Raw genomic sequence first — 113,787 nt, 5'->3', positions numbered from 1 at the left:
ACCATTGCCGGTCTGTCGGGGTTGAGCAGCGCGCGCTTCCAGTTCTTTAACTGGATGAGCGGCCTGCTATGGGTGCTTATTCTGACGACGCTGGGCTATGCGCTGGGTAAAACGCCGGTCTTTATGAAATATGAAGACCAGCTGATGTCCTGCCTGATGCTGCTTCCTGTGGTTCTGCTGGTCTTCGGCCTGATTGGCTCACTGGTTGTCCTGTGGAAGAAGAAATACGGAGCAAGAGGCTAACGATGGTTATCTCACCGCTCGCCCTGCGCCGTTTTGCCGTTGCCGTGATTACGCTGATCGTCCTCAGCGCCATGCTGCTGGCATGGAGCGCGCTTTCGCATCAGGAATCGACGCTGGCCATCCGCCCGGTAAACCAGGGCGCCAGCGTGCCTGACGGTTTTTCTGTCTGGCATCATCTGGACGCGAACGGGATCCGCTTTAAGAGCATTACCCCGCAGGACGACGTTTTACTGATCAAGTTTGATTCCCGTGCGCAAAGTGCCGCCGCGAAAGTGGTTCTCGATCGTACGCTGCCGCACGGGTATATCATTGCCCAGCAGGAAGATGACAGCCAACCTGCAGCATGGCTGTCATTGATTCGCGATACGTCGCATCGGTTTGGATAACTTCCAGGATTCCGAATCTTTTCACTCACTTTGGTGAATCCCCCGTTTACTTACTATGCTTAAGTACGCGGAGCACCCCTCAATGTACTCCGCATAACTTTGGATAGCGGCAAACGCCGCAACACAATGGAAGGTTTCGATAATGAAATTCCGCATGACTCTGGCTCTGGCCCTTTTTTCTTTAAGCACAGCATCCTTCGCAAACTCTCTCTGTCAGGAGAAAGAACAGGATATTCAGCGTGAGATCGGTTATGCCGAAAAGCATAACAATCAGCACCGTGTTGATGGTCTTAAAAAAGCGCTGAGCGAAGTGAAAGCGAACTGTTCAGACAGCAAGCTTCGTGCCGACCACAAGAAGAAAATCGCTGAACAGAAGGACGAGATAGCCGAGCGCCGTCGCGACCTGCAGGAAGCGAAAGAGAAAGGAGATGCGGAAAAAATTGCCAAGCGCGAGAAGAAGTTGAAAGAAGCGCAGGATGACCTGAAAGCGCTGGAAGCTCGCGATTATTGAGTTAACGGAAATCTCAACAGGAGAGAGAATCATGTCAAAAGATACGACGTCTGAACATCTGCGCGCTGAACTGAAATCCCTGGCCGATACCCTTGAAGAGGTGCTGAACTCCTCTGCTGACAAGTCAAAAGAAGAGGTCAGCAAGCTGCGCAGCAAGGCGGAGCAAGCGCTGAAAGAGAGCCGCTATCGCCTGGGTGAAACCGGTGATGCGCTGGCGAAACAGACCCGCGAAGCGGCTGCCCGCGCGGACGAATATGTGCGTGATAATCCATGGACGGGTGTAGGGATTGGTGCCGCAGTGGGTGTGGTACTGGGTGTCCTTCTGACGCGTCGTTGATATGGAAGATCCTCGTCACGCACAAGGGCCTGCTAACAACGTCCTCGGCATCGGCCAGCGTATTTTAACGACGCTGGTCGGGATTGCCGAAACGCGCGTCCGGCTGGCAGTGGTCGAGCTGGAAGAGGAGAAAGCGAACCTCTTCCAGATGCTGCTGATGCTCGGGCTGACCATGCTCTTCGCCGCATTTGGTCTGATGAGCCTGATGGTGTTAATCATCTGGGCCATCGATCCGCAGTATCGTCTTAACGCGATGATTGCCACCACCGTCGTTCTGCTGGTCGCCGCGTTGATAGGCGGTATCTGGACGCTGCGTAAAGCGCGCAAGTCCACTTTCCTGCGCCATACGCGCCAGGAGCTGGCAAACGATCGCGCTCTGCTGGAGGATGACAAGCCGTGAGCGATAAAGCGGAACGTCAGAAGCGAAAAGCTTACCTGTTAAGTCAGATCCAGCAGCAACGGCTGGATCTGTCTGCCAGCCGCCGCGACTGGATTGACGCGACGCGACGGTTTGACCGCGGCTGGAACACCTTCCTGAGCCTGCGCTCATGGGCGCTGGTCGGAAGCAGCGTGATGGCTATCTGGACGGTTCGTCATCCAAATATGCTCATCCGCTGGGCACGTCGTGGATTCGGCGCCTGGAGCGCCTGGCGTCTGGTGAAAGCCACTTTGCGGCAGCAGCAGCTGCGGTGATAAAAGCAAAACGGTAACCCAGGTTACCGTTTTTTGTTTTTGCGCCCTCTCCCCGTGGGAGAGGGTTGGGGTGAGGCACCAGCGCGCACGTCCCCTTACTCAATATCTTTGAAGAAGATTGACAGTTTTCCTTGCTAACAATTACCACCCGCCCCGTTTATTATCCTCTCCATCGACAGCAACGCCGCGGTATCTACCCGGAATTGCAGACAAATAATGTTCAGCCGCTCATGTGGTTTCCTGGAGAGTAAAATGAAAAAATTAGAAGATGTTGGTGTACTGGTAGCGCGTATTCTGATGCCAATTCTGTTCATCGTGGCAGGTTGGGGAAAAATCACCGGTTATGCGGGCACCCAGCAGTATATGGAAGCCATGGGCGTTCCGGGGTTCCTGCTGCCGCTGACCATTCTTCTTGAGTTCGGCGGCGGCCTGGCGGTACTGTTCGGCTTCCTGACCCGTACCACCGCGCTGTTTACCGCAGGCTTCACCGTGCTGACAGCGTTCATCTTCCACAGCAACTTTGCGGAAGGCGTGAACTCTCTGATGTTCATGAAAAACCTGACCATCGCGGGTGGCTTCCTGCTGCTGGCCGTCACCGGCCCGGGTGCATACAGCATCGACCGCGTTCTGAATAAGAAATGGTAAGCACGCTATACTGAATAAACACAAAGCGAGGAGACATCTCCTCGCTTTTGCTATCTGACGGAGGAGAAAAAATGGGACAACTCGTAGACGGCGTATGGCAGGATGTCTGGTATGACACCAAATCCACCGGAGGTCGCTTCAAGCGCTCAGTTTCGGCCTTCCGTAACTGGCTGACCGCCGACGGCGCGCCCGGCCCGAGCGGCGAAGGCGGCTTCGCGGCTGAGAAAGACCGCTATCATCTTTATGTTTCGCTTGCCTGCCCGTGGGCACACCGCACGCTGATTGTGCGCAAGCTTAAGGGTCTCGAATCCTTAATCCCGGTTTCGGTCGTGAACCCGCTGATGCTGGAAAACGGCTGGACGTTTGACAGTGATTTCCCCGCGGCGACCGGCGACGATCTTTACCAACACGATTTCCTTTACCAGCTCTATCTGCGCGCCGATCCTCACTACACCGGGCGCGTTACCGTGCCGGTGCTGTGGGACAAGAAAAACCAGACGATTGTCAGCAATGAGTCTGCGGAAATCATCCGCATGTTCAATACCGCCTTTGACGCGCACGGCGCCCGTGCCGGAGATTACTATCCGGCTGAGCTGCGTGAGAAAATTGACGAGCTGAACAGCTGGATTTACGACAACGTCAACAACGGTGTCTACAAGGCCGGTTTCGCCACCAGCCAGGAAGCGTATGACGAAGCGGTCGGAAAGGTGTTTGAATCACTTGAGCGTCTGGAGCAGATCCTGGGCCAGCATCGCTACCTGACGGGCGATCGCCTGACGGAAGCGGACATTCGCCTGTGGACCACGCTGGTTCGCTTCGATCCGGTCTATGTCACCCACTTTAAGTGCGACAAGCACCGCATCAGCGACTACCTGAACCTGCATGGTTTTCTGCGCGACATCTACCAGATGCCGGGTATTGCCGACACGGTCGACTTCGACCATATTCGCACCCACTATTTCCGCAGCCACAAGACCATCAACCCGACGGGTATTATCTCCATCGGCCCGTGGCAGAACCTGGAAGAACCGCATGGGCGCGACGTGCGTTTTGGATAAATATTAAGGGCATCAATGGATGCCCTTTTTTAATTCACAATCTCCATCTATCCTTACCTCGATCGCTTAGAAAACAAGTGATTGACTGACTAATGAGGCAAGGAAAAATGGACTGGTATTTAAAAGTACTGCGTAACTACATTGGATTTGGTGGCCGTGCCCGCCGCAAAGAGTACTGGATGTTCGTTCTGGTGAACTTCGTCCTGATTATGGTGCTGGGCATCGTGGATAAAATTCTTGGCTGGGAGCGGGCTGGCGGTGAAGGCGTACTGACCACCATTTATGGCCTGTTAGTCCTGCTACCATCGTGGGCGGTACTGTTCCGTCGGCTGCACGACACCGATCGTTCAGCGTGGTGGTTACTGCTGCTGCTGATCCCGCTTGTTGGCTGGATCGTGATTTTGATTTTCAACTGCCAGAGCGGCACGCCGGGCGAGAACCGCTTTGGTCCGGATCCGAAGCTCGACGCATAAATAATGGCCCGGTGGCGCACAGCGATCCGGGCCTATATCCTTATTTATTGTGGTGGGCAAAAAGCTTCGGAATTTCGCGTAGACACCAGGATTTGGCTTCGCCCATGCTGTCGCGGCGCCACGCCATAATGATATCCACTTCGCTGGTGTATTCCGGGCTGACAACGCGCAGTCGCCCTTCCGCAATATCTTTCTCCACAAACGGGTACGGCATCGTCGCCACGCCCAGACCCGCCAATAGCGCCTGCCGTTTGTCCTCCAGTGAGGTCACCGTCAGACGTGGCTGCTTATCCAGCAGCTGCACCGTCAGCACCGGACGCTCGCGCGCGGTATCCGCTACCGCCACGCCGCGATACTTCACGCGCGTCACTTCAGAGAGCGGCTCCGGCTCCTGGTGAATCGGGTGATTGGGTGCGGCAACATAGACGTTCATCACGCTGTAGAGCTTGCGCGAGTTGATTTCCGATGAGGAACGGAAGTGCATGTCCGGCGCAATCACAATATCCGCCCTGCCCGTCTCCAGACGTTCCCACGCGCCTGCCAGCACCTCGGTGATGATTGACAGCTGCGTATTGGCCTTCGCCGCCAGGCGGTCCACCAGCGGGAACAGCGCTTCAGTCGGCACCAGCGCTTCGGTAACTAACGTCAGATGGGTTTCCCAGCCGCGCGCCAGCGCTTCGGCGTCCGTCGTGAGCTTGTCCGCCGCTTCCAGCAGCACGCGGCCGCGCTCCAGCAGCATTCGCCCCACGTTGGTGAATTTTGTTCGATGACCGGAGCGGTCAAACAGCACCACGTCCAGCTCTTCCTCCAGCTTCTGCATGGTGTAGCTTAGCGCAGACGGAACGCGCCCCAGCTCATCTGCCGCCGCCGCAAAACTGCCGCGCCGGTCAATCGCGTCCATGACGCGAAGCGCCTCAAGCGTCAATGCTCTCTCTTTAGCCATCTCGTTCTCATTCAGGAAATTTGAACATACCGGGCAGAATATCTGGCTAACAATGCAGCGTCCATACCTTTACCATTGTTTTAGTGTAAAGAGAGGTCAAGTTTATGATTACGACAAGAACAGCTAAACAGTGCGGACAAGCCGATTTCGGTTGGCTGCAGGCCCGCTACACCTTTTCCTTTGGACACTACTTTGACCCTAAACTCCTCGGTTACGCTTCACTGCGCGTGTTGAATCAGGAAGTGCTCGCCCCTGGCGCCTCCTTCCAGCCGCGTACGTACCCGAAAGTCGATATCCTGAACCTGATCCTGGAAGGCGAGGCAGAATACCGCGATAGCGAGGGCAATCATGTCCAGGCAAAGGCTGGCGAAGCGTTGTTAATTTCCACGCAGCCGGGCATCAGCTACAGCGAGCATAACCTCAGCAAAGATAAAACGCTGACCCGTATGCAGCTGTGGCTGGACGCCTGCCCCGAGCGGGAAAATCCGCTGGTGCAGAAGTTAGATTTAACGGGCGATAAGCAGCAGCTGATTGCATCGCCGGACGGCAGTAAAGGTAGCCTGCAGCTGCGCCAGCAGGTGTGGCTGCACCATATCGAACTGAAGAAAGGTGAACAGGCGAGCTTCCAGCTTCATGGTCCGCGCGCCTATTTACAGTCTATTCACGGTACGGTACATGCGGTGACGCACACGGAAGAGAAAGAAGCGCTCACCTGCGGCGACGGGGCGTTTATTCGTGATGAAGCGAATATCACCCTGGTGGCGGATACGCCGCTTCGCGCGCTGCTGATTGATTTGCCGGTTTAAAGAATGCCCCCACCCTAACCCTCTCCCAATGGGAGAGGGAACCGATCGAGCCACGGCAGAATCATCCGGCGCCGTATGCAACGTACGAAATCACTCTGCCAGCGCGTTAGCCATATCGGTTCTAATCTGCTTACGCTGTTCCGGCGTCAACACCTGGCTGACGTCGAAGTAATATTTCACGCGGTAATAGCGGGTCTGCTCTTCAATTTTGCTAAAGGCAGCAAGCTGGCTTTTCACCGTGCTTTCGTCCCATTTACCCGCCTGGAACATGTCGATCAGCGCGCCGTCCTTCACTCCCGTCATCGGGATCTTGCTGACATTTTGTTCCAGCTGCTTATGCAGATCTTCAATCTTTTTAACCTGCTCATTGCTGAGCTTCAGGTGCTGTACCAGCGGATCCTGCGAGGGAGACGGGGCAGCCTCAACGTTCGCGGCCTGTACCGTAAAACTGCACACTGCCAGCGAGGCGGCGACCAGCGCAATACGGGTCATTTTCATCATCTTACTGTCCTTACATGCTGTGATAGGGAAAAGCAGGCGTATTGTTTTTCAAGAGCGGATGAATATGTGTGAGTAATTATATAAACAATTTTGTATGTTTAGCGGGCAAAAAAATGCCCCCAGGGTTGAGGGGGCATGAGACCTGAATGTCGTCAGATTGATTGCGTAAACGTCCTCGAAATCACATCCTGCTGCTGCTCGCGCGTCAGCGCATTAAAACGCACCGCATAGCCTGAAACGCGGATCGTCAGGTTCGGGTAATTCTCGGGATGCGCAATGGCATCGAGGAGCATTTCCCGGTTCATGACGTTGACGTTCAGATGCTGCCCGCCCTCAATGGACGCTTCGTGATGGAAGTACCCGTCCAGCAGCCCCACCAGGTTGGTTTTGCGCACCAGCTCGTCCTTGCCCAGCGCCTGCGGCACGATGGAGAAGGTGTAGGAGATCCCGTCTTTCGCATAGGTGAACGGCAGCTTGGCCACCGACGTTAGCGAGGCTACCGCCCCTTTTCTGTCGCGGCCGTGCATCGGATTCGCACCTGGCGCAAACGGCGTGCCGCCGCGGCGTCCGTCCGGCGTGTTCCCGGTCTTCTGGCCGTATACCACGTTGGAGGTGATGGTCAGGATCGACTGGGTTGGCACCGCGTTGCGGTAGGTTGGCAGCGCCTGAATTTTCTTCATAAAGCGCTCCACCAGGTCGCAGGCGATGCTGTCCACGCGGTCGTCGTTGTTGCCGTACTGCGGATAGTCCCCTTCAATCACAAAATCGACCGCCAGTCCGGTATGGTCGCGCACCGGCTTCACCGTGGCGTATTTAATGGCCGACAGGGAATCCGCGGCCACCGACAGCCCGGCAATGCCGCAGGCCATGGTGCGATAGACGTCGCGGTCATGCAGCGCCATCAGCGAGGCTTCGTAGCTGTACTTATCATGCATGTAGTGAATGAGGTTCAGGGCGCTGATGTACTGCACCGCCAGCCAGTCCATAAAGTGATCGAGGCTCGCCATCACGGTGTCGTAATCCAGCACGTCGTCCAGCAGCGGCTCGGTTTTCGGGCCGACCTGGATCTTCAGCTTCTCGTCCACCCCGCCGTTGATCGCGTACAGCAGCGTTTTGGCGAGGTTGGCGCGCGCGCCAAAGAACTGCATCTGCTTGCCGATCACCATCGGGCTGACGCAGCAGGCAATGGCGTAGTCGTCGCTGTTGAAGTCCGCACGCATCAAATCGTCGTTCTCATACTGCAGCGAAGAGGTGACGATCGACACCTGAGCGGCGTATTTCTTGAACGCGATCGGCAGTTGTTCAGACCAGAGGATCGTCAGGTTCGGCTCCGGCGCAGGCCCCATGGTGTGCAGGGTATGCAGATAGCGGAAGCTGTTTTTGGTCACCAGCGTGCGCCCGTCCAGCCCCATGCCGCCGATCACTTCCGTCGCCCAGATTGGATCGCCGGAGAAGAGCGTGTCGAACTCCGGCGTGCGCAGGAAGCGCACCATGCGGATCTTCATGATGAAGTGGTCGATCAGCTCCTGCGCCTGGACTTCATTCAGGCGCCCCGCCTGCATGTCGCGTTCAATGTAGATATCGAGGAACGAGGCCGTGCGCCCCAGCGACATCGCCCCGCCGTTCTGGGATTTCACCGCTGCAAGGTAGGCAAAATAGACCCACTGCACCGCTTCCTGGGCGTTCATCGCCGGACGTGAGATATCAAAGCCGTAGTTCGCCGCCATCTGCTGGATCTGCAGCAGCGCGCGCCTGTGCTCCGCCAGCTCTTCACGCAGGCGGATCGTCGCCTCCAGATCTTCGCCGCGCTCCAGCCTGCCCTGCAGATCGGCAAACTGAAGCTCGCGCTCGCGCACCAGATAAGCGATCCCGTACAGCGCCACGCGGCGATAGTCACCGATGATGCGGCCGCGCCCGTAGCCGTCCGGCAGACCGGTCAGCACGCCGGATTTACGGCAGCGCATCATCTCCGGGGAGTAGACGTCAAACACTCCCTGGTTGTGGGTTTTGCGCAGGTCGGTAAACAGGTATTCGAACTGCGGATCCATCTCCCGGCCATAGGCTTCGAACGAGCTGCGGATCATGTTGATCCCGCCATAAGGATGCAGCGCGCGCTTGAGCGGCTTATCGGTTTGCAGGCCGACGATCGTCTCCAGATCCTGGTCGATATAGCCCGGCCCGTGGGCCGTAATGGTGGTGGCAATGTTGGTGTCAAAATCCACCGGGGCGTGGGTGGCATTCTCCTGGCGAATGCCGACCATTACCTTCTGCCACAGCGCCGTCGTTGCTGGCGTCGCCTGCGCGAGGAAAGCTTCATCGCCTTCATAAGGGGTGTAGTTATGCTGAATAAAATCGCGGACGTTGACGGCGTTTTTCCATTCTTCACCGCGAAACCCGGCCCATGCGTCGCTGTAGGGCGCGACGCCCGTATCGATTGTTACTTTCATGTGTTTCTCGCTTTATCAGGCGTAAGCCGCGGCCGGGGTAACCTTTCCAAGACGGAGGGCGTCCAGCGCGATCATTTTTTCTTCGTTGGTAGGGATAACCGCGCAGGCCACGCGGGACGATTCGGTGGAGATCACGCGCTCTCCCGCGCTCCCCGGCAGGGCATTTTTGTCGTCGTCGAGGATGATGCCGAAGACTTTCAGATGTTCCGCCACCAGCGCGCGGACAAGCTTCGAGTTTTCGCCAATACCGCCGGTAAAGACCACCCCATCCAGGCGGTGCAGCGACGCCGCGTGCCCGGCGATATGCCGCGCAATGCGGTGAACGAAGGTATGGATAGCTAGCTGCGCACGCTCGTTGCCTTCGTGCCAGGCTTTCTCCAGCGCACGTAAATCGGAGGAGATGCCGGAGATCCCCAGCAGCCCGGACTCTTTATTGACCACGCGCTCCAGATCCTCGAACGACTGGCCGGTCTGCTGGGCAATCCACGCCATCGCGCCGAAGTCCACATCGCCGCAGCGCGTCCCCATTACCAGCCCTTCCAGCGGCGTCATCCCCATCGAGGTGTCGACGCTTTCGCCGTTGCGCACCGCGCAGATGGAGGCTCCGTTGCCGAGATGGGCAATCACCAGGCCGCTGTCATCGGGGGACAGCCCGAGAAGCGTATGCGCCTGCGCGGCCACGTAGCGGTGAGAGGTGCCGTGGAAGCCGTAGCGGCGCACGCCCAGCTCTTCAAAATAGCGGTACGGCAATCCGTACAGATACGCCTGCGGCGGCAGCGTCTGGTGGAAGCTGGTATCAAATACCGCCACCTGCTGCACGCCCGGGAACAGCCGCTCTGCGGCTTCCACGCCGCTCAGGTTGGCGTAGTTATGCAGTGGCGCCAGCGGGGAAACCTGTCGGATCTGCGCGATCGCCTCTTCCGTGATCAGGGTCGACTCGCTGAAGAGATTTCCCCCGTGCGCAATGCGGTGGCCAATTAAGGCCACGCTGCTCATCAGGTTACGCTTCTCCAGCTCCAGGGCGATGGCAGCCAGCGCCCCTTCGTAGTCCTGGTGAGCCAGTCTGGCTGGCTCACCCCCGTTCACGGAAATAAAGGCCTTCTCGGTGTTGATCCCATCTGCAATGCCCATCATCAGGGCATCGCAGCTGCTGGCGTCGAGCACCGAAAACTTAACAGAGGACGATCCGCAGTTAATTACCAGTACAACCGGAAACTCAATCATCATGTGACTCCGCTCTTCCTGAGCAATGGGTTAGAACAGTTTGTAAACGATATTCAGAATGGTCAGCAGCCCGACCGCGGTAACGAAAATGTTCTCGGTACGCCCTTTGTACTTCGCCAGCGCCGGTGCTTTGCGGATGGCATACATCGGCAGCAGGCACAGCAGAGAGGCGATGATTGGTGCGCCCATGGCTTCAATAAGGTCCAGAATGTTCGGGTTGGCGTAGGCCACAACCCAGGTGGAGCCCATGATGAACACCATGCTGATGGTGTTCAGCTTGCCAACGGAGACTTTCTTCTTATCGCCCTTGTAGCCGAACTTGAGGATCAGGCCGTTCAGCCCTTCCAGCGTGCCCAGGTAATGACCGAAGAAGGATTTGAAGATAGCGACCAGCGCGATGATGGAGGCACCGTATTCCAGTACCGTCGCGAACGTCGATTTGGTTCCTGACATTGACGCAAAGTGGTTCGCCAGGTAAGAGAGCACCGGAATGTTCTGCGCCTTAGCGTCCGCCATGTTCTGCGGAGAGAGCGTAAACAGGCAGCTAAAGGCGAAGAACATCACCACGGCCACCATCAGCAGGCTGGCGCGACCGATGATTTTGGAACATTTCTGCTCGGTGAATTCTTTACCGAACTCCGGCTCGTACTCTTCGCGCTTGGAGACCACAAACGAGGAGACGATAGGCGAGAAGTTGAAGGAGAAGACCATGATGGAGATACCCAGCCACACCGTGACCAGAATGCCGTCATGACCGGTGAAGGCGATATCGCTCAGGTTGACCTGGTCAATCACCGCCGAGTTCCAGTAAGGGATCAGCGACAGGGAAATCAGCACCAGGCTGGCGATAAACGGGAACACCAGGAAGCTCATGACCTTCACCATCAGGTCTTTACCAAACCAGATAACAAAGGCCATCAGCAGCAGCAGGAACAGCGCCACCACGCCGCGGTTCAGCGCAGGTAGCTGGAGCTGGTTTTCCCAGAAGGTCATAAAGGTGTTGGTAATGGTGACGCCGTAAATCCACAGCAGCGGGCAAATAGCGAAGAAGTAGAGGAAGGTGATCACCACCCCGCCGGTTTTTCCAAAGTGCTCTTCCACCGTTTCGGTGATGTTGCCCGAGACGTTGCTGCCGGAGAGGCACAAACGCGCCAGCGCGCGGTGGCAGTAAAACGCAATCGGGAACGCGAGAACCAGCATCAGCAGGATAGGGATCAATCCACCAAAACCTGCGCGAATGGGGAAGAACAGCACGCCTGCGCCAATGGCGGTACCAAACAGGCCAAGCGTCCAGGTGGTATCAGACTTACGCCAGGAGGACGTTTTTGTCTGGCCAACGATAATGCTTTCTGTGTTGCTCATAGGTCACCTTTATGCGTCAACGAAGCCGGTAATTTGGGAAACACGGGAGAGATCGATATTGCCGCCGGAAATAATGCAGACGGTTTTACGACCCTGAATATAGCGATCGAGCTTGCCGCTTAATAACGCGGCACAGGCCAGCGCGCCGGCACCTTCCGTCACCACTTTATTACGCTGAATAAGCGCGATCATGCTGTCGCGAATGTTGTCTTCGCTGACCAGCACAATGTCATCAACCAGCTCGCGAACAATTTCGAACGGTAAATTACCGGGACGAGAAACATCACAGCCATCGGCCAGCGTGCCGGTAACGCGATGGCTCATTATTTCTCCGGCCTGATACGATGCCGCCATGCCGTGAACATTTTCTGACTGCACGCCGATGATATTAATGGTGGGGTTGATGGATTTAATTGCCGTCGCAATCCCGGCAATTAAACCGCCGCCGCCGATAGGCACAATAACGTTATCCACGTCGTATAAATCTTCGAGAATTTCCAGACCGATGGTGCCCTGCCCGGCGATCACTTTGGCATCATCGTATGGCGGAATAAAAATACGCCCTTCCATCTCGACGATTTCGCTGACTTTGGCAATGGTGTCGTTGAAGTTCTCGCCGTGCAGCACAACTTCCGCCGAGTAGTCGCGCGTCGCGGCCACTTTAGACTTCGGCGCGCCCATCGGCATCACCACTTTGCCGTCGATGCCGAGCATCGCGCAGGAGAGGGACACACCCTGCGCGTGGTTCCCTGCGGAGCAGGCGACAACGCCTTTGCGTTTTTCAGCGTCGGTCAGCGAGCTTAATTTGTTAAACGCGCCGCGGATCTTAAACGAGCCGGTACGCTGCATGTTCTCAAACTTCAGGAATATTTCGCCCTTGCAGCGTTCGCTAAGATAATTCGAGCGCGGCATACCGGTTTTATATATTTTTCCTGCCAGTCGTTTTCTGGCGTCCTGAATATCTTCAATCGTTACCGGGAGATCGTAGGTAATATGCATAATATCCTCGTTATAATAATTCATTCTTTTCAGGCAAAGTCAGGGTATCAGAGCGTTACAGAGATAAGCTCTGGGTGTTTTTAAAATAATCACTTATTATTCATCGTCGTCTTTCGATATTCATCGACGAATACTGTTTTGCCAGCTCAACTAAGGAAGGTGCGAATAAGCAGGTCATTTCTTCCCAAGCTGACTCGCTGATTAAAATTTCGCGGATCTGGGCCGATTTTTTTCCCGCAAACACATCGAATCAGCCTATTTAGGCTATTTTTTCCACCATTTCTGGCGTTATTTCCGGTTTTTACTGAGATCTCTCCCACTGACGTATCATTTGGTCCACCCGAAACAGGTTGGCCAGGGTGAATAACATCGCCAGTTGGTTATCGTTTTTCAGCAGCCCCTTGTATCTGGCTTTCACGAAGCCGAACTGCCGCTTGATGATGCGAAACGGGTGCTCCACCCTGGCACGGATGCTGGCTTTCATGTATTCGATGTTGATGGCCGTTTTGTTCTTGCGCGGATGCTGCTTCAAGGTTTTTACCCTGCCGGGACGCTCGGCGATCAGCCAGTCCACATCCACCTCGGCCAGCTCCTCGCGCTGTGGCGCTCCCTGGTAGCCGGCATCGGCTGAGACAAATTGCTCCTCTCCATGAAGCAGATTACCCAGCTGATTGAGGTCATGCTCGTTGGCCGCGGTGGTGACCAGGCTGTGGGTCAGGCCACTCTTGGCATCGACACCAATGTGGGCCTTCATGCCAAAGTGCCACTGATTGCCTTTCTTGGTCTGATGCATCTCCGGATCGCGTTGCTGCTCATTGTTCTTGGTAGAGCTGGGTGCCTCAATGATGGTGGCATCCACCAAAGTGCCTTGGGTCATCATGACGCCTGCTTCGGCCAGCCAGCGATTGATGGTCTTGAACAATTGACGGGCCAGTTGATGCTGCTCGAGCAGGTGGCGGAAATTCATGATGGTGGTGCGATCCGGCAGGGCGCTATCCAGGGATAATCGGGCAAACAGGCGCATGGAGGCGATTTCGTACAGGGCATCTTCCATGGCACCGTCGCTCAGGTTGTACCAATGCTGCATGCAGTGAATACGCAGCATGGTCTCCAGCGGATAGGGCCGTCGGCCATTGCCCGCCTTGGGATAAAACGGCTCGATGACAGCGGTCATATTCTGCCATGGCAGAATCTGCTCCATGCGGGAGAGGAAAATCTCTTTTCGGGTCTGACGGCGCTTAGTGCTGAATTCACTATCGGCGAAGGTGAGTTGATGGCTCATGATGTCCCTCTGGGATGCGCTCCGGATGAATATGATGATCTCATATCAGGAACTTGTTCGCACCTTCCCTAATACTGATGCCGATTTTTTAATCCTGTAATTTTTTGACCACACGGCGGCATAACGCGCCACGGGTAATTCATCTTCCACGGGCAGCACAATAAACTGGTCGGAACCGAACGGGGCAATCATGTCGCGGGGAATGACCGTCAGATAATCGGCATTCAGCACGAGGTTATAAATGGTGACGACGGAATCGGTCTGGACGATGTTTTCGATGCTGATGTGGTTGTCTTGCAGAGTAGTCAGAAGTTCTTTGTAGTAGCCCATATCGGTTTGCGGCATCACCCACTGCTCGTGCGTGAGCGATGCCAGTGTCGTCGGGCCGGTGCACGTTCGCGTTTTGCTGGCGACCAGCACAAACTCGGACTCAAACAGCGGTTCGACGTGCAGATCCTGCAGCAGCATTTCATCGCTTAGCGTGCCGATAGCGAAATCCAGACGACCGTCGCGAATGGCCGGAAGGAAAGATGAGAGCTGGGCTTCATACATCGAGACGCGTGCTTTCGGGAACACTTCCTTGAATTTTTTGATCATCTCGGACAGGAAGGTAAAGCCGATCAGCGACGGGTAGCCAAAGGAGACGTCCATGACGGTGCTGAAACTCAGGCTGTTAATCTCACTCACCATGTTTTTCATTTCGCGGGTGATCGACTCTGAGTACGAGAGCAGGACCTGGCCCGCGGCAGTGAGTTTTACGCCGGTGTTTTTACGCACCATCACTTCCACGCCGAAGTAGGACTCAATATCGCTGATGATTTTGCTGACGGCGGGTTGCGTCAGGCCAAGCTGTCTTGCTGCAGAACCTATGGAGCCACTCTTAATGACTTCCTGAAATACCACGAGGTGCTGTGTTTTCGGTAGAATAATAGTGTTCATAATATTCTGCGCTTATTTCCCTATGACGGAGCGGATTCTACCTAATAGTGTTTAAGGGGGTATGTGCTGTCACTCACAATTTGCTTTTCCGCACGCTTCACAGGATCAACGAAAACCAAAAAAACATTTATTATCAATAACATGAATAAATACAACCACACCATTACGCTGATATCGATCAATAAAAGCAGTAGTAATAAATTTATTTTATGGCGATAACCTTGATAAATTTCTCAGCATTAAAAAAATCAATAAAGACGATCTTTCAGGCAATTAAAGGCCAATAAATAACCGCTATTTGTTTGAAACATTCTTTCAATTTATTAAATTTTTCCGATGCAAATTTTCAGGTCTGCGGAAAAGAGTGGAATTCGTCACATATTCACGGGAGAAATGTATTTGATTTCAATATATGCATATCAAACGAGAAAAGATTCGCGATCATAAAAGTAACAAACATAACAAATTATCAATACTAAAAATCGTGTGTTTTTTAGCGCGAAATTTTGTGATGGCGATCGTATACAGGTACAGGATCGATACGAAAGGTATAAAAGCAGTGAAATGTGCTTAATGTCGCAAATATGAGAATTGATGTCGTTTGTCCGACGCTGCGCTTATCCATCCAGCATCACCAGGAAAGCAAAAACCCCGCCGAAGCGGGGTTTTTTAAGAAGTTGAAGCTGACCGATAAGCCGGGTTCTGTCGTGGACAGTCATTCATCTAGGCCAGCAATCGCTCACTGGCTCAAGCAGCCTACCCGGGTTCAGTACGGGCCGTACCATGTGAACCCCTATTTGGCCTTGCTCCGGGTGGAGTTTACCGTGCCACGGACTGTTACCAGCCGCGCGGTGCGCTCTTACCGCACCCTTTCACCCTTACCTGATCCCGCTTGCGCGGGCCATCGGCGGTTTGCTCTCTGTTGCACTGGTCGTGGGTTTCCCCCCCAGGCGTTACCTGGCACCCTGCCCTATGGAGCCCGGACTTTCCTCCCCTCCGCCCGTCTCCCCCGAAAGGGACGACGACGAAGCGGCGACTGTCTGGTCAGCTTCGTCGCGCAGTATAGAGGGTTTGCGCGCCGCTGTCACCCTAAGGTGTAGGCAAGGCGTGATTAACGCGCCACTTCCACCTTCGCCAGTTTTTCGTAGTAGCACGCAATCGCGCTGTGATCGGCCGTGCCCAGGCCATCGGCACGCAGCGCCTGCATCATCTCCATGACCGCCGCGGTCAGCGGCAGCTGTGCGCCCACGCCGTGTGACGTATCCAGCGCGTTCGCCAGATCTTTGATATGCAGGTCGATGCGGAAACCGGGTTTGAAATTACGATCCATGACCATCGGCGCTTTGGCATCCAGCACGGTACTGCCCGCCAGACCACCGCGAATGGCCTGATAGACCAGATCCGGGTTGACGCCCGCTTTGGTTGCCAGCGTCAGCGCTTCGGACATGGCGGCAATGTTCAGCGCTACAATCACCTGGTTTGCCAGCTTGGTCACATTACCCGCCCCGATGTCCCCGGTATGCACCACGGAGCCCGCCATGGCTTTCATCAGGTCGTAGTATCTATCGAAAATGGCTTTATCGCCGCCGACCATCACCGACAGCGTGCCGTCGATCGCTTTCGGCTCACCGCCGCTGACCGGCGCATCCAGCATATCGACGCCCTTCGCTTTTAATGCCTCGCTGATTTCACGGCTCGCGAGCGGTGCGATAGAGCTCATATCGATCAGCACCAGGCCCGGCTTCGCACCGTCGATAATGCCGTTCTCACCCAGCGCAACTTCTTTAACATGCGGTGAGTTTGGCAGCATGGTGATGATGACATCGCACTGCTCGGCAATGGCCTTCGCGGTGGTGGCCGTTTCAGCGCCAGCCGCTATCACCTCTGCCACGGCCTGCGGATTGTGATCGGATACCACCAGCGAGTAACCCGCTTTGATGAGGTTCTTACTCATTGGTTTACCCATAATGCCCAGGCCAATAAAACCCACTTTCAGCGTCATAATCTGTTTCCTCAATGATGGTTATTTTTTAAAAGCGTCGGCTAATTTCTGCGTGGCCGAGCGGAATACGCCGAGGTCGCTGCCGACGGCTACAAACGTGGCTCCCCACTCCAGATAGCGACGGGCATCAGCCTCAACCGGCGCCAGAATGCCGCACGGTTTGCCGTGAGCTTTGGCGCGGGCAAAGATGTGCTGGATCGCGCGCTGCACGTCAGGGTGGCCGGCGTTACCCAGATGACCAAAGGCGGCAGCCAGATCGCTTGGGCCGACGAAGATCCCGTCCACGCCGTTTGTGGCGGCAATCGCGTCGACGTTATCAACGCCCTGCTGGCTCTCGATCTGAACCAGAATGGTGATGTTGCTATTAGACTGCGCGAAATAGTCCGGCACGGTGCCAAACATATTGGCGCGATGCGAAACGGAAACGCCGCGGATCCCTTCTGGCGGATAGCGCGTTGAGGCTACGGCCAGGGCCGCTTGTTCTTCCGTCTCCACAAACGGGATCAGGAAGTTGTAGAAACCGATATCCAGCAGGCGCTTGATAATCACCGGCTCGTTGGTGGGCACGCGCACTACCGGGGCGCTGGGGCTGCCTTTCAGCGCCATCAGCTGCGGAATAAAGGTGCTGATATCGTTCGGCGCATGTTCGCCGTCCAGCACCAGCCAGTCAAAACCGGCCAGGCCCAGCACTTCGGTGCTGATAGGGTTTGCCAGCGCGGACCAGCAGCCAATCTGAATCTGGTGTGCCGCGAGGGCCGCTTTAAATTTATTCGGGAAGATATCGTTATTCATCGTATTTACCTTTTTAATTCGCAGCCTATATCAGCATCATTTTATTTATTCAGACACCGCACCAGCATTATATTTATTATTCTGACGTATTTTGGCGTTATAAAATCGTCATTCAGTATAAGACGCAATCCACAACCGCACATTGTTTTAATGCTCAATTATTGCGTTATACTTCGATAAATTTTTTTGCATATGCACAAGGCGCTGGGCGCTAATGCACAGAATCAGGCATTACTGGTTCTGGAGCGATCGAGATCACATTTTCATATCCCCTATGCTGACATGCTTTATTTCTGAAAGCCGCGTATTTATTTCTACCATTTGAAAATTGGCTGAATTTATTATCAGACACTTTGCTGGAGAATACTGAACAATGGCCGACATTGAAATTCGACAGGCATCGCCGACGGCGTTTTATATAAAAGTCCACGACACCGATAATGTGGCGATTATTGTCAACGACAATGGCTTAAAAGCGGGCACCCGCTTCCCGGACGGGCTGGAACTGATTGAGCATATTCCGCAGGGACATAAAGTCGCCCTGGTGGATATCCCTGCTAACAGCGAAATCGTACGTTACGGTGAAGTCATCGGCTATGCCGTTCGCTCTATACCACAGGGGAGCTGGGTTGAGGAGTCGCTGGTGGCGCTGCCGGAAGCGCCGCCGCTAAACACGCTTCCGCTGGCGACTCGCGTACCGGAACCGCTTCCTCCGCTGGAGGGCTATACCTTCGAAGGCTACCGCAACGCGGACGGCAGCGTCGGCACCAAGAATCTGCTCGGCATTACCACCAGCGTGCACTGCGTGGCGGGCGTAGTGGATTACGTGGTGAAAATCATCGAACGCGATCTGCTGCCGAAATACCCGAACGTCGACGGCGTGGTTGGCCTGAACCACCTCTACGGCTGCGGCGTGGCGATTAACGCCCCCGCTGCCGTAGTGCCTATCCGTACCATCCACAATATTGCCCTCAACCCGAACTTTGGCGGCGAGGTGATGGTCATCGGTCTGGGGTGTGAAAAATTGCAGCCAGAGCGCCTGCTGCAGGGCACCGAAGATGTGAAAGCCATTCCGGCAGACGAGGCCAGCATCGTGCGCCTGCAGGATGAACGCCACGTGGGTTTCCGCTCAATGGTCGACGATATCCTGCAGGTGGCTGAACGCCATCTGGACAAGCTCAACAAGCGCCAGCGCGAAACCTGCCCGGCGTCTGATTTGGTAGTGGGAACACAGTGCGGCGGCAGCGATGCCTTCTCCGGCGTGACGGCCAACCCGGCGGTGGGCTATGCGTCCGATCTGCTTGTGCGCTGCGGCGCCACGGTGATGTTCTCCGAGGTGACCGAAGTGCGTGACGCCATCCATCTGCTCACGCCACGCGCCGTTAATGAAGAGGTCGGCAAGCGCCTGCTCGAGGAAATGGCCTGGTACGATAGCTATCTCGATATGGGCAAAACCGACCGCAGCGCAAATCCCTCACCGGGGAACAAAAAAGGCGGCCTGGCCAACGTAGTGGAAAAAGCCCTCGGGTCGATTGCCAAATCCGGCCAGAGCGCGATTGTGGAAGTTCTCTCTCCGGGCCAGCGCCCGACGAAACGCGGCCTGATCTACGCGGCAACGCCGGCCAGCGATTTCGTCTGCGGCACGCAGCAGGTGGCATCCGGCATTACGGTGCAGGTCTTTACCACCGGGCGCGGCACGCCGTACGGCCTGATGGCGGTACCGGTGATCAAGATGGCGACCCGCACCGAGCTGGCAAACCGCTGGTATGACTTAATGGATATCAACGCGGGCACCATCGCCACCGGGGAAGAGAGCATTGAGGACGTGGGCTGGAAGCTGTTCCACTTCATTCTGGATGTCGCCAGCGGGCGGAAGAAAACCTTCTCGGATCAATGGGGATTACATAATCAGCTGGCGGTGTTCAACCCGGCACCAGTGACGTGATTCATATTCCCAACCGCACCGAACGGTCCCCTCTCCCCTATGGGGAGAGGGTTAGGGTGAGGGGAAAGCCCCCTTAAACCAGCACCACCTCAATCCCGCTTTTTCGCAGCCCGTCCAGGCTCTCCGCCGGAATGCCTTCATCGACAATAATCATATCAATCCTTTGCGTATCAATGATTTTATGCAGACTTGAGCGGTTAAATTTGCTGGAGTCCGTGACAACGATAATACGCTCCGCCACCTCGCACATTTTGCGGTTAAGGCGGGCTTCGTCTTCGTTATGCGTACTTACGCCGCGGTCGAGATCGATGGCGTCAACGCCGAGGAACAGCAGGTCAAAATGGTAATTCTGTAGCGACTGTTCTGCCTGGTCACCGTAGAAGGATTGCGACTGACGGCGCAGGTGCCCGCCGGTCATCAGCAATTCCACCCCTTCCGCTTCCAGCAACGCATTCGCCACGTTCATCCCGTTGGTCATCGCAATCACGTCCGTGTGCTGGCGCAGCATGCGGGCGATTTCATACGTCGTGGTGCCGGAGTCCAGAATAATACGGTGCCCGGGTTTAACCAGCGCGGCAGCGGCCTGCGCGATACTGCGCTTCACCGCCGTATTCAGCGAGCTTTTATCCTCCACGGAAGGCTCAGCGCCCGGTACATTGCCTTCGCAAATCAAAGCCCCGCCGTAGGCGCGAACGGCAATACCCTGCTTCTCCAGAAACGCCAGGTCGTTGCGGATCGTCACCGTCGATACGCCGTACAGATGAGACAGATCGTTAACCTGCACGCTTCCCTGCGCCCGCAACCGCTGAATGATCTGCTCTCGCCTTTCACTGGTGCCGGTGATGCGCTTTTCCGCGGATGAATCGGTGCTGCTCATACGAGCTCCTTAATAAATAGTCTTTCGTTTCATTTCGTTTTGCCTATTAAGGCCTTTCTTTTTCGGGAATGCAAGTCCCGCCTTACGTACAGACGCAAGCCAACACTGCGCTGAAACCTTTCATTATGTTTCTTTTGTGAAACAGATCGGAAAACTATTATCTTTCGTTTTATTTTTATATCACCATGATGCAGGATTAAATGAAACAAAACGAAAGACAAGTATCATTGCCATCCGAAATGGAGAGGAAAGTGAAACATCTGACAGAAATGGTGGAACAACATAAACGAGGGAATTCGAACGGGATCTATGCCGTCTGCTCCGCACATCCGCTGGTACTTGAAGCTGCAATTCGTTACGCGCATTCGCATCAGACGCCGCTGCTGATCGAGGCGACCTCCAACCAGGTGGATCAATTTGGCGGCTATACCGGCATGACGCCTGCGGATTTTCACGCGTTTGTCTGCCGGCTGGCCGAGTCGCTCGGTTTTCCGACGTCACAGCTGATCCTCGGCGGCGATCATCTGGGCCCTAACCGCTGGCAAAATCTCCCTGCGGAACAGGCGATGGCAAATGCCGACGATCTGATCAAAAGCTATGTTTCCGCCGGATTCAAAAAGATCCACCTCGACTGCAGCATGTCCTGCGAGGACGACCCGGTTCCCCTGACCGACGCGATCGTCGCCGGACGCGCCGCACGCCTGGCGAAGATTGCCGAAGCGACCTGTCGCGAGCAGTTTGGTGAATCCGATCTGGTCTACGTTATCGGCACGGAAGTGCCGGTTCCCGGTGGCGCGCACGAGACGGTCACCGAACTTGCCGTCACCACGCCGGACGCGGCCCGCGCCACGCTTGAAGCGCACCGCCACGCGTTCGAAAAGGAAGGCTTAAGCGACATCTGGCCGCGCATTATTGGCCTGGTGGTCCAGCCTGGCGTGGAGTTCGACCACGCGCACGTCTGCGACTATCAGCCGCAGAAAGCCGTGGCCCTGAGCAAAATGGTTGAAGCCTACGATACGCTGGTGTTTGAAGCGCACTCCACCGACTACCAGACGCCGCAGGCGCTGCGCCAGCTGGTTAACGATCACTTTGCCATTCTGAAAGTTGGCCCCGCCCTGACCTTCGCCCTGCGCGAGGCGCTGTTCTCGCTGGCCGCCATTGAAGAGGAGCTGCTGCCGGCAAAAGCCAGCTCCGGCCTGCGTCACGTGCTGGAAAACGTCATGCTCGACCGCCCGGAATACTGGCAAAGCCATTACCACGGTGACGGCAACGCGCGTCGCCTGGCGCGCGGCTACAGCTACTCTGACCGCGTGCGCTACTACTGGCCTGACAGCCAAATTGACGACGCCTTTGCACGGCTGGTGCGTAACCTGGCAGACGAGCCTGTTCCCCTGCCGCTGATCAGCCAGTACCTGCCGCTGCAGTACAGCAAAGTTCGCGAGGGCGCTCTCAAGTCAACGCCACGGGAACTCATCATCGACCACATTCAGGACATACTCCAGCAGTACCACGCCGCCTGCGAAGGCGTAACGACTCAAGACGCATAATTAAAAAAGAGGAAAACGCTATGCCAAACATTGTCTTATGCCGCATCGACGAACGCCTGATCCACGGTCAGGTGGGCGTGCAGTGGGTGGGGTTTGCGGGGGCAAACCTGGTGCTGGTCGCTAACGACGAGGTCGCTGAGGATCCGGTTCAACAGAACCTGATGGAAATGGTGCTCGCGGAAGGGATCGCCGTGCGCTTCTGGTCGCTGCAAAAGGTCATCGACAACATTCACCGCGCCGCTGACCGCCAGAAAATCCTGCTGGTCTGCAAATCACCCGCCGATTTTCTGAAGCTGGTTGAGGGTGGCGTACCCATCACCCGTATCAACGTCGGAAATATGCACTACGCCAGTGGCAAACAACAAATTGCCAAAACGGTCTCTGTCGACGCGAACGATATTGACGCGTTCAACGGCCTGAAAGCGGCTGGTGTGGAATGCTTCGTTCAGGGCGTTCCAACAGAAACTGCTTTGGATCTCTTTAAACTGCTCTGAGGGATTCACAATGGAAATCAGTCTGTTGCAGGCGCTGGGGTTGGGCATACTCGCCTTTATCGCCGGTCTGGATATGTTTAACGGGTTAACGCACATGCACCGCCCGGTGGTGCTCGGGCCGCTGGTCGGCCTGATTCTGGGCGATCTGCACACCGGCATTTTGACCGGCGGTACGTTAGAGCTGGTCTGGATGGGGCTGGCCCCGCTCGCCGGTGCCCAGCCGCCTAACGTCATTATCGGCACCATCGTGGGGACCGCGTTTGCCATCAGCACCGGCGTGAAGCCAGAAGTCGCGGTTGGTGTCGCCGTGCCGTTTGCCGTTGCGGTACAGATGGGGATTACGTTCCTCTTCTCGGTGATGTCCGGCGTCATGTCGCGCTGCGATCGCATGGCGGCCAATGCAGACACCAACGGAATTGAACGGGTTAACTATCTTGCGCTGCTGGCGCTCGGCATCTTCTATTTTCTGTGCGCGTTCCTGCCAATCTACTTCGGTGCGGAACATGCGAAAACCGCCATTGACGTTCTGCCAGCGCGTCTGATTGACGGTCTCGGCGTCGCGGGCGGCATCATGCCAGCCATCGGCTTCGCCGTGCTGCTGAAGATCATGATGAAAAACGTCTACATCCCTTACTTCATTATTGGTTTTGTCGCCGCCGCCTGGCTCAAGCTTCCGGTGCTGGCGATTGCGGCGGCCGCGCTGGCGATGGCGCTGATCGACCTGATGCGTAAATCACCTGAACCGACGGCTTCTGCGGCCCAGAAAGAGGAATTCGAAGATGGCATCTAACCACACCACCCTGCCGGGCGTGTCTGAAAGCGAAGAGACGCTGCTGACCGGCGTGAATGAAAACGTCTACGAAGACCAGAACATCGGTGCCGAGCTGACGAAAAAGGATATCAACCGCGTGGCCTGGCGTTCCATGCTGCTGCAGGCCTCGTTTAACTACGAACGTATGCAGGCCTCCGGCTGGCTGTACGGGCTGCTGCCCGCGTTGAAAAAGATCCACACCAACAAGCGGGACCTGGCGCGGGCGATGAAAGGCCATATGGGCTTCTTTAACACCCACCCGTTCCTGGTGACCTTTGTTATCGGCATCATTCTGGCGATGGAGCGATCCAAGCAGGATGTGAACAGCATCCAGAGCACCAAAATTGCCGTCGGCGCGCCGCTTGGCGGTATTGGCGATGCCATGTTCTGGCTGACCCTGCTGCCCATCTGCGGCGGTATTGGTGCCAGCCTGGCGCTGCAGGGTTCGATTCTGGGCGCGGTGGTCTTTATCGTGCTGTTTAACGTGGTACACCTCGGTCTGCGCTTTGGCCTGGCGCACTACGCTTACCGGATGGGCGTCGCGGCCATTCCGCTGATTAAAGCCAACACTAAAAAGGTCGGCCACGCAGCGTCTATCGTCGGGGTGACGGTGATTGGCGCGCTGGTGGCAACCTACGTCCGCCTCAATACCACGCTCGAAATCAAGGCGGGTGATGCGGTCGTCAAACTGCAGGCCGACGTCATCGACAAGCTGATGCCCGCGTTCCTGCCGCTGGTCTACACCCTGACCATGTTCTGGCTGGTAAGCCGCGGCTGGAGCCCGCTGCGGCTGATCGGTATCACCGTGCTGCTGGGCGTTGTCGGTAAATTCTGTCACTTCCTGTAAAAGTAAAGAGGTCGCGATGTTAGGCATTATTTTGACGGGTCACGGCGGTTTTGCCAGCGGGCTTGAGCAGGCGATGAAGCAGATCCTGGGCGAACAGCCGCAGTTTATTGCCATCGATTTTCCGGAAACCTCCACCACCGCGCGGCTGACCGCTCAGCTTGAGCAGGCAGTGAGTGAACTCGATGCAGAGCACGATATTGTGTTTCTCACCGACCTGCTCGGCGGCACGCCGTTCCGCGTGGCGTCAACGCTCGCGATGCAAAGGCCGGGTAGCGAAGTGATTACCGGCACCAACCTGCAGCTGCTGCTGGAGATGGTGCTGGAGCGCGACGGATTAAGCAGCGAGGCGTTTCGTCTGCAGGCGCTGGAGTGCGGGCACCGCGGCCTGACGAGCCTGGTCGACGAGCTGGGGCGCTGTCGCGAGGAAGCTCCGGCTGAGGAAGGGATATGAGCCAGCTGCTGCGCGCGCGACGGATCCTTACCGAACAGGGCTGGCTGGACGACCACCAGCTACGCATTGAAAGCGGCGCGGTTGCGGCGATTGAACCCATCCCGGCGGGCGTTACGGCGCGCGATGCGGAGCTGCTTTGCCCGGCGTATATCGATACGCACGTCCACGGCGGCGCGGGCGTGGACGTCATGGATGATGTGCCCGACGTGCTGGACACCCTGGCGATGCATAAAGCGCGTGAAGGCGTGGGCGCATTTCTGCCCACCACCGTGACCGCGCCGATGGAAGCCATCCACAGCGCACTGATGCGTATCGCCCGGCGCAGTCAGTCCGGCGGACCCGGCGCGCAGATCCTGGGCAGTTATCTGGAAGGACCGTACTTTACGCCCCAGAACAAAGGGGCGCATCCGCCCGAGCTGTTCCGGGAGCTGGATATCGCCGAGCTGGACAGGCTGATTGACGTTTCACAGAGCACGCTACGGGTGGTGGCGCTCGCGCCGGAAAAACCCGGCGCGCTGCAGGCGATTCATCATCTTAAACAGCGCGGTATCCGCGTCATGCTGGGCCACAGCGCTGCTACGTACCGGCAAACTCTCGCCGCGTTTGATGCGGGTGCCGACGGGCTGGTGCACTGCTACAACGGTATGACGGGTTTGCACCACAGAGAGCCCGGCATGGTCGGCGCAGGGCTGACGGACAAACGGGCGTGGCTGGAGCTGATTGCCGACGGCCACCACGTCCATCCGGGAGCGATGCGTTTATGCTGCTGCTGCGCTCAGGATCGCGTGGTGCTGATTACCGATGCCATGCAGGCGGCAGGTATGCCGGACGGTCGGTATACCCTGTGCGGTGAAGAGGTCACGATGCAAAACGGCGTGGTTCGAACCGGCTCCGGCGGGCTGGCGGGCAGCACGCTGTCGCTGGATGCCGCGGTCAGGAATATGGTGGAGTACGCGGGCGTCACCGCCGAAGACGCTATCCATATGGCCTCGCTGCACCCTGCCCGGCTGCTGGGCGTTGACGGTCAGCTTGGATCCTTAGCCCCGAGCAAACGCGCCAATATTATTGCGCTGGACGGGGGTTTACACCTCCAGCGGATCTGGATTCAGGGCCAGGCTCTCCCCCTTTAGCCCTTTCATTGTGTCTCCTTTTGGCTTTACGGCCTGAAACCGTAAGGCCTTTCTTTTCCTTTCCTTAAATTTTCCCTTTCCTTTCACGATCACACTTTTCGTTTTATTTCTTTTCTTTCATTGAAGTTTCGATTTCTTTTCTATAGATTTTATTTAACTGCTTAAGTGAACAAGTGAAACGAAACGAAAGATAGCGCCATGATTGCCAGCGTCTGATGTGGAATTCACACGACTAAGGACTGAGTTATGCAACAAACCACTACCGCCACCACAACCGGCACCTGGACCGAGGAAGAGATCCGCCAGCAGCCTGCCAGCTGGATCCGCTCGCTCAACAACATCGATAACCTGCGTGCTTCGATCGACAGTTTCCTGACGCCGCTGCTGCGCAAGCGCGATCTGCGGATCGTCCTGACCGGCGCGGGCACGTCCGCCTTTATCGGCGATATCATTGCGCCATGGCTTTCAAGCCACACCGGGAAAAACTTCACCGCCGTCCCGACAACCGATCTGGTCACGAACCCGATGGACTACTTCAGCCCTGGGCACCCGCTGCTGCTGGTTTCGTTTGCCCGCTCCGGCAACAGTCCGGAAAGCGTCGCGGCCGTTGAGCTGGCAAACCAGTTCGTGCCGGAGTGCTACCACCTGTCCATTACCTGCAACGAGGCGGGGAGCCTGTACCAGAACGCCGTCGACAGCGATAACGCCTTTGCCCTGCTGATGCCTGCCGAAACGCACGATCGCGGGTTCGCGATGACCAGCAGCATCACCACCATGATGGCGAGCTGTCTGGCCGTGTTCGCCCCGGAAACGATCAATAGCCACACCTTCCGCGACGTCGCCGATCGCTGTCAGGCGATCCTCGCCTCGCTCGGGGATTTCAGCCACGGCGTCTTTGGCAGCGAACCGTGGAAACGGATCGTGTATCTGGGAAGCGGCGGCCTGCAGGGCGCGGCGCGCGAATCGGCGCTGAAGGTGCTGGAGCTGACGGCGGGCAAGCTGGCGGCATTTTACGACTCCCCTACGGGCTTCCGTCACGGGCCGAAGTCGCTGGTAGACAATGAAACGCTGGTGGTGGTGTTCATCTCCAGCCATCCATATACGCGTCAGTACGATCTGGATCTGCTGGCCGAGCTGCGCCGCGATCGCCAGGCTCTGCGCGTCGTCGCCATCGCCGCTGAAAACGATCCGGTCATTGAAGCGGGTCCGCACATTCTGCTGCCGCCTTCACGTCCGTTTATCGATATGGAACAGGCGTTCTGCTTCCTGATGTATGCCCAGGTCTTTGCGCTCACCCAGTCGCTTAGCGCAGGCATTACGCCCGATACGCCATCGGCCAGCGGGACGGTCAACCGCGTGGTGCAGGGCGTCGTTATTCATCCGTGGCAGGCTTAAGAGGATCTGATTATGAGTATTATCTCGACGAAATATCTTCTGCAGGACGCGCAGGCAAAAGGCTACGCCGTTCCGGCGTTCAACATCCACAACGCGGAGACGATCCAGGCGATCCTCGAAGCGTGCAGCGAAATGCGATCGCCGGTGATCCTCGCGGGCACGCCGGGCACCTTTAAGCATATTGCGCTGGAAGAGATCTACGCCCTGTGCAGCGCCTACTCCCACACCTACGACATGCCGCTGGCGCTGCACCTCGATCACCACGAATCGCTGGACGATATTCGCCGCAAGGTCAACGCGGGCGTGCGCAGCGCGATGATCGACGGCAGCCACTACCCGTTTGAACAAAACGTGAAGCTGGTGAAGTCGGTGGTCGATTTCTGCCACCTCAACGACTGCAGCGTCGAGGCCGAGCTGGGCCGTCTGGGCGGCATGGAAGATGACATGAGCGTGGACGCGGAAAGCGCATTCCTCACCGATCCGCAGGAGGCAAAACGCTTCGTCGAACTGACCGGCGTAGACAGCCTCGCCGTCGCCATCGGCACCGCCCACGGCCTGTATACCAAACGCCCGAAAATCGACTTCCAGCGGCTGGCGGAAATTCGCGAAGTGGTCACCGTGCCGCTGGTGCTGCACGGCGCGAGCGATGTGCCGGATGAGTTTGTTCGCCGCACCATCGAGCTGGGCGTGTGCAAAGTCAACGTGGCGACCGAGCTGAAAATTGCTTTCTCTGACGCGGTTAAGGCCTGGTTTGCCGAAAACCCGCAGGGCAACGATCCGCGCTTCTATATGCGGGTCGGCATGGACGCCATGAAAGAGGTGGTCAGAAGCAAGATCGCCGTTTGCGGCTCGGCAAACCGATTGCTGCTTCCGGCAGAAGCCTGATTAAAAAGGAGCTTACGCTGATGAAAAAAATCCTCGCACTCTCAGTGCTGGCCATGTGCGTTTCCCATAGCGCGGTGGCCGCGAACTACGCGCTCGGTAACGACAATATTGCTCTGTCATTTGATGATGCAAACTCAACGGTAGTGGTTAAGGACACCAGGGCTAACCATCCGCTCACGCCGCAGGAGCTGTTCTTTCTGACGCTGCCGGACGAGACGAAAATCCACACCGCTGATTTTAAAATCAAGCATGTCGAAAAGCAGGACAGCGGCTTGGTCATCGATTTCACCCATCCGGGCTTTAACGTAACGGTGAAGCTGAACCTGGTGAAGGGGAAATACGCCAGCATCGACTACACCGTTGCCGCCGTTGGTCAGCCGCGAGACGTGGCAAAAATTACCTTCTTCCCGACCAAAAAGCAGGCTCAGGCACCTTACGTAGACGGGGCGATTAACAGCTCGCCGATCGTCGCAGACTCGTTCTTTATTCTGCCGGACAAGCCCATCGTTAACACTTACGCCTATGAAGCGACCACCAATCTCAACGTAGAGCTGAAAACGCCGATTCAGCCAGAGTCGCCGGTCAGCTTTACCATCTGGTTCGGCACCTTCCCGGAGACCAGCCAGCTGCGCCGCAGCGTAAACCAGTTTATTGATGCCGTCCGCCCGCGTCCGTATAAGCCTTATTTACACTACAACAGCTGGATGGATATCGGCTTCTTTACCCCGTACTCCGAGCAGGACGTGCTGGGGCGGATGGATGAATGGAATAAGGAATTTATCACCGGGCGCGGCGTGGCGCTGGATGCGTTCCTGCTTGACGATGGCTGGGATGACCTGACCGGACGCTGGCTGTTTGGCCCGGCATTCAGCAACGGTTTTAGCAAAGTTCGGGAAAAAGCCGACAGCATGCACAGCTCCGTTGGACTGTGGCTCTCGCCGTGGGGTGGATATAACAAACCGCGCGACACTCGCGTCTCGCATGCAAAAGAGTACGGTTTCGAAACGGTAGACGGGAAGCTGGCGCTGTCAGGCCCAAACTATTTTAAAAACTTCAATGAGCAGATCGTTAAGCTAATTAAAAACGAGCACATTACCTCGTTCAAGCTGGACGGGATGGGTAATGCCAATTCGCATATTAAGGGCAGCCCGTTCGCCTCGGATTTTGACGCCTCTATCGCTCTGCTGCACAACATGCGCAGCGCCAACCCGAATCTGTTTATTAACCTGACGACAGGTACCAACGCCAGCCCGTCCTGGCTGTTCTACGCTGATTCCATCTGGCGCCAGGGCGATGACATCAACCTGTACGGTCCCGGCACGCCGGTGCAGCAGTGGATGACCTACCGCGATGCGGAAACGTACCGCTCCATTGTTCGCAAAGGGCCGCTGTTCCCGTTGAACTCGCTGATGTACCACGGGATCGTTAGCGCGGAAAACGCCTATTACGGGCTGGAGAAGGTGCAAACGGACAGCGACTTTGCCGATCAGGTCTGGAGCTACTTCGCCACCGGAACCCAGCTGCAGGAGCTGTATATCACCCCTTCAATGCTGAATAAGGCGAAGTGGGACACCCTGGCGCGGGCCGCGAAGTGGTCGCGGGAAAACGCCGGCGTGCTGGTGGATACACACTGGATTGGTGGCGATCCAACCGCGCTGCAGGTTTACGGCTGGGCATCCTGGAGCAAGGACAAAGCGATTCTCGGCTTGCGTAACCCGTCGGATAAGCCGCAAAGCTACTACCTGGATTTAACAAAAGATTTTGAAATCCCGACAGGAAACGCGGCGCAGTTTCGTCTGAAAGCGGTGTACGGCAGTAATTCAACCGTACCGGAGGAGTATAAAAACGCGGTGGTGATTACGCTGCAGCCGCTGGAAACGCTGGTGTTTGAGGCGGTGCCAGTTAGCTAAAACACGCATAACGATCTGCAGGCCGGGTTAGGCGCAGCCGCCACCCGGCAAAACAGGCGGCAGGGGCTTACTCCCCCTGCTGCTCCAGCGCATGCTTATACAGCGCATTTTTCTTCACGCCGTGAATTTCCGCCGCCAGCGCTGCGGCCTTCTTCAGCGGCAGTTCCGCCTGCAGCAGCGCCAGCGTGCGCAGCGCGTCGGCTGGTAGCGCGTCTTCCTGCGCCTTATGCCCTTCGACAATCAGCACCATTTCGCCCTTGCGGCGGTTTTCGTCTTCCTTCACCCACGCCAGCAGTTCACCCACTGGGGCACCGTGAATGGTTTCCCAGGTTTTGGTCAGCTCGCGCGCCAGCACCACGTAGCGGGCTTCTCCCCACACGGTCACCATATCTTCCAGGCTCTCCAGCAGGCGGTGCGTGGATTCGTAGAAAATCAGGGTGCGCGGTTCCGCTTCCAGATCTTTTAACACGTCACGGCGGCCTTTGGATTTAGCAGGCAGGAAGCCTTCATAGCAGAAACGGTCAGACGGCAGACCCGCCGCGCTCAGCGCAGCAATGGCAGCGCACGGCCCCGGCAGCGGCACAACGCGAATACCGGCTTCACGACAGGTACGCACCAGGTGATAGCCGGGATCGTTGATCAGCGGCGTACCGGCATCGGAGACCAGGGCAATGTTCTGCCCCTCTTTCAGCTTCGCCACCAGCGTTTCGGCTTTTTGTTGCTCATTGTGATCGTGCAGAGCAAACAAACGGGCATTAATCGCGAAATGTTGCAGCAGCAGGCCGGTGTGGCGGGTATCTTCAGCAGCAATTAAATCAACAGCTTGCAGTACGGTGAGCGCACGTTGGGTAATATCAGACAAATTCCCGATAGGAGTAGGTACAATATAAAGCTGGCCTTGAGAATTATCTGCCGTTTCGTGTTGTTTCATTGTTTCGTCCGTATTGCCGATTTAATATTGAGCATTGCGTAAAAAAAATCACTGGATACAGTATGGTACCGTTAACGTTTCTTCGAAAAAAAGCCACGCGCAGCGTGCCTCTTCTGCTGGCAGCCCTGATCTTTGCAGGCTGTGGCACCCAGGCACCTGACCAGAGCACCGCCCATCTTCAGGGTTCTGCTCAGGCTGATTCTGGCTTTTATCTGCAACAAATGTCGCAGAGTTCAAATGATACCAAGACCAACTGGCAATTACTCGCCATTCGTGCACTGCTGAAAGAGGGTAAAACCCAGCAGGCAGCCGAACTGTTTAACCAGTTGCCAAAAGATCTTAATGACGCCCAGCGTCGTGAGCAGAGCCTGCTCTCTGCCGAGCTGAAGGTCGCGCTGAAAGATTACGCCGCCGCGAAGAAGATCCTCGGGGATATTGACGTGAGCGCGCTGGATAAAAATCAGCAGGCTCGCTTCTGGCAGGCGGGCATTACCGCGGAGCAGGGGCGCCCTTCCCTGACGCTGCTCCGCGCCCTCGTCGCGCAAGAGCCGCTGCTCGGCGGTGCCGACAAGCAGAAAAATATCGATGCCACCTGGCAAGCGCTTGCCTCGATGACCCAGGAACAGGCGCAGGCGCTGGTCATCAACGCCGATGAAAACGTCCTTCAGGGCTGGCTGGATCTGCAGCAGATGTGGTTTAACAACCGCAGCGATCCAAAGATGCTGAAAGCCGGTATTACGGACTGGCAGACGCGCTACCCGCAAAACCCGGGTGCGAAAATGCTGCCAACCCAACTGGTGAACGTGCAGAACTTTAAGCCAGCGTCCACCAGCAAAATCGCTCTGCTTCTGCCGCTCAACGGCCAGGCGGCGGTGTTTGGCCGTACCATTCAGCAGGGCTTTGAAGCCGCGAAAAACGGTACCACCTCGGTAACCGGCAGCGCGGTTCCCGCGCAGGCGGCCCAGGCGGCTAACGTGAATGATGTGGTCAGCCCGTCCGCAGCGGAGACCAGCGACCTGACTACGGCGCAAGCGCCGGCGCAGGGTACGATGCAAAACCCGGTGACGGCCCCGACGACGCCTCCGGCTACAGCTGCACCGGCTGCGGCAGCCCCGGCTACTACAGCACCCGCTACTCAGGCTCCGGCCGAGACGCAATCGGCGCCAGCGTCTGACGCAACGGCAGAACAGCCTCAACCGCAGCCTGCACAACCCGCGGCCCAACCTGCTGCGCAGCCGCAGGCCGTGGCAACCACCAGCGCCAACCCGGGCGCTGAGTTGAAAATTTACGACACCAGCTCGCAGCCGCTTGATCAGGTTCTGGCGCAGGTTCAACAGGACGGGGCGAGCATCGTTGTCGGTCCGCTGCTGAAAAACAACGTGGAAGAGCTGATGAAGAGCAATACCACGCTGAACGTGCTGGCGCTCAACCAGCCTGAGCAGGTTCAGAACCGGGCCAATATTTGCTACTTCGCGCTTTCCCCTGAAGATGAAGCCCGCGATGCGGCGCGCCATATTCACGAGCAGGGTAAGCAGGCTCCGCTGCTGCTCATCCCACGCAGCGCGTTGGGCGATCGCGTGGCCAATGCCTTTGCCGATGAGTGGCAGAAGCTCGGCGGCGGCGTGGTGCTGCAGCAGAAATTCGGTTCCGTCTCTGAACTGCGCGCGGGCGTCAACGGCGGGGCGGGTATCGCGCTTAACGGTAGCCCGGTCACCGCAAGCCTGCCGCAGCAGCAGAGCGTGACGATTGGCGGCCTGACGATCCCTGCCCCACCTACCGATGCGCAGATTAGCGGTGGCGGTAAAGTAGATGCGGCCTATATCGTTGCCACGCCGCAGGAGATCGCCTTTATCAAACCGATGATCGCGATGCGTAACGGCAGCCAGAGCGGCGCAACGCTCTACGCCAGCTCGCGCAGCGCGCAGGGCACCGCAGGCCCGGATTTCCGTCTGGAAATGGACGGTCTGCAGTACAGCGAAATCCCGATGCTGGCAGGCAGCAACCCGGCGCTGATGCAGCAGGCGCTGAGTACCGTACGTAACGATTATTCACTGGCGCGTCTGTATGCGATGGGTGTCGATGCCTGGGCGCTGGCGAACCACTTTACCCAGATGCGTCAGGTGCCGGGCTTTGAGCTTAACGGCAACACCGGCGATCTGACCGCGACTCAGGACTGCGTGATCAACAGGAAGTTATCATGGCTCAAATACCAGCAGGGGCAAATCGTCCCGGCCAGTTAAGCCGTAAAGAGACCGGCGATGCGTGGGAGTTAAAGGCGCGTCGCTGGCTTGAAGGCAAAGGACTGCGCTTTATCGCCGCTAACGTCCGCGGGCGCGGCGGCGAAATCGACCTGATCATGAAAGACGGTCAGGTCATCGTGTTTGTAGAAGTCCGCTTTCGACAGTCCTCCCGTTTTGGCGGTGCTGCCGCCAGCGTGACGCTCGCCAAACAACATAAATTATTACAGACTGCCCACTTGTGGCTTGCCCGCCATAATGGGAGCTTTGATACTGTGGATTGCCGGTTCGATGTGATAGCCTTCACCGGAAATAAGATCGAATGGCTTAAAAACGCTTTTGGCGAAGACGCATAATTAAGATTTAAAAGGGATAACGTGCTCGAAAGAATTAAAGTGTGCTTCACAGAAAGCATCCAGACTCAGATTGCCGCGGCGGAAGCCCTTCCGGATGCTATCTCGCGTGCCGCAATGACGCTGGTGCAATCCCTGCTTAATGGCAACAAAATCCTCTGTTGTGGCAACGGCACGTCTGCCGCCAACGCACAGCATTTTGCTGCCAGCATGATCAATCGCTTTGAAACAGAACGCCCGAGTTTACCCGCCATTGCACTTAATACCGATAATGTGGTCTTAACGGCGATTGCTAACGATCGTCTGCATGACGAAATTTATGCAAAGCAGGTGCGAGCCCTGGGTCACGCCGGAGATGTGCTGCTGGCCATCTCCACGCGCGGCAATAGCCGGGATATTGTCAAAGCCGTTGAAGCCGCCGTCACCCGCGACATGACAATCGTGGCCTTAACCGGCTATGACGGGGGTGAGCTGGCGGGTCTGCTTGGGCCGCAGGATGTGGAAATCCGCATTCCTTCTCACCGGAGCGCGCGTATTCAGGAGATGCATATGCTCACGGTGAACTGCTTATGTGATTTGATCGATAACACGCTTTTCCCTCACCAGGATGATTAAGGAGTTCTTATGAAGGCTTTATCGACCCTCGCAGTCCTTATGTCTGCGTTACTGCTTCAGGGATGTATCGCTGCGGCCGTTGTGGGCACCGCTGCAGTGGGCACCAAAGCAGCGACCGATCCGCGCTCCGTGGGGACGCAGGTGGATGACGGTACGCTGGAGCTGCGCGTCAACAGTGCGCTGTCGAAAGACGAACAAATCAAGAAAGAAGCGCGTATCAACGTGACGGCTTATCAGGGCAAAGTGCTGCTGGCAGGCCAGGCGCCGAAACTGGAGCTCGCCTCTCGTGCGAAACAGATTGCGATGGGCGTAGAAGGTACCACAGAGGTGTTTAACGAAGTGCGTCAGGGCAAGCCAATTGGCCTGGGTGACGCCTCTTCCGATACCTGGATCACCACCAAAGTGCGTTCCCAGCTGCTGGGTTCGGACCAGGTGAAATCCTCCAATGTGAAAGTGACGACTGAAAACGGCGAAGTGTTCCTGCTGGGTCTGGTGACCGACCGTGAAGGGAAAGCGGCGGCCGATATCGCCAGCCGGGTGAGCGGCGTGAAGCACGTCACCACCGCGTTTACTTACATCAAATAAAAAAAATCCCCTCGCTTGAGGGGATTTTTTTGTAGGCCCGGTAAGCGTCACCGCCACCGGGCTTTTTTTACATCAACGCAATACTCCCCACCATCACCCCGCTCAACGCCACCAGCCCTGCGGTCAGCCACAGCGCTTTCGCCGGGAACGACTTACGCAGCATGATAAGCGACGGCAGGCTGATCGCCGGCAGCGTAATCAGCAGCGCCAGCGCCGGCGCGGTGCCCATACCGGCCAGCATCATGGTCTGAACAATCGGGATCTCCGCCGCCGTTGGGATCACAAACAGACAGCCTGCAACGGCCATCGCAATGACCCACATCAGCGTGTTGTCGATAGCGCCATCCGCATGCGGGAAGAGCCAGACGCGGGCCGCCCCCAGAACCAGTACCGCCAGGATATAGACCGGGATGGTGCTCCAGAAAAGCTGCCATAGCGCCCTGCCCCAGCGCGCAAAGAATTCCCCCTGCGGCTCGCTGACGTCCAGCTCAACGGCTGCGGGTTCTGCGGCAGTATCCTTCACCAGTTTTTGCACCAGCGTCGCCACCACCAGTACGGTCAGTAGCCCGGCGACCAGACGGATGAACGCAAAATGCCAGCCCAGCACAAAGCCCATAAACACCAGCGTTGCCGGGTTGAGCAGCGGGTTCCCCATCCAGAACGCCAGCGCGCCGCCCATCGACACGCGCTGACGGCGCATCCCTGCGGCCACGGGCGCGGCGCAGCAGGAACACATCATGCCCGGCAGCGAGAAAATCGTCCCCAGCAGCGTGCCCTGAAAGCGCGGCTGCCCAAGGGTTTTCACCAGCCAGTTGCGCGGGATAAGCACCTGAATCAGTGACCCCAGGATCACGCCTAAGACGGCGGCCTTCCAGACGGCAAGGAAGTAGACCATGGCGTAGTCCCACGCCGCCTGAAGCGGGCTGGAATCAGCCTGTGCGAGAATAGATTTACCGATGCTGTGCGTTTCGGCGGCGGTGAAGGCTTTGCCGTAGTACGGCTGCCATTTCACGTACCAGAGGCCAACAATGACCACGAGAAAGAAGAGTGCGGGCTTCCACCACTGAACAGGTGTTGCCGTCTGAGATGAAGACTGACCAGTCATAGCATTCCCCGGAGAGTATTAGGTTATTAGCCGGGGGAGTTTACGCCTCGCCCTGAGCGATTTCACGCAGTTTTGCCGAAGGGATAATGTTTACGCCCGCTTTCGACGGGGCCAGCCCCTCTTTTAACATCGCGCGCGCGACGTCCCGTGCCTCGATGGATTTCCAGTTGCCGGGAAGAATGCGAAACAGCGGGGCAAATATCGACTCGTTAAACCGGCGTTCGTCCCGGTGGCCGATCAGCATCGAGGGGCGCACAATCGTCAGCTGCTCCCATTTCTGCGCAATCAGCGCATCCTCCATCTTGCCCTTCACCTTGTTGTAGAAGAAAGGCGACCCGGCACTGGCGCCCAGCGCGCTGACCACCAGAAAATGTTTGGCCCCCAGCTTTTTCGCCGTGAGCGCAGTATCCACCACCAGCGTATAGTCGGCGTGGATAAATGCCTCTTTGCTGCCCGCCTCCCGCCGCGTGGTGCCCAGACAGCAAAAGGCGATATCAATGGGATCCTGCACCTGCGCCAGCGCGTCGGTCAGCTGAGGATCGTGCGGATTAAAGACGCCGGATATGTCCGCCAGCGGTCGACGCGTCGGTGCGGCGATATAGTTCACGCGGCGATCCTGAATCAGCAGCCGCAGCAGATGATCGCCCACTAACCCGGTAGCACCTGTAATCAATACCTGACTCATCTTTTCCCCTTTACAGAATTGTCCGTTTGCGAACTCAGCGTCGTCGACCACACTTAGAAGTCTGTTACGGGTAAGTATTTACCACAAGCGGAGAAAAATCAGTCTGAAGCCAAAACAACGGAGGAAGCATGGGCAAGAAAATCGCAGTCTTGATTACCGACGAGTTTGAAGATTCAGAATTCACCTCTCCAGCAGAGGCGTTCCGCAAGGCGGGACATGAGGTCATCACCATTGAGAAAGAGGCGGGTAAAACGGTGACAGGCCATAAGGGCGAGGCGACCGTAACCATCGATGAGACCATCGATAACGTGAGTCCCTCAGATTTTGACGCCCTGCTGTTACCCGGCGGCCATTCCCCGGATTCCTTGCGCGGGGACGAGCGCTTCGTGACCTTCACCCGGGATTTTGTCTCTACCGGCAAACCGGTCTTTGCCATCTGCCACGGCCCGCAGCTGCTCATCAGCGCAGACGTGGTCCGCGGGCGTAAGCTTACCGCCGTGAAACCGATAGTTATCGATCTGAAAAATGCGGGGGCCGAGTTTTACGATCAGGAGGTGGTCAACGACAAAGACCAGCTGATCACCAGCCGAACCCCGGACGATCTCCCGGCGTTTAACCGCGAAGCGCTACGCCTGCTCGGCGCGTAACCAGTGCAGCTTCTTGCCAAAGCCCAGGGTGTTGTCGGTAAATTTCAGCTCATCGAGGCGGATTTCCCACACCGGGGCTTTTAGCGCAGCGGCAACGGGAAAGCGGCGCGTGTAGAGCTTACGGCGCGCATCGCTCTCTTCACCATCCAGACGACGGATCTCCCCTTTAAACTGCACGCCGCGGATCAGCGCGACCGTTTTCGGCTGGCCGTTTACCGTCCCCGCCACCTTTGCCTGCTGGCCGGTCATCTGCGCATGCCGCGTTTTGTCTTCGCTCATGACATAAAAAGCCACGCGCTCAGGATCGTAGTAGTAAAACGCATTTGCGCACCACATTTCCCCCTCGTCATAGACGCACCAGGTGACAACATGCTGCTTTGCCAGCCAGCGGTTAATGGCGGCCAGTGTTTCCATTTTCGTTCTCTCTCATGCTATGGTGCGTTCACCTTAACATACTGAATCCGTTTACCGTGTGCTGGTTTCTCTATCTTGTCCGAACCGCTGATAACGCCCTCTACACCGGGATCACCACCGATGTGGCGCGGCGTTTTTTACAACATCAAACGGGGAAAGGGGCAAAAGCGCTGCGGGGGAAAGGGGAATTACAGCTCGCCTTCTCAGCGGCAGTCGGCGACCGATCGCTGGCGCTCAGGCTGGAATACCGCATCAAGCAGCTGACAAAGCGCCAGAAAGAGCGCCTCGTGACCGGAGACGGCTCCTTTGAGGCGCTACGCGAGAGCCTGATTAAAAGCGATTGAAATGGTCGTGATACTCGACCAGGCCGTTGACGCCGTTGAGCGCGTCGTCCGCCAGGCGGTGGACCTGGAAAGCGGATTCCGTACCCGGCCAGCGACAGCGCAGATCGTAATGCGCGGCCTGCTCAAAGCCTAAACGGCCATAGAACGCCGGATCGCCCAGCGTGACAACGGCGGCATAGCCAAACTCATTGAGCGAATCCAGCCCTTCATAGACCAGCTGGCGCGCCAGACCTTGCCCGCGATAGCTTTCATCTACCGCCAGCGGCGCCATGCCGACCCACTGCAGCTCTTCGCCCTGAACGATGACCGGACTGAAGGCAACATAGCCCACCACCTGACCTTCGTCATCGGTGGCAACCAGCCCCAGCGTAATCAGGCCGTCTTCGCGAAGGTCGTGGACCAGTTGGGCTTCGGCATCGCTCGCAAAGGCGCGGCGTAACAACGCATCGATCCCCGGCGCATCAATCCCAATTTCGACTCGAATCAGCATGGCTCACCTACTGAAGTGTGTTTACCGTCCGGCGGGGTTTTCAGCCCGGCCTCAACGAAATCTGCCATTTGCATTAACATCACGCGCAGCGCTTTTGGCATCTGCTCCAGCTCAATGGCATCCATTAAATTCTTCACGTACAGGCCCAGCTCCGTGTCGCCTTCAATCACCAGACGGCGCTGGAAGAAGAGCGTATCCGGATCCTGCTTACGCGCGGCGATCATCAGCAGATCGCTGGCGTTGGCGCTAAAGCTCACATCCGCGTCGGCGGATTCGCGTACGATCAGCTGGTCATTCTCAACGGAGGTAAACCAGCTCAGCCCGATGTCACGCACCTCAATGCTTAACCAGCGGCCTTCCAGGAATTCCAGCTCGCCGTCCTGCAGCGCCTGGCGGAACTGCCAGCTCAGGACCTGCTCCAGCACCTGGCGTTTAAGCGCGAACGGCGCCAGCCTGACCGGCACGCTCAGCATTGATGGACCAAATTGTACGAGACGTGAACGCAGTTTATCCAGCACGAGCTTTACTCCCTGATATCTATAGTCCTGCTATTTTGCCATATCCGAAGCACAACATAGCGGCGTAAATCAACAAACCGTCGTCAGCCGTACCTCATTATTGGTGTCATCAATACGCCATTAGCTGCCTTAAATCAAAAATTGTCGCGTATGGGTTAATTAAAATCCCAGCTCGTTAACAATTTTGCGATCGACTACATCAGGATAAATTATGGAGCTGCTCTGCCCAGCCGGAAACCTTCCGGCGCTTAAGGCGGCCATCGAAAATGGGGCCGATGCGGTCTATATCGGGCTGAAGGATGATACCAACGCCCGCCATTTTGCTGGCCTCAACTTTACGGAGAAAAAGCTTCAGGAAGCCGTTAACTTCGTTCACCAGCACCGCCGCAAGCTGCATATCGCCATCAATACCTTTGCTCATCCTGACGGCTATGCCCGCTGGCAGCGCGCGGTGGATATGGCGGCACAGCTGGGTGCCGATGCGCTGATCCTGGCCGACCTCGCCATGCTTGAGTATGCGGCAGAACGCTATCCCCATATTGAGCGCCACGTCTCTGTTCAGGCATCTGCCACCAACGAAGAGGCGGTGCGTTTTTATCATCAACACTTTGACGTGGCCCGCGTGGTGCTGCCGCGCGTGCTCTCTATTCATCAGGTTAAGCAACTCGCGCGCGTCACGCCAGTGCCGCTGGAGGTTTTTGCCTTTGGCAGCCTGTGCATCATGGCTGAAGGCCGTTGCTATCTTTCCTCTTATTTAACCGGTGAATCGCCGAATACCGTCGGGGCCTGCTCTCCTGCCCGCTTTGTCCGCTGGCAGCAGACCCCACAGGGGCTGGAATCCCGCCTGAATGAGGTGCTGATTGACCGCTACCAGGACGGGGAAAACGCCGGTTATCCTACCCTGTGTAAAGGCCGCTATCTGGTCGACGGCGAGCGCTATCACGCGCTGGAGGAGCCGACCAGCCTCAACACGCTGGAGCTACTGCCGGAACTGCTGGCGGCCAATATTGCCTCGGTGAAAATCGAAGGACGTCAGCGTAGCCCGGCCTACGTGAGCCAGGTAGCGAAAGTGTGGCGTCAGGCCATTGACCGCTGCATGGTGGACCCGCAGAACTACGCTCCACAGCAGGCATGGATGGAGACGCTCGGATCGATGTCCGAAGGCACGCAAACCACGCTGGGCGCGTATCACCGTAAATGGCAGTGAGATCATCATGAAATATTCATTAGGACCGGTGCTCTACTACTGGCCAAAAGAGACGCTGGAAGATTTTTACCAACAGGCCGCGACCAGCAGCGCCGACGTGATTTACCTCGGCGAAGCGGTGTGCAGCAAGCGCCGCGCCACAAAAGTGGGCGACTGGCTGGATATGGCGAAAGGCCTGGCCGGAAGCGGCAAGCAGGTAGTGCTCTCCACGCTCGCGCTTGTGCAGGCGTCGTCCGAACTGGGCGAGCTGAAGCGCTACGTTGAAAACGGCGAGTTCCTGCTGGAAGCGAGCGATCTGGGCGTGGTGAACATGTGCGCTGAACGCAAGCTGCCGTTTGTCGCGGGCCATGCCCTGAACTGCTACAACGCCGTAACCCTGCGCCTGCTGCTCAAACAGGGAATGACGCGCTGGTGCATGCCGGTAGAGCTCTCCCGCGACTGGCTGGCAAACCTGCTTAAACAGTGCGACGAGCTGGGCATTCGCAATCAGTTTGAAGTGGAAGTGCTGAGCTACGGCCATCTGCCGCTGGCCTACTCCGCCCGCTGCTTCACCGCGCGCTCGGAAGACCGCCCGAAAGACGAATGCGAAACCTGCTGCATCAAGTACCCGAACGGACGCAGCATGCTGTCGCAGGAGAATCAGCAGGTATTTGTCCTCAACGGTATTCAGACCATGAGCGGCTATGTCTATAACCTCGGCAACGAGCTGGCGTCGATGGACGGGCTGGTGGACATGGTGCGTCTGTCACCGCTGGATACCGGCGTGTTCGCGATGCTGGACGCCTTCCGCGCCAATGAAAACGGCGCCGCTCCGCTGCCGCTGACGGCAAACAGCGACTGCAACGGCTACTGGAGACGTCTCGCCGGGCTGGAACTTCAGGCGTAAAAAAGGCTCACTTTGTTAACAACGGTTATCATTATTTAATGCAGTATTAAAGATTGACCGTCGACAAAGTGAGCTGTTATGACTGACAAAACCATTCCGTTTTCGGTGCTGGATCTGGCGCCGATCCCTCAGGGCTCCTCGGCAAGAGAAGCCTTTTCGCACTCTCTGGATCTGGCTCAGCTGGCCGAAAAGCGTGGCTATCACCGCTACTGGCTGGCCGAGCACCACAATATGGTTGGCATCGCCAGCGCCGCGACCTCGGTTTTGATCGGCTATCTGGCGGCAAATACCACCACCCTGCACCTGGGCTCCGGCGGCGTGATGCTGCCGAACCACGCCCCGCTGGTGATTGCCGAGCAGTTTGGCACCCTGAATACCCTCTATCCGGGGCGTATTGATTTGGGTCTTGGTCGTGCGCCGGGCAGCGATCAGCCAACCATGCGCGCCCTGCGTCGCCATATGAGCGGCGATATCGACAACTTCCCGCGCGATGTGGCCGAGCTGGTGGACTGGTTCGACGCGCGCGATCCGAACCCGCACGTGCGCCCGGTGCCGGGCTACGGTGAGAAGATCCCGGTGTGGCTGTTGGGATCAAGCCTCTACAGCGCACAGCTCGCCGCGCAGCTTGGGCTGCCGTTTGCGTTTGCCTCCCACTTTGCCCCGGATATGCTGCATCAGGCGCTGCATCTCTACCGCACGAACTTCAAACCGTCCGAGCGTCTTGAGAAGCCGTACGCAATGGTGTGTATCAACATCGTTGCGGCCGACAGCAATCGCGACGCGGAATTCCTGTTTACCTCAATGCAGCAGGCTTTTGTGAAGCTGCGCCGCGGTGAGACGGGCCAGCTTCCACCGCCGGTGGAGAATATGCATCAGCTGTGGTCCGCCTCCGAGCAGTATGGCGTGCAGCAGGCGCTGAGCATGTCACTGGTTGGCGATAAGGCGAAAGTGCGTCACGGGCTGGACGCGGTGCTGCGCGAAACGCAGGCGGATGAGATTATGGTTAACGGCCAGATTTTCGATCACCAGGCGCGTTTGCATTCGTTTGAACTGGCGATGCAGGTGAAAGAGGAGTTGGTGGGGTAGTTTTTTGCTTTTCTCCCTCTCCCTATGGGAGAGGGCCGGGGTGAGGGGGTCAACCCATCGTTTTACTGATAAACGGGCAACAGGTTAAAACTCGACAGCACGTGTACCAGTGCGTTACCAACGCCGAATATCAGAATCAGCGTAATCATCGGCTTACCGCCCCAGACGCGGAATTTTGGGCTGCCGAAGCGTTTACGTGATTTGCGCGCCAGCAGCGCCGGCACAATCGCCGCCCAGATAGTTGCCGCCAGCCCTGCATAACCGATGGCGTACAGGAAGCCGTTCGGCCACAGCAGGCCGCCCACAATCGGCGGCAGGAAGGTCAGCAGCGCGGTTTTTAAACGCCCCATCGCAGAATCATCAAAGCCGAACAGATCCGCCAGATAGTCAAACAGGCCCAGCGTCACGCCCAGGAAAGAACTCGCCACCGCAAAGTTAGAGAAGATAACCAGCAGCAGATCCAGGCTGCGGCTGTTCAGCACGCCGCTCAGCGCCTGCACCAGCACGTCGATGTTACCGCCCTTCTGGGCAATGCCGATAAATTCCGGACGCGGGATGTTGCCCATCGTCCCCAGCAGCCAAATAACATACAGACCCAGCGCCAGCAGCGTGCCGTAGACCAGACACTTCACAATGGTGCGGGGATCTTTGCCGTAGTACTTCATCAGGCTCGGCACATTACCGTGGTAACCGAACGACGCCAGACAGAACGGCAGCGTCATCAGCAGATACGGCGTGTAGGAGGTGTTCACTTCGGCAACGTTAAACAGCGTGGCGGGCGTCACGTGCCCCAGAAGGCTGCCGAAGGTCAGGAAGAAGGTGATGACCTTAGCGCCTAATACAATCGCCGTCATGCGGCTCACCGCTTTGGTACTCATCCAGACGATAAACGCCACAGCCAGCGCAAAGCACAACCCAGCCAGACGCGCCGGAACGTTCAGCGACATCTCCGAGAAGGTGTGATGCAGAATCGAGCCGCTCGCCGAAATATACGCGTAGGTCAGGATATAGAGCACAAACGCGATGGACAGCCCGTTCACCAGGTTCCAGCCTTTACCCAGCAGATCTTTGGTGATGGTGTCGAAGCTGGAGCCAATGCGGTAGTTCAGGTTCGCCTCAAGGATCATCAGCCCGGAATGGAGCATGCAGAACCAGGTGAACACCAGCGCCGCCAGCGACCAGAAGAACCACGCACCGGACATGACCACTGGCAGGGAGAACATCCCAGCACCAATGATGGTACCGCCAATGATCACCACGCCGCCAAGCAGCGAGGGTGACGTTTGGGTGGTGGTTAGTGTCGCCATACAGCCTTTTCTCCAGTCAATCATGCGGTTCTGCATTTTAATGTGACGCACTGTACCAGTACAAGAGTACAAAGGGAATAAAAAAAGCCCCGATAGCGTATATCGGGGCTGTATATTTTACTTTACGTCAGAAGCGAAAGGCTTACGCGTCACCGAAACGACGGCGGCTGGTGCCTTCTTCACGACGTGGGCCACGGTTTTCGCGACGCTCGCCGGAGAAACGACGACCTTCACCACCGCGACCTTCGCTGCGGCCGCCTTCACGACGCTCGCCACCGAAGCTGCGACCACCGCCACGACGTTCACCACCGCGGTCAGGGCGTGGCTGTGCATCACCCATCAGCTGCATGTTCATCGGCTTGTTCAGGATGCGGGTACGCGTAAAGTGCTGCAGCACTTCGCCCGGCATGCCTTTTGGCAGCTCGATGGTGGAGTGAGATGCGAACAGCTTGATGTTACCGATGTAACGGCTGCTGATGTCGCCTTCGTTAGCGATCGCGCCAACGATGTGACGAACTTCAACGCCATCATCACGGCCCACTTCAATGCGGTACAGTTCCATGTCACCCGCGTCACGACGTTCACGACGTGGACGGTCTTCACCACCACGCTCTGGACGGTCACCGCGTGGGCCACGGTCATTACGGTCGCCACGACGTTCGAAGCGATCGTCACGGTCACGGAATTCACGCTTAGGACGCATCGGCGCATCTGGTGGCACGATCAGGCTACGTTCGCCCTGAGCCATTTTCAGCAGTGCTGCAGCCAGGGTTTCCATGTCCAGCTCTTCGCCTTCAGCAACAGGCTGAATCTGCGACAGCAGCGCACGGTACTGGTCCAGATCGCTGCTTTCCAGCTGCTGCTGTACTTTCGCGGCGAATTTTTCCAGACGGCGTTTGCCCAGCAGCTCTGCGTTTGGCAGGTCAGCTTCTGGAATGGTCAGCTTCATGGTGCGTTCAATGTTACGCAGCAGACGACGCTCGCGGTTCTCAACGAACAGCAGCGCGCGGCCAGCACGACCCGCACGACCGGTACGGCCGATACGGTGAACGTAAGACTCGGAATCCATCGGGATGTCGTAGTTTACAACCAGGCTGATACGCTCAACGTCCAGACCACGTGCTGCCACGTCGGTTGCAATCAGGATATCCAGACGACCGTCTTTCAGACGCTCCAGAGTCTGCTCACGCAGGGCCTGGTTCATGTCGCCGTTCAGCGCTGCGCTGTTGTAGCCGCTACGCTCCAGGGCTTCAGCCACTTCCAGGGTCGCGTTTTTGGTACGAACGAAGATAATCGCCGCATCAAAATCTTCTGCTTCCAGGAAACGTACCAGCGCTTCGTTTTTGCGCATGCCGTACACAGACCAGTAGCTCTGGCTGATGTCCGGGCGAGTGGTTACGCTGGACTGAATACGCACTTCCTGAGGATCTTTCATGAAGCGCTTGGTGATACGACGAATCGCTTCAGGCATGGTGGCAGAGAACAGCGCGGTCTGATGACCGTCCGGGATCTGCGCCATGATGGTTTCGACGTCTTCGATGAAGCCCATACGCAGCATTTCATCTGCTTCATCCAGTACCAGGCCGCTCAGTTTAGAGAGGTCCAGAGTACCGCGCTTCAGGTGATCAAGCAGACGGCCCGGCGTACCGACAACAATCTGTGGGCCCTGGCGCAGGGCGCGTAACTGCACGTCATAACGCTGGCCGCCGTAAAGGGCTACCACGTTTACGCCGCGCATGTGTTTAGAGAATTCCGTCATTGCTTCTGCAACCTGAACAGCCAGTTCACGGGTTGGAGCCAGGACGAGGATCTGCGGTGCACGCAGGTCCGGATCAATGTTGTTCAGCAGCGGCAGCGAGAATGCTGCAGTTTTACCGCTACCAGTCTGGGCCATGCCCAGCACGTCACGACCAGAAAGCAGGTGTGGGATACACTCAGCCTGGATCGGAGATGGTTTTTCGTAACCCAGATCGTTAAGGGCTTCAAGGATAGGAGCCTTCAGGCCCAGATCTGCAAAAGTGGTTTCGAATTCAGCCATGTAGTACAAGTGCCTCGATATTAATGGCGGCCAGTCTACTTAGCTCATCGTGAAAATGATTAGCAATTTTCATTGAAAAGTGTGAACCGGCTCAAAGTAGGTGTATTGACGAACAACAACGCCCTCACCAGTTAAGGTGATGGCAATCAAAAGATTACGGGCTGATGTTTATGTCGTCAGCTATTGCTGGTCCGATTCTGCCAGGTCGTCATGCTCCTGGCCCAAGAGCGATAATTCCAACAATGCATAACGGTGCTCAACGAAGTTGTGTACGTTGTTAGCAACCGCTAATTTGAACAGTGCCGTAGCGCTGTCCATATCCCCCAGACTTAGGTAGTACTTACCTAAATAGAAGTTGGTTTCACTGAGATGCTCAGCGAGCGAGGTGTTATCCGTTGCGTCCGCCTTGAGGCGTTCCATCAGCGTTGCTTCGCTAATGTTGCCCAGGTAGAACTCGACAATGTTCCATCCCCACTGTTCCTTGTCCGATTTATCGAAGCGCTGTTTCAGTGCTTCTTTTGCCTGCTTCTCATCGAGCTTCCGCTCAACGATGTAAAGCCACAGGCTGCGGAAAGGATCATTAGGATCGTCTTGATAAAACGCCAGCAGATCATCTTGCGCTAACTTATCACGACCGCCGTAATACAATGCGATACCGCGATTCAAGTGCGCGTAGTTGTAAGTTGGATCAAGCTCAAGTACAGAATCAAACGCTTCATAGGCAGCATCAAAATTGCCTGCCTGCGTTAAATAAATGCCTAAATAATTGAATACTTCAGGCATATCAGGTCGGATAGCCAGCGCTTGTGAAAAATCATTTCGCGCCAATGCCCTCAGACCGAGACTATCATACAACACTCCGCGCTCATATAAAAGCTGTGCGCGTTCTTCATCGGTTAAAGCCCGACTGGCAAGTATTTGTTCCATGCGTGCCAGAATCACTTCCTGCTGCAAAGTCGGTTGCAATGGCACTGCGAGGACTTCGCTCTTACGCCAGGCAGAGTTGCTGCATCCTGCCAGCGTTAAAGCTGTCGCAACGAAACACCAGCGCAAAAAAGGCTTCATTTCCCACTCCCGAAGACAACTATTGGATGAACGTCCTGTCCCCCGGCGGCTTAACAAGGCGTCCTGCCTGATAATAGGCCCTCCGCAAAGCGGAGGGCAAATGGCAACTTACTCGCCTTGCTGTTCTGCTGCCTGTGCTTCTGGCGCAGCAGCTGGCTGAGACTGCTCGGTTGCTTCTTTAATGCTCAGACGGATACGGCCCTGGCGATCAACTTCCAGAACTTTCACCGGTACTTCCTGACCCATCTGCAGGTAATCGGTCACTTTCTCAACGCGCTTGTCAGCGATCTGAGAGATGTGAACCAGACCTTCTTTACCGCCACCGATGGCAACGAACGCGCCAAAGTCAACGATACGGGTCACTTTACCTGCGTAGACGCGGCCCACTTCGATCTCTGCCGTGATTTCTTCGATGCGACGGATCGCGAATTTCGCTTTCTCGCCGTCGGTTGCTGCGATCTTCACAGTACCGTCATCTTCGATTTCGATCGTGGTGCCAGTCTCTTCGGTCAGCGCACGGATTACGGAACCGCCCTTACCGATAACATCTTTGATCTTATCTGGGTTGATCTTGATGGTGTGGATACGTGGAGCGAACTGAGAAATGTCGCCACGCGGCGCGTTAATCGCCTGTTCCATCACGCCCAGGATGTGCAGACGAGCACCTTTAGCCTGGTTCAGAGCAACCTGCATGATCTCTTTGGTGATACCTTCAATTTTGATATCCATCTGCAGCGCAGAGATACCTTCGCGGGAACCCGCTACTTTGAAGTCCATATCACCCAGGTGGTCTTCGTCACCCAGAATGTCAGACAGAACAACGAAGTTGTCGCCTTCTTTCACCAGGCCCATTGCGATACCCGCAACGGCGGCTTTGATTGGCACGCCTGCATCCATCAGCGCCAGAGAAGCACCACACACGGAAGCCATGGAAGAAGAACCGTTGGATTCGGTGATTTCAGAAACCACACGAACGGTGTACGGGAACTTGTCAGCTTCTGGCATTACTGCCAGCACGCCGCGCTTCGCCAGACGACCGTGACCAATTTCACGACGCTTCGGCGAGCCAACCATACCGGTTTCACCTACGGAGTACGGAGGGAAGTTGTAGTGGAACAGGAAGCTGTCAGTGCGCTCGCCCATCAGTTCGTCGATGATCTGTGCGTCACGTGCAGTACCCAGGGTCGCGGTAACCAGCGCCTGCGTTTCGCCACGGGTGAACAGCGCGGAACCGTGAGTACGTGGCAGAACGCCAGTACGCACATCCAGACCACGGATCATGTCTTTTTCGCGGCCATCGATACGCGGCTCGCCTGCCAGTACACGGCTACGAACAACGTTTTTCTCGATAGCGTGCAGGATGTCGCTCAGTTCGTTAGCATCCAGCGCTTCGTCTTCAGCAACCAGCGTCGCGATAGTCTCAGACTTGATCACGTCAACCTGTGCGTAACGCGCCTGTTTGTCAGTGATCCGGTATGCATCGCTCAGACGAGATTCTGCCAGGGCTGCAACGCGTGCGTTCAGCGCGTCGTTTGCTGCTTCTGGCTGCCAGTCCCAACGTGGTTTACCGGCTTCTTTCACCAGGTCGTTGATGTTCTGGATAACGATCTGCTGCTGGTCGTGGCCAAATACCACAGCGCCCAGCATCTGGTCTTCGCTCAGCAGTTCAGCTTCGGATTCAACCATCAGTACAGCCGCTTCAGTACCCGCAACAACCAGGTCCAGCTTACTTTCTTTCAGCTCTTCCTGGGTTGGGTTCAGCACGTACTGGTCATTGATGTAGCCAACGCGCGCGGCACCGATTGGGCCATTGAATGGAATACCAGACAGTGACAGGGCAGCGGATGCGCCGATCATGGCAACGATGTCCGGGTTAACCTGTGGGTTAACGGAAACAACGGTCGCGATAACCTGTACTTCGTTAACGAAGCCTTCCGGGAACAGCGGACGAACCGGGCGGTCAATCAGACGCGCAATCAGCGTTTCGCCTTCGCTTGGACGGCCTTCACGACGGAAGAAACCACCCGGGATTTTACCGGCAGCGTAGGTACGCTCCTGGTAGTTAACGGTCAGCGGGAAGAAGTCCTGACCTGGTTTAGCTTTTTTCTGGCCAACAACGGTAACGAATACCGCAGTGTCATCCATGCTTACCATAACGGCAGCAGTAGCCTGACGTGCCATCATGCCGGTTTCCAGCGTGACGGTATGTTGACCATACTGGAATTTACGAACGATCGGATTCAGCAAAGTTCTGTCCTTTCTTAAATGTTTGACAGCACACCACCGGTGTGCTGTCGATTTAACCCGACCTTCTTCGCATCCTCGCGACTAATGACAACCAACACCCCCATGGGTGAAGCCTCTCATTAGCCGCGCGAACCTCTGCAATGAAGATCATTTATAGCAACAATACAATAGTTTCCAGTGAATTGCTGCCGTCTGGTTGAAAAAAGGGGCCATCAGGCCCCCTTTTCTGAAACTCGCAAGAATTAGCGACGCAGACCCAGACGCTCGATCAGCGCGGTGTAGCGTGCAACATCTTTACGTTTCAGGTAGTCGAGCAGTTTACGACGCTGAGAAACCATACGCAGCAGACCACGACGGCTGTGGTGATCTTTTTTGTGCTCTGCAAAGTGACCCTGCAGGTGGTTAATCTGTGCAGTCAGCAGTGCAACCTGAACTTCGGTAGAACCGCTGTCGTTAGTACCACGACCAAACTCAGAAACGATTTTAGCTTTAGCTTCAACGCTTAGAGACATTTTCAAACTCCAAAGTATAAAGAATGTAAGGATGCCGATCTCTAATTCAGCAATCCCATGTACGCCCCGCAGATTGTTAAACAATTTACCAGGCGTTAAGCGGCGATATTCTACTCGTCTCCCCTGCTTATCGCAAGGTGAGCCGTTACCACCGTCACGCGTCGACCGGATATTCGACGACCAGACGACGCGGCGCAACGCGCCCTTCGCCATCCATTTCGCCCATACCGATGAATTTCCCTTCGTCACCTTCGGTCACGCGTACCAGTCCCTCCAGCGGCGCTTCCGCCGTACGAACCGGGTTGCCGTTCTTAAAGTAAACGGACGATGTTAAAGGAAGATTAACAACCGGGAAGTCCGCTGCCGGACTGTCCATCGGCATCAGCAAGGGATCCAGCAAATCTGCCGGCGCGATCCCCTGCGCTTCCGCCTGTTCTACCAGCTCGCGCAGATGTTCCAGGGTCACCATCCGCTCCACCGGGTACTTGCTCACCGCCAGGCGGCGCAGGTAAATCACATGCGCACCGCAGCCCAGCTTTTCACCGAGGTCGTCGATGATGGTGCGAATATAGGTCCCTTTCGAACAGTGTACTTCCAGCTCCAGCTCATCGCCTTCATGGCGAATAAACAGCAGCTCATACACGGTGATCGGACGGGCTTCACGCGGGACGTCAATGCCCTGGCGTGCATATTCGTAGAGCTTCTTGCCCTGATATTTCAGCGCCGAATACATCGACGGCACCTGCATCGTGTCTCCACGGAAGCTCTCCAGCGCAGCATCAAGCTGTTCCGCGCTGAACGTCACCGGACGCTCTTCCACCACCTGGCCATCCGCGTCGGAGGTATCCGTGCGCTGGCCCAGTTTAGCGATAACGCGGTAGCGCTTATCGGAGTCGAGCAGGTACTGGGAAAACTTTGTCGCCTCTCCCAGGCAGACCGGCAGCATGCCGGTTGCCAGCGGATCGAGCGCGCCGGTGTGGCCCGCACGGTTGGCATTATAAATACGCTTAACTTTTTGCAGCACGTCGTTGCTGGAAGCGCCCTGGGGTTTATCCAGCAGCAGCACACCATGCACGTCGCGACCGCGACGACGAGGACGACTCATTAGTCCTCCTTGCTGTCGTCCGCCGGGTTAACACGACGTTCGTCGTCATGTTTAACCACGCTGGTCACCAGGTTGGACATACGCATACCTTCGACCAGCGAGTTGTCGTAGAAGAAGGTCAGCTCAGGCACGATACGCAGGCGCATCGCTTTGCCGAGCAGGGAGCGGATGAAACCAGAGGCTTCCTGCAGCGCTTTAATGCCGTTTTTCACTGCCGCTTCGTCCTGATCGTTCAGGAAGGTGACGAACACTTTTGCATAGGCCAAATCGCGGGACATTTCGACACCGGAAACGGTGGTCATCATGCCGACGCGCGGGTCTTTAATTTCACGTTGCAGAATGAGTGCGATCTCTTTCTGCATTTCCTGCGCTACGCGCTGAGGGCGACCAAATTCTTTCGCCATAATAAATTCTCCAGACAAAAAAGGGGCTAAAAGCCCCTTTTAAAATTATTGCCGGGTGGCGCTTCGCTTACCCGGCCTACGCTAGTTAATCTTCTAAGGATTTTGGGTTGCAACAAGGCGGCAAGCTCGTGAATCCCCGGTCACATAGATAACTATGTGACCGGGGTGAACGAGCGCAGCCAACGCAGTGGCGGCCCAAAAGCCGACGAAGATTAAGCGATGGTACGCTGAATTTCGATGATCTCGAACACTTCGATCATATCGCCAACGCGAACGTCGTTGTAGTTCTTCACGCCGATACCACATTCCATGCCGTTACGGACTTCGTTAACGTCATCTTTGAAGCGGCGCAGGGATTCCAGCTCGCCTTCGTAGATAACCACGTTGTCACGCAGTACGCGGATTGGGTTGTGACGCTTGATGTTACCTTCGGTAACCATACAGCCCGCGATCGCACCGAATTTCGGTGATTTGAACACGTCACGTACTTCAGCCAGACCGATGATCTGCTGTTTCAGCTCAGGAGACAGCATGCCGCTCATGGCTGCTTTCACTTCGTCGATCAGGTTATAGATGACGGAGTAGTAGCGCAGATCCAGGCTTTCAGCTTCAATCACTTTACGCGCGGATGCATCCGCACGAACGTTGAAGCCAACCAGGATAGCGTTGGAGGCAGCAGCCAGGGTCGCGTCGGTTTCGGTGATACCACCTACGCCAGAACCGATGATCTTCACTTTCACTTCGTCGGTAGACAGTTTCAGCAAGGAGTCGGAGATCGCTTCCACAGAACCCTGAACGTCGGCTTTCAGAACGATGTTCACTTCGTGAACTTCGCCATCGGTCATGTTGGCAAACATGTTCTCGAGTTTAGATTTCTGCTGACGAGCCAGTTTAACTTCACGGAATTTACCCTGACGATACAGTGCCACTTCACGCGCTTTCTTCTCGTCACGCACCACGGTCACTTCGTCACCGGCAGCCGGAACACCGGACAGACCCAGGATTTCCACTGGAATGGACGGACCTGCTTCCAGCACTTCCTGACCCAGTTCGTTACGCATCGCACGAACGCGACCGTATTCGAAACCGCACAGAACGATATCGCCTTTATGCAGCGTACCTTCGCGAACCAGAACGGTAGCAACCGGGCCACGTCCTTTATCCAGGAAGGATTCGATAACCGCACCGCTCGCCATACCGTTACGGATGGCTTTCAGCTCCAGAACTTCGGCCTGCAGCAGGATCGCGTCCAGCAGTTCGTCGATACCGGTACCCGCTTTCGCAGACACGTGTACGAACTGGCTTTCGCCGCCCCACTCTTCCGGCAGAATACCGTACTGGGAAAGTTCGTTTTTAACACGATCGGGATCCGCTTCTGGCTTATCGATCTTGTTCACTGCAACCACAACCGGCACACCTGCTGCTTTCGCGTGCTGGATAGCTTCGATGGTCTGCGGCATGACGCCGTCGTCTGCAGCAACAACCAGAACAACGATATCCGTCGCCTGAGCACCACGAGCACGCATTGAGGTAAACGCGGCGTGGCCCGGAGTATCCAGGAAGGTGATCATACCGTTGTCAGTTTCTACGTGGTAAGCACCGATGTGCTGGGTAATACCACCCGCTTCGCCAGAGGCAACCTTGGTAGAACGAATGTAGTCAAGCAGAGAGGTTTTACCGTGGTCAACGTGACCCATGATGGTCACAACCGGTGCACGCGGTTCAGCCGCTGCACCTGTGTCACGGTCGCTCATTACCGCTTCTTCCAGCTCGTTTTCACGACGCAGGATAACTTTGTGGCCCATCTCTTCAGCAACCAGCTGTGCGGTTTCCTGATCGATGACCTGGTTGATGGTCGCCATGGCACCCAGCTTCATCATTGCTTTGATGACCTGAGAGCCTTTAACCGCCATCTTGTTCGCCAGTTCGCCAACGGTAATGGTTTCGCCAATCACGACGTCACGGTTAACGGCCTGAGCCGGCTTCTGGAAGCCCTGCTGCAGCGCGGAACCTTTACGCTTGCCGCCTTTACCACCGCGAACAGCCGCGCGTGCTTCTTCACGGTCAGCTTTGGATTCAGCGTGCTTGTTGCCTTTTTTCGCCGGACGCGCTGCTTTTGCATTACGACCACGGCCACGGCCGCCTTCTACTTCACGGTCGTTATCATCTTCAGCCTGACGCGCATGCTGAGAAGTGGTCACGTGATAGTCGCTGGTGTCTTCAGTCGGCTCAACGGTATTCACACCATTCTTCTCGTTTTCTTCTGCCATGCGGCGCGCTTCTTCGGCGACGCGGCGAGCTTCTTCTTCCAGCTTACGGCGGGCTTCTTCTTCCGCTTTACGCTTCAGCTCGGCAGCTTCATTTTCACGGCGGGCTTTTTCAGCCTGGGCGGTTTTGGTCATTTCGTCTGTCTGTTGATTGCTCACTTTGTCTTTTTCCGCAGCGTCACGCTTCACTTTATCACTTGCGTCGCGTTTCGCTTTTTCTGCGGCCTCACGTTCAGCTTTTAATTCTGCTTCACGTTTGGCGGCTGCTTCCGCCTCACGCTGAGCTTGTTCTTCCGCTTCACGCTGTGCCTGCTCTTCCGCGGCAAGGCGTTCTGCCTCTTGCGGATCACGTTTTACAAAGGTGCGCGTCTTGCGGACTTCAATTTGTACCGATTTGCTTTTGCCACCGGTACCAGGGATGTTTAACGTGCTGCGCGTTTTGCGCTGCAGCGTTAACTTGTCAGGCGTAGAACCGTGTTCACGGTTCAGGTGCGTTAACAAGGTTTGTTTTTCTTGCGCGGTCACCGAGTCATCAGCGGACTTCGGGATCCCTGCATCAGCAAATTGCTGTACCAGGCGGTCCACGGAGGTCTGAATCTCAGCAGCCAGCGATTTTACAGTTACATCAGTCATGCTGTTCCTTCCTGCTACAGTTTATTACGCTTCGTCGCCGAACCAGCAAATATTACGTGCGGCCATGATGAGCTCGCCGGCTTTCTCGTCGGTTAAACCTTCGATATCAGCCAGGTCATCAACGCCTTGCTCAGCGAGATCTTCCAGCGTACAAACACCACGGGCAGCCAGCTTGAACGCAATCGCACGATCAAGACCTTCCAGATTCAGCAGGTCATCAGCCGGCTTCTTATCGCCAAGGCTTTCTTCCTGAGCCAGTGCCAGGGTGGTCAGTGCGTTTTTAGCGCGTTCACGCAGGGCTTCGACGGTTGGTTCATCCAGACCGTCAATTTCCAGCAGCTCTTTCATTGGCACATAGGCCAGTTCTTCCAGCGTAGAGAATCCTTCTTCAACCAGAACAGTGGCGAAGTCTTCGTCAATATCCAGGTATTTAGTGAAGGTATCGATCGCCGCATGGGCTTCAGCCTGATGCTTAGCCTGCAGGTCATCAACGGTCATTACGTTGAGTTCCCAGCCGCTCAGCTGTGACGCCAGGCGTACGTTCTGACCGTTACGGCCGATTGCCTGCGCCAGGTTGCCCGCTTCAACAGCGATATCCATGGTGTGTTTGTCTTCGTCAACAACGATAGACGCCACATCAGCTGGAGCCATTGCGTTGATCACGAACTGCGCCGGGTTGTCATCCCACAGAACGATATCAATACGTTCGCCGCCCAGCTCAGTAGAAACTGCCTGAACGCGCGCACCGCGCATACCGACGCAAGCACCGACCGGGTCGATACGCTTGTCGTTGGTTTTCACCGCAATTTTCGCACGGGAGCCCGGATCGCGAGCCGCCGCTTTAATTTCGATAACTTCTTCACCGATTTCCGGCACTTCGATACGGAACAGTTCTACCAGCATTTCTGGTTTAGAACGGGTCACGAAGAGCTGTGCACCACGCGCTTCAGGGCGTACCGCGTACAGAACGCCGCGAATACGGTCGCCCGGGCGGAAGTTTTCACGCGGCAGCATATCTTCACGCAGGATCACGGCTTCAGCGTTACCCGGCAACCCTTCGGATTTGATCTCGAGGGAGATGTTGTCGCGGTTCACTTTCTTCACCACGCCGGTAATGATTTCGCCTTCCTGATCGCGGAACTGATCGACAACCAGCGCGCTCTCGGCTTCGCGCACTTTCTGCACGATAACCTGTTTAGCGGTCTGGGTGGTGATACGGTCGAAGGTCACAGATTCGATCTGATCTTCAACGTAGTCACCCACGTTCAGACTTTCGTCTTCAAAACGGGCGGCTTCCAGCGTGATCTCTTTGGTCGGCTGGGTCACTTCTTCAACGATTACCCAACGACGGAATGTATCGAAGTCACCGCTTTTACGATCGATTTCTACGCGAACATCGATCTCTTGTTCGTATTTTTTCTTGGTTGCTGTAGCCAGTGCACTTTCCAGCGCTTCGAAAATCTTCTCACGCGGCAGTGATTTCTCGTTGGAGACGGCTTCAACAACAGCCAAAATTTCTTTGTTCATCGCGGGCTTTTCACCTCAATCCAGACTGTTAAAAGTGGGGAACCAGGTTCGCCTTCTGGATATTACTCAGCGCGAACACTTCATCTTTGCCTTCGACTGTCACCGTGATCATTTCACCATCAACGGCTTTGATAATTCCCTGCCATTTACGGCGGTTCTGTACGGCCATACGCAGAACGAGAGCCACTTCTTCACCGGTAAAGCGCACATAGTGCTCGGCCGTGAACATCGGGCGATCGAGGCCAGGTGAGGAAACTTCCAGGTTGTACGCAACGGTAATCGGGTCTTCAACATCAAGAACCGCACTCACCTGGTGGCTGACATCAGCACAATCATCAACATTGATGCCATCTTCACTATCAATATAGATGCGCAGCGTCGATGTACGGCCGCGAACGAATTCGATGCCGACCAGTTCGTAGCCCAGTGCTTCGACCGGTGCAGTAATCATCTCTGTTAATTTTTGCTCTAATGTGGACAAGCCCACCCCCAAGACATAAAAAAAGGGCGTAAAGCCCAGTTATTCTGTAGTCAGATAACAAAAAACCCCGATAAATCGGGGCTTTAGATAACTGAACCCTATAGCCACAACTGTGGCCTGGAGCACTTTCCGAAAGAATTTTTTCAAATCCAGCTACGAAGGCTCTAAGTCTTCACAGTATATTTGAAAAAGAACTTTATGGGAAAGTGGTTGCGGGGGCCGGATTTGAACCGACGACCTTCGGGTTATGAGCCCGACGAGCTACCAGGCTGCTCCACCCCGCGCCTGAAACGTGGCAAATTCTACGCGTTTTGGACAGAATTTGCAAATAATGCTGGGATTTGGTACCGAAGACGGGACGTAAAATCGGCGTTTAGTATATTGATAGTTGACCCCACCTGTCAACCCAACTTCCGCCAGATCAATTAGACCAAAATTTTTACAAAAAACGCACGACTCTCTTCCGGTCTTCGCCAAAAGATGATTAAATGAATACTCACTTATTTTGCATAAAAATGCACAAGAGAGCGAAAGCGGTCTCTAATCAGTCAATCAAGCAGGGTTTTATTCTATGACGACTATTCTCAAGCATCTTCCGGTTGGACAACGTATTGGCATCGCTTTCTCAGGTGGCCTGGATACCAGCGCTGCACTACTGTGGATGCGCCAGAAGGGAGCGGTTCCGTACGCCTATACCGCGAACCTGGGTCAGCCGGATGAGGACGACTATGATGCCATTCCTCGTCGCGCTAAAGAGTATGGTGCAGAGAACGCGCGCCTGATTGACTGCCGTAAGCAACTGGTCGCTGAAGGTATCGCGGCTATTCAGTGCGGTGCGTTCCATAACACCACCGGCGGCCTGACCTATTTCAACACCACCCCGCTGGGCCGTGCGGTCACCGGCACCATGCTGGTTGCGGCGATGAAAGAAGACGGCGTCAACATCTGGGGTGACGGCAGTACCTATAAAGGCAACGATATTGAGCGTTTCTATCGTTATGGCCTGCTGACCAACGCCGAACTGCAGATCTACAAGCCGTGGCTGGATACCGACTTCATCGACGAGCTGGGTGGCCGTCATGAGATGTCCGAGTTTATGATCGCCTGCGGTTTCGACTATAAGATGTCTGTCGAGAAAGCTTACTCCACTGACTCCAACATGCTGGGTGCGACGCACGAAGCGAAAGACCTGGAATTCCTGAACTCAAGCGTGAAGATCGTTAACCCGATCATGGGCGTGAAGTTCTGGGACGAGAACGTCAAAATCCAGGCTGAAGAAGTGACAGTACGTTTCGAACGTGGTCATCCGGTTGCGCTGAACGGCAAAACCTTCTCTGATGATGTTGAGCTGATGCTGGAAGCGAACCGTATTGGCGGTCGTCACGGCCTGGGCATGAGCGATCAGATTGAAAACCGCATCATCGAAGCGAAAAGCCGTGGCATCTATGAAGCCCCGGGAATGGCGCTGCTGCACATCGCTTACGAGCGTCTGCTGACCGGCATTCACAACGAAGACACCATTGAGCAGTATCACTCTCATGGCCGTCAGCTGGGTAAACTGCTGTATCAGGGCCGCTGGTTCGATCCACAGGCGCTGATGCTGCGCGATGCGCTGCAGCGTTGGGTGGCAAGCGCAATCACCGGCGAAGTGACGCTGGAGCTGCGTCGCGGTAACGACTACTCCATCCTGAACACCGTGTCTGACAACCTGACCTATAAAGCAGAGCGTCTGACCATGGAGAAAGGTGAATCCGTGTTCTCGCCGGACGATCGTATCGGTCAGCTGACTATGCGTAACCTGGACATCACCGATACCCGCGAGAAGCTGTTCAACTATGTTGAGAATGGCCTGCTCTCCGCGAATTCCGGTAACGGTCTGCCGCAGGTTGAAAATCTGGAGCACAGCGATAAGAAGTAATCGCTGATATAACGTGCAAAAGGCGTCCTATGGACGCCTTTTTTGTGGACTTTCGTAGGGCGGGTAAGCGCAGCGTCACCCGCCATTTTGCCCGGTGGCGCTGCGCTTACCGGGCCTACAAAACCACACCTCAGAATATGCAGACGAAAAAAAAGACGTCTTTCGACGTCTTTCTTCTGGAATATTGGTACCGAGGATGGGACTCGAACCCACAAGCCCGTTAGGGCACTACCACCTCAAGGTAGCGTGTCTACCAATTCCACCACCTCGGTACAGAATACTTAGTGCGGGATATCGCTGGTCGGCTTAGCCGGTGCAGCTGGCTGAGTTTGCTCAGTTTTCGCTGGCGCGCTCAGGTTTTCCCACTCGCTTCCTTTGCTGGTCTTGTTGCTGTTGATATTGCCAAGCACCAGACTGATGATGAAGAACAGCGTAGCCAGAATCGCCGTTGTGCGGGTCATGAAGTTCGCAGAACCACTTGAACCGAACAGCGTACCGGAAGCGCCTGCTCCGAAGGAGGCTCCCATATCAGCGCCTTTACCTTGCTGCAGCATAATCAGCGCTACGAGAGCGATGGCTACAATAAGGAAAACAACTAAAAGAGCTTCGTACATAATCAACTTGTTCCTTGCGGATTTGCCGCATACCAATGCTTCGACCAATTAGCAGGATTTTTGTTTCCCACTGAAGCGGGTGTGAATACTAACCAAAGCGAATGACCTTCGCAAGGGCATTTTTGACGCATTGTATCAACTGCGGAAAAAAACAGCAAAAAGCCATTAATTGCTTAAAACAAAGGCGACAAAAGCCGCCTTTTTATACATTTAGCTTGCACAATTATGCAGCTTTCACAGCATCCGCAATACGGTGTGCAAATTCGGTTACCTGCGCTTCGTCTTCACCTTCCACCATCACGCGGATCAGCGGTTCAGTACCGGACTTACGCAGCAGCACACGCCCACGATTGCCCAGGGCCGCTTCAACGTCAGCCATCACCGCTTTGACTTTCTCGTTTTCCAGCGGATCGCCTTTACCGGCAGTGAAGCGTACGTTAACCAGGATCTGTGGGAACATTTTCATCCCGCTGCACAGATCGTGCAGGCTCATATGGTTGCGCGCCATCGCGGCAACCACCTGCAGCGCGGCCACGATACCGTCACCGGTGGTGGTTTTATCGAGCAGGATCACGTGACCCGAGTTTTCTGCACCGATGCGCCAGCCCTTCTCCTGCAATTTTTCCAGCACATAGCGGTCACCCACTTTCGCGCGGACAAACGGAATACCGAGCTGTTTCAGCGCCAGTTCCAGGCCCATGTTACTCATCAGCGTGCCCACCGCACCGCCGCGCAGCTGGCCCTGACGCAGGCCCTCACGGGCAATGATGTAGAGGATCTGATCGCCGTCGACCTTGTTACCTTCGTGGTCGACCATGATCACGCGGTCACCGTCGCCGTCCAGCGCAATGCCCAGGTCGGCTTTCTCTGCCAGAACACGCGCCTGCAGGGCACGAACGTCAGTTGCCCCCACCTGCTCGTTAATGTTCAGACCATCCGGCTCGCAGCCAATGGTGATGACTTTCGCACCCAGTTCGCGGAAGACATTCGGGGCGATGTGATAGGTTGCGCCGTTTGCACAGTCCACCACAATTTTGAGGTGAGCCAGGCTCAGCTCATTCGGGAAGGTGCCTTTACAGAATTCGATATAACGGCCCGCCGCATCAACGATACGGTTCGCTTTACCCAGCTCTGCGGAATCAACGCAGGTGATCTCTTTTTCCATTTCGGCTTCAATGGCTTCTTCCACGTCATCCGGGAGCTTGGTGCCGTCAATGGAGAAGAATTTAATGCCGTTGTCGTAGAACGGGTTGTGAGAAGCTGAGATAACAATCCCCGCTTCCGCACGGAAGGTACGCGTCAGATACGCGACTGCAGGCGTTGGCATTGGGCCCGTAAAGGACGCGGACAGTCCAGCCGCCGCCAGACCCGCTTCCAGCGCTGATTCCAGCATATAGCCGGAAATACGGGTGTCTTTACCGATAATGATCTTACGGGAACCATGACGCGCCAGCACTTTGCCAGCAGCCCAGCCGAGCTTCAGGACAAAATCAGGGGTGATGGGAGCATCGCCTACACGCCCACGGATACCATCGGTACCAAAATACTTACGATTACTCATAGCGTTTGTTTTCCTTCGCTGCCAGTGTGGCTTCCACCACACGCATGGCTTCTACTGTTTCTTTAACGTCATGGACACGAATAATGTGCGCGCCCTGCATCGCCGCAATCACCGCGCAGGCCAGGCTGCCGCTCAGGCGTTCGCTCGGCCCCACGTTCAGCAACTGCCCAATCATCGACTTTCTCGACATCCCCACCAGCAGCGGCAGGTCAAAGTGATGGAATTCCGATAAGCGCGCGAGCAACGCATAATTGTGGGAGAGATTTTTACCGAAACCGAACCCCGGGTCGAGCAACAATTTCTCTTTTGGGATACCTGCACGTTCGCAGCGCGCAATATGTTCAATAAAGAAGCGATTCACGTCGGCAAAGACATCATCATACTTCGGTGCTTCCTGCATGGTTTTCGGCTGACCCTGCATATGCATCAGGCATACCGGTAACCCGGTCTCTGCCGCGGCTTCCAGTGCGCCAGGCTCGGTGAGTGAACGAATATCATTGATAATGTGAGCGCCCACTCTCGCCACTTCACGAATCACTTCGGGTTTAGAGGTATCAACGGAGATCCATACTTCAAACCGCTGCGCGATAGCTTCAACCACCGGCACCACGCGCGCCAGCTCTTCTTCCACAGACACGTCCGCCGCACCAGGACGCGTCGATTCGCCGCCCACGTCAATAATGGTGGCGCCCGCATTAATCATTAAATTCGCGTGCTTAACCGCCTCGATAAGCGTGTTATGCGTGCCGCCGTCTGAGAAAGAGTCAGGGGTAACATTCAGGATCCCCATCACATGGGGATGTGAAAGATCGAGATGCGAGTCCTGAGCGAATAATTTCATGGCGAAATCCCTGGTATCTATATCGTTAAACAGAAATGAAAAACCCCGGAGCAAGCTCCAGGGTTTGAGTTACAGACAAACGCTTCAACAGCAGTGGCTTACTTATCGCCCAACTGTTCTGACATGGTGTTGCCCGGATTTGGCGTACGCGGTTCATCAACCGGACGCGGCGCACGCGGGGTGCCATTATTGTCAGAATTATTGGAAGCGCCTGGGTCTTCCCAGCCTGCCGGCGGACGTACTTCGCGGCGCGCCATCAGGTCGTCAATCTGCGGTGCATCGATGGTCTCATATTTCATGAGCGCATCTTTCATCGAATGCAGGATGTCCATATTGTCGGTCAGGATCTGGCGTGCACGTGCGTAGTTACGCTCTACCAGAGATTTTACTTCCTGATCGATGATACGAGCCGTCTCATCGGACATATGTTTCGCTTTAGCCACAGAACGGCCCAGGAATACTTCCCCCTCTTCCTCTGCATACAGCAGCGGACCGAGTTTGTCGGAGAAGCCCCACTGCGTCACCATGTTACGCGCCAGGTTTGTCGCAACTTTAATGTCGTTGGACGCACCGGTAGAAACATGTTCCACACCGTAGATAATCTCTTCTGCCAGACGACCGCCGTACAGGGTCGAAATCTGGCTTTCCAGCTTCTGACGGCTGGCGCTGATCGCGTCGCCTTCAGGCAGGAAGAAAGTCACACCCAGCGCACGACCGCGCGGAATAATCGTCACTTTATGCACCGGATCGTGTTCCGGCACGAGGCGACCGATAATCGCGTGACCCGCTTCGTGGTATGCCGTGGACTCTTTCTGCGCTTCCGTCATCACCATGGAGCGACGTTCCGCACCCATCATGATTTTGTCTTTCGCTTTCTCGAACTCAACCATGGACACCACGCGCTTGTTACCGCGAGCGGCAAACAGTGCAGCTTCGTTGACCAGGTTAGCCAGATCCGCACCGGAGAAGCCCGGGGTACCGCGCGCAATGATTGCCGCATCGATATCTGGCGCCAGCGGTACGCGACGCATGTGAACTTTCAGAATCTGTTCACGACCGCGAACGTCCGGCAGACCCACTACAACCTGACGGTCGAAACGGCCTGGACGCAGCAGCGCAGGGTCAAGTACGTCCGGACGGTTAGTCGCCGCGATAACGATGATACCTTCGTTACCTTCGAAGCCGTCCATCTCAACCAGCATCTGGTTCAGCGTCTGTTCACGTTCATCGTGACCACCGCCCAGACCTGCGCCACGCTGGCGGCCTACGGCGTCGATTTCATCGATGAAGATAATGCACGGCGCTGCCTTCTTGGCCTGCTCGAACATGTCACGCACACGAGATGCACCGACACCCACGAACATTTCAACGAAGTCAGAACCTGAAATAGTAAAGAACGGCACCTTCGCTTCACCCGCAATGGCTTTCGCCAGCAGGGTTTTACCGGTACCCGGAGGGCCAACCATCAGCACGCCTTTCGGGATCTTACCGCCCAGCTTCTGGAAACGGCTCGGTTCACGCAGGTATTCAACCAGTTCACCAACCTCTTCTTTCGCTTCGTCACACCCGGCGACGTCAGCGAACGTGGTCTTGATCTGGTCTTCCGTCAGCATACGCGCCTTGCTCTTACCGAACGACATGGCACCTTTGCCACCGCCGCCCTGCATCTGGCGCATAAAGAAGATCCAGACGCCGATAAGAAGCAGCATCGGGAACCAGGAAATGAAGATAGAAGCCAGCAGGCTTGGTTCTTCTGGCGGCTCGCCAACTACCTTGACGTTTTTGGTCAGAAGGTTATCAAGCAGCTTAGGATCGTTCACCGGGATGTAAGTCGTGTAACGGTTACTATCTTTCTTGGTAACGTTGATCTCACGTCCGTTGATACGCGCTTCGCGAACCTGGTCCTGATTGACCTCCTGCAGGAAGGTAGAATAATCCACCTTGCGGCCATTCGACTCGCTGGGCCCAAAGCTCTGGAATACTGACATCAGCACAACGGCAATGACCAGCCAGAGTATTAGGTTTTTCGCCATGTCACTCAAGGGATTAACCTCATATTACAACTGTGTTAAAAACAGCGTCAGGATACTCTATATCCAGTTTCATTCAAACTTTCGCCTGAAATCTACCGGTTATCATTTTCGCCCGGTCGCTACAATATACACTTCTCGGGAGCGGGCCCGGGAAGAGTCCGGCTTACGAACTTTAACCTTCGCAAACAGGGAGCGAATTTCCTTAAGATACTCCTCGAAACCTTCGCCCTGAAACACCTTCACAACAAAACTACCACCAGGCGCTAGTACATCACGACACATTTCTAACGCTAGCTCCACCAGATACATGGCGCGGGGGATATCCACCGCCGGTGTTCCGCACATATTTGGTGCCATATCTGACATGACAACCTGGACCTTACTGTCACCTACACGATCAAGTAACGCTTTCAGCACTAATTCATCACGAAAGTCGCCCTGAAGGAAGTCGACACCGACGATGGGATCCATTGGTAAAAGATCGCACGCGATGATTCGGCCCGTTCCGCCGATCTGCGTAACCGCATACTGGGACCATCCGCCAGGTGCCGCACCGAGGTCAACAACCGTCATCCCCGGCTTAAAAAGTTTGTCACTTTGCTGTATTTCATCAAGTTTAAACCAGGCACGGGAACGTAACCCCTTTTTCTGTGCCTGTTGAACATATTTATCGCTAAAGTGTTCCTGAAGCCAGCGGCTGGAGCTGGCAGAACGCTTTTTACCTGTCATTTAACATTTCCGTCCTGGTTCATCGTTACCTGCCTGTGACGTAAATTTCTACGCAGCTATTTGGCGATATAAGGGAGATGGCGGTAGAATGAACCGTTTTCAATCCCAACGTAAGCAAAAATATACGATGAATCTGAGTACTAAACAAAAACAGCACCTTAAAGGTCTGGCACATCCGCTCAAGCCTGTAGTGATGCTTGGCAACAATGGTTTGACCGAAGGGGTGCTTGCCGAGATTGAACAAGCGCTGGAACACCACGAGCTGATCAAGGTGAAAATCGCCTCTGAAGACAGAGACACTAAAAACCTGATCGTGGAAGCCATCGTGCGCGAAACCGGCGCCTGTAATGTACAGGTCATCGGTAAAACGCTGGTGCTCTACCGCCCATCTAAAGAGCGTAAAATCTCGCTGCCACGCTAAGGATATCCTGAATCAAACACATTTTCTGTGTGAAACGAGGGATTTCTGTCAGCAGGCGAGCAAAATGCCATGCTCCTTGAGTTGATAAAAGGCCGCTATGCGGCCTTTTTCTTTTCTTTACAATGTATCAACATCTTAATAGAGAAGCGAATTACAGGTATTCAACCTTGATAATTTCGTATTCCACTTCACCGCCAGGGGTGCGGATGGTGACAACATCATCCTGCTCTTTGCCAATCAGGCCGCGAGCAATCGGAGAGTTCACTGAAATCAGGTTCTGTTTGAAGTCAGCTTCATCATCACCCACGATGCGATAGGTCTGCTCTTCGTCGTTGTCCAGGTTCAGCACGGTAACGGTAGAACCAAAGATCACACGCCCGTTGTTAGGCATTTTGGTGATATCAATAACCTGTGCATTGGACAGTTTTGCTTCGATATCTTTAATACGCCCTTCACAGAAGCCCTGCTGCTCACGCGCGGCGTGGTATTCAGCGTTCTCTTTCAGGTCGCCATGCTCGCGCGCATCCGCGATAGCGGCGATGATTTCAGGGCGACGCACGGATTTCAGAAAATCCAGCTCTTCGCGCAGTTTTTCGGCACCACGTAAGGTCATCGGAATAGCTTGCATTTGTTATACCTCTTAAACATTCCTGTTGGGAGCAGTGTTCCCTGCTCCTGCCCCCCTAAGCGGGCAAGAAGCAAAAAGAAAACCGACCCGGGAGCAATGCCCCAGGTCAGCAGCAATTTTTCAGTTTGATACGCATTTTACCGCGAAGTTCACTATGGGTCATCGTTTACTTTGCAGTGCCATGCACCGTAGTATGACGGTTTGTTTTCGGGTTGTTAGCGCGAGATTATGCGATTTTCCAGATTTATCATCGGATTGACTACCAGTATAACGTTCACCGCCAAGGCCGCGAATGTTGATGAGTACATTAATCAGCTCCCCGCAGGCGCGAACCTCGCCCTGATGGTGCAGAAGGTTGGCGCACAGGCTCCCGAGATTGACTATCACAGTCAACAGATGGCGCTGCCTGCCAGTACCCAAAAGGTGATCACCGCCCTCGCCGCCCTGCTCCAGCTCGGCCCTGATTTCCGTTTTACGACCACACTCGAGACCAAAGGTAACGTCGAGGGTGGCGCACTGAAAGGCGATCTTATCGCCCGTTTTGGCGGCGATCCGACCTTTAAGCGCCAGGATATCCGCAATATGGTTGCGGTACTGAAAAAATCTGGCGTACAGAAAATTGATGGCAATGTGCTGATCGACACATCCATCTTTGCCAGCCACGATAAAGCCCCGGGCTGGCCGTGGAACGACATGACACAATGTTTTAGCGCCCCGCCCGCCGCAGCAATCGTTGACCGTAACTGCTTCTCGGTTTCGCTTTACAGCGCACCAAAGCCGGATGATTTAGCGTTTATCCGCATAGCGTCCTACTACCCGGTCACCATGTTCAGCCAGGTCCGCACGCTGGCGAAAGGCTCCCCGGATGCGCAATATTGTGAGCTGGACGTCGTGCCAGGGGATCTTAACCGCTTCACGCTTACCGGCTGCCTGACGCAGCGCGCCGATCCGCTGCCGCTGGCCTTTGCGATACAGGATGGTGCAAGCTATGCGGGTGCCATTTTGAAAGATGAACTGAAACAAGCGGGCATAACCTACACCGGCACGCTGCTTCGCCAGACGCAGGTCAACCAGCCCGGCACGGTCATCGCCAGCAAACAGTCTCCGCCGCTGCACGATTTACTGCGAATCATGCTGAAAAAGTCTGACAACATGATTGCCGACACCGTGTTCCGCATGATTGGCCACGCGCGTTTCGGCGTGCCGGGCACCTGGCGCGCGGGTTCAGACGCCGTTCGTCAGATCCTACGCCAGCAGGCCGGGATCGAGCTGGGCAATACCATCGCCGTCGATGGCTCCGGATTATCGCGTCATAATTTGATCTCGCCGGCCACGATGATGCAGGTGCTTCAGTACATTGCACAGCATGACACTGAGCTAAACTTTATTTCAATGCTGCCGCTGGCCGGGCATGACGGTTCGCTGCAGTATCGCGCCGGGCTTCACGCTGCCGGCGTGGATGGCAAAGTATCCGCTAAGACAGGCTCGCTGCAGGGGGTTTACAACCTTGCAGGCTTTATCACTACGGCCAGCGGACAACGTATGGCATTCGTGCAGTATCTTTCCGGCTATGCCGTCGAACCGGCCGACCAGCGCAATCGTCGTATTCCGCTTGTTCGCTTCGAAAGCAGGCTCTATAAGGACATCTACCAGAATAACTAGCGATGAAACTACTTATAGTTGAAGACGATCTGTTATTGCAGGAAGGGCTGGCGCTGGGGCTGGCCAATGAAGGCTATGCTCTCGACTGCGCTGGCACCGCAGCGGAGGCGGACTCTCTGATCCAGAGCGGGGAATACAGCCTGGTGATCCTCGATTTGGGCTTGCCAGATAAAGACGGCGCCACGCTGCTCAGTCAGTGGCGACGTCGCGGTATCGCCAACCCGGTATTGATCCTGACGGCACGCGATGCCATTGAGGATCGTATCACCGGCCTCGACGCAGGCGCAGATGATTACCTGGTGAAGCCTTTTGCGCTTGCGGAGCTGCAGGCTCGGGTACGAGCGTTGATTCGCCGCTATCAGGGCCATAGTGATAACTTACTGACCGACGGCGATATTACGCTGAATCTGCAAACCCAGCAGGTACTGCGCCGGGATCAGGCCGTAGAGGTGACGCCAAAAGAGTTCGCCTTGCTGACGCGTCTGATTATGCGCAGCGGGCAAACGGTGCACAGAGAAACGCTCCAGCAGGATATCTACTCCTGGCAGGACGATCCGGGGTCAAATACCCTTGAAGTCCACATTCACAACCTGCGTCGCAAGCTCGGCAAGGACAGAATCAAAACCGTTCGTGGCGTTGGCTATCGCCTGGAGAGCCAGAAATGAACAGCATGCGTCGGCGTTTGATGGTGCTGCTGGCGGTCATTCTCTTATTTTTCCAGCTGATAAGCGTCATCTGGCTGTGGCATGAAAGCCGTGAGCAGATTGGTTTTCTGGTGAATGAAACGCTGTCGGCAAAAGCCCGTAATAATCATGTAGAAAAAGAGATCCGCGAGGCGATTGCTTCCCTTCTCGTCCCTTCTCTGGTGATGGTCGGTTTCACACTCCTGTTTTCATTCTGGGCGGTCACCTGGATAACCCGACCGTTGAATAAACTGCGTGACAGCCTGGCTAACCGTTCGGCGGATAACTTAACTCCGCTTCCTATGTATTCCGACATGGAAGAGATCGGCGCGGTGACGACCTCCCTGAACCAGCTCCTCGCCCGGCTGGACAATACCATTCAGCAGGAGCGTCTCTTCACCGCAGACGCCGCGCACGAGCTGAGAACGCCGCTGGCCGGTATCCGGCTCCATCTGGAGCTGATGTCGCAGTCCGGTGCGCCTCAGGCCGCAACGCTGATTAGCCGTATCGATCAGCTCATGCATACCGTTGAGCAACTGCTGATGCTTGCCCGTGCCGGACAGGCAATGGCCAGCGGCCACTACGAAACCGTGAGCTGGACGGAAAATATCATTGAACCTCTCGGCCTTGGGCATGAAGCCAAAGAACATACGGTGATTTGGCCGGCTAAAAGCGCGCTCACGGTTCAGGGAGACGCCGTGCTCCTGCGCCTGATGCTGCGCAACCTGCTGGAGAATGCGGGGCGCTACAGCCCGACAGGGACAACGATTACAGTGACATTAACCGGGGTCGACGGGGGGACGCAGATCAGCGTTATCGATCAGGGTCCAGGGATTGATGAAGCGCACCGACAGTCCATTACCGAGCCGTTCCGCCGTCTAGACCAGCGCTACGGCGGCAGCGGTCTGGGTCTGAGTATCGTGCAGCGCATCGTCCAGCTCCACCACGGCAGGCTGTCGCTTGAGAATGGCACAGAAGGTGGTTTAATCGCCAGCTGCTGGCTGCCTGCAACGCTGGAATAAAAAAAGCCCCCATAATGGGGGCTTTGGACAGATATTAGTGCTTGTAGATGAACTCGACGCCTTCTTCGTCGTCTTCATCCCAGTCATCGTCCCAGTCTTCATCATCTTCCGCTTCCAGCTCTTCGAGCTGCTGACGGTGGTAGTCATCCCACATGAATTCGACTTTTTCAGGCTGTTTAACTTCTTCCGCCTGAACAATTGGGTTCTCAATGATGAAGGTCATCACATCCCAGCACAGATCTTTCACGCCAACCTGGCTTGCCGCAGAGATCAGGTAGTATTTATCTTCCCAACCCATCGCTTCAGCAATCGCTTTGGCTTTCGCTTCCGCTTCGGCTTTGTCCATCAGGTCGATCTTGTTGAAGACTAGCCAGCGTGGTTTATTCGCCAGCTTTTCGCTGTATTTTTCCAGCTCGCCAACGATGATGCGGGCGTTTTCAACCGGATCGGAACCGTCGATAGGATCGATATCGATAAGGTGCAGCAGCACGCGGCAACGCTCAAGATGTTTCAGGAAGCGAATACCTAGACCCGCGCCTTCCGCAGCGCCTTCAATCAGACCCGGAATATCGGCAACCACAAAGCTCTTTTCATTATCCATACGGACAACGCCCAGGCTTGGTACCAGCGTGGTAAACGGATAGTCCGCCACTTTTGGTTTCGCCGCAGAAACGGCGCGAATGAACGTCGATTTACCGGCGTTTGGCATACCCAGCATGCCCACGTCTGCCAGAAGCATCAGCTCCAGCTGCAGATCGCGCTTATCACCCGGCGTACCCATCGTTTTCTGACGCGGTGTACGGTTAACGGAGGATTTGAAACGGCTGTTACCCAGACCGTGCCAGCCGCCTTTCGCCACCATCAGGCGCTGACCGTGTTTGGTCATGTCACCCATGGTTTCACCGGTTCCCTGGTCAATCACACGCGTACCGACCGGAACTTTAATGGTGACGTCTTTACCGCGTTTCCCGGTACAGTCACGGCTCTGGCCGTTCTGGCCACGTTCAGCACGGAAGGATTTTTCGAAACGGTAGTCGATCAGCGTGTTGAGGTTCTCATCCGCCTCCAGCCACACGTCACCACCATCCCCGCCGTCGCCGCCGTCAGGACCGCCACGTGGGATATACTTTTCACGGCGGAAGCTCACGCAACCATTGCCGCCATCACCAGCCACGACCAGGATCGTCGCTTCATCAACAAACTTCATTTTACTCTCCGTAACTCATTCGCCTGAGCGGGGGACTACTACAACCGCTTCATTTTTGCGCCAACGTCCCCAAAGACGATGACCAATGGCGGAATACATCGCGCCCGCAACCACGACAAACGCACCGAGATAACCCAACAGGTTGAGCATCGGTCTGACGAAGACATCGGGCCAGGCCATTGATAACAAATCTGAAAATAACAGCGTAAACAGCGGAGTAAGCGTAATTAACGCGCTCACCTGTGCTGCTTGCCAGCGCGCCATCGCTTCGGCCAGCGCGCCATAACCGACCAGCGTGTTCAGCCCACAAAAAATGAGGCACGCCAGTTGCCAGTCGCTAAGCTGGGAAATCACACCCGGCTTTGCTAATGGCAGCAATGCTATTGTACACAAAGTGTACAGTAAAAAGAGGATCTGCTGTGAGGCAAGACGACGCAATAACACCTTTTGTGCGACGCCATAGCTCACCCAGACCGTTGCTGCCCCCACACCAAAAATTACACCCCATGTGTAATCCGTCAGGCGGGTGAAAATCTCTATCAGGCTGGTGTTGAAGAACATCACCAGACCGCACAGCAGCATGCTCGCCCCGATAATCTGCGTACCACGCATCTTTTCCTTGAGGATAAAGACGCTGGCGACCATCATGCCCACCGGTGAAAGCTGACCTATCACCTGCGACGCCGTGGGGCTGAGATATTGCAGGGAAGAGCTGAACAGGATGAAGTTACCGAACAGACCGCCCGTCGCGATAGCCAGCAATACCAGCCAGCGCGGTTTGCGGAAAAGCCGCAAGGGTGGAAGCTTACCTTTGATAGCCAGAATGGCCCCGAGGCCGATGCTTGCCATCAGAAAGCGATAAAAGACCACCGTAGGCGGCTCCATCACTTCCAGAACCTGCTTCATTGCAATTGGCAGCGCACCCCAGCACATTGCGGTAGTGAGCGCCAAAAGAATACCAATGCCGGCCTGCTGCTTCATGCCCGTTTTCCCTACAGAAAAAATTACCGGGTTTCCAATGTAAAAAGCCCCGCAACAGGTTGCGGGGCTTTAATCCGTTACCGGACCGAGAAAACCTTACTCAGCAACGATGCTGATGTATTTACGGTTGTTCGGGCCTTTAACTTCAAATTTCACTTTACCGTCTGCTTTAGCAAACAGAGTGTGGTCACGACCGCAACCTACGTTGTTGCCAGCGTGGAATTTGGTACCACGTTGACGAACGATGATGCTACCCGCCAGAACGGATTCGCCACCGAAACGCTTAACGCCAAGACGTTTAGCTTCTGAATCGCGACCGTTACGTGTGGAGCCGCCAGCCTTTTTATGTGCCATTTAAATCTCTCCTCAGGTCTTAGGCGCTGATGCCAGTAATTTTCACATCAGTGAACCACTGACGGTGGCCCTGCTGCTTACGGTAGTGCTTACGACGACGAAACTTAACGATTTTAACTTTCTCGCCACGACCGTGTGCAACAACTTCAGCTTTGATAACGCCGCCATCAACGAAAGGAACGCCGATTTTGACTTCTTCACCGTTTGCGATCATCAGAACTTCTGCGAACTCAACAGATTCGCCAGTTGCGATGTCCAGCTTTTCCAGGCGAACGGTCTGACCTTCGCTTACTCGGTGTTGTTTACCACCACTTTGGAAAACCGCGTACATATAAACTCCGCTTCCGCGCACATCCTCGTATGAATCAGAGTGCGCTATAAATATTCACAATAGGGCGCGAATATTACGCAAAACGCGAGCCTTTGACAAGTGCTACCGTCAATACATGAAGAAAAAAAACACAACACGTACGGTAACGTTTATCTGTGCCGTTTTTTCAGTACAATCAGCACTACTATTGATAAACCGAAACCCTTCGTTACCCCATTGAAGATGGGATCAACAGGATAAAAAGCCCGGCTTTTGCGATGAATTTAGAAAAAATCAACGAGTTAACCGCGCAAGATATGGCGGGTGTGAATGCAGCAATCCTGGAGCAACTCAACTCTGACGTTCAGCTGATCAATCAGTTGGGCTATTACATCGTCAGCGGCGGCGGTAAACGCATTCGTCCGATGATTGCTATTCTGGCTGCCAGAGCCGTTGGCTATCAGGGAAATGCTCACATCACTATCGCAGCGCTCATCGAATTTATTCACACGGCGACGCTTCTGCATGACGATGTTGTGGATGAATCGGATATGCGTCGTGGCAAAGCCACGGCAAACGCCGCTTTCGGAAACGCAGCCAGCGTCCTGGTGGGGGATTTTATCTATACCCGTGCCTTCCAGATGATGACCAGCCTGGGCTCACTGAAAGTGCTGGAAGTGATGTCCGAAGCCGTAAACGTCATTGCTGAAGGCGAAGTGCTGCAGCTGATGAACGTCAACGACCCTGACATTACCGAAGAAAACTACATGCGCGTCATCTACAGCAAAACTGCGCGCCTCTTTGAAGCGGCTGCCCAGTGTTCCGGCATTCTGGCTGACTGTACCGAAGCACAGGAAAAAGGCCTGCAGGACTATGGCCGCTATCTGGGTACGGCATTCCAGCTGATTGATGATTTGCTGGACTACAGTGCGGACGGCGAGACGCTCGGCAAAAACGTGGGCGATGACCTGAACGAAGGCAAACCAACTCTGCCGCTGCTTCATGCTATGCGCAATGGAACAGCCGACCAGGCGAAAATGATCCGTGAAGCGATTGAGCAGGGAAATGGCCGCCATCTTCTGGAACCTGTACTGGAAACCATGGCTATCTGCGGATCGCTGGAATGGACGCGTCAGCGTGCGGAAGAAGAAGCCGACAAAGCCATCGAAGCGCTTCAGGTCATTCCAGACAGCCCATGGCGCGATGCACTGATTGGTCTTGCCCACATCGCCGTTCAGCGCGACCGTTAATCCCCTTGTTTCTCCCCGCAGCGATAGCGGGGAGATTCCAGTACACACCTGTAAATTCCGTGTTCATGTAAATTCATCGGTTTAGAGACCGCATGAATAAAGCCGTGTCTTATTCTGAATATCCCTTCAAGTAACGCGAACTTTTTAGAACAAGAAGTTGAAATGGGTATAGTAACCGCGTCGTTTCAGAAGAAACGGCGTAGGTGAATCCGAACTTAAGGACGGCGTTATGGATACGAAATTTATCGACTGGCACACGGCTGATATTATTGCCGCACTGCGCAAAAGAGGCACTTCACTGGCAGCAGAGTCCCGCCGCCATGGACTGAGTTCTTCCACTCTGGCAAACGCCCTCACCCGCCCCTGGCCCAAGGGAGAGTTAATTATCGCGACGGCGCTGGATACGCATCCGTGGGTAATTTGGCCTTCGCGCTACCACGATCCCATTACCCATGAATTTATCGACAGATCGCGCATGATTCGCCAGAGAAAGGTAAAAAGAGAACCGCAGGAATAACGCGTTTTTGACAGGAACAGCAACCCCCCGGTCATTGCTGGCAGGGGGCTGCCGGAACGATTACTCGCCCTTCACACGCTCGATGTTGGCACCCAGCGCGCGCAGTTTATCTTCGATACGCTCATAACCACGATCGATGTGATAGATACGGTCCACGATGGTTGTACCTTCCGCGATACAACCCGCCAGCACCAGGCTTGCAGACGCACGCAGATCGGTTGCCATCACCTGAGCACCTGACAGTTTCTCAACGCCGTGGCAGATCACGGTATTACTTTCGATCTCAGCATGCGCGCCCATACGGATCAGCTCCGGTACGTGCATAAAGCGGTTCTCGAAAATGGTTTCTGTGATGAAGCCAGTGCCTTCGGCAACCAGGTTCAACAGGGTGAACTGTGCCTGCATGTCCGTAGGGAACGCCGGATGCGGCGCCGTACGCACATTGACCGCTTTTGGACGCTGCCCGTGCATATCAAGACTGATCCAGTCTTCGCCGATTTCGATATCCGCACCCGCATCGCGCAGTTTCGCCAGCACCGCATCCAGGGTATCTGGCTGCGCGTTGCGGCAAACAATCTTCCCGCCAGAAATCGCCGCAGCGACCAGGAAGGTACCGGTTTCGATACGGTCCGGCAGTACGCGATAGACACCGCCGCCCAGACGCTCAACGCCTTCGATGGTGATACGGTCGGTGCCCTGACCGGAAATCTTCGCCCCCAGCGCCACGAGGAAGTTGGCGGTATCCACAATCTCCGGTTCGCGCGCGGCGTTTTCGATGATGGTAGTACCTTCTGCCAGCGTCGCCGCAGACATAATGGTTACAGTTGCGCCCACGCTCACTTTGTCCATGACGATGTGCGCGCCTTTCAGACGACCATTAACGGACGCTTTAACGTAACCTTCTTCCAGCTTGATCTCGGCGCCCAGTTTTTCCAGACCAAAGATGTGCAGGTCAACCGGACGCGCACCGATGGCGCAGCCACCCGGCAGAGAGACCTGACCCTGACCAAAACGCGCTACCAGCGGGCCAAGCGCCCAGATGGATGCACGCATGGTTTTCACCAGATCGTAAGGGGCTGAAAAGTTGTTCACCTTGCTGGCGTCGATCCAGACGGAACCGTTACGCTCAACTTTCGTGCCCAGTTGGGTGAGCAGCTTCATGGTGGTGTCGATATCTTTCAGCTTCGGTACGTTCTGAATTTCTACCGGCTCTTCAGCCAGCAGCGCAGCAAAGAGGATTGGCAGCGCGGCGTTTTTTGCGCCAGAAATTGTGACTTCGCCCTGGAGGCGCGTTGGCCCCTGTACACGAAATTTATCCATTGTGTGCTCTCTTATAAATTCAACCGTGCTGCGGGCCTGTCGCCCTCAGCTCAAAAACCGTTTAGTTTGCGATCGCGTGCCCACTCTTGCGGGGTGAACGCTTTAATCGACAGGGCGTGGATGCGGTTATCCGCAATATATTCCATCAGCGGCGCGTACACAGCCTGCTGTTTCTTCACGCGGCTCATACCGTCGAACATCTCACCCACAGCAATAACCTGGAAGTGACTGCCATCGCCAGTGACGTGGGCTTCCTGAAGGGAGAGTGCATTCATCAGCACTGTCTGGATTTCATGATTTTCCATGGGCTCTTAATCATCTGATAGTGAAAACAAGCCCAACATCTTAGAGCAAAGTGGCGTTGTCTTAAACAAGCAAAAAGCCCCGACGATGAAACAGTCAGGGCTTTCGGAAGTAACGCACTGAAAATATTAACGAGGCAGTACGTCCTGAGGGAGATTGTAGAGCTGCGCAAGGGTCACGACATTATCGCTCGCGCCGTGAAGCGTGACGCTTGTCCCCTGCTTTTTCCCCACGGCAATCAGATGGGCAAGCAGCGCAACACCGGCCGTATCCACTCGCGTAACGTCGGTTAATTCGATACGCGTCACGCCCTGCATCGCTTCGTGGCGTTTGTCCCACAGTGGGTTCAGCAGATCCTGATCCAGTTCACCGGACAGCTTTAATGTCTCGCCTTCACGCGACCAGCTGAGTTGCTGTGACATTACTTCTTCTCGTCCAGGGTAATTTTCTGGCGAGAGATAGACTGCAGCTGAGCGGTCAGGCCATCAATGCCTTTGGTGCGCAGCAGGTCGCTCCATTCGTTCTGTTTGGTGGTGATCATGCTTACCCCTTCGGCAATCATGTCATACGCCTGCCAGTGACCGGTCTGGCTGTTTTTACGCCACTGGAAATCCAGACGAACCGGCGGACGACCGTTAGGATCGATGATCGTCACACGGATAGGGACGATGGTCGCATCGCCCAGCGGCTGCTCAGGCGCAATCTGATAGGTCTGGCCGTGGTACATTGCCAGCGCCTGGCCATAAGCCTGTTTCAGGTATTCACGGAACGCGGCAAAGTAGGCATCACGCTGCGCAGGGGTCGCGTCTTTGTAATAACGTCCCAGCACCAACGCACCCGCATATTTAATCTGCACGTACGGCAGCAGCTCCTGGTCAACAACTTCACGCAGATAATCAGGATTAGCACGAATTTTAGGCTGTTCGTTTTTAAGACGGTCGAAGGTCTTTTTCGCCGCTTCGTCCATCAGTTTGTACGGGTTACTCTGATCCGCAGCGTGGGCGGCGGTTAGAGGGGCGATGACCAGCATGGCAACCATTAACAGTCGTTTAAACATGAATGACTTCTCCTGATATTAATTCGCAGCACCTGGCGTCGGTGCGACGTCGGTATGATCTTCGCTCTGCGCTGGGGCAGCGTCGGATTTTTTCTCATCCCCTTTACTGCTGTAAAGGAACTGACCAATCATATCCTCCAGCACCATCGCGGATTTCGTATCCTGAATGACGCTACCGTCTTTAAGGATAGTCGTTCCCAGCTCGGGGTCTTCAAAGCCGACGTTAAGCGCCAGATATTGTTCGCCCAGCAGGCCGGAAGTGCGGATAGAAAGGGAGCTGGTGTCCGGGATATGGTTGTAACGCTCTTCGATATCCATCGCGACGCGTGGCAGATAGGTTTTCTCATCAAGCGTAATGTCAGATACGCGTCCGATCACCACGCCGCCGATGCGAACCGGTGAACGCGCCTTCAGCCCGCCGATGTTATCGAAGGTGGCATAGATGCGATACGTCGGCTCGGTGCGCACAGACGTGATATCCGCCGCTCTCAGGCAGATAAACAGTGCGGCCAGTAGCGCCAGCAGCAGGAATACACCGACCCAAATTTCATTTTTTCTCGTTTGCATGAACTCAATTCCCAAACATCAGTGCGGTGAGCACAAAATCCAGACCCAGTACGGCCAGCGACGAATGTACGACTGTACGTGTTGTTGCGCGGCTAATGCCCGCCGACGTCGGGATGGCATCGTATCCATTGAACAATGCAATCCAGGTGACCGTAATGGCAAATACCACGCTTTTAATCAGGCAGTTAACCAGATCCATCCGCAGGTCGATGGCGTCCTGCATAGCGGACCAGAAGAAACCGGCATCAATGCCTTTCCAGTGCACGCCAACCAGCGAACCGCCCCAGATACCCACGGCGACAAACAGAATAGTCAGTAACGGTAAAGAGATCACCCCAGCCCAGAAACGCGGCGAGATCACGCGACGCAGCGGATCGACCGCCATCATCTCCATGCTGGAGAGCTGCTCGGTCGCACGCATCAGGCCAATTTCAGCCGTTAATGCCGACCCCGCACGCCCGGCGAACAGCAGCGCCGCCACAACCGGCCCCAGCTCGCGCAGCAGCGAGAGCGCCACCAGCATCCCAAGGCTGGTTTCTGCACTGTAGGTTGTCAGAACCAGATAGCCCTGCAGCCCAAGCACCATACCGATAAACAGACCGGAGACAATGATGATGAGCATCGACAGCACGCCGACATTATAAAGCTGCCGCACCAGCAGCGGTGCGTGCTTGCGGAATTCCGGCTTGCCGACCAGCGCGTTGAATAACATCAATCCGGCACGCCCGAACGTCCTGATGGTTTTTATGCCACGGTGTCCGAGAGCGGCCAACGCATTTAACAGCATGAGTGGCTTAACTCCCTATTCCCAGTAAATCGTCACGATAGTCGCCCGCCGGGTATCGGAACGGCACGGGGCCATCGGCAATACCGTCGAGGAACTGCCGCACGCGCGGATCGCAATTTTCCTGCAGCGCCTGAGCGCTGCCGTGTGCGACGATCTTTTTGTCCGCCACGATATAGGCGTAATCGGCAATGCTCAATACTTCAGGTACGTCGTGAGATACCACAATGCAGGTGACGCCAAGCGCGCTGTTCAGTTCAGAGATGAGCTTAACAAGCACGCCCATCGTGATGGGATCCTGTCCAACAAACGGTTCGTCGAACATGATTAAATCAGGTTCTAATGCAATGGCTCGCGCCAGCGCGGCGCGGCGCGCCATCCCGCCGGACAGCTCCGAAGGCATCAGCTTCGCGGCGCCCCGCAAACCGACGGCTTCGAGCTTCATCATCACCGTGCTTTTCAGCAGTTCAGGCGGCAGGCTGGTATGCTCGCGCAGCGGATAGGCCACGTTATCAAAGACATTCATGTCGGTGAACAAGGCTCCCGACTGAAAGAGCATGCTCATGCGTTTGCGGACAGTATACAGACGCGAGCGTGACATCTCCGGGATGTTTTCGCCATCGAAGAGGATTTCACCGCGATCGGGTGGGATTTGCCCACCAATGAGGCGCAGCAGGGTCGTTTTACCGATCCCGGACGGCCCCATGATGGCAGTGATCTTGCCACGCGGTACGGTCAATGAAATATCATCAAATATCAATCTGTTGGCGCGAGAAAAACTCACGCCGCGAACATCGACTAAATTCGCCATCGTTTGGCTCATTTATGGTTCCTTTATTACCCTGCTCACGTTAAGGCATGCCGCCTGAATCAGCCCTCAACTCTGCATTTTTACAGAATAATAGCCGTTGAGGTTAGCGAAAGCTGGCATTTGTTTTACTTTTCCGGCGCATAAAGTCAAAATTAGGAATTCGTTACGCCTCAGACTGTATGCAGTCCAGCCATTCCCGTGCGATGGACCGACGAGTATACCTGAAGAAAGGACTTTTGATGCTTTTAGCAACAGCACTGTTAATAATTGGTTTACTTTTGGTGGTCTACAGTGCTGACCGTTTAGTGTTTGCTGCATCTATCCTGTGTCGCCTGACGGGCGTACCGCCTGTCGTCATCGGGATGACCGTTGTCAGTGTGGGAACGTCACTTCCTGAAATCATCGTCTCTGTCTCGGCATCGCTGCATGGTCAGTTAGACCTGGCAGTAGGCACCGCGATTGGCTCTAACATCGTCAATATACTCTTGATTTTAGGCCTGGCCGCACTGCTCCATCCATTTCGCGTGCATTCTGATGTTCTGCGCCGTGAATTGCCGCTAATGTTAATCGTAAGCCTGCTGGCAGGCTGCGTATTTTATGATGGTGTACTGAGCTACAGCGACGGCATTTTCCTGCTGGCGCTGGCCGTCATCTGGCTGCTGTATAGTGTTAAAATCGCCCGCCTGGCTGAGAAGCAGGGTCAGGATAGCCTCACGCGGGAGCAGGTCGCCGAACTGCCGCGAGAAGGCACGCTGCCTGTTGCCCTGCTCTGGCTTGGCGTTGCGCTGATCATCATGCCGATGGCAACGCGCATGGTTGTGGATAACGCGACGGTGCTGGCGAACTATTTCGCCATCAGTGAACTTACCATTGGTCTGACGGTGATTGCCATCGGTACCAGCCTGCCGGAGCTGGCCACGGCCATTGCGGGGGCTCGTAAAGGTGAGGATGACATTGCCATAGGTAATATCATCGGTTCCAACATATTTAATATCGCTATTGTGATGGGCCTGCCGGCCCTGATTACGCCAGGGCCCTTTAATCCCCTGGCATTCTCACGCGACTACGGTGTGATGTTATTGGTCAGCGTGATATTTGCCCTGCTCTGCTGGCGGCGGCAACGACAGATCGGCAAAGGCGCAGGCGCGCTGCTGACGGGTGGATTTATCGTATGGATGGCGATGCTGTACTGGCTCTCGCCTCTTCTCTCTGGGTAAACGGAAACGCATTATGTCGCAAATAGAATTGCAGCCGGGTTTTGACTTTCAGAAAGCAGGCAAAGAGGTTCTGGAGATTGAACGTGAAGGTCTGGCGCAGTTAGATCAGTACATTAATCAGGATTTTAGTCTGGCATGTGAGAAGATGTTCTACTGTGCCGGCAAAGTCGTGGTGATGGGGATGGGTAAGTCCGGCCACATTGGACGCAAAATGGCGGCAACGTTTGCCAGCACCGGAACCTCTTCCTTCTTTGTACATCCGGGGGAAGCCGCGCACGGTGACCTGGGTATGGTCACGCCGCAGGATATCGTCATCGCGCTGTCCAACTCCGGGGAGTCCAATGAAATTCTGGCGCTGATCCCGGTACTGAAGCGACTGCAGGTACCGCTTATTTGCATGACCAGCCGTCCGGAAAGCAGCATGGCGCGCGCAGCTGATATTCACCTGTGCGTGAAAGTGCCCAAGGAGGCCTGTCCGCTCGGCCTGGCGCCGACGTCCAGCACCACCGCCGCGCTGGTCATGGGTGATGCGCTTGCCGTCGCGCTGCTCGAAGCCCGCGGTTTTACGCCGGAGGATTTCGCGCTTTCCCACCCGGGCGGCGCGCTGGGGCGCAAGCTTCTGCTTCGGGTTAACGATATTATGCACACCGGGGATGAGATCCCTCACGTCAGTAAAGAAGCCTCCCTGCGTGATGCGCTGCTGGAAATCACCCGTAAGAATCTGGGTATGACGGTCGTGTGCGACGGTCTGATGAAAATTCAGGGGATCTTCACCGATGGCGACCTGCGTCGCGTGTTCGACATGGGTGTAGATGTCCGCACGCTCGGCATTGCCGACGTGATGACGCCGGGCGGTATCCGCGTCCGTCCGGGTACGCTGGCGGTGGATGTGCTGAACCTGATGCAGTCCCGCCATATCACCTCCGTTATGGTTGCCGATGGCGACCAGTTGCTGGGTGTGGTACATATGCATGATCTGCTGCGCGCAGGCGTAGTGTAATGAAGGATAAGACAATGAGTAATGCGGGTGCATCCCTTGCAACCTGTTATGGACCGGTCAGCACCCAGATGATGGCGAAGGCGGAAAACATTCGTCTGCTCATCCTGGACGTGGATGGCGTACTTTCCGATGGCCTGATTTACATGGGCAACAATGGTGAAGAGCTGAAAGCGTTTAACGTTCGCGACGGCTACGGTATCCGCTGTGCGCTCACCTCGGGTATTGAGGTGGCTATCATCACCGGGCGAAAAGCTAAACTGGTAGAAGACCGCTGTGAAACCTTAGGCATTACCCATCTGTATCAGGGTCAATCCGATAAGATGGCGGCGTTTAAGGATTTACTGGGTAAACTGGCTATCGCACCGGAAAACGTGGCCTACGTCGGAGACGATCTGATTGACTGGCCCGTGATGACTGAAGTCGGGCTGAGCATCGCCGTTGCCGATGCGCATCCGCTGCTGATCCCGCGCGCTGATTATGTCACCCACATCAACGGGGGCCGTGGTGCCGTACGCGAAGTCTGCGATCTGCTTTTGCTGGCGCAGGGCAAGCTTGATGAGGCCAAAGGGCAATCGATATGAGTAAAACCAGACGCTGGATTATCATTTTGCTTTCGCTTTTCGCACTGGTATTGATTGGCGTGAACCTTGCCGATCGCGACGATACGCAAACGGAAGTGGTCAACAATAACGATCCAACCTATAAAAGCGATCACAGCGACACCGTGGTCTACAGCCCGGAAGGCGCGCTTAACTATCGCCTGATTGCCCAGCATGTTGAATATTTTTCAGATGACGGTATTTCGTGGTTTACCCAGCCTGTCATGACCACATTTGATAAGGACAAAGTGCCGACGTGGTCAATTAAGTCAGATCGGGCAAAACTGACAAATGACCGTATGCTTTATCTGTATGGTCACGTTGAAGTCAACGCCCTGACCGCTGACTCGCAACTGAGAAAAATTACGACGGATAATGCCCAGATTAACCTGGTAACCCAGGACGTGACCTCGCAGGATCTGGTCACACTGTATGGCACAACATTTAATTCCAGCGGTTTGAGAATGCGCGGGAACTTACGCAGCAAGAACGCCGAGCTGATTGAAAAGGTTAGAACCTCCTATGAAATTCAAAACAAACAAACTCAGCCTTAAAGTAATTATCGCCAGCGCGATGCTGGCGACCAGTCTCCCCGCGCTTGCTGTAACGGGCGATACCGACCAACCGATCCATATCGAGTCTGATACCCAGTCTCTCGATATGCAGGGCAACGTCGTCACCTTCACGGGTAACGTCGTCATGACTCAGGGCACCATCAAAATTAACGCCGACAAAGTGGTCGTGACCCGTCCGGGTGGCGAGCAGGGCAAAGAGATCATTGATGGTTACGGCAACCCGGCAACCTTCTACCAGATGCAGGACAACGGCAAGCCGGTGAAAGGTCACGCCTCGCATATGCACTATGAGCTGGCGAAGGACCTGGTCATCCTGACCGGAAACGCGTATCTGGAACAGCTGGACAGCAACATTACCGGCGACCAGATCACCTATCTGGTGAAAGAGCAAAAAATGCAGGCTTCCAGCGAGAAAGGCAAACGCGTCACGACCGTACTGGTTCCGTCGCAGCTGCAGGACAAAGGCAAAGGCCAGGCCCCGGCACAGAAGAAGAGTAACTAATTCGTTATGGCAACATTAACTGCAAAAAATCTCGCGAAGGCCTACAAGGGCCGCCGTGTCGTAGAAGATGTCAGTCTGACCGTCAACTCCGGCGAAATTGTAGGGCTGCTCGGCCCTAACGGTGCGGGTAAAACCACCACCTTCTACATGGTCGTTGGCATTGTGCCGCGCGATGCCGGCAACATTATCATTGACGATGAAGACATCAGCCTTCTGCCGCTGCACGCGCGCGCGCGTCGCGGGATCGGCTACCTGCCGCAGGAAGCCTCCATTTTCCGTCGTCTTAGCGTTTACGATAACCTGATGGCGGTCCTGCAAATTCGTAACGATCTGACCAGCGAGCAGCGTCAGGATCGTGCCAACGAGCTGATGGAAGAGTTCCACATTGAGCATCTGCGCGACAGCCTCGGTCAGGCACTCTCCGGGGGTGAACGCCGTCGCGTTGAGATTGCGCGTGCGCTGGCCGCAAACCCGAAATTTATCCTTCTGGATGAACCGTTTGCTGGCGTTGACCCGATCTCGGTTATCGACATTAAACGCATCATTGAACACCTGCGTGACAGCGGGCTTGGCGTACTGATCACCGACCACAACGTCCGTGAAACGCTGGCCGTGTGTGAACGCGCGTATATTGTGAGCCAGGGCAATCTGATCGCCCACGGTACGCCGCAGCAGATCCTCGAAGACGATCATGTTAAGCGCGTCTATCTTGGGGAAGACTTCAGACTCTGATAGGGTAGAGGTAACGTAACGCCGAACCGGAGAAAAATGCTCTGAACATGAAGCAAGGTTTGCAATTAAGGCTCAGCCAACAACTGGCGATGACGCCGCAGCTACAGCAGGCAATTCGCCTGTTGCAGCTGTCCACGTTAGAACTTCAGCAGGAGCTCCAGCAGGCGCTGGACAGCAACCCCCTGCTGGAACAAACCGATCTTCATGACGAGGTAGATACTCAGCAGTCACAGGATACAGAAGCGCTCGACACCGCGGATGCACTCGAACAAAAAGAGATGCCCGACGAGCTTCCGCTGGATGCCAGCTGGGATGAAATCTACACCGCCGGAACCCCTTCCGGTACGCGTGCAGACTACCAGGATGATGAGCTACCGGTCTATCAGGGAGAGACCACCCAGTCGCTGCAGGATTACCTGATGTGGCAGGTGGAACTCACCCCCTTCTCCGATACCGACCGTGCGATTGCCACGTCCATTGTTGATGCCGTTGACGACACCGGCTATTTGACCGTCACGCTGGACGATATTCTGGAAAGCATGGGCGACGACGAGATTGAGCTTGAGGAAGTCGAAGCCGTTCTGAAGCGCATCCAGCGTTTCGATCCGGTAGGCGTGGCCGCAAAAGATCTGCGTGACTGTCTGCTGATCCAGCTTTCTCAGTTCAGCAAAGAGACGCCATGGATCGACGAGGCGCGCTTAATCATCAGCGATCATCTGGATCTGTTGGCCAACCACGATTTCCGCAGCCTGATGCGCGTCACGCGGCTGAAGGAAGAGGTGCTGAAAGAAGCGGTGAATCTGATCCAGTCGCTCGATCCGCGCCCGGGACAGTCGATCCAGACCAGCGAGCCCGAGTACGTCATCCCGGACGTGCTGGTCAGAAAACACAATGACCGCTGGGTCGTTGAACTGAACTCAGACAGCATCCCTCGCCTGCAAATCAACCAGCAGTATGCCTCCATGTGCACCAGCGCGCGTAACGACTCCGACAATCAATATATTCGCAGCAATCTTCAGGAAGCGCGATGGCTGATCAAAAGTCTGGAGAGCCGAAATGATACGCTGCTACGCGTCAGCCGCTGTATTGTCGAACAGCAGCAGGCGTTCTTTGAGCAGGGCGAAGAGTATATGAAACCGATGGTACTGGCGGATATCGCCCAGGCCGTCGAGATGCATGAATCAACCATTTCCCGTGTCACCACGCAGAAGTATCTGCACAGTCCACGCGGTATTTTTGAGCTTAAGTATTTCTTCTCCAGCCATGTGAATACCGAGGGCGGCGGCGAAGCGTCGTCAACGGCCATTCGTGCCCTGGTGAAGAAGTTAATCGCCGCGGAGAACCCCGCGAAGCCACTAAGCGACAGTAAGTTAACCACCATGCTGTCCGATCAGGGTATTATGGTGGCACGTCGTACTGTTGCGAAGTATCGAGAGTCTTTATCCATTCCGCCGTCCAACCAGCGTAAACAGCTGGTCTGACACAACCGATAAGGAAGACACTATGCAGCTCAACATCACTGGACAAAACGTCGAAATTACTGAGGCTTTACGTGACTTCGTGAACGCGAAGTTTGCAAAACTCGAGCAGTATTTCGAAAGGATCAATCAGGTCTATATTGTGTTGAAAGTGGAGAAAGTGACTCATATCTCGGATGCCACCCTGCATGTTAACGGGGGTGAACTGCATGCCAGTGCGGAAGGGCAAGACATGTACGCTGCTATCGACGGCTTGATTGATAAGCTTGCACGACAGCTCAATAAACATAAAGATAAACTGAAACAACACTAATTGTCCGGGCAGTTAACGGGTGCAGGACGGCCTGTTGTGAAACACAACAGGCCATTTGTACAGTTAGCGCTTAGGTGAAATTATGATGAACAACGATTCCGCTCTTCAACTGAGCAATGTCCTTAACCAGGAATGTACCCGCAGTGCGGTTCACTGCCAGAGCAAAAAACGTGCGCTGGAGATCATCAGTGAACTGGCTGCCAAACAGCTGGGCCTGCCGCCGCAGGTGGTGTTCGAAGCGATTCTGACCCGTGAAAAAATGGGCAGTACCGGTATCGGCAACGGCATCGCGATCCCGCACGGCAAACTGGAAGAGGATACCCTGCGTGCCGTTGGTGTGTTTGTGCAGCTTGAAACACCCATCGCTTTCGATGCCATTGATAACCAGCCCGTCGATCTCCTCTTCGCGCTGCTGGTGCCCGCTGACCAGACAAAAACCCATCTGCATACGCTGTCGCTGGTCGCAAAACGTCTGGCCGATAAAACCATTTGCCGTCGACTGCGCTCGGCCCAAAGTGATGAAGAGCTCTATCAAATTATCACTGAAGCAGAAGGCAATCAGGATGATGCATAACCAGGAGATGGCCTTCACATCTGTTGTCCTGAGGAGAAACGGAACATGGTGCTGATGATTGTCAGTGGTCGTTCAGGGTCGGGGAAATCCGTTGCTCTGCGCGCCCTGGAAGACATGGGTTTTTACTGCGTCGATAACCTGCCGGTCGTGTTGTTACCCGACCTGGCCCGCACGCTGGCGGAGAGACAAACCTCTGCCGCCGTCAGTATCGACGTTCGCAACATGCCTGAATCGCCAGAGATCTTCGAACAGGCCATGAGCAACCTGCCTGACGCGTTCTCGCCTCAGCTGCTGTTCCTTGATGCAGACCGCAATACGCTGATCCGCCGCTACAGCGATACCCGTCGCTTGCACCCGCTATCCAGCAAGAACCTCTCTCTGGAGAGCGCTATCGATGAAGAGAGCGACCTGCTGGAACCGCTGCGTTCCCGTGCCGACCTGATTGTCGACACCTCTGAGATGTCCGTTCACGAGCTGGCGGAAATGCTGCGTACCCGGCTGTTGGGTAAACGCGAGCGCGAATTGACGATGGTGTTCGAATCCTTCGGCTTTAAGCACGGTATTCCAATCGATGCGGATTACGTTTTCGACGTGCGCTTCCTGCCGAACCCGCACTGGGATCCGAAGCTGCGTCCAATGACCGGTCTGGATAAGCCGGTGGCGGCGTTCCTCGACCGGCACACAGAAGTACACAATTTTATCTACCAGACGCGAAGCTACCTTGAGCTATGGTTACCTATGCTGGAGACAAACAATCGTAGCTACCTGACGGTGGCGATTGGCTGTACCGGCGGTAAACATCGTTCGGTTTATATCGCCGAACAGCTGGCCGACTATTTCCGCTCGCGCGGGAAGAACGTTCAGTCCCGTCATCGCACGCTGGAAAAACGTAAAACATGACCGTAAAACAAACCGTTGAGATCACCAATAAGCTGGGTATGCATGCACGCCCGGCGATGAAGCTGTTCGAGCTGATGCAGGGTTTCGATGCCGAGGTTCTGCTGCGGAATGACGAAGGTACCGAAGCGGAAGCGAACAGCGTGATTGCGCTGCTGATGCTGGATTCCGCCAAAGGGCGCCAGATTGAGGTTGAAGCCACCGGTCCTCAGGAAGAGGAAGCTCTGGCGGCGGTGATTGCCCTGTTTAACGCAGGGTTCGACGAAGATTAAGGTCTGCTATTCAGGCGGGTAGCGCTGCGCTTACCCGCTCTACATAAGATTATTACGCTGCATAAACCCCTCTCCACCCAGCTGATTCATCTGGCGCATAATCCACGCCTGACGGCTTCGCACGTACCCTGATGGGGCACTAGCCTTAAAGCGGATAGGGTTCGGTAACACAGCGGCCAGTAGCGCCGCTTCTGACATGCTCAGACGGCTGGCTGGCTTATTGAAATACCGCTGTGCGGCAGCTTCCACGCCAAATATGCCGTCGCCAAACTCAGCGACGTTCAGATAGACGGTCAGAATGCGTTTTTTGCTCCAGACCGTTTCCATTCCCAGGGTCAACCCCGCTTCCAGCCCTTTTCGCAACCAGCTTCGACCATCCCACAGAAACAGATTTTTGGCCGTCTGCTGCGACAAGGTTGACGCACCGCGCACGCGGTTTTCATGGCGTTCGTTATGGGCTAGCGCCTTCTCAATGGCCGCCACGTCGAACCCCCAGTGCTCCGGGAATTTCTGGTCCTCCGCCGCGATGACCGCCAGCCCCATGAACGGTGAGATCTCGTCCATGCTCACCCAGTCAGAGTGGGCAACGTAGCCGAAATCGCCGCTGAACCACGCGCTAAGCTGGCGCTCAACCATAACGGCAGAGAACGGAACCGGCATAATGCTGAATAAAGCCAGCCCGCCTCCCCAGAATACCGCCAGCACAAGTACGATGCGCAAGAGAAAACGTTTCACTCCTGCGCCTGCGGCAAATTTACGCCTCATTCAGTCAGCACCAGCACGCGAGCCACCAGCTTTTCAATACCTGAGGCCGCCTCAGCGATATTATTCGCCAGCATATACGCTGGCGTGGTGACAATTTTGTTATCTTCATCAACCACAATGTCATCAACCGGGCAAGGAACGTGCTCGCCCCCCATTTCCTCCACGATCTCCGCGGTATCAATATCCGTCCCGATAGTCAGCCGCAGCGGGAAATCAAAAATCCTGGGCAGCATTGCCGGCGCGATGCAGATAAAGCCCTGCGGTTTTCCTGCCGCATGCATGGCCTGCGACAGCGCTTTAAGATGAGGATCGATCTGACACTCCGCCCCCTGCGCAGCAAAGGTACTGAGATTTTTGGCCGCGCCAAACCCACCCGGCACAATGAGCGCATCAAGCTCTGTAGAGTCTGCCTGAATAAGAGGATGGATATCACCTCGCGCAATACGTGCGGCTTCAATCAGTACATTACGGGTCTCTGCCATCGGCTCGCCGGTCAGATGGTTAATCACATCCGCCTGATTTTTGTCTGGCGCAAAACAAATAACCTCTGCTCCCTGCTTAGCCAGGGCCAGCAGCGTGATTACGGCTTCATGTATTTCAGAACCATCGTAAACACCGCATCCGCTCAGCACGACACCAATCTTTTTCATCATGACAATCCTTTTCTGCAACTTGCTGAAGCACATTAATAATTTTGATTAAAACGCTATGCTTCACACATTTCACTGATTCATGTAACAAACCATTTAAGATTTGCTATCTTATCTGCGTGCGGCCTAAATTTTTCAGGCAGCGCCCTTTCGAAAATAACTTTATAAAACAGGCGCAGCCACGATTTCCCTGGTGTTGGCGCAGTATTCGCGCACCCCGGTTAAGCCGGGGTCATTTTTTTCTGGCGTCGACCCAGGCTTTAAGCACCGCCACATCGTTTTGCCACTCTTGTTTCATCTCTTCAACCCAATCACCCACGTTATCTTCCCATGCAGGTAAATCAGGCGACTGAATCTGTTGACCCAGCTGCTGCAGATGGCGTAAGCCGACCGAGCCGGCCGCTCCTTTAATTTTATGTCCTTCTTCGACAATGCCCTTCTGGTCCCGGGCGGTCAGGTTTGATTCCAGCACGCTCAGATAGCCCGGCATCATTTTTTCGAACACCGCCAGACCATCGGTAATCAGTTTCGGGCCGACCAGATCGATGTACTGCTCCAGCATCGCGGTATCGAGTATCGTTTGGGCTTTTGCGCTATCAACAGACGTCATGGTGCTCTCCTCTTCATCACGGGTATCCCAGAACTTCTTAATCATGGCGGTCAGAGCAGGCACCGCCAGCGGCTTGCTGAGTACATCGTCCATACCGGCATCGAGATACTCTTTTTTATCTTTCAGCACGTTCGCCGTCAGCGCCACCAGCGGCGGCAGTTCGTCGGCCGCGTACTGACGCGTAAGCTCTCGCGAAATATCCAGCCCGGTCATATCCGGCAGCTGAATATCCAGCAGAACAAGATCGTATTCGCCCGGTTTAAACATCTCCAGCGCGGCCTTACCGGTCATCGCGACATCCACGCTGTTGCCCAGTTTTTCCAACACCGATCGCGCCACAATCACGTTCAGCTCAATATCTTCCACCAGCAGGACGTGCAGCGCGGGCAGCGGCATGTCGTCGTTTTCAAAGGTGTCTTCAACCTCTTCCGCCACCGCCGGCGCATGGACCGTCAGCGTGAAGGTTGACCCTTTACCCGGCTGGCTGGCAACGGTGATATAGCCACCCATACTCTTCGCCAGCCGTTTAGAGACCGCCAGGCCAATGCCCGTTCCGGTCGCCGGTTTCCCGCCGTTGCTGTCCTTCACCTGGTAGTACATGGCGAAAATTTTGTCCTGCTCCTCCTGCGGAATACCTATCCCGGAGTCCTCCACCTCGAAGTGCAGCATGTCGCCTTCGTCATAGCGGATGCGCACCGCCACCTGCCCCTTCTGGGTAAATTTCACCGCGTTGCTGATAAGGTTCCACAGGATCTGGCGCAGACGCGTGCCGTCAGTCACCACTTTATGCGGCAGCGGCAGGGTTGGCTCCATGACAAAACTCAGTCCCTTCTGCTGCGCCTGCAGGCCGGACAGGTTTTCGAGGTCGGCAAGGAAGCTGGTGAAATCAACAGGCTGATTATCAAGCTGAACTTTACGGCGCTCCATCTTATCCATATCAATAATATCGTTGAAGATATTACCCAGCGTGACCGCTGAGACATGGATAGTCTTGAGGTATTTTGCCTGCTCTGCGGTCAGGTCGGTATCCAGCAGAATACGGCTCAGCCCGACAATGCCATTAAGCGGCGTACGCAGCTCGTGGCTGATAGTGGAGATAAAGGTCGTCTTATCACGGCTGGCGCGCTCCAGAGCGTCCTGGTAGCGCTTACGCTCGGTGATATCGCGGCCAAAGCCCATCAGGCCGTGGCGTTTCCCCACGCGGTCATAGTAGGGCACCTTACGGATCTCAAAACAGGCTTTGCGTCCGTCCGGGTAATCCAGCCACTGTTCATAGGTCAGCGAGACGTTATGGCGGAATACTTTTTCGTCCGTCTCCATGACCTTGGCCGCCGCTTCTTCAGAGTAAACGTCCTGCGGCTTCAGGTTAATCAGCTGCTTCTCGCTTTTCCCTGTGAGCAACTCCATCGCCCGGTTACAGCCGGAAAACTCTTTATCTTCATTACGGTAAAACACCAGATCCGGCGAAGCATCGAGGAACGACCGCAGGAAAGAGGATTGCTGCTCAAGCTGGATCTGCGTGACCTCGCGCTCTTTCATTTCGATTTTCAGCTGCTCCAGCGTGGCCTGACGCTCGGCTTCCGCCTTCTCACGATCTGAAATCTCCTGATTCAGCTGCGCAATGTTGTCTTTAAGCTGGACGTTGAGCTTCAGGTCGCGCTCGCGCATCTCTTCCAGTTTATCGACCAGTTTTGACAGACGCTGACGGGACTCTTCCAGCTGTTCAACCACCACGGAAAGGAAATAGACCGCCCAGGGAGTAATGAGCAAGCCAAAGAAGATGGAGCGGATAACGTCGATACTCTCGACCTGACCATGCAGAACCATGGTGACGGCCATTTGCACGACAATGGCCAGAACGACCAGCGCCAGCGCAAGCAGCATGGAGAAACGCACCAGCCCAAGCTTCATCATCAGGTCGACGTAATACTGGGCAAGCATTCGAATTTGCTTCATAGAGGATCCCTTCACGACTTTATCGCTCAATAATACTCAAATTCAGGGCGAGGCGTTGAAGGTTGTGAGAAAAAGTGCGGGATGAAACAGGAGATTAGCCTCGCTTCCGGTTAACCGGAAGCGAGGAGAGGTCGATCAGGAACGTTTCAACAGCAGCCAGAGGCTGATCAGGAGGAAACTTGCGCTTGGCAGCAGCGCACCGATTATCGGCGGAATGCCATAAACCAGCGTCAGCGGACCGAAGATCTGATCGAGCACGTAGAACACAAAGCCGAAGCTGATACCGGTCACTACGCGCACGCCCATCGGCACGCTGCGTAACGGGCCGAAGATAAACGACAGCGCCATCAGCATCATCACCGCCACGGACATTGGCTGGAAGATCTTGCTCCACATGTTGAGCTGATAACGTCCCGCATCCTGCCCGCTCGACTTCAGATATTTCACATAGTTGTGCAAACCGCTGATGGAGAGCGCGTCAGGGTCAAGCGCAACAACACCGAGCTTATCGGGCGTCAGGTTGGTCTTCCACGTACCGGTTACAGTCTGAGAACCGGCGATCTGTTTCGGATCGGTCAGGTCAGACTCATCGACCTGGGACAAACGCCACAGTTTATGTTCGGCGTCAAATTTCGCCGAAGAGGCGTGGCGGACTGACTCCAGACGGCGCTGGTCATCGAAAGCATAGATGCTGACCCCACCCAGTTCATCATTCCCCTTCACCCGTTCGATGTAGACGAAGTTTTTACCGTCTTTCGCCCATAAACCTTGTTGGGTCGAGAGCAGCGAGCCGCCGTACATGGCCTGCGCACGGTAGTTACGCGCCATCTGTTCGCCCTGCGGCGCGACCCACTCGCCAATCGCCATGGTCAACAGCACCAGTGGGATCGCGGTTTTCATGACCGACAGCGCAACCTGCATGCGGGTAAAGCCCGAGGCCTGCATAACGACCAGCTCGCTGCGCTGCGCCAGCATTCCCAGCCCCAGCAGCGCGCCCAGCAGGGCCGCCATCGGGAAGAAAATCTGCACATCTTTCGGCACGCTGAGCAGGGTATACATCCCCGCGCCCATCGCGTCATAGCTCCCCTGCCCGGCTTTTTTCAGCTGATCGACAAATTTGATAATACCGGAGAGCGACACCAGCATGAACAACGTCATCATGATGGTGGTAAAAATGGTTTTACCGATATAGCGATCAAGAACGCCAAACGCCTGCATTAGATGGCTCCTTTACGCGAGAATCGGGCACGTATGCGGCGCACAGGCACCGTATCCCACAGGTTTAATCCCAGCGCCAGTAAGATGTACAGGCTGTTGACGAACCATGTCCAGACCATAGGGTCCAGCTTACCCTTCGCGCCGTTAGAACGAATCGAGGTTTGCAGCAGGAAATAGATCAGGTAAAGCAGCATCGCCGGCAGCATAGAGAGCACGCGTCCCTGGCGCGGGTTCACCACGCTCAGCGGAACGACAATCAGCGCCATCATAAACACGGTGAAGACTAGCGTAATACGCCAGTGGAACTCAGCGCGCGCTCTGTCGGTATCGGTATTCCACAGGGTACGCATGTCCATTTGCTCGGTATCCGTTGGATCGAGCGCCACCGCCTGATGGCCGATAATGGCCTGATAGTTCTGGAAATCCGTAATACGGAAGTCGCGCAGCATCGCGGTGCCTTCGAAACGGGTGCCTTTGTTCAGCGTCACGATCTGAGAACCATCTTTGCGCTGAGCAAGCTGACCGGAGTCTGCAACCACCACGGAAGGACGCGCGTTACCTTTGGGACGTAACTGCGCCAGGAATACGTCGTTGAATTTACTGCCGTCAACGCTCTCAATAAACAGCACGGAGTTGCCGTCGGTCGCCTGCTGGAACTGACCCTGAGCTAAGGCTGCCATGCCGGGGTTGGCTTTCGCTTCGGCCAGCACTTCGTCCTGATGACGGGAAGACATGGGACCCGCCCACATCACATTCACCGCCGCGACAATACCCGTGAACAGCGCCAGTATCATGGCCGCTTTCACCAGTACCGCTTTGCTCAGACCACAGGCATGCATCACCGTGATTTCACTCTCGGTGTAGAGTTTCCCAAGCGTCATGAGCAGGCCAAGGAAAAGACTTAGCGGCAGGATGAGCTGCGCCATTTCCGGGATCCCTAAACCAAGCAGGGAAAGCACCAGATTAGTTGGAATTTCGCCGTCAACGGCCGCACCGAGGATCTTAACCAGCTTCTGACAGAAAAAAATCAGCAGCAGGATGAAGAGGATCGCCAGTTGGCTTTTGAGCGTCTCCCGCACCAGATATCTTATGATTATCACTTTAAATACGCCCGTAAAAACCCGTCTCTTTGCTGGAAAATCGCTTGTTTCATGGCTTAAACGTCATTTATTCTCTTGAGTCGTCGAAATCATCGCTAAGATTAAAACATCCGGCGGATTCACGCTTCAGGACTTTTTCTGACGTGTCGAAACCGTAGTAACGTAAGATTAACACGAAGTCACCACAACAGCGGACATGAGTTACGAAAGGTTTCAATTCTATCCGTAGCTGCCGCCGTTGTCTTTAAGATTCAGGAGCGTAGTGCATGGAGTTCAGTGTAAAAAGCGGTAGCCCGGAGAAACAGCGGAGTGCCTGCATCGTTGTGGGCGTCTTTGAACCACGCCGACTCTCCCCGATCGCCGAGCAACTCGATAAAATCAGTGACGGCTATATTAGCGCCCTGCTGCGCCGTGGCGAACTGGAAGGCAAACCTGGGCAGACGCTGTTACTGCACCATGTTCCGAACGTACTGTCAGAACGTATTCTGCTGATTGGCTGCGGCAAAGAACGCGAGCTGGATGAACGTCAGTATAAGCAGGTGATTCAGAAAACAATCAATACGCTGAATGATACCGGCTCAATGGAAGCCGTCTGCTTCCTGACGGAACTGCACGTTAAGGGACGTAACACCTACTGGAAAGTGCGTCAGGCGGTTGAAACGGCAAAAGAGAGCCTGTACAGCTTCGATCAGCTGAAGACCAATAAAAGCGAGCCGCGTCGTCCACTGCGTAAAATGGTCTTTAACGTGCCAACCCGTCGCGAGCTGACCAGCGGCGAACGCGCGATCCAGCACGGTCTGGCGATCGCGGCCGGCATTAAAGCGGCCAAAGATCTCGGCAACATGCCGCCTAACATCTGTAACGCGGCGTACCTCGCCTCTCAGGCGCGTCAGCTGGCCGACGCCTACAGCAAAAACGTCATTACCCGCGTCATCGGCGAACAGCAGATGAAAGAGCTGGGGATGCACTCTTACCTGGCAGTCGGTAACGGCTCGCAGAACGAATCCCTGATGTCCGTCATCGAGTACAAAGGCAATCCGTCCGAAGACGCGCGCCCGATTGTGCTCGTCGGTAAAGGCCTGACCTTCGACTCCGGCGGTATCTCCATCAAGCCTGCCGAAGGCATGGATGAGATGAAGTACGACATGTGCGGTGCGGCGGCGGTTTACGGCGTGATGCGCATGGTCGCGGAACTGCAGCTGCCTATCAACGTGATCGGCGTTCTGGCGGGCTGCGAAAATATGCCTGGCGGGCGCGCCTATCGTCCGGGTGACGTTCTGACCACCATGTCCGGCCAGACCGTTGAAGTGCTGAACACCGACGCCGAAGGCCGTCTGGTGCTGTGTGACGTGCTGACCTACGTTGAGCGCTTCGAGCCGGAAGCGGTGATTGACGTCGCAACCCTCACCGGAGCCTGTGTGATTGCGCTGGGCCACCACATCACCGGCCTGATGTCGAACCACAATCCGCTGGCGCACGAGCTTATTGGTGCTTCAGAGCAGGCCGGGGACCGCGCATGGCGTCTGCCGCTGGGTGACGAGTATCAGGATCAGCTGGAGTCTAACTTTGCGGATATGGCGAACATTGGCGGACGTCCTGGCGGGGCGATCACCGCGGGCTGCTTCCTGGCACGCTTCACCCGCAAGTACAACTGGGCGCACCTGGATATCGCGGGCACCGCATGGCGCTCCGGTAAAGCCAAAGGCGCAACCGGTCGTCCAGTGGCGCTGCTGTCGCAGTTCCTGCTGAACCGCGCAGGTTTTAACGGCGACGAGTAAGTCAAAACGGCAGTAAACCGTAGGCCGGGTAAGGCGAAGCCGCCGCCCGGCTTAAGCATTTAAAGTGAGCACAAGAAGCCCCATATATGAAGAATGCAACGTTCTACCTTCTGGACAACGACACCCATCAGGATGGCCTCAGCGCCGTAGAACAGCTGGTGTGTGAAATTGCCGCAGAACGTTGGCGCGCAGGTAAACGCGTTCTGATTGCCTGTGAAGATGAACAGCAGGCGATTCGCCTGGATGAAGCGCTGTGGGCGCGCCCGCCGGAAAGTTTTGTGCCGCATAACCTGTCGGGCGAAGGCCCGCGCGGCGGTGCACCGGTTGAAATTGCCTGGCCGCAAAAGCGCAACAGCAGCGCGCGCGATATTCTGATTAGCCTGCGGATAGATTTTGCAGATTTTGCCACCGCTTTCACAGAAGTGGTAGACTTTGTCCCTTACGAAGAATCTTTGAAACAACTGGCGCGCGAACGCTATAAAGCGTACCGCCTGGCTGGTTTTAACCTGAATACGGCAACCTGGAAATAATGGAAAAGACATATAACCCACGCGATATCGAACAGCCGCTTTACGAGCACTGGGAACAGCAGGGCTATTTCAAGCCTAACGGCGACGAAAGCAAAGAGTCCTTCTGCATCATGATCCCGCCGCCGAACGTCACCGGCAGTTTGCATATGGGTCATGCTTTCCAGCAGACCATCATGGACACTATGATCCGCTACCAGCGCATGCAGGGTAAAAACACCCTGTGGCAGGCGGGGACTGACCACGCGGGTATCGCGACCCAGATGGTGGTTGAGCGTAAAATTGCCGCTGAAGAAGGAAAAACCCGCCACGACTACGGTCGCGACGCGTTCATCGATAAAATCTGGCAGTGGAAGGCGGAATCCGGCGGCACAATTACCCGTCAGATGCGCCGTCTAGGCAACTCCGTGGACTGGGAGCGCGAGCGCTTCACCATGGACGAAGGCCTGTCCAACGCCGTTAAAGAAGTCTTCGTCCGCCTGTACAAAGAAGACCTGATTTACCGCGGCAAACGCCTGGTAAACTGGGATCCAAAACTGCGCACCGCCATCTCTGACCTGGAAGTGGAAAACCGCGAGTCTAAAGGCTCTATGTGGCACATCCGCTATCCGCTGGCCGATGGCGCAAAAACAGCCGACGGTAAAGATTACCTGGTGGTCGCGACCACCCGTCCGGAAACCCTGCTGGGCGATACCGGCGTGGCCGTTAACCCGGAAGATCCGCGTTATAAAGATCTGATCGGCAAATTCGTGGTGCTGCCGCTGGTAAACCGCCGTATTCCGATTGTGGGCGACGAACACGCCGACATGGAAAAAGGTACCGGCTGCGTAAAAATCACCCCTGCACACGACTTCAACGACTATGAAGTCGGCCGTCGTCACGCCCTGCCGATGATCAACATTCTGACCTTCGACGGTGATATCCGCGAAAGCGCAGAAGTGTACGACACCAAAGGCAACGAATCCGACGTTTACTCCAGCGACATCCCGGCTGAGTTCCAGAAGCTGGAGCGTTTTGCCGCGCGTAAAGCCATCGTGGCTGCCGTTGACGCGCTCGGCCTGCTGGAAGAGATCAAACCTCACGATCTGACCGTGCCGTACGGCGACCGTGGCGGCGTGGTTATCGAGCCAATGCTGACCGACCAGTGGTACGTGCGTGCCGACGTGCTGGCGAAACCGGCTGTGGAAGCGGTTGAGAACGGCAGCATTCAGTTCGTGCCGAAGCAGTACGAAAACATGTACTTCTCCTGGATGCGCGACATTCAGGACTGGTGTATCTCCCGTCAGCTGTGGTGGGGTCACCGTATTCCGGCGTGGTACGACAACGAAGGCAACGTTTACGTTGGCCGTAGCGAAGACGAAGTGCGTCAGGAAAACAACCTGAGCGCGGACGTTGCGCTGCGTCAGGACGAAGACGTTCTGGACACCTGGTTCTCCTCCGCGCTGTGGACCTTCTCCACCCTCGGCTGGCCAGAAAACACCGACGCACTGCGTCAGTTCCACCCAACCAGCGTGATGGTGTCCGGCTTCGACATTATCTTCTTCTGGATTGCCCGCATGATCATGATGACCATGCACTTCATCAAAGACGAAGACGGCAAGCCGCAGGTTCCGTTCCATACCGTCTACATGACCGGTCTGATCCGCGACGATGAAGGCCAGAAGATGTCCAAGTCCAAGGGGAACGTGATTGACCCGCTGGATATGGTTGACGGTATCTCTCTGGAAGATCTGCTGGAAAAACGTACCGGCAACATGATGCAGCCGCAGCTGGCTGAGAAAATCCGCAAGCGCACCGAGAAGCAGTTCCCGAACGGGATCGAGTCTCACGGTACCGACGCCCTGCGCTTCACCCTGGCGGCACTGGCCTCAACCGGTCGTGACATCAACTGGGACATGAAGCGTCTGGAAGGTTACCGTAACTTCTGTAACAAACTGTGGAACGCCAGCCGCTTCGTGCTGATGAATACCGAAGATCAGGATTGCGGCTTCAACGGCGGCGAGATGACGCTGTCTCTGGCAGACCGCTGGATCCTGGCGGAATTCAACCAGACGGTGAAAGCGTTCCGCGAGGCGCTGGACAGCTACCGCTTCGATATCGCGGCGGGCATCCTGTATGAATTCACCTGGAACCAGTTCTGCGACTGGTATCTGGAGCTGGCGAAGCCGGTGATGAACGGCGGCACTGAGGCGGAACTGCGCGGCACGCGCAACACGCTGATTACCGTTCTGGAAGGCCTGCTGCGCCTGGCGCATCCGGTCATTCCATTCATCACCGAAACCATCTGGCAGCGCGTGAAGGTGATTGCGGGCATCAACGCCGATACCATCATGCTGCAGCCGTTCCCGGAATTCGATGCGGCCAAGGTTGATGAAGCGGCGTCCGCGGATACCGAGTGGCTGAAACAGGCGATCGTTGCGGTACGTAACATCCGCGCTGAAATGAACATCGCCCCTGGCAAACCGCTGGAGCTGCTGCTTCGTGGCTGCAGCGAAGCGGTCGTTCGTCGCGTCACCGAGAACAACACTTTCCTGAAGACCATGGCGCGTCTGGAAAGCATCACCGTGCTGCCTGCGGATGACAAAGGTCCGGTTTCCGTGACCAAAATCATCGACGGTGCCGAGCTGCTGATCCCGATGGCGGGCCTGATCGACAAAGACGCCGAGCTGGCTCGTCTGGCGAAAGAAGTGGCAAAAGTCGACGTGGAAATTGGCAAAATCGAAAGCAAGCTGGCGAACGAAGGCTTTGTGGCCCGCGCGCCGGAAGCGGTCATCGCGAAAGAGCGCGAGCGTCTGGTTGCTTTCGCCGATGCGAAGACCAAACTGATCGAGCAGCAGGCGGTTATCGCAGCCCTGTAATGCTTTTACCCCTTACGCTTCAGGGCGTAAGGGGTAACCTTCCTGAAAACTCCTCGCTTGCACTCCCCTTTCTGCGGTGCTATTAACAGCAGTTATGTGTCAATTTTTGTTATGAGTAATGCTATGAGCGTGATTACCCCCGTCGCGACGACGATGCGCCGGATCGCTGAGCAGGATAATTCGGCTATCGCCGCCGTTATCCGCACCGTTTCTGCCGAATATGGCCTGACGGCTGACAAAGGCTACACGGTTGCTGACCCGAACCTGGACGAGCTTTACCAGCTCTACAGCCAGCCAGGGCATGCCTACTGGGTAATCGAGCAGAACGGCCAGGTGGTGGGCGGCGGCGGCGTGGCGCCCCTCAGCTGCAGCGAGCCGGATATCTGTGAACTACAGAAAATGTATTTCCTGCCAACGGCGCGCGGGCAAGGACTGGCAAAAAAGCTGGCGCTGATTGCGCTGGACCACGCGCGCAAGCAGGGTTTTACACGCTGCTACCTTGAAACAACCGCTTTCCTCAAAGAGGCCATCGGCCTGTATGAACATCTGGGCTTTGAGCATATCGATGCACCGCTGGGCTGTACCGGCCACGTTGATTGCGAAGTCAGAATGCTGAAAAGTCTGTAACTTTCGTTCCTGCCCTCTTCTGTTAAGCGGCTGTAAAATGAATGCTCTACACTCTCAGTTCACACCACAACGGGGGAAACACGATGTCGAAGATAAAAAGCTACGCCGCACCGCAGGCGGGTGCAGAACTTGAGCTGTACGAGTACGATGCGGGCGAACTAAAAGCAGAAGACGTCGAAGTACAGGTTGATTACTGCGGGATCTGCCACTCGGATCTCTCGATGATCGATAACGAATGGGGCTTCTCCAGCTATCCGCTGGTTGCCGGGCACGAAGTTATTGGCCGCGTCGTGGCGCTCGGTAGCGCCGCGCAGGACAAAGGGCTGAAAGTGGGCCAGCGCGTGGGCATTGGCTGGACGGCACGCAGCTGTGGCCACTGTGACGCCTGTATCAGCGGCAATCAGATCAACTGCCTCGAAGGCGCCGTTCCCACCATTCTGAACAAAGGCGGTTTTGCCGACAAACTGCGCGCCGACTGGCAATGGGTGATCCCGCTGCCGGACAGCATTGATATCGAATCCGCCGGTCCGCTGCTGTGCGGCGGTATCACCGTCTTCAAACCCCTGCTGATGCACCATATCACCGCCACCAGCCGCGTGGGCGTGATTGGTATTGGCGGTCTGGGCCATATCGCTATCAAGCTGCTTCACGCGATGGGCTGTGAAGTCACGGCATTCAGCTCGAACCCGGCGAAAGAGAAAGAAGTGCTGGCGATGGGTGCGGATAAAGTCGTGAACAGCCGCGATCCTGAAGCGCTTAACGCGCTGGCTGGGCAGTTTGACCTGATCATCAACACCGTTAACGTCGATCTCAACTGGCAGCCGTACTTTGAGGCGCTGGCCTACGGCGGTAACTTCCATACCGTAGGTGCTGTGATGAAGCCGCTGCCGGTTCCGGCGTTTACCCTGATCGGCGGGGATCGCAGCGTGTCAGGCTCCGCGACCGGTACGCCGTTTGAGTTGCGCAAGCTGATGAAGTTTGCCGGACGCACCAAAGTGGCCCCGACCACCGAACTGTATCCGATGTCGAAAATCAACGAAGCGATCCAGCACGTGCGTGACGGCAAAGCCCGCTACCGCGTGGTATTGAAAGCGGATTTTTGATGTGACATAGGCGGGGAATGTGCGGCCTGATGCCCTCACCCCAACCCTCTCCCACAGGGAGAGGGCGCACACACGAAAAACGGTAACGGTCGTTACCGTTTTGCATCTACCAGGGCCTTAAACACCTCAGCCACCGCGACCGCACCGGGATCCATTACCCCATCCAGATTCTCTTTATTCACATACGATGAACGTCCCGCGCCGGCTTTCGCCATTTTCGCCGTTGCTTCGGCACCGTGCTGTGCGGCCTGCGCCGCTGCCTGAATATCGCCACCTTTCAATGCTTCAAGCGCCGGTTGCAGCGCGTCGATCAGTGTACGATCGCCGAGATCTGCCCCACCGTACTGCTTCATCTGCGCCAGCCCGCTGAGCAATGCCTCGGGCAGCGGCTGACCATCGTGAAGCTTTTGCCCGGCCGCGGTGAAGAAGATCGACATCAGCACCCCGCTCGATCCGCCCATCACCGTCGCCAGCCGCTCGCCCACCAGCAACAGCAGCGTCGATACGTTATCAAGCGGGAGCTTGCGATCCTCCAGACGCTGCGCAATATCCCGCGCCCCTTGCGCAAAAGTGGAGCCGGTATCGCCGTCGCCCACTTTGGCATCCAGCGCGTTCAGTCGGTTTTCCAGCTGGAGCAGCGTTTTCGTCACCGAGGAGACATACTCTCCCACCCGCAGATTGTCCGACGGAGTGTATTCCACGCGATCGTGAATGGCGGTATGCGCCACGGTGCGCAGTGGCGCAAACGCCACGGGCTTCTGCCAGCCCAGCGTTTCGACCTCGGCGTGAATCGCCTTTTCAAAGAAGTCGTTGAGCTTAAGCAGCGTGAGCGAAAAGCCCTTCATGTCCAGCGCGCTCACCAGCGGCGCGGGGCCTATCAGGTACGCGATCTCCTCTTTCAGCGCCGAATGCGCCAGCTCTTTGGTCAGCAGCGCCATCTCCAGCGCCGATACGCCGCCGAGATTGTTAATCAATACCGCAAACCGCCCTTCTCCCGCCTGCGCGCGTAACGGCGTCACCAGCGTGTCGATAATGGCTTTGCTGTTCTGCGTATCCACGACGGAAGCACCGGGCTCGCCGTGAATGCCCAGCCCCAGCTCGACATGGCCCTGCTTAATGCGCCCCTCTTCCTCGTCGCTGCCCGGCAGGTTGCACGTTTGCATCGCAACGCCCAGGCTCCAGAGGTTATCGCAGGCCTGTTGCGCAATATCCCGCACCTCGCTTAGCGATTTCCCGTGCTCCGCCGCATAGCCCGCAATCTTGTGCACCAGTGCCGTACCGGCAATACCGCGCGGCTGTTTGTTATCCGGCAGCGCGATATCGTCCGCCACGATCGCCATCTCCACCTTAAGACCGTAGCGTTTGGCCTTTTCTGCCGCGAGGCCAAAGTTCAGGCGATCGCCGGTGTAGTTTTTGACAATCAGCAGACAGCCTCGATCGCCCGTGACCGCCACAATGGCATTCAGCACCGCATCCACGCTCGGCGAGGCAAACAGATCGCCACACACTGCCGCCGTCAGCATCCCTTTGCCGACAAACCCGGCGTGCGCGGGTTCGTGGCCTGAGCCGCCGCCGGAGATCACCGCCACGCGGCTTTTGTCCCAGTCGCCGCGTGCGACGATCCTGATGGCCGGATCGATATCAAGTTTGACGAGATTTGCGTGTGGCGCAGAAAGCAGTATGCCTTCAATGGCATCGTTGACCAGCTGTTTGCGATCGTTAAAGAAGAATCTGGACATCGTTTCCCACTATTTTTGTGAACCGTATGCAAAAGCATAGTCCGCGCTGGATAATGCGCCGCAAAGTCAGGAATTTACTCAACCAAATTGCGGTCAGGTTGCCTATACTCCACCCAGGACTAAGAGAGGAAGCGCATCATGAGTACACCATTGTTAATTGCCCGGACGCTGGAAAAAGAGCTGTATTTACTGCCCGCGATGGCGAACCGCCACGGTCTGATCACCGGAGCGACCGGGACAGGCAAAACCGTCACCCTGCAAAAGCTGGCTGAGTCGCTTTCGGAGATTGGCGTACCGGTCTTTATGGCTGACGTGAAAGGCGATTTAACCGGTGTGGCTCAGGAAGGTACGGCCTCTGAGAAACTGCTCGAACGGCTGAAGAATATTGGCATCACGGACTGGACGCCGCATAACAATCCGGTGGTAGTGTGGGATATCTTTGGTGAGAAAGGCCACCCGGTGCGCGCTACCGTCTCCGACCTCGGCCCGCTTCTGCTGGCCCGTCTGCTTAACCTCAACGACGTGCAGTCCGGCGTGCTGAATATTATCTTCCGCATTGCCGACGATCAGGGGCTGTTGCTGCTTGATTTCAAAGATCTGCGCGCCATTACGCAGTACATCGGCGATAACGCCAAATCCTTCCAGAACCAGTACGGCAATATCAGCAGCGCCTCGGTGGGCGCCATTCAGCGCGGGTTGCTGACCCTGGAGCAACAGGGTGCCGAACACTTCTTCGGCGAGCCGATGCTGGATATCAAAGACTGGATGCGCACCGACAGCAGCGGCAAAGGCATCATCAACATTCTGAGCTCCGAGAAGCTCTACCAGATGCCAAAGCTCTACGCCGCCAGCCTGCTGTGGATGCTCTCTGAACTCTACGAACAGTTACCCGAAGCGGGCGATCTGGAAAAACCGAAGCTGGTCTTCTTCTTCGACGAAGCGCACCTTCTGTTTAACGATGCGCCGCAGGTATTGCTGGATAAGATTGAACAGGTCATTCGCCTGATCCGCTCCAAAGGCGTTGGCGTCTGGTTTGTTTCACAAAACCCGTCGGACATCCCGGATAACGTGCTCGGCCAGCTCGGTAACCGCGTGCAGCACGCCCTGCGCGCCTTTACGCCGAAGGATCAGAAAGCGGTGAAAGCCGCCGCGCAGACCATGCGCGCTAATCCTGCCTTTGATACCGAAGCGGCGATTCAGGCGTTAGGCACCGGTGAAGCGCTGATCTCATTCCTGGATGCGAAGGGCAGCCCGTCCGTGGTGGAACGCGCCATGGTGATCGCGCCCTGCTCGCGCATGGGGCCGGTTACCGACGATGAACGTAACGGCCTGATTAACCACTCTCCGGTTTACGGGAAGTACGAAGACGAGGTTGATCGCGAGTCCGCGTTCGAGATGCTGCAAAAAGGAGTGCAGGCGACCACCGAATCCCAGGATGCGCCTGCCGCTAAAGGGCAGTCTGTCGCCGTGGATGACGGTATTCTCGGGGGGCTCAAAGACATCCTGTTCGGCAGCACCGGGCCGCGCGGCGGCAAGCGCGACGGCGTGGTACAAACCATGGCGAAAAGCGCGGCGCGGCAGGTCACCAATCAGATAGTGCGCGGCATGCTGGGAAGTCTGTTAGGCGGCCGTCGCCGGTAGCGGGGATAAAGTAAAACTGTCCTATACTTACCTGAGATTCGCCTTTTTGAATACCTCCCCCGTTTGGGAAGGTATTCAAACGCCTCAGTGCTTATCCATATCGCAGCGCATATGATCCCAGCCGGTGTAGTTTTTCACTTCTGGTACTTTGTCTGGCTGTCCTTGCCAGTTGATTTTAAATTGCTCAATACTCCCCTGGAGCCCTTCTTTGGTCATGTAGACCATGCCCCATGCCGCTCCCGGAGAGCGTGGTTTAATATGATGCACAGAGCCGTCCTCAGCTTCATAGGTTATCCCCGGCCCCCCTGTTGCCAGACGGGGGTCATCATAGGGTTTGGATGACATATATAGTCGGTGTTTGGTTTGCAAGAATCCCTGATCGTTTACGACGGTGAAAGATATCAGGGCATCGTAGGGTGGCGAGGAATCGCCATTAGGTTCGTTTTCAGTGGGCGGGAACGATGAAGGATACCATGTCTTCCCATAGTCTTTAGACACAATCGAGCCGGCTGAATCCCAGGTTGGCAGCGCAATATAACGTTCTGAAGGATGAATAAATTTTTTGGTAAAAATACGATAAAACTGGCTTACGGGTTGAGTTCGAATCCCCCGTTTCGTATCGACATACCAGATTTCACCTGCACAATTCCAGCCTTTCAACTCCAGGTAGCGGTGGCCATCAAAACGGTACACAATTTGCGTAGGACTGGTATCTGCGGAGGGCTGATTCATCGCCCAGATGGTCACGATACCGATAACTAATACTAACCATAAGATGAAAAATTTCCGGCTCACGTGATATACCTACTTTTCGTTAATTTGGCTTATATTTAACGCTCGTGGCATTTCCCATTGCAGAATAATTTTTTCTTCGAACTTAACAGGCTTAACAATGCCATATTCAATTTCCATCCTGTTGCGTTTATGGGGTCGGACACCAGCATAATTATTCACTACTCCAAATTCATCTTTCGGTAATATTGCGTCAGGTTTATTCATAAAAAATTTGGTCGTAGAATCATCCAGTTTTCCTGTTCGGTAATATTCTTTAGCCTGAAAATTCTTATTCAACGGATCCCGCCAGTCCGCGCGATGCAAAAGATCCTCCCAAAAACGGCCAGCCTTATAATCAAAAGATTTGCATTGCCCGATGGCTAAATCAAAGGCCATGGCCTGGGAAGGTGCATACTCGCTCATCACAATGGAGGAGTGCTGGCTGTACCCAACGGGATCAGCTTTCTTCCATTCATCTTCCAGCTCATCGCGGTTTTTCAGCCAAACCAGCGTCAGGTTTCTGAACGTATCGACGCCCGACACAACTCCCTGAATCACTTTGTGCTTCCGCTCAACTGTCATCTCTTGCAGCTCGTCAGGGGTCAGCGAATGGCCTGGCTTCATCGTTGGGTAATAATATTTATCCATAGGAAACATGCCTGAGGCTGTTCTGCTCAGGGCATGGGCTTTCGCGGAATACGAAATATAGGCGTCGGGACTTTCTGGATCGATATAAGCTTCATAGGGTATATCGCAGGTTTTCGGGTCGTTGTCTTTTCGGTTTTTCTCACCCTGTAATTCAAATACAAATGGCTCAGGTAATTCTTCGCCATTGATGACAACATCACGAGCAGAGTAAATCGCGTTCGTAACAGAACTGTATTTCGCATCCCCTTTCTGTATTGCGGGCAGTTCGAAGCACGTTTTGTCTGGCGGGAAACCGACATGACCATGCTGGTAAAAGACCCGCTGATACAGGTTTGGAATATGACAGGCGATGTTTTGCGGGATACCGCGCCAGCCAATGCCCTGAATGTTTTTCAGGGATACCGTTCCGTCATTCGGACAGAAATAATTATACACCTTGCCGTTATTATCCCGTCGGAACCGAGCATCCTGCCGTAATGGGTTATCTGACGGTTTTCGTAATGTGCAAGCGGCCTCCATCGCCAGCATGTCTGCCTCAGTCACCTCGCCACCTTTGTACTGCGTTGCCATCAGGGCACAGAAATTGCTGAATGTCTGCTGACGGGCAGCGCTGGTCTGGTGATGACCAGACTGGGCATTTTCTAATAGTCGCTCTTCCAGCGAATACGGGGAGTGGGTCAGAATGGTGCAGTTAACGGGATCATAACCAGCCTGCTTCACCAGCATATTAGCCAGCATTGTAATGATAGTGCCCTGGCTGTGCGCCACGATGTTAATCACATCGTTCTCTGTAACTGGCTCTTTTCGGATTTGAATAATCAAATCCGCCAGCCGCTGAGCGGCAAAAAACTGATAGATGCGGTGCGGGTTGGGAAAGATGGGGTGGGTGAAATCGCCGCCATTTGCATGCAACGTCATAAAACCGGTGGCAGCGACGGCAACGCCACCGGCCCCCGGGCCAAGCATGTCCGGTATATTGGTGGTTGCATTGGCAAACGTGCCACCACCTTTGGCAAAATTGATATCGAGCGCATTTTTAAAGCAGTCGTTCTGAAATGCAAACGCCCCTTTACTGTCATTACCCAGCGCGGCCTTCTTGGTTTCGTCATCTTCCTGGTAGGCGTCGTAAGGGATGTGGGCGTCGCTGCCCAGCTTTCCGACTTCGTCCCGATAACGCTTCTGGTCAGCGCGCCACTCCTCATGCGTAACCGGCTTATAGCCCCAGTAAAAGGGGATAATGGGAGAACGTCCAGGCTCACAGATTTTCTTTTGCGCCTCTTCGTTGTGGGACATGATGAAATCTTTCCACTCGTGCGCATACAGGTCTGAACGGTTCAACCGCTTGCTTAACCCGGAAATAATCCCTTTTTCCTGATTCTGATAAGCTTCCCCAACATCGTTCACACCGTGCACCAGAATCACAATGCATGGCATCGGGCGCGGAACGCCAACTTTACGGGTCTGGGCTACCAGGCCCAAACTTTTGTGAACAGGAATATCGTTTTCAGATATAACGCGTGGACAATACGGACTTATTCTTACACCTGTCATCAACGTATCTCCAGATAATGAATACCGCTGAGACAGCTAAAACAACATAAATTACCTTCCATACGGAATACCCTTTTTAAGAGTGGCGATGTAAGACATTACGCCTGTAAGGAAGGCATTTAAATACGAAATAAAATATCAAAAAGCACCACAGAAACTCGGATTATTCATCCAGTGAATAACTCACAGAAAAGAGAAAATGGATTTACTGCGATATTAATAGTCTGACGACTACCCACAACTGAAAAGAATAAGAACCATAGCGACTTAAATAAATAAAACTCATCAAATAAACAAATAACGGGATTCATTTATATTGATAAGTTTTCATTAATACTATTCAAATTATTTATAGCAAAACGCTAACGGTCAGAAATTGGAACCCAAGGCATTCCCAGCGCCGTCCCCTGCACGCCATTCTCCTGCAGGTAGCGGTCGATTTCCACCATCCCTGTCCAGCGGTTCTCACACCATAGCGGTGCCAGAAGCGTTGGACGGCGGGCGCTGGCCGAGATGCGGTGGTAGACAATTTCCGGCGGGGTGTGGCGAATCATCTCCCCCGCCGTCACCGTATAGTCCTCAAGCTCAATACCGCTTAACCGCCCGGCTTCCCAGGCTTTCGCCATAATGCTTCCCGTAACGATATGCAGCGGGTGCAGCTTAATGCCGTCCACGCCGGTCTCAACCACCTTTTCCAGCGTCTCCAGGCCGTGCTGCTGCCCTTCACCCGGCAAGCCGACAATCAGGTGCGAGCAAACCTTCAGCCCGCGCTCGCGGGCCAGGCGCGTGGTGCGCTGGTAGCAGGCGAAATCATGGCCACGGTTAATACGGTGCAGGGTTTTGTCGTGCGCGGTCTGCAGGCCCAGCTCCAGCCAGATCTCGTAGCCTTGCTCTTTGTACTCGCTGAGCAGGTCCAGCACCGCGTCCGGTACGCAGTCCGGGCGCGTGCCCACGCACAGCCCAACGATGTTAGTCTGGCTGACGGCCTGCTGATACATAGAGCGCAGCACCTGCACCTCCGCCCACGTGCTGGTGTAGGCCTGAAAATAGGCCAGATACTGCTTCGCGCGGTTCACCTGGCTTGCCTGATGGACAAGCTGTTCAGCGATAGATTTATGCTGCTGGGCTTCGTCAGCAAAGGACGCAACGTTACAGAAGGTGCAGCCGCCGCGCCCGATGGTGCCATCGCGATTCGGGCAGCTAAACCCGCCGTGCAGCGACAGCTTATGAACCTTTTGCCCGTACCGCTGCAAAAGATCCCCACCAAACATATTGACTAATTTCTGTAACTGCATAATCTGATAGACCGTCCCGGAGAAAGGGGACCAGCCTGCCACTTTTAGCCTCTGTCGGCGATGACCTGGATCAATCGCCCTGGACGGCTTTTATCTATATGAATAAATACTCAGGATTACTGCAATTTCATTCACGCTACCCGTGATTACTTTTCCTTATGTTCTGATTGTTTTTTTCATTTATAGCGCCACCACTGAAAAACAGTGGGTTTATGCGGGTTTGCAGCCATTTCCAGATTATTATTCTGCTATAAAACGGCTATTCAGCACGCTACATTGATAATACTGCTTTCATATAGTGAGTCAGATCACACTCCGCTGCGTCCTGCCAGGGCATACAATCAATGTAAAAATAGTTAAATGACATTTAATTTCAAAGACATAAACTCTCTTTAGCACATTTTTGTATAAATAAGATTGCCATTTGACCTGTGTACCAATTCCCGATAAGTTGGAAATCCGCTGGAAGCTTTCTGGATGAGCGGCCTGCTCATCATATTTATGCAGTAATTGAGATTCCCTCTGAAGCAAGTCCTCAAACTTGTTTACCTGCGCGAAAGGATGAAAAAGAGGGCGAATGCGAGGTCCGCGTATGAAACGCAAACCCCGTCGCCATGCTCTTTCTGTGCCTGTGCGCCACGGTAAAGTTCAGTGGGAAGCCCGACGAGCCTGGGGAGGTTCACTGATATGTTGTACGATAAATCCCTTGAGAAGGATAACTGTGGTTTCGGCCTGATCGCCCACATAGAAGGCGAACCTAGCCACAAGGTAGTGCGTACTGCTATTCACGCACTGGCCCGAATGCAGCACCGTGGAGCTATTCTTGCCGATGGTAAAACGGGCGACGGTTGCGGCCTGCTGCTGCAAAAACCGGATCGTTTCTTCCGCATCGTGGCGGAAGAGCGCGGCTGGCGTTTAGCCAAAAACTACGCTGTCGGCATGCTGTTCCTGAACCAGGATCCTGAAAAGGCTGCCGCCTCACGCCGCATCGTCGAAGAAGAACTTCAGCGTGAAACCCTGTCGATTGTCGGCTGGCGCAATGTGCCAACCAACGAAGGGGTGCTCGGTGAAATCGCCCTCTCCTCGCTGCCTCGTATTGAACAGATTTTCGTCAACGCGCCTGCGGGCTGGCGTCCGCGTGATATGGAACGCCGTCTGTTTATTGCCCGCCGCCGCATTGAAAAACGTCTCCAGGACGATAAAGAGTTCTACGTTTGTAGCCTCTCTAACCTGGTGAACATCTATAAGGGTCTGTGTATGCCGGCTGACCTGCCGCGCTTCTACCTGGACCTGGCGGACCTGCGTCTGGAATCGGCCATTTGCCTGTTCCACCAGCGCTTCTCCACCAACACCGTTCCACGCTGGCCGCTGGCTCAGCCGTTCCGCTACCTGGCGCACAACGGCGAGATCAACACCATCACCGGTAACCGCCAGTGGGCCCGCGCCCGTACCTATAAGTTCCAGACGCCGCTGATCCCTGACCTGCACGATGCCGCGCCGTTCGTGAACGAAACCGGCTCTGACTCCAGCTCAATGGATAACATGCTGGAACTGCTGCTGGCGGGCGGGATGGACATCGTGCGCGCCATGCGTCTGCTTGTGCCACCGGCCTGGCAGAACAACCCGGATATGGACCCCGAGCTGCGCGCGTTCTTCGACTTTAACTCCATGCACATGGAGCCGTGGGACGGCCCAGCGGGCATCGTCATGTCCGACGGCCGCTTCGCCGCCTGTAACCTGGACCGTAACGGTCTGCGTCCGGCGCGCTACGTCATTACCAAAGACAAGCTCATCACCTGCGCCTCTGAAGTCGGTATCTGGGATTACCAGCCTGACGAAGTAGTCGAAAAAGGCCGCGTCGGTCCGGGCGAGCTGATGGTGATCGACACCCGCGGTGGGCGCATTCTGCACTCTGCCGAAACCGATCACGATCTGAAAAGCCGCCATCCGTACAAAGAGTGGATGGAGAAGAACGTGCGTCGCCTCGTGCCGTTCGAAGATTTATCGGATGAAGAAGTGGGTCGCCGCGAACTGGACGACGATACGCTTGCAAGCTTCCAGAAACAGTTTAACTACAGCGCAGAAGAGCTGGACTCTGTTATTCGCGTGCTCGGTGAAAACGGCCAGGAAGCGGTCGGATCCATGGGTGATGACACCCCGTTTGCCGTACTCTCCAGCCAGCCACGCATCATTTACGATTACTTCCGCCAGCAGTTCGCGCAGGTGACCAACCCGCCGATCGACCCGCTGCGCGAAGCGCACGTGATGTCGCTGGCTACCAGCATCGGTCGCGAGATGAACGTCTTCTGCGAGGCCGAAGGCCAGGCGCACCGTCTGACCTTTAAATCGCCGATCCTGCTGTACTCCGATTTTAAACAGCTCACCACCATGAAAGAGGAGCACTACCGCGCAGACACGCTCGATATTACCTTCGACGTGACCGAAGCGAGCCTCGAAGAGACGGTGAATGCGCTGTGTGACAAAGCCGAACAGATGGTGCGTAACGGTACCGTTCTGCTGGTGCTGTCCGACCGCAATATCGCGAAAAACCGTCTGCCGGTGCCTGCCCCGATGGCTGTTGGCGCTATCCAGACGCGTCTGGTCGACAAGAGCCTGCGCTGCGACGCCAACATCATTGTGGAAACCGCCAGCGCCCGCGACCCGCACCACTTTGCCGTGCTGTTAGGCTTTGGCGCGACGGCGATCTACCCGTACCTGGCCTACGAAACGCTGGCGCGCCTGGTGGATACCCGCGCGATCGACAAAGATTACCGCGCGGTGATGCTGAACTACCGTAACGGCATCAACAAAGGCCTGTACAAGATCATGTCCAAAATGGGCATCTCGACCATTGCCTCCTACCGCTGTTCGAAGCTGTTTGAAGCGGTCGGCCTGCATGACGAGGTCGCCAACCTCTGCTTCCAGGGCGTGGTCAGCCGCATCGGCGGCGCCGGTTTTGCTGACTTCCAGCAGGATCTGGTGAACCTGTCCAAACGCGCCTGGCTGGCACGTAAGCCTCTGGATCAGGGCGGTCTGCTGAAATACGTTCACGGCGGCGAGTATCATGCTTACAACCCGGACGTGGTGCGCACGCTGCAGCAAGCGGTTCAGAGCGGTGAATACAGCGATTACCAGCAGTACGCTGAGCTGGTAAACAACCGCCCGGCGGCAACGCTCCGCGACCTCATTGCCCTGAACCCGGGTGATGAGGCGGTCAGCATTGAAGAGGTTGAGCCTGCATCCGAGCTGTTCAAACGCTTCGATACCGCGGCGATGTCCATCGGCGCGCTGAGCCCGGAAGCCCACGAAGCGCTGGCGGAAGCCATGAACAGCATCGGCGGTAACTCCAACTCCGGCGAAGGCGGTGAAGATCCGGCGCGTTACGGCACCAACAAAGTGTCCCGCATCAAGCAGGTGGCATCCGGTCGCTTTGGCGTGACGCCTGCGTACCTGGTCAACGCCGACGTGATTCAGATTAAAGTCGCTCAGGGTGCTAAACCGGGCGAAGGCGGCCAGCTGCCGGGTGATAAAGTTACCCCGTACATCGCCAAACTGCGCTATTCCGTGCCGGGCGTGACGCTGATCTCCCCGCCGCCGCACCACGATATCTACTCTATCGAGGACCTGGCGCAGCTGATTTTCGACCTGAAGCAGGTCAACCCGAAGGCGATGATCTCCGTGAAGCTGGTTTCCGAACCGGGCGTCGGCACCATCGCTACCGGCGTGGCGAAAGCCTATGCGGATCTCATCACCATCGCCGGCTACGACGGCGGTACCGGCGCAAGCCCGCTCTCCTCCGTGAAATACGCGGGCTGCCCGTGGGAGCTTGGCCTGGTTGAAACCCAGCAGGCGCTGGTGGCGAACGGTCTGCGTCACAAGATCCGTCTGCAGGTGGACGGCGGCCTGAAAACGGGCCTCGACATCATTAAAGCGGCGATCCTCGGCGCGGAAAGCTTCGGCTTCGGTACCGGCCCAATGGTTGCGCTCGGCTGTAAATACCTGCGTATTTGCCACCTGAACAACTGCGCAACCGGCGTTGCTACCCAGGACGAGAAGCTGCGTAAGAACCACTATCACGGTCTGCCGTTCAAAGTGACCAACTACTTTGAGTTCATCGCCCGCGAAACCCGCGAGCTGATGGCGCAGCTGGGCGTGAAGCGTCTGGTGGACCTGATTGGCCGTACCGACCTGTTGAAAGAGCTGGAAGGCTTCACGGCGAAGCAGCAGAAGCTGGAGCTGAGCAAGCTGCTGGAAACAGCGCAGCCGCACCCTGGCAAAGCGGTCTACTGCACCGAGAACAACCCGCCGTTCGATAACGGCGTGCTGAACGCGCAGCTGTTGCAGCAGGCGAAACCGTACGTGGACGACAAGCAGAGCAAAACGTTCTGGTTTGATATCCGCAACACCGACCGCTCCGTGGGCGCCTCCCTCTCCGGCTACATCGCGCAAACGCACGGTGACCAGGGGCTGGCAGCAGATCCGATTACCGCGCACTTCAGCGGTACCGCGGGTCAGAGCTTCGGCGTATGGAACGCAGGCGGCGTTGAGCTGTACCTGACCGGCGATGCCAACGACTACGTCGGTAAAGGCATGGCAGGCGGCCTGCTGGCGGTGCGTCCTCCGGTCGGCTCAGCCTTCCGCAGCCATGAAGCCAGCATCATCGGTAACACCTGCCTGTACGGCGCGACCGGCGGTCGTCTGTTTGCAGCAGGCCGTGCGGGCGAGCGTTTTGCGGTGCGTAACTCCGGTGCTATCACCGTGGTGGAAGGCATTGGCGATAACGGGTGTGAATACATGACGGGCGGGATTGTTTGCGTTCTGGGTAAAACCGGCGTGAACTTCGGCGCGGGCATGACTGGCGGTTTTGCGTACGTCCTGGACGAAGACGGTGAGTTCCGCAAACGCGTGAACCCGGAGCTGGTAGAAGTGCTGGACGTTGATACGCTGGCTATCCATGAAGAACACCTGCGTGGTTTGATTACCGAACACGTGCAGCATACCGGTTCTTCGCGCGGCGAAGAGATCCTGGCAAACTGGCCGGCGTTCTCTGCGAAATTCGCGCTGGTTAAGCCGAAGTCCAGCGATGTTAAAGCCCTGTTGGGTCACCGTAGTCGTAGCGCAGCAGAGCTGCGCGTGCAGGCGCAGTAAGGAATTCAGATGAGCCAGAACGTATACCAGTTTATCGACCTGCAGCGTGTTGATCCGCCAAAGAAACCGCTGAAGATCCGCAAAATTGAATTTGTTGAAATCTACGAGCCGTTTTCAGAAGGCCAGGCCAAGGCACAGGCAGACCGCTGCCTGTCCTGCGGTAACCCTTACTGCGAATGGAAATGTCCGGTACACAACTACATCCCGAACTGGCTGAAGCTGGCCAACGAAGGGCGTATTTTTGAAGCCGCCGAGCTGTCTCACCAGACCAACACCCTGCCGGAAGTGTGCGGCCGCGTGTGCCCTCAGGACCGTCTGTGCGAAGGCTCCTGTACGCTGAACGACGAGTTCGGCGCGGTGACCATCGGCAACATCGAGCGCTATATCAACGATAAAGCGTTCGAGATGGGCTGGCGTCCGGATATGACCGGCGTGAAGCAAACCGACAAGCGCGTGGCAATCATCGGTGCGGGCCCGGCGGGCCTGGCCTGTGCGGACGTGCTGACCCGCAACGGCGTGAAGGCGGTGGTCTTTGACCGCCATCCGGAAATCGGCGGTCTGCTGACCTTCGGTATCCCGGCCTTCAAGCTGGAAAAAGAGGTCATGACCCGTCGCCGTGAAATCTTCACCGGCATGGGCATTGAGTTCAAACTGAACGTGGAAGTGGGCCGCGACGTGCAGCTCGACGACCTGCTGAAGGATTACGACGCCGTGTTCCTCGGCGTGGGCACCTATGAGTCCATGCGCGGCGGTCTGGAGAACGAAGATGCGCCGGGCGTGTACGACGCGCTGCCGTTCCTGATTGCCAACACCAAGCAGATCATGGGCTACGGTGAAACCGCCGATGAGCCGTTCGTCAGCATGGAAGGCAAACGCGTGGTGGTGCTGGGCGGCGGTGATACCGCGATGGACTGCGTGCGTACCTCCATTCGTCAGAATGCGGCACACGTGATCTGCGCCTATCGTCGTGACGAAGAGAACATGCCGGGCTCTAAACGCGAAGTGAAAAACGCGCGTGAAGAGGGCGTGGAGTTCCAGTTCAACATCCAGCCTCTGGGTATTGAAGTGAATGCCAACGGTAAAGTGAGCGGCGTGAAGATGGCGCGCACTGAGATGGGCGCACCGGATGCGAAAGGCCGTCGTCGCGCCGAGATCGTAGCCGGTTCTGAGCACGTGATCCCGGCCGATGCCGTGGTGATGGCGTTCGGTTTCCGTCCTCACAGCATGGAATGGCTGGCGAAGCACAGCGTTGAGCTGGATTCGCAGGGCCGCGTGATTGCGCCAGAAGGCAGCGACAACGCATTCCAGACCAGCAACCCTAAAATCTTCGCCGGTGGCGATATCGTTCGCGGTTCTGACCTGGTGGTAACGGCGATTGCCGAAGGTCGTAAAGCGGCTGACGGGATCCTGAACTACCTGGAAGTGTAAGAAAACGAGCCGGATGGAATTACCATCCGGCTTTTTTATGCGGTTAACAGGCTGGCGCGGACCTTCACCACGGCCTTTTTAATCTCTCCCGCCGAGTCGGTGATACACCCCGGTTTATGCGGTTCCCCCGGCATAAACACCACGAACATCCCCGGCCTTAACGCTATCGATTGTTCCCCCTCGATGCGACGGCAAAGCTGATAATCCTCGTCGCTATGCATTTCCTCGCACTCGCGCGCGGACTCCGCAACGCCAAACAGAATCCGCTCTTCACCGGCCAACAGGAGCTGAATGTCAATATACCGTGTGTGCAGCTCTGCCTTTTTCTGTTCCGGACTCTGAGTGCAAAACTGCATAACATTCATAAAGATATCTTTGCCTTGCACCTCGTAGTGGCCCGGCGCTTTCTCCTGCGGCCGGGCGGCAACCGCCAGCGCCAGCGCATTCACCAGTACGGCGGGCAGGCCCGACGATGCCAGTGACTGCAGCTCTCCCATCATCATAGCGTGTCTCCCGTTGCTAACAGCGCCGCACCCAATAGCCCAGCGTCGTGGCGATAATGCGCTGCCCGAAGCGCCACCTGATATACCTCTGGCTCCTGCGATAAATAGGCTTTCACCAGGGGCAAATATCCTTCCGCCAGCCCCACGCTGCCGCCGACTACGATAACCTGACAGTCGGTAACAGCTTTGACGTCAGCGATCAGTCGAGCCAGCGTTTGTGCAGAATTTGCCACCAGCTTACGGGCCTGCGGTGTATCCCGACTGAATATTGCCTTCGCATCGAGCCCTGCCAGCTCCTCCTTCGCCTGAGCGGCAATACCTCGCCCTGAGGCAATGGCTTCAACGCACCCTCTTCGCCCACAGCCGCAGAGAGGTCCATCTGGATCCGCCAGCGTGTGGCCAAAATGCCCCGCAAGCCCACCGCTGCCCGACTGCAGTTTTCCATTGAGCACAACACCGCCGCCCACGCCGGTTGAAACCGTCAGAAATGCCATATCCTGTTTCTGGTGCAA

Annotated in this window: 111 protein-coding genes, 2 tRNA genes and 1 other RNA gene (2 of these 114 cut by a window edge); 55 read left to right on the top strand and 59 right to left on the bottom strand. The window is 55.6% G+C overall.

Annotation, left to right across the window (positions count from 1 at the left end):
* From yqjA to AC1VYI_RS04545, 9 genes are all read left to right on the top strand, one after another.
* Window positions 1–243 carry the final stretch of a DedA family general envelope maintenance protein YqjA gene (yqjA, locus tag AC1VYI_RS04585; RefSeq protein ID WP_023309289.1) on the top strand. Its footprint begins 420 nt before the window's first position, so the window shows 243 of its 663 coding nt (coding positions 421–663); its start codon lies beyond the left edge, outside the window; its stop codon occupies window positions 241–243.
* A gap of 2 nt (window positions 244–245) precedes the next feature.
* Window positions 246–629, top strand: a complete 384-nt coding sequence (gene mzrA, locus AC1VYI_RS04580) for an EnvZ/OmpR regulon moderator MzrA (RefSeq protein WP_023309290.1) — start codon at window positions 246–248, stop codon at window positions 627–629.
* Window positions 630–771: 142 nt separating this feature from the next.
* The gene (locus AC1VYI_RS04575; RefSeq protein WP_023309291.1) at window positions 772–1,140 is read left to right on the top strand and encodes a DUF1090 domain-containing protein; all 369 of its coding nucleotides are present in this window, start codon (window positions 772–774) and stop codon (window positions 1,138–1,140) included.
* Between the two features lie 31 nt (window positions 1,141–1,171).
* Window positions 1,172–1,477, top strand: coding sequence for an ElaB/YgaM/YqjD family protein (locus AC1VYI_RS04570; RefSeq protein ID WP_008503141.1), 306 nt, complete (start codon window positions 1,172–1,174; stop codon window positions 1,475–1,477).
* Between the two features lies 1 nt (window position 1,478).
* Window positions 1,479–1,877 carry a phage holin family protein gene (locus AC1VYI_RS04565; RefSeq protein WP_014885329.1) on the top strand — a complete coding sequence of 133 codons (399 nt, stop codon included), beginning with the start codon at window positions 1,479–1,481 and terminating at the stop codon, window positions 1,875–1,877.
* Window positions 1,874–2,170, top strand: a complete 297-nt coding sequence (locus AC1VYI_RS04560; protein ID WP_014885330.1) for a YqjK-like family protein — start codon at window positions 1,874–1,876, stop codon at window positions 2,168–2,170. Before AC1VYI_RS04565 ends, AC1VYI_RS04560 begins: the two co-directional genes overlap by 4 nt.
* A gap of 252 nt (window positions 2,171–2,422) precedes the next feature.
* A complete protein-coding gene (locus AC1VYI_RS04555) occupies window positions 2,423–2,815 on the top strand; it encodes a DoxX family protein (protein ID WP_023309292.1) in 393 nt (130 codons plus the stop codon).
* Between the two features lie 71 nt (window positions 2,816–2,886).
* Window positions 2,887–3,873, top strand: coding sequence for a glutathione S-transferase family protein (locus tag AC1VYI_RS04550; RefSeq protein ID WP_196350425.1), 987 nt, complete (start codon window positions 2,887–2,889; stop codon window positions 3,871–3,873).
* A gap of 107 nt (window positions 3,874–3,980) precedes the next feature.
* Window positions 3,981–4,346 (top strand): DUF805 domain-containing protein, encoded by a 366-nt coding sequence (locus AC1VYI_RS04545; protein ID WP_023309294.1) that lies wholly within the window; start codon window positions 3,981–3,983, stop codon window positions 4,344–4,346.
* Between the two features lie 40 nt (window positions 4,347–4,386).
* Here AC1VYI_RS04545 and yhaJ read toward each other — a convergent pair whose 3' ends face one another.
* On the bottom strand, window positions 4,387–5,289 hold the full coding sequence (gene yhaJ / locus AC1VYI_RS04540; RefSeq protein WP_008503135.1) for a DNA-binding transcriptional regulator YhaJ: 903 nt from the start codon (window positions 5,287–5,289) through the stop codon (window positions 4,387–4,389).
* Between the two features lie 104 nt (window positions 5,290–5,393).
* Here yhaJ and AC1VYI_RS04535 point away from each other — a divergent pair, with 104 nt between their 5' ends.
* Window positions 5,394–6,095: a pirin family protein gene (locus AC1VYI_RS04535; RefSeq protein WP_023309295.1), complete on the top strand. Its 702-nt coding sequence runs from the start codon at window positions 5,394–5,396 to the stop codon at window positions 6,093–6,095.
* A gap of 90 nt (window positions 6,096–6,185) precedes the next feature.
* On the opposite strand, the gene AC1VYI_RS04530 is transcribed toward AC1VYI_RS04535, so the two are convergent.
* The 10 genes from AC1VYI_RS04530 to garL form a co-directional block, all read right to left on the bottom strand.
* On the bottom strand, window positions 6,186–6,596 hold the full coding sequence (locus tag AC1VYI_RS04530) for a Spy/CpxP family protein refolding chaperone (RefSeq protein ID WP_023309296.1): 411 nt from the start codon (window positions 6,594–6,596) through the stop codon (window positions 6,186–6,188).
* 152 nt (window positions 6,597–6,748) lie between these two features.
* A complete protein-coding gene (gene pflB, locus AC1VYI_RS04525) occupies window positions 6,749–9,043 on the bottom strand; it encodes a formate C-acetyltransferase (protein WP_023309297.1) in 2,295 nt (764 codons plus the stop codon).
* A 15-nt stretch (window positions 9,044–9,058) separates the two neighbouring features.
* Window positions 9,059–10,267 (bottom strand): propionate kinase, encoded by a 1,209-nt coding sequence (gene tdcD, locus AC1VYI_RS04520; protein ID WP_134867421.1) that lies wholly within the window; start codon window positions 10,265–10,267, stop codon window positions 9,059–9,061.
* A gap of 30 nt (window positions 10,268–10,297) precedes the next feature.
* Window positions 10,298–11,629, bottom strand: coding sequence for a threonine/serine transporter TdcC (gene tdcC, locus AC1VYI_RS04515; RefSeq protein WP_023333551.1), 1,332 nt, complete (start codon window positions 11,627–11,629; stop codon window positions 10,298–10,300).
* A 9-nt stretch (window positions 11,630–11,638) separates the two neighbouring features.
* Window positions 11,639–12,628: a bifunctional threonine ammonia-lyase/L-serine ammonia-lyase TdcB gene (tdcB, locus tag AC1VYI_RS04510; protein WP_109845832.1), complete on the bottom strand. Its 990-nt coding sequence runs from the start codon at window positions 12,626–12,628 to the stop codon at window positions 11,639–11,641.
* A gap of 301 nt (window positions 12,629–12,929) precedes the next feature.
* Window positions 12,930–13,910 (bottom strand): IS5-like element ISKpn26 family transposase, encoded by a 981-nt coding sequence (locus AC1VYI_RS04505; protein ID WP_016947617.1) that lies wholly within the window; start codon window positions 13,908–13,910, stop codon window positions 12,930–12,932.
* A 45-nt stretch (window positions 13,911–13,955) separates the two neighbouring features.
* Window positions 13,956–14,849 (bottom strand): transcriptional regulator TdcA, encoded by an 894-nt coding sequence (gene tdcA, locus AC1VYI_RS04500; protein ID WP_148390712.1) that lies wholly within the window; start codon window positions 14,847–14,849, stop codon window positions 13,956–13,958.
* A gap of 675 nt (window positions 14,850–15,524) precedes the next feature.
* An RNA gene (gene rnpB / locus AC1VYI_RS04495) (RNase P RNA component class A) lies at window positions 15,525–15,901 on the bottom strand.
* Window positions 15,902–15,960: 59 nt separating this feature from the next.
* Complete coding sequence (garR, locus tag AC1VYI_RS04490; RefSeq protein ID WP_023309302.1) at window positions 15,961–16,851, bottom strand: 2-hydroxy-3-oxopropionate reductase; 891 nt, start codon at window positions 16,849–16,851, stop codon at window positions 15,961–15,963.
* 21 nt (window positions 16,852–16,872) lie between these two features.
* The gene (garL, locus tag AC1VYI_RS04485) at window positions 16,873–17,643 is read right to left on the bottom strand and encodes a 2-dehydro-3-deoxyglucarate aldolase (RefSeq protein WP_023309303.1); all 771 of its coding nucleotides are present in this window, start codon (window positions 17,641–17,643) and stop codon (window positions 16,873–16,875) included.
* 373 nt (window positions 17,644–18,016) lie between these two features.
* Here garL and garD point away from each other — a divergent pair, with 373 nt between their 5' ends.
* Complete coding sequence (gene garD / locus AC1VYI_RS04480; protein WP_045888054.1) at window positions 18,017–19,588, top strand: galactarate dehydratase; 1,572 nt, start codon at window positions 18,017–18,019, stop codon at window positions 19,586–19,588.
* Between the two features lie 73 nt (window positions 19,589–19,661).
* Here garD and AC1VYI_RS04475 read toward each other — a convergent pair whose 3' ends face one another.
* Window positions 19,662–20,465 (bottom strand): DeoR family transcriptional regulator, encoded by an 804-nt coding sequence (locus tag AC1VYI_RS04475; protein WP_045355424.1) that lies wholly within the window; start codon window positions 20,463–20,465, stop codon window positions 19,662–19,664.
* Window positions 20,466–20,716: 251 nt separating this feature from the next.
* Here AC1VYI_RS04475 and kbaZ point away from each other — a divergent pair, with 251 nt between their 5' ends.
* The 9 genes from kbaZ to AC1VYI_RS04430 all read left to right on the top strand — a co-directional run bounded on the left by kbaZ (window position 20,717) and on the right by AC1VYI_RS04430 (window position 29,935).
* A complete protein-coding gene (gene kbaZ, locus AC1VYI_RS04470; RefSeq protein ID WP_226484355.1) occupies window positions 20,717–22,012 on the top strand; it encodes a tagatose-bisphosphate aldolase subunit KbaZ in 1,296 nt (431 codons plus the stop codon).
* A 20-nt stretch (window positions 22,013–22,032) separates the two neighbouring features.
* Window positions 22,033–22,506 carry a PTS N-acetylgalactosamine transporter subunit IIB gene (agaV, locus tag AC1VYI_RS04465; protein ID WP_023309307.1) on the top strand — a complete coding sequence of 158 codons (474 nt, stop codon included), beginning with the start codon at window positions 22,033–22,035 and terminating at the stop codon, window positions 22,504–22,506.
* A 10-nt stretch (window positions 22,507–22,516) separates the two neighbouring features.
* Entirely contained in the window at window positions 22,517–23,296 is a 780-nt protein-coding gene (agaW, locus tag AC1VYI_RS04460; protein ID WP_134867120.1) for a PTS N-acetylgalactosamine transporter subunit IIC, read from the top strand.
* Window positions 23,286–24,164, top strand: coding sequence for a PTS N-acetylgalactosamine transporter subunit IID (agaE, locus tag AC1VYI_RS04455; RefSeq protein ID WP_134867119.1), 879 nt, complete (start codon window positions 23,286–23,288; stop codon window positions 24,162–24,164). The genes agaW and agaE overlap by 11 nt, the downstream gene beginning before the upstream one ends.
* 16 nt (window positions 24,165–24,180) lie before the next feature.
* Window positions 24,181–24,615, top strand: a complete 435-nt coding sequence (agaF, locus tag AC1VYI_RS04450; protein ID WP_045355421.1) for a PTS galactosamine/N-acetylgalactosamine transporter subunit IIA — start codon at window positions 24,181–24,183, stop codon at window positions 24,613–24,615.
* The gene (gene nagA, locus AC1VYI_RS04445; protein ID WP_134867118.1) at window positions 24,612–25,745 is read left to right on the top strand and encodes an N-acetylglucosamine-6-phosphate deacetylase; all 1,134 of its coding nucleotides are present in this window, start codon (window positions 24,612–24,614) and stop codon (window positions 25,743–25,745) included. Before agaF ends, nagA begins: the two co-directional genes overlap by 4 nt.
* Window positions 25,746–25,991: 246 nt before the next feature.
* A complete protein-coding gene (locus tag AC1VYI_RS04440) occupies window positions 25,992–27,140 on the top strand; it encodes an SIS domain-containing protein (protein ID WP_134867117.1) in 1,149 nt (382 codons plus the stop codon).
* A 12-nt stretch (window positions 27,141–27,152) separates the two neighbouring features.
* Complete coding sequence (gene kbaY, locus AC1VYI_RS04435) at window positions 27,153–28,025, top strand: tagatose-bisphosphate aldolase subunit KbaY (protein WP_023309313.1); 873 nt, start codon at window positions 27,153–27,155, stop codon at window positions 28,023–28,025.
* A gap of 20 nt (window positions 28,026–28,045) precedes the next feature.
* Entirely contained in the window at window positions 28,046–29,935 is a 1,890-nt protein-coding gene (locus AC1VYI_RS04430; protein ID WP_134867116.1) for an alpha-galactosidase, read from the top strand.
* Between the two features lie 67 nt (window positions 29,936–30,002).
* On the opposite strand, the gene rsmI is transcribed toward AC1VYI_RS04430, so the two are convergent.
* Window positions 30,003–30,866: a 16S rRNA (cytidine(1402)-2'-O)-methyltransferase gene (rsmI, locus tag AC1VYI_RS04425; RefSeq protein WP_023309315.1), complete on the bottom strand. Its 864-nt coding sequence runs from the start codon at window positions 30,864–30,866 to the stop codon at window positions 30,003–30,005.
* Window positions 30,867–30,928: 62 nt separating this feature from the next.
* On the opposite strand from rsmI, the gene AC1VYI_RS04420 reads away from it, so the two are divergent.
* From AC1VYI_RS04420 to dolP, 4 genes are read left to right on the top strand one after another with little or no spacing between them, the layout of a single operon-like run.
* A complete protein-coding gene (locus tag AC1VYI_RS04420) occupies window positions 30,929–33,106 on the top strand; it encodes a penicillin-binding protein activator (protein ID WP_134867115.1) in 2,178 nt (725 codons plus the stop codon).
* The gene (locus AC1VYI_RS04415) at window positions 33,064–33,459 is read left to right on the top strand and encodes a YraN family protein (protein WP_023309317.1); all 396 of its coding nucleotides are present in this window, start codon (window positions 33,064–33,066) and stop codon (window positions 33,457–33,459) included. The genes AC1VYI_RS04420 and AC1VYI_RS04415 overlap by 43 nt, the downstream gene beginning before the upstream one ends.
* 21 nt (window positions 33,460–33,480) lie before the next feature.
* Window positions 33,481–34,071 (top strand): DnaA initiator-associating protein DiaA, encoded by a 591-nt coding sequence (diaA, locus tag AC1VYI_RS04410; RefSeq protein WP_003861754.1) that lies wholly within the window; start codon window positions 33,481–33,483, stop codon window positions 34,069–34,071.
* Between the two features lie 9 nt (window positions 34,072–34,080).
* The gene (dolP, locus tag AC1VYI_RS04405) at window positions 34,081–34,656 is read left to right on the top strand and encodes a division/outer membrane stress-associated lipid-binding lipoprotein (RefSeq protein ID WP_134867114.1); all 576 of its coding nucleotides are present in this window, start codon (window positions 34,081–34,083) and stop codon (window positions 34,654–34,656) included.
* 67 nt (window positions 34,657–34,723) lie between these two features.
* Here the strand turns inward: dolP and AC1VYI_RS04400 are convergent, their stop codons facing one another.
* Both AC1VYI_RS04400 and AC1VYI_RS04395 read right to left on the bottom strand, forming a co-directional pair.
* On the bottom strand, window positions 34,724–35,761 hold the full coding sequence (locus AC1VYI_RS04400; RefSeq protein ID WP_134867113.1) for a permease: 1,038 nt from the start codon (window positions 35,759–35,761) through the stop codon (window positions 34,724–34,726).
* A gap of 40 nt (window positions 35,762–35,801) precedes the next feature.
* On the bottom strand, window positions 35,802–36,446 hold the full coding sequence (locus tag AC1VYI_RS04395) for an NAD(P)H-binding protein (protein WP_023309320.1): 645 nt from the start codon (window positions 36,444–36,446) through the stop codon (window positions 35,802–35,804).
* 128 nt (window positions 36,447–36,574) lie between these two features.
* Here AC1VYI_RS04395 and AC1VYI_RS04390 point away from each other — a divergent pair, with 128 nt between their 5' ends.
* Complete coding sequence (locus AC1VYI_RS04390; protein WP_023309321.1) at window positions 36,575–37,093, top strand: type 1 glutamine amidotransferase domain-containing protein; 519 nt, start codon at window positions 36,575–36,577, stop codon at window positions 37,091–37,093.
* On the opposite strand, the gene AC1VYI_RS04385 is transcribed toward AC1VYI_RS04390, so the two are convergent.
* Entirely contained in the window at window positions 37,073–37,507 is a 435-nt protein-coding gene (locus tag AC1VYI_RS04385; RefSeq protein WP_023309322.1) for a YhbP family protein, read from the bottom strand. The two genes, AC1VYI_RS04390 and AC1VYI_RS04385, sit on opposite strands and share 21 nt — an antisense overlap.
* 14 nt (window positions 37,508–37,521) lie before the next feature.
* On the opposite strand from AC1VYI_RS04385, the gene AC1VYI_RS04380 reads away from it, so the two are divergent.
* Window positions 37,522–37,851: a GIY-YIG nuclease family protein gene (locus AC1VYI_RS04380; RefSeq protein WP_023309323.1), complete on the top strand. Its 330-nt coding sequence runs from the start codon at window positions 37,522–37,524 to the stop codon at window positions 37,849–37,851.
* On the opposite strand, the gene AC1VYI_RS04375 is transcribed toward AC1VYI_RS04380, so the two are convergent.
* Window positions 37,838–38,341: a GNAT family N-acetyltransferase gene (locus tag AC1VYI_RS04375; RefSeq protein WP_023309324.1), complete on the bottom strand. Its 504-nt coding sequence runs from the start codon at window positions 38,339–38,341 to the stop codon at window positions 37,838–37,840. The two genes, AC1VYI_RS04380 and AC1VYI_RS04375, sit on opposite strands and share 14 nt — an antisense overlap.
* Window positions 38,335–38,859, bottom strand: a complete 525-nt coding sequence (gene ubiT, locus AC1VYI_RS04370; protein WP_134867112.1) for a ubiquinone anaerobic biosynthesis accessory factor UbiT — start codon at window positions 38,857–38,859, stop codon at window positions 38,335–38,337. Before ubiT ends, AC1VYI_RS04375 begins: the two co-directional genes overlap by 7 nt.
* A gap of 211 nt (window positions 38,860–39,070) precedes the next feature.
* Here ubiT and ubiU point away from each other — a divergent pair, with 211 nt between their 5' ends.
* The 3 genes from ubiU to AC1VYI_RS04355 all read left to right on the top strand — a co-directional run bounded on the left by ubiU (window position 39,071) and on the right by AC1VYI_RS04355 (window position 42,038).
* Entirely contained in the window at window positions 39,071–40,066 is a 996-nt protein-coding gene (ubiU, locus tag AC1VYI_RS04365; RefSeq protein WP_047743559.1) for a ubiquinone anaerobic biosynthesis protein UbiU, read from the top strand.
* 7 nt (window positions 40,067–40,073) lie between these two features.
* Window positions 40,074–40,952 carry a U32 family peptidase gene (locus tag AC1VYI_RS04360; protein WP_134867111.1) on the top strand — a complete coding sequence of 293 codons (879 nt, stop codon included), beginning with the start codon at window positions 40,074–40,076 and terminating at the stop codon, window positions 40,950–40,952.
* A gap of 78 nt (window positions 40,953–41,030) precedes the next feature.
* Complete coding sequence (locus tag AC1VYI_RS04355; protein WP_045355411.1) at window positions 41,031–42,038, top strand: luciferase-like monooxygenase; 1,008 nt, start codon at window positions 41,031–41,033, stop codon at window positions 42,036–42,038.
* 62 nt (window positions 42,039–42,100) lie between these two features.
* Here the strand turns inward: AC1VYI_RS04355 and mtr are convergent, their stop codons facing one another.
* The 12 genes from mtr to AC1VYI_RS04295 all read right to left on the bottom strand — a co-directional run bounded on the left by mtr (window position 42,101) and on the right by AC1VYI_RS04295 (window position 55,908).
* Window positions 42,101–43,345 (bottom strand): tryptophan permease, encoded by a 1,245-nt coding sequence (gene mtr / locus AC1VYI_RS04350; RefSeq protein ID WP_134867110.1) that lies wholly within the window; start codon window positions 43,343–43,345, stop codon window positions 42,101–42,103.
* 142 nt (window positions 43,346–43,487) lie between these two features.
* Window positions 43,488–45,383 (bottom strand): DEAD/DEAH family ATP-dependent RNA helicase, encoded by a 1,896-nt coding sequence (locus AC1VYI_RS04345; RefSeq protein WP_023309330.1) that lies wholly within the window; start codon window positions 45,381–45,383, stop codon window positions 43,488–43,490.
* Window positions 45,376–45,456 carry a protein YrbN gene (gene yrbN / locus AC1VYI_RS04340; protein ID WP_097397692.1) on the bottom strand — a complete coding sequence of 27 codons (81 nt, stop codon included), beginning with the start codon at window positions 45,454–45,456 and terminating at the stop codon, window positions 45,376–45,378. The genes AC1VYI_RS04345 and yrbN overlap by 8 nt, the downstream gene beginning before the upstream one ends.
* 107 nt (window positions 45,457–45,563) lie before the next feature.
* The gene (gene nlpI / locus AC1VYI_RS04335; RefSeq protein WP_023309331.1) at window positions 45,564–46,448 is read right to left on the bottom strand and encodes a lipoprotein NlpI; all 885 of its coding nucleotides are present in this window, start codon (window positions 46,446–46,448) and stop codon (window positions 45,564–45,566) included.
* A gap of 108 nt (window positions 46,449–46,556) precedes the next feature.
* Window positions 46,557–48,695, bottom strand: coding sequence for a polyribonucleotide nucleotidyltransferase (gene pnp / locus AC1VYI_RS04330; protein WP_134867109.1), 2,139 nt, complete (start codon window positions 48,693–48,695; stop codon window positions 46,557–46,559).
* 242 nt (window positions 48,696–48,937) lie between these two features.
* The gene (rpsO, locus tag AC1VYI_RS04325; RefSeq protein WP_003861789.1) at window positions 48,938–49,207 is read right to left on the bottom strand and encodes a 30S ribosomal protein S15; all 270 of its coding nucleotides are present in this window, start codon (window positions 49,205–49,207) and stop codon (window positions 48,938–48,940) included.
* A 154-nt stretch (window positions 49,208–49,361) separates the two neighbouring features.
* A complete protein-coding gene (truB, locus tag AC1VYI_RS04320) occupies window positions 49,362–50,312 on the bottom strand; it encodes a tRNA pseudouridine(55) synthase TruB (RefSeq protein ID WP_045355410.1) in 951 nt (316 codons plus the stop codon).
* On the bottom strand, window positions 50,312–50,716 hold the full coding sequence (gene rbfA, locus AC1VYI_RS04315; RefSeq protein WP_003024988.1) for a 30S ribosome-binding factor RbfA: 405 nt from the start codon (window positions 50,714–50,716) through the stop codon (window positions 50,312–50,314). The genes truB and rbfA overlap by 1 nt, the downstream gene beginning before the upstream one ends.
* A gap of 212 nt (window positions 50,717–50,928) precedes the next feature.
* Complete coding sequence (gene infB / locus AC1VYI_RS04310; RefSeq protein ID WP_023309335.1) at window positions 50,929–53,616, bottom strand: translation initiation factor IF-2; 2,688 nt, start codon at window positions 53,614–53,616, stop codon at window positions 50,929–50,931.
* A 24-nt stretch (window positions 53,617–53,640) separates the two neighbouring features.
* Window positions 53,641–55,143 carry a transcription termination factor NusA gene (gene nusA / locus AC1VYI_RS04305; protein WP_482877926.1) on the bottom strand — a complete coding sequence of 501 codons (1,503 nt, stop codon included), beginning with the start codon at window positions 55,141–55,143 and terminating at the stop codon, window positions 53,641–53,643.
* Window positions 55,144–55,171: 28 nt separating this feature from the next.
* Window positions 55,172–55,624, bottom strand: coding sequence for a ribosome maturation factor RimP (gene rimP / locus AC1VYI_RS04300; protein WP_014833432.1), 453 nt, complete (start codon window positions 55,622–55,624; stop codon window positions 55,172–55,174).
* 207 nt (window positions 55,625–55,831) lie between these two features.
* A tRNA-Met gene (locus tag AC1VYI_RS04295) sits at window positions 55,832–55,908 on the bottom strand.
* Window positions 55,909–56,195: 287 nt separating this feature from the next.
* On the opposite strand from AC1VYI_RS04295, the gene argG reads away from it, so the two are divergent.
* Window positions 56,196–57,542: an argininosuccinate synthase gene (gene argG, locus AC1VYI_RS04290; RefSeq protein WP_023309336.1), complete on the top strand. Its 1,347-nt coding sequence runs from the start codon at window positions 56,196–56,198 to the stop codon at window positions 57,540–57,542.
* Between the two features lie 185 nt (window positions 57,543–57,727).
* Here the strand turns inward: argG and AC1VYI_RS04285 are convergent.
* From AC1VYI_RS04285 to rlmE, 6 genes are all read right to left on the bottom strand, one after another.
* Window positions 57,728–57,814, bottom strand: a tRNA-Leu gene (locus AC1VYI_RS04285).
* A gap of 9 nt (window positions 57,815–57,823) precedes the next feature.
* The gene (gene secG, locus AC1VYI_RS04280; RefSeq protein ID WP_023309338.1) at window positions 57,824–58,156 is read right to left on the bottom strand and encodes a preprotein translocase subunit SecG; all 333 of its coding nucleotides are present in this window, start codon (window positions 58,154–58,156) and stop codon (window positions 57,824–57,826) included.
* Window positions 58,157–58,379: 223 nt separating this feature from the next.
* Window positions 58,380–59,717 (bottom strand): phosphoglucosamine mutase, encoded by a 1,338-nt coding sequence (glmM, locus tag AC1VYI_RS04275; protein ID WP_134867108.1) that lies wholly within the window; start codon window positions 59,715–59,717, stop codon window positions 58,380–58,382.
* Entirely contained in the window at window positions 59,710–60,558 is an 849-nt protein-coding gene (folP, locus tag AC1VYI_RS04270; RefSeq protein WP_023309340.1) for a dihydropteroate synthase, read from the bottom strand. Before folP ends, glmM begins: the two co-directional genes overlap by 8 nt.
* A 98-nt stretch (window positions 60,559–60,656) precedes the next feature.
* The gene (gene ftsH / locus AC1VYI_RS04265; RefSeq protein ID WP_029739626.1) at window positions 60,657–62,591 is read right to left on the bottom strand and encodes an ATP-dependent zinc metalloprotease FtsH; all 1,935 of its coding nucleotides are present in this window, start codon (window positions 62,589–62,591) and stop codon (window positions 60,657–60,659) included.
* Window positions 62,592–62,693: 102 nt separating this feature from the next.
* A complete protein-coding gene (rlmE, locus tag AC1VYI_RS04260; protein WP_003861812.1) occupies window positions 62,694–63,320 on the bottom strand; it encodes a 23S rRNA (uridine(2552)-2'-O)-methyltransferase RlmE in 627 nt (208 codons plus the stop codon).
* Between the two features lie 127 nt (window positions 63,321–63,447).
* Here rlmE and yhbY point away from each other — a divergent pair, with 127 nt between their 5' ends.
* Window positions 63,448–63,741, top strand: coding sequence for a ribosome assembly RNA-binding protein YhbY (yhbY, locus tag AC1VYI_RS04255; protein WP_003861814.1), 294 nt, complete (start codon window positions 63,448–63,450; stop codon window positions 63,739–63,741).
* A 151-nt stretch (window positions 63,742–63,892) separates the two neighbouring features.
* Here yhbY and greA read toward each other — a convergent pair whose 3' ends face one another.
* Complete coding sequence (gene greA / locus AC1VYI_RS04250) at window positions 63,893–64,369, bottom strand: transcription elongation factor GreA (RefSeq protein WP_014171793.1); 477 nt, start codon at window positions 64,367–64,369, stop codon at window positions 63,893–63,895.
* 228 nt (window positions 64,370–64,597) lie between these two features.
* Here greA and dacB point away from each other — a divergent pair, with 228 nt between their 5' ends.
* Genes dacB through pmrB form a run of 3 tightly spaced genes read left to right on the top strand, consistent with a single transcriptional unit; the run spans window position 64,598 to window position 67,736 of the window.
* Complete coding sequence (dacB, locus tag AC1VYI_RS04245) at window positions 64,598–66,031, top strand: serine-type D-Ala-D-Ala carboxypeptidase (RefSeq protein WP_134867107.1); 1,434 nt, start codon at window positions 64,598–64,600, stop codon at window positions 66,029–66,031.
* A 2-nt stretch (window positions 66,032–66,033) separates the two neighbouring features.
* Entirely contained in the window at window positions 66,034–66,696 is a 663-nt protein-coding gene (gene pmrA / locus AC1VYI_RS04240) for a two-component system response regulator PmrA (protein WP_134867106.1), read from the top strand.
* Window positions 66,693–67,736, top strand: a complete 1,044-nt coding sequence (pmrB, locus tag AC1VYI_RS04235) for a two-component system sensor histidine kinase PmrB (RefSeq protein ID WP_134867105.1) — start codon at window positions 66,693–66,695, stop codon at window positions 67,734–67,736. The genes pmrA and pmrB overlap by 4 nt, the downstream gene beginning before the upstream one ends.
* A gap of 34 nt (window positions 67,737–67,770) precedes the next feature.
* Here pmrB and cgtA read toward each other — a convergent pair whose 3' ends face one another.
* From cgtA to rplU, 4 genes are all read right to left on the bottom strand, one after another.
* The gene (gene cgtA, locus AC1VYI_RS04230) at window positions 67,771–68,943 is read right to left on the bottom strand and encodes an Obg family GTPase CgtA (RefSeq protein ID WP_134867104.1); all 1,173 of its coding nucleotides are present in this window, start codon (window positions 68,941–68,943) and stop codon (window positions 67,771–67,773) included.
* Between the two features lie 15 nt (window positions 68,944–68,958).
* The gene (locus tag AC1VYI_RS04225; RefSeq protein ID WP_023309346.1) at window positions 68,959–69,924 is read right to left on the bottom strand and encodes a DMT family transporter; all 966 of its coding nucleotides are present in this window, start codon (window positions 69,922–69,924) and stop codon (window positions 68,959–68,961) included.
* Window positions 69,925–70,020: 96 nt separating this feature from the next.
* Window positions 70,021–70,278: a 50S ribosomal protein L27 gene (gene rpmA / locus AC1VYI_RS04220; RefSeq protein WP_004385076.1), complete on the bottom strand. Its 258-nt coding sequence runs from the start codon at window positions 70,276–70,278 to the stop codon at window positions 70,021–70,023.
* 19 nt (window positions 70,279–70,297) lie between these two features.
* On the bottom strand, window positions 70,298–70,609 hold the full coding sequence (gene rplU, locus AC1VYI_RS04215) for a 50S ribosomal protein L21 (RefSeq protein WP_003025032.1): 312 nt from the start codon (window positions 70,607–70,609) through the stop codon (window positions 70,298–70,300).
* A gap of 257 nt (window positions 70,610–70,866) precedes the next feature.
* Here rplU and ispB point away from each other — a divergent pair, with 257 nt between their 5' ends.
* Window positions 70,867–71,838: an octaprenyl diphosphate synthase gene (ispB, locus tag AC1VYI_RS04210; protein WP_045355402.1), complete on the top strand. Its 972-nt coding sequence runs from the start codon at window positions 70,867–70,869 to the stop codon at window positions 71,836–71,838.
* Between the two features lie 229 nt (window positions 71,839–72,067).
* A complete protein-coding gene (sfsB, locus tag AC1VYI_RS04205; protein WP_023309348.1) occupies window positions 72,068–72,355 on the top strand; it encodes a DNA-binding transcriptional regulator SfsB in 288 nt (95 codons plus the stop codon).
* Window positions 72,356–72,415: 60 nt separating this feature from the next.
* On the opposite strand, the gene murA is transcribed toward sfsB, so the two are convergent.
* The 7 genes from murA to mlaF all read right to left on the bottom strand — a co-directional run bounded on the left by murA (window position 72,416) and on the right by mlaF (window position 77,209).
* Window positions 72,416–73,675, bottom strand: a complete 1,260-nt coding sequence (gene murA, locus AC1VYI_RS04200) for a UDP-N-acetylglucosamine 1-carboxyvinyltransferase (RefSeq protein WP_023309349.1) — start codon at window positions 73,673–73,675, stop codon at window positions 72,416–72,418.
* A gap of 50 nt (window positions 73,676–73,725) precedes the next feature.
* Window positions 73,726–73,980, bottom strand: coding sequence for a BolA family iron metabolism protein IbaG (ibaG, locus tag AC1VYI_RS04195; protein ID WP_008501458.1), 255 nt, complete (start codon window positions 73,978–73,980; stop codon window positions 73,726–73,728).
* 126 nt (window positions 73,981–74,106) lie between these two features.
* Window positions 74,107–74,400, bottom strand: a complete 294-nt coding sequence (gene mlaB / locus AC1VYI_RS04190; RefSeq protein ID WP_134867103.1) for a lipid asymmetry maintenance protein MlaB — start codon at window positions 74,398–74,400, stop codon at window positions 74,107–74,109.
* Window positions 74,400–75,035: a phospholipid-binding protein MlaC gene (mlaC, locus tag AC1VYI_RS04185; RefSeq protein WP_029739617.1), complete on the bottom strand. Its 636-nt coding sequence runs from the start codon at window positions 75,033–75,035 to the stop codon at window positions 74,400–74,402. The genes mlaB and mlaC overlap by 1 nt, the downstream gene beginning before the upstream one ends.
* An 18-nt stretch (window positions 75,036–75,053) precedes the next feature.
* A complete protein-coding gene (gene mlaD, locus AC1VYI_RS04180; RefSeq protein WP_023309352.1) occupies window positions 75,054–75,602 on the bottom strand; it encodes an outer membrane lipid asymmetry maintenance protein MlaD in 549 nt (182 codons plus the stop codon).
* A gap of 4 nt (window positions 75,603–75,606) precedes the next feature.
* Entirely contained in the window at window positions 75,607–76,389 is a 783-nt protein-coding gene (gene mlaE / locus AC1VYI_RS04175; RefSeq protein ID WP_010436044.1) for a lipid asymmetry maintenance ABC transporter permease subunit MlaE, read from the bottom strand.
* Window positions 76,390–76,396: 7 nt separating this feature from the next.
* Window positions 76,397–77,209: a phospholipid ABC transporter ATP-binding protein MlaF gene (gene mlaF / locus AC1VYI_RS04170; RefSeq protein ID WP_023309353.1), complete on the bottom strand. Its 813-nt coding sequence runs from the start codon at window positions 77,207–77,209 to the stop codon at window positions 76,397–76,399.
* A 227-nt stretch (window positions 77,210–77,436) separates the two neighbouring features.
* On the opposite strand from mlaF, the gene AC1VYI_RS04165 reads away from it, so the two are divergent.
* The 11 genes from AC1VYI_RS04165 to npr all read left to right on the top strand — a co-directional run bounded on the left by AC1VYI_RS04165 (window position 77,437) and on the right by npr (window position 85,356).
* A complete protein-coding gene (locus AC1VYI_RS04165) occupies window positions 77,437–78,414 on the top strand; it encodes a calcium/sodium antiporter (protein WP_023309354.1) in 978 nt (325 codons plus the stop codon).
* Window positions 78,415–78,427: 13 nt separating this feature from the next.
* Entirely contained in the window at window positions 78,428–79,414 is a 987-nt protein-coding gene (kdsD, locus tag AC1VYI_RS04160; protein ID WP_023309355.1) for an arabinose-5-phosphate isomerase KdsD, read from the top strand.
* 14 nt (window positions 79,415–79,428) lie between these two features.
* Window positions 79,429–79,995, top strand: coding sequence for a 3-deoxy-manno-octulosonate-8-phosphatase KdsC (kdsC, locus tag AC1VYI_RS04155; protein WP_134867102.1), 567 nt, complete (start codon window positions 79,429–79,431; stop codon window positions 79,993–79,995).
* Entirely contained in the window at window positions 79,992–80,567 is a 576-nt protein-coding gene (lptC, locus tag AC1VYI_RS04150; protein WP_134867101.1) for an LPS export ABC transporter periplasmic protein LptC, read from the top strand. The genes kdsC and lptC overlap by 4 nt, the downstream gene beginning before the upstream one ends.
* Window positions 80,536–81,090 carry a lipopolysaccharide ABC transporter substrate-binding protein LptA gene (gene lptA / locus AC1VYI_RS04145; protein ID WP_023309358.1) on the top strand — a complete coding sequence of 185 codons (555 nt, stop codon included), beginning with the start codon at window positions 80,536–80,538 and terminating at the stop codon, window positions 81,088–81,090. Before lptC ends, lptA begins: the two co-directional genes overlap by 32 nt.
* 6 nt (window positions 81,091–81,096) lie before the next feature.
* Window positions 81,097–81,822 (top strand): LPS export ABC transporter ATP-binding protein, encoded by a 726-nt coding sequence (gene lptB, locus AC1VYI_RS04140; protein WP_023309359.1) that lies wholly within the window; start codon window positions 81,097–81,099, stop codon window positions 81,820–81,822.
* Between the two features lie 47 nt (window positions 81,823–81,869).
* Window positions 81,870–83,303: an RNA polymerase factor sigma-54 gene (gene rpoN / locus AC1VYI_RS04135; RefSeq protein WP_023309360.1), complete on the top strand. Its 1,434-nt coding sequence runs from the start codon at window positions 81,870–81,872 to the stop codon at window positions 83,301–83,303.
* Window positions 83,304–83,325: 22 nt separating this feature from the next.
* A complete protein-coding gene (gene hpf / locus AC1VYI_RS04130; RefSeq protein ID WP_008501444.1) occupies window positions 83,326–83,613 on the top strand; it encodes a ribosome hibernation promoting factor in 288 nt (95 codons plus the stop codon).
* Between the two features lie 82 nt (window positions 83,614–83,695).
* Window positions 83,696–84,187, top strand: a complete 492-nt coding sequence (gene ptsN, locus AC1VYI_RS04125) for a PTS IIA-like nitrogen regulatory protein PtsN (RefSeq protein WP_008501443.1) — start codon at window positions 83,696–83,698, stop codon at window positions 84,185–84,187.
* A 45-nt stretch (window positions 84,188–84,232) separates the two neighbouring features.
* The gene (gene rapZ, locus AC1VYI_RS04120; RefSeq protein WP_014885397.1) at window positions 84,233–85,087 is read left to right on the top strand and encodes an RNase adapter RapZ; all 855 of its coding nucleotides are present in this window, start codon (window positions 84,233–84,235) and stop codon (window positions 85,085–85,087) included.
* Window positions 85,084–85,356 carry a PTS phosphocarrier protein NPr gene (gene npr, locus AC1VYI_RS04115; protein WP_003861872.1) on the top strand — a complete coding sequence of 91 codons (273 nt, stop codon included), beginning with the start codon at window positions 85,084–85,086 and terminating at the stop codon, window positions 85,354–85,356. The genes rapZ and npr overlap by 4 nt, the downstream gene beginning before the upstream one ends.
* A 39-nt stretch (window positions 85,357–85,395) precedes the next feature.
* Here npr and mtgA read toward each other — a convergent pair whose 3' ends face one another.
* From mtgA to lptF, 5 genes are all read right to left on the bottom strand, one after another.
* The gene (mtgA, locus tag AC1VYI_RS04110) at window positions 85,396–86,121 is read right to left on the bottom strand and encodes a monofunctional biosynthetic peptidoglycan transglycosylase (protein ID WP_023309361.1); all 726 of its coding nucleotides are present in this window, start codon (window positions 86,119–86,121) and stop codon (window positions 85,396–85,398) included.
* Window positions 86,118–86,771 (bottom strand): isoprenoid biosynthesis glyoxalase ElbB, encoded by a 654-nt coding sequence (gene elbB, locus AC1VYI_RS04105; protein ID WP_134867419.1) that lies wholly within the window; start codon window positions 86,769–86,771, stop codon window positions 86,118–86,120. Before elbB ends, mtgA begins: the two co-directional genes overlap by 4 nt.
* Before the next feature lie 232 nt (window positions 86,772–87,003).
* The gene (gene arcB / locus AC1VYI_RS04100) at window positions 87,004–89,337 is read right to left on the bottom strand and encodes an aerobic respiration two-component sensor histidine kinase ArcB (RefSeq protein ID WP_134867100.1); all 2,334 of its coding nucleotides are present in this window, start codon (window positions 89,335–89,337) and stop codon (window positions 87,004–87,006) included.
* Window positions 89,338–89,472: 135 nt separating this feature from the next.
* Complete coding sequence (lptG, locus tag AC1VYI_RS04095) at window positions 89,473–90,555, bottom strand: LPS export ABC transporter permease LptG (protein WP_023309364.1); 1,083 nt, start codon at window positions 90,553–90,555, stop codon at window positions 89,473–89,475.
* Window positions 90,555–91,655, bottom strand: a complete 1,101-nt coding sequence (gene lptF / locus AC1VYI_RS04090) for an LPS export ABC transporter permease LptF (protein WP_024906345.1) — start codon at window positions 91,653–91,655, stop codon at window positions 90,555–90,557. Before lptF ends, lptG begins: the two co-directional genes overlap by 1 nt.
* Window positions 91,656–91,921: 266 nt before the next feature.
* On the opposite strand from lptF, the gene pepA reads away from it, so the two are divergent.
* The 5 genes from pepA to ahr all read left to right on the top strand — a co-directional run bounded on the left by pepA (window position 91,922) and on the right by ahr (window position 98,548).
* Window positions 91,922–93,433: a leucyl aminopeptidase gene (gene pepA, locus AC1VYI_RS04085; RefSeq protein WP_023309366.1), complete on the top strand. Its 1,512-nt coding sequence runs from the start codon at window positions 91,922–91,924 to the stop codon at window positions 93,431–93,433.
* Window positions 93,434–93,519: 86 nt separating this feature from the next.
* Window positions 93,520–93,963 carry a DNA polymerase III subunit chi gene (gene holC / locus AC1VYI_RS04080; RefSeq protein WP_008502815.1) on the top strand — a complete coding sequence of 148 codons (444 nt, stop codon included), beginning with the start codon at window positions 93,520–93,522 and terminating at the stop codon, window positions 93,961–93,963.
* Complete coding sequence (locus tag AC1VYI_RS04075; RefSeq protein WP_045355395.1) at window positions 93,963–96,818, top strand: valine--tRNA ligase; 2,856 nt, start codon at window positions 93,963–93,965, stop codon at window positions 96,816–96,818. The genes holC and AC1VYI_RS04075 overlap by 1 nt, the downstream gene beginning before the upstream one ends.
* A gap of 123 nt (window positions 96,819–96,941) precedes the next feature.
* On the top strand, window positions 96,942–97,445 hold the full coding sequence (locus tag AC1VYI_RS04070; protein WP_023309368.1) for a GNAT family N-acetyltransferase: 504 nt from the start codon (window positions 96,942–96,944) through the stop codon (window positions 97,443–97,445).
* Between the two features lie 83 nt (window positions 97,446–97,528).
* Complete coding sequence (gene ahr, locus AC1VYI_RS04065; RefSeq protein WP_023309369.1) at window positions 97,529–98,548, top strand: NADPH-dependent aldehyde reductase Ahr; 1,020 nt, start codon at window positions 97,529–97,531, stop codon at window positions 98,546–98,548.
* A 92-nt stretch (window positions 98,549–98,640) separates the two neighbouring features.
* Here the strand turns inward: ahr and AC1VYI_RS04060 are convergent, their stop codons facing one another.
* Complete coding sequence (locus AC1VYI_RS04060) at window positions 98,641–100,287, bottom strand: dihydroxyacetone kinase subunit DhaK (RefSeq protein WP_134867099.1); 1,647 nt, start codon at window positions 100,285–100,287, stop codon at window positions 98,641–98,643.
* Window positions 100,288–100,425: 138 nt separating this feature from the next.
* On the opposite strand from AC1VYI_RS04060, the gene AC1VYI_RS04055 reads away from it, so the two are divergent.
* Window positions 100,426–101,928, top strand: a complete 1,503-nt coding sequence (locus AC1VYI_RS04055; protein ID WP_023309371.1) for a helicase HerA-like C-terminal domain-containing protein — start codon at window positions 100,426–100,428, stop codon at window positions 101,926–101,928.
* 84 nt (window positions 101,929–102,012) lie between these two features.
* Here the strand turns inward: AC1VYI_RS04055 and AC1VYI_RS04050 are convergent, their stop codons facing one another.
* The 3 genes from AC1VYI_RS04050 to mnmL all read right to left on the bottom strand — a co-directional run bounded on the left by AC1VYI_RS04050 (window position 102,013) and on the right by mnmL (window position 106,196).
* A complete protein-coding gene (locus AC1VYI_RS04050) occupies window positions 102,013–102,660 on the bottom strand; it encodes a T6SS immunity protein Tli3 family protein (protein WP_032668272.1) in 648 nt (215 codons plus the stop codon).
* Window positions 102,661–102,732: 72 nt separating this feature from the next.
* On the bottom strand, window positions 102,733–104,901 hold the full coding sequence (locus tag AC1VYI_RS04045) for a T6SS effector phospholipase Tle3 domain-containing protein (protein WP_045403569.1): 2,169 nt from the start codon (window positions 104,899–104,901) through the stop codon (window positions 102,733–102,735).
* A gap of 362 nt (window positions 104,902–105,263) precedes the next feature.
* Entirely contained in the window at window positions 105,264–106,196 is a 933-nt protein-coding gene (gene mnmL, locus AC1VYI_RS04040; protein WP_134867418.1) for a tRNA modification radical SAM protein MnmL/YtqA, read from the bottom strand.
* Window positions 106,197–106,883: 687 nt separating this feature from the next.
* Between mnmL and gltB the strand changes: the two genes are divergently transcribed.
* Complete coding sequence (gene gltB, locus AC1VYI_RS04035) at window positions 106,884–111,344, top strand: glutamate synthase large subunit (RefSeq protein WP_134867098.1); 4,461 nt, start codon at window positions 106,884–106,886, stop codon at window positions 111,342–111,344.
* Between the two features lie 9 nt (window positions 111,345–111,353).
* Window positions 111,354–112,772, top strand: coding sequence for a glutamate synthase subunit GltD (gene gltD, locus AC1VYI_RS04030; protein ID WP_134867097.1), 1,419 nt, complete (start codon window positions 111,354–111,356; stop codon window positions 112,770–112,772).
* Between the two features lie 35 nt (window positions 112,773–112,807).
* Here the strand turns inward: gltD and nanQ are convergent, their stop codons facing one another.
* Window positions 112,808–113,275, bottom strand: coding sequence for an N-acetylneuraminate anomerase (nanQ, locus tag AC1VYI_RS04025; protein ID WP_045355391.1), 468 nt, complete (start codon window positions 113,273–113,275; stop codon window positions 112,808–112,810).
* Window positions 113,272–113,787, bottom strand: the 3' portion of a protein-coding gene (gene nanK, locus AC1VYI_RS04020; protein WP_023309379.1) for an N-acetylmannosamine kinase. Its footprint extends 345 nt past the window's final position; only the last 516 of its 861 coding nucleotides appear in the window; its start codon lies off the right edge, out of view; its stop codon occupies window positions 113,272–113,274. Before nanK ends, nanQ begins: the two co-directional genes overlap by 4 nt.

Source organism: Enterobacter sp. QK-SA4, from assembly GCF_056856775.1.
This window is presented reverse-complemented; position numbering and strand designations above follow the sequence as displayed.

Bases quoted from the DNA above. Each gene is read 5' to 3' on its own strand.
- mzrA (WP_023309290.1), top strand. From the start codon at position 246: ATGGTTATCTCACCGCTCGCCCTGCGCCGTTTTGCCGTTGCCGTGATT.
- AC1VYI_RS04575 (WP_023309291.1), top strand. From the start codon at position 772: ATGAAATTCCGCATGACTCTGGCTCTGGCCCTTTTTTCTTTAAGCACA.
- AC1VYI_RS04570 (WP_008503141.1), top strand. From the start codon at position 1,172: ATGTCAAAAGATACGACGTCTGAACATCTGCGCGCTGAACTGAAATCC.
- AC1VYI_RS04565 (WP_014885329.1), top strand. From the start codon at position 1,479: ATGGAAGATCCTCGTCACGCACAAGGGCCTGCTAACAACGTCCTCGGC.
- AC1VYI_RS04555 (WP_023309292.1), top strand. From the start codon at position 2,423: ATGAAAAAATTAGAAGATGTTGGTGTACTGGTAGCGCGTATTCTGATG.
- AC1VYI_RS04550 (WP_196350425.1), top strand. From the start codon at position 2,887: ATGGGACAACTCGTAGACGGCGTATGGCAGGATGTCTGGTATGACACC.
- AC1VYI_RS04545 (WP_023309294.1), top strand. From the start codon at position 3,981: ATGGACTGGTATTTAAAAGTACTGCGTAACTACATTGGATTTGGTGGC.
- yhaJ (WP_008503135.1), bottom strand. From the start codon at position 5,289: ATGGCTAAAGAGAGAGCATTGACGCTTGAGGCGCTTCGCGTCATGGAC.
- AC1VYI_RS04535 (WP_023309295.1), top strand. From the start codon at position 5,394: ATGATTACGACAAGAACAGCTAAACAGTGCGGACAAGCCGATTTCGGT.
- AC1VYI_RS04530 (WP_023309296.1), bottom strand. From the start codon at position 6,596: ATGATGAAAATGACCCGTATTGCGCTGGTCGCCGCCTCGCTGGCAGTG.
- pflB (WP_023309297.1), bottom strand. From the start codon at position 9,043: ATGAAAGTAACAATCGATACGGGCGTCGCGCCCTACAGCGACGCATGG.
- tdcD (WP_134867421.1), bottom strand. From the start codon at position 10,267: ATGATTGAGTTTCCGGTTGTACTGGTAATTAACTGCGGATCGTCCTCT.
- tdcC (WP_023333551.1), bottom strand. From the start codon at position 11,629: ATGAGCAACACAGAAAGCATTATCGTTGGCCAGACAAAAACGTCCTCC.
- tdcB (WP_109845832.1), bottom strand. From the start codon at position 12,628: ATGCATATTACCTACGATCTCCCGGTAACGATTGAAGATATTCAGGAC.
- AC1VYI_RS04505 (WP_016947617.1), bottom strand. From the start codon at position 13,910: ATGAGCCATCAACTCACCTTCGCCGATAGTGAATTCAGCACTAAGCGC.
- tdcA (WP_148390712.1), bottom strand. From the start codon at position 14,849: ATGAACACTATTATTCTACCGAAAACACAGCACCTCGTGGTATTTCAG.
- garR (WP_023309302.1), bottom strand. From the start codon at position 16,851: ATGACGCTGAAAGTGGGTTTTATTGGCCTGGGCATTATGGGTAAACCA.
- garL (WP_023309303.1), bottom strand. From the start codon at position 17,643: ATGAATAACGATATCTTCCCGAATAAATTTAAAGCGGCCCTCGCGGCA.
- garD (WP_045888054.1), top strand. From the start codon at position 18,017: ATGGCCGACATTGAAATTCGACAGGCATCGCCGACGGCGTTTTATATA.
- AC1VYI_RS04475 (WP_045355424.1), bottom strand. From the start codon at position 20,465: ATGAGCAGCACCGATTCATCCGCGGAAAAGCGCATCACCGGCACCAGT.
- agaV (WP_023309307.1), top strand. From the start codon at position 22,033: ATGCCAAACATTGTCTTATGCCGCATCGACGAACGCCTGATCCACGGT.
- agaW (WP_134867120.1), top strand. From the start codon at position 22,517: ATGGAAATCAGTCTGTTGCAGGCGCTGGGGTTGGGCATACTCGCCTTT.
- agaE (WP_134867119.1), top strand. From the start codon at position 23,286: ATGGCATCTAACCACACCACCCTGCCGGGCGTGTCTGAAAGCGAAGAG.
- agaF (WP_045355421.1), top strand. From the start codon at position 24,181: ATGTTAGGCATTATTTTGACGGGTCACGGCGGTTTTGCCAGCGGGCTT.
- nagA (WP_134867118.1), top strand. From the start codon at position 24,612: ATGAGCCAGCTGCTGCGCGCGCGACGGATCCTTACCGAACAGGGCTGG.
- AC1VYI_RS04440 (WP_134867117.1), top strand. From the start codon at position 25,992: ATGCAACAAACCACTACCGCCACCACAACCGGCACCTGGACCGAGGAA.
- kbaY (WP_023309313.1), top strand. From the start codon at position 27,153: ATGAGTATTATCTCGACGAAATATCTTCTGCAGGACGCGCAGGCAAAA.
- AC1VYI_RS04430 (WP_134867116.1), top strand. From the start codon at position 28,046: ATGAAAAAAATCCTCGCACTCTCAGTGCTGGCCATGTGCGTTTCCCAT.
- rsmI (WP_023309315.1), bottom strand. From the start codon at position 30,866: ATGAAACAACACGAAACGGCAGATAATTCTCAAGGCCAGCTTTATATT.
- AC1VYI_RS04420 (WP_134867115.1), top strand. From the start codon at position 30,929: ATGGTACCGTTAACGTTTCTTCGAAAAAAAGCCACGCGCAGCGTGCCT.
- AC1VYI_RS04415 (WP_023309317.1), top strand. From the start codon at position 33,064: ATGGCTCAAATACCAGCAGGGGCAAATCGTCCCGGCCAGTTAAGCCGT.
- dolP (WP_134867114.1), top strand. From the start codon at position 34,081: ATGAAGGCTTTATCGACCCTCGCAGTCCTTATGTCTGCGTTACTGCTT.
- AC1VYI_RS04400 (WP_134867113.1), bottom strand. From the start codon at position 35,761: ATGACTGGTCAGTCTTCATCTCAGACGGCAACACCTGTTCAGTGGTGG.
- AC1VYI_RS04395 (WP_023309320.1), bottom strand. From the start codon at position 36,446: ATGAGTCAGGTATTGATTACAGGTGCTACCGGGTTAGTGGGCGATCAT.
- AC1VYI_RS04390 (WP_023309321.1), top strand. From the start codon at position 36,575: ATGGGCAAGAAAATCGCAGTCTTGATTACCGACGAGTTTGAAGATTCA.
- AC1VYI_RS04385 (WP_023309322.1), bottom strand. From the start codon at position 37,507: ATGGAAACACTGGCCGCCATTAACCGCTGGCTGGCAAAGCAGCATGTT.
- AC1VYI_RS04380 (WP_023309323.1), top strand. From the start codon at position 37,522: ATGCTATGGTGCGTTCACCTTAACATACTGAATCCGTTTACCGTGTGC.
- AC1VYI_RS04375 (WP_023309324.1), bottom strand. From the start codon at position 38,341: ATGCTGATTCGAGTCGAAATTGGGATTGATGCGCCGGGGATCGATGCG.
- ubiU (WP_047743559.1), top strand. From the start codon at position 39,071: ATGGAGCTGCTCTGCCCAGCCGGAAACCTTCCGGCGCTTAAGGCGGCC.
- AC1VYI_RS04360 (WP_134867111.1), top strand. From the start codon at position 40,074: ATGAAATATTCATTAGGACCGGTGCTCTACTACTGGCCAAAAGAGACG.
- AC1VYI_RS04355 (WP_045355411.1), top strand. From the start codon at position 41,031: ATGACTGACAAAACCATTCCGTTTTCGGTGCTGGATCTGGCGCCGATC.
- mtr (WP_134867110.1), bottom strand. From the start codon at position 43,345: ATGGCGACACTAACCACCACCCAAACGTCACCCTCGCTGCTTGGCGGC.
- AC1VYI_RS04345 (WP_023309330.1), bottom strand. From the start codon at position 45,383: ATGGCTGAATTCGAAACCACTTTTGCAGATCTGGGCCTGAAGGCTCCT.
- yrbN (WP_097397692.1), bottom strand. From the start codon at position 45,456: ATGAAAATTGCTAATCATTTTCACGATGAGCTAAGTAGACTGGCCGCC.
- nlpI (WP_023309331.1), bottom strand. From the start codon at position 46,448: ATGAAGCCTTTTTTGCGCTGGTGTTTCGTTGCGACAGCTTTAACGCTG.
- rpsO (WP_003861789.1), bottom strand. From the start codon at position 49,207: ATGTCTCTAAGCGTTGAAGCTAAAGCTAAAATCGTTTCTGAGTTTGGT.
- truB (WP_045355410.1), bottom strand. From the start codon at position 50,312: ATGAGTCGTCCTCGTCGTCGCGGTCGCGACGTGCATGGTGTGCTGCTG.
- rbfA (WP_003024988.1), bottom strand. From the start codon at position 50,716: ATGGCGAAAGAATTTGGTCGCCCTCAGCGCGTAGCGCAGGAAATGCAG.
- infB (WP_023309335.1), bottom strand. From the start codon at position 53,616: ATGACTGATGTAACTGTAAAATCGCTGGCTGCTGAGATTCAGACCTCC.
- nusA (WP_482877926.1), bottom strand. From the start codon at position 55,143: ATGAACAAAGAAATTTTGGCTGTTGTTGAAGCCGTCTCCAACGAGAAA.
- argG (WP_023309336.1), top strand. From the start codon at position 56,196: ATGACGACTATTCTCAAGCATCTTCCGGTTGGACAACGTATTGGCATC.
- secG (WP_023309338.1), bottom strand. From the start codon at position 58,156: ATGTACGAAGCTCTTTTAGTTGTTTTCCTTATTGTAGCCATCGCTCTC.
- glmM (WP_134867108.1), bottom strand. From the start codon at position 59,717: ATGAGTAATCGTAAGTATTTTGGTACCGATGGTATCCGTGGGCGTGTA.
- folP (WP_023309340.1), bottom strand. From the start codon at position 60,558: ATGAAATTATTCGCTCAGGACTCGCATCTCGATCTTTCACATCCCCAT.
- ftsH (WP_029739626.1), bottom strand. From the start codon at position 62,591: ATGGCGAAAAACCTAATACTCTGGCTGGTCATTGCCGTTGTGCTGATG.
- rlmE (WP_003861812.1), bottom strand. From the start codon at position 63,320: ATGACAGGTAAAAAGCGTTCTGCCAGCTCCAGCCGCTGGCTTCAGGAA.
- yhbY (WP_003861814.1), top strand. From the start codon at position 63,448: ATGAATCTGAGTACTAAACAAAAACAGCACCTTAAAGGTCTGGCACAT.
- greA (WP_014171793.1), bottom strand. From the start codon at position 64,369: ATGCAAGCTATTCCGATGACCTTACGTGGTGCCGAAAAACTGCGCGAA.
- dacB (WP_134867107.1), top strand. From the start codon at position 64,598: ATGCGATTTTCCAGATTTATCATCGGATTGACTACCAGTATAACGTTC.
- pmrA (WP_134867106.1), top strand. From the start codon at position 66,034: ATGAAACTACTTATAGTTGAAGACGATCTGTTATTGCAGGAAGGGCTG.
- pmrB (WP_134867105.1), top strand. From the start codon at position 66,693: ATGAACAGCATGCGTCGGCGTTTGATGGTGCTGCTGGCGGTCATTCTC.
- cgtA (WP_134867104.1), bottom strand. From the start codon at position 68,943: ATGAAGTTTGTTGATGAAGCGACGATCCTGGTCGTGGCTGGTGATGGC.
- AC1VYI_RS04225 (WP_023309346.1), bottom strand. From the start codon at position 69,924: ATGAAGCAGCAGGCCGGCATTGGTATTCTTTTGGCGCTCACTACCGCA.
- rpmA (WP_004385076.1), bottom strand. From the start codon at position 70,278: ATGGCACATAAAAAGGCTGGCGGCTCCACACGTAACGGTCGCGATTCA.
- rplU (WP_003025032.1), bottom strand. From the start codon at position 70,609: ATGTACGCGGTTTTCCAAAGTGGTGGTAAACAACACCGAGTAAGCGAA.
- ispB (WP_045355402.1), top strand. From the start codon at position 70,867: ATGAATTTAGAAAAAATCAACGAGTTAACCGCGCAAGATATGGCGGGT.
- sfsB (WP_023309348.1), top strand. From the start codon at position 72,068: ATGGATACGAAATTTATCGACTGGCACACGGCTGATATTATTGCCGCA.
- murA (WP_023309349.1), bottom strand. From the start codon at position 73,675: ATGGATAAATTTCGTGTACAGGGGCCAACGCGCCTCCAGGGCGAAGTC.
- ibaG (WP_008501458.1), bottom strand. From the start codon at position 73,980: ATGGAAAATCATGAAATCCAGACAGTGCTGATGAATGCACTCTCCCTT.
- mlaB (WP_134867103.1), bottom strand. From the start codon at position 74,400: ATGTCACAGCAACTCAGCTGGTCGCGTGAAGGCGAGACATTAAAGCTG.
- mlaC (WP_029739617.1), bottom strand. From the start codon at position 75,035: ATGTTTAAACGACTGTTAATGGTTGCCATGCTGGTCATCGCCCCTCTA.
- mlaD (WP_023309352.1), bottom strand. From the start codon at position 75,602: ATGCAAACGAGAAAAAATGAAATTTGGGTCGGTGTATTCCTGCTGCTG.
- mlaE (WP_010436044.1), bottom strand. From the start codon at position 76,389: ATGCTGTTAAATGCGTTGGCCGCTCTCGGACACCGTGGCATAAAAACC.
- mlaF (WP_023309353.1), bottom strand. From the start codon at position 77,209: ATGAGCCAAACGATGGCGAATTTAGTCGATGTTCGCGGCGTGAGTTTT.
- AC1VYI_RS04165 (WP_023309354.1), top strand. From the start codon at position 77,437: ATGCTTTTAGCAACAGCACTGTTAATAATTGGTTTACTTTTGGTGGTC.
- kdsD (WP_023309355.1), top strand. From the start codon at position 78,428: ATGTCGCAAATAGAATTGCAGCCGGGTTTTGACTTTCAGAAAGCAGGC.
- kdsC (WP_134867102.1), top strand. From the start codon at position 79,429: ATGAGTAATGCGGGTGCATCCCTTGCAACCTGTTATGGACCGGTCAGC.
- lptC (WP_134867101.1), top strand. From the start codon at position 79,992: ATGAGTAAAACCAGACGCTGGATTATCATTTTGCTTTCGCTTTTCGCA.
- lptA (WP_023309358.1), top strand. From the start codon at position 80,536: ATGAAATTCAAAACAAACAAACTCAGCCTTAAAGTAATTATCGCCAGC.
- lptB (WP_023309359.1), top strand. From the start codon at position 81,097: ATGGCAACATTAACTGCAAAAAATCTCGCGAAGGCCTACAAGGGCCGC.
- rpoN (WP_023309360.1), top strand. From the start codon at position 81,870: ATGAAGCAAGGTTTGCAATTAAGGCTCAGCCAACAACTGGCGATGACG.
- hpf (WP_008501444.1), top strand. From the start codon at position 83,326: ATGCAGCTCAACATCACTGGACAAAACGTCGAAATTACTGAGGCTTTA.
- ptsN (WP_008501443.1), top strand. From the start codon at position 83,696: ATGATGAACAACGATTCCGCTCTTCAACTGAGCAATGTCCTTAACCAG.
- rapZ (WP_014885397.1), top strand. From the start codon at position 84,233: ATGGTGCTGATGATTGTCAGTGGTCGTTCAGGGTCGGGGAAATCCGTT.
- npr (WP_003861872.1), top strand. From the start codon at position 85,084: ATGACCGTAAAACAAACCGTTGAGATCACCAATAAGCTGGGTATGCAT.
- mtgA (WP_023309361.1), bottom strand. From the start codon at position 86,121: ATGAGGCGTAAATTTGCCGCAGGCGCAGGAGTGAAACGTTTTCTCTTG.
- elbB (WP_134867419.1), bottom strand. From the start codon at position 86,771: ATGAAAAAGATTGGTGTCGTGCTGAGCGGATGCGGTGTTTACGATGGT.
- arcB (WP_134867100.1), bottom strand. From the start codon at position 89,337: ATGAAGCAAATTCGAATGCTTGCCCAGTATTACGTCGACCTGATGATG.
- lptG (WP_023309364.1), bottom strand. From the start codon at position 90,555: ATGCAGGCGTTTGGCGTTCTTGATCGCTATATCGGTAAAACCATTTTT.
- pepA (WP_023309366.1), top strand. From the start codon at position 91,922: ATGGAGTTCAGTGTAAAAAGCGGTAGCCCGGAGAAACAGCGGAGTGCC.
- holC (WP_008502815.1), top strand. From the start codon at position 93,520: ATGAAGAATGCAACGTTCTACCTTCTGGACAACGACACCCATCAGGAT.
- AC1VYI_RS04075 (WP_045355395.1), top strand. From the start codon at position 93,963: ATGGAAAAGACATATAACCCACGCGATATCGAACAGCCGCTTTACGAG.
- AC1VYI_RS04070 (WP_023309368.1), top strand. From the start codon at position 96,942: ATGAGCGTGATTACCCCCGTCGCGACGACGATGCGCCGGATCGCTGAG.
- ahr (WP_023309369.1), top strand. From the start codon at position 97,529: ATGTCGAAGATAAAAAGCTACGCCGCACCGCAGGCGGGTGCAGAACTT.
- AC1VYI_RS04060 (WP_134867099.1), bottom strand. From the start codon at position 100,287: ATGTCCAGATTCTTCTTTAACGATCGCAAACAGCTGGTCAACGATGCC.
- AC1VYI_RS04055 (WP_023309371.1), top strand. From the start codon at position 100,426: ATGAGTACACCATTGTTAATTGCCCGGACGCTGGAAAAAGAGCTGTAT.
- AC1VYI_RS04050 (WP_032668272.1), bottom strand. From the start codon at position 102,660: ATGAATCAGCCCTCCGCAGATACCAGTCCTACGCAAATTGTGTACCGT.
- AC1VYI_RS04045 (WP_045403569.1), bottom strand. From the start codon at position 104,901: ATGACAGGTGTAAGAATAAGTCCGTATTGTCCACGCGTTATATCTGAA.
- mnmL (WP_134867418.1), bottom strand. From the start codon at position 106,196: ATGCAGTTACAGAAATTAGTCAATATGTTTGGTGGGGATCTTTTGCAG.
- gltB (WP_134867098.1), top strand. From the start codon at position 106,884: ATGTTGTACGATAAATCCCTTGAGAAGGATAACTGTGGTTTCGGCCTG.
- gltD (WP_134867097.1), top strand. From the start codon at position 111,354: ATGAGCCAGAACGTATACCAGTTTATCGACCTGCAGCGTGTTGATCCG.
- nanQ (WP_045355391.1), bottom strand. From the start codon at position 113,275: ATGATGATGGGAGAGCTGCAGTCACTGGCATCGTCGGGCCTGCCCGCC.